This window comes from Enterobacter cloacae complex sp., from assembly GCF_900322725.1.
In the GTDB taxonomy this organism is placed as follows: Bacteria; Pseudomonadota; Gammaproteobacteria; order Enterobacterales; family Enterobacteriaceae; genus Enterobacter; species Enterobacter quasihormaechei.
Map to the genome: position 1 here is coordinate 570,439 of NZ_LT991957.1, position 106,407 is coordinate 676,845.

133 protein-coding genes (1 of these 133 only partly in view) are annotated in these 106,407 nt (G+C 53.4%); 40 read left to right on the forward strand and 93 right to left on the reverse strand.

The window, feature by feature from the left end:
• The 4 genes in view from DBR02_RS02760 to DBR02_RS02775 are tightly spaced (each overlapping or abutting the next) and all read right to left on the reverse strand, a layout consistent with a single transcriptional unit that may run on beyond the window.
• On the reverse strand, positions 1–119 hold the start of the coding sequence (locus tag DBR02_RS02760) for a DUF2514 domain-containing protein (RefSeq protein ID WP_107533487.1). Its footprint begins 364 nt before the window's first position; the window shows 119 of its 483 coding nt (coding positions 1–119); it begins with the start codon at positions 117–119; its stop codon lies off the left edge, out of view.
• Positions 116–742, reverse strand: coding sequence for a glycoside hydrolase family 19 protein (locus DBR02_RS02765; RefSeq protein ID WP_107533488.1), 627 nt, complete (start codon positions 740–742; stop codon positions 116–118). Before DBR02_RS02765 ends, DBR02_RS02760 begins: the two co-directional genes overlap by 4 nt.
• Complete coding sequence (locus DBR02_RS02770; RefSeq protein ID WP_047052275.1) at positions 732–1,025, reverse strand: phage holin family protein; 294 nt, start codon at positions 1,023–1,025, stop codon at positions 732–734. Before DBR02_RS02770 ends, DBR02_RS02765 begins: the two co-directional genes overlap by 11 nt.
• Positions 1,012–1,416, reverse strand: coding sequence for a putative holin (locus tag DBR02_RS02775; RefSeq protein ID WP_077579864.1), 405 nt, complete (start codon positions 1,414–1,416; stop codon positions 1,012–1,014). Before DBR02_RS02775 ends, DBR02_RS02770 begins: the two co-directional genes overlap by 14 nt.
• Before the next feature lie 153 nt (positions 1,417–1,569).
• Here DBR02_RS02775 and DBR02_RS02780 point away from each other — a divergent pair, with 153 nt between their 5' ends.
• From DBR02_RS02780 to DBR02_RS02790, 3 genes are read left to right on the forward strand one after another with little or no spacing between them, the layout of a single operon-like run.
• Complete coding sequence (locus DBR02_RS02780; RefSeq protein ID WP_047052272.1) at positions 1,570–1,932, forward strand: GtrA family protein; 363 nt, start codon at positions 1,570–1,572, stop codon at positions 1,930–1,932.
• Positions 1,929–2,846 (forward strand): glycosyltransferase family 2 protein, encoded by a 918-nt coding sequence (locus DBR02_RS02785; RefSeq protein ID WP_107533489.1) that lies wholly within the window; start codon positions 1,929–1,931, stop codon positions 2,844–2,846. The genes DBR02_RS02780 and DBR02_RS02785 overlap by 4 nt, the downstream gene beginning before the upstream one ends.
• The gene (locus DBR02_RS02790) at positions 2,843–4,300 is read left to right on the forward strand and encodes a glucosyltransferase domain-containing protein (RefSeq protein WP_107533490.1); all 1,458 of its coding nucleotides are present in this window, start codon (positions 2,843–2,845) and stop codon (positions 4,298–4,300) included. The genes DBR02_RS02785 and DBR02_RS02790 overlap by 4 nt, the downstream gene beginning before the upstream one ends.
• Before the next feature lie 30 nt (positions 4,301–4,330).
• On the opposite strand, the gene DBR02_RS02795 is transcribed toward DBR02_RS02790, so the two are convergent.
• Positions 4,331–7,036 (reverse strand): right-handed parallel beta-helix repeat-containing protein, encoded by a 2,706-nt coding sequence (locus DBR02_RS02795; RefSeq protein WP_059585504.1) that lies wholly within the window; start codon positions 7,034–7,036, stop codon positions 4,331–4,333.
• A 195-nt stretch (positions 7,037–7,231) separates the two neighbouring features.
• On the opposite strand from DBR02_RS02795, the gene DBR02_RS02800 reads away from it, so the two are divergent.
• Complete coding sequence (locus DBR02_RS02800; protein ID WP_032671830.1) at positions 7,232–7,492, forward strand: hypothetical protein; 261 nt, start codon at positions 7,232–7,234, stop codon at positions 7,490–7,492.
• Between the two features lie 223 nt (positions 7,493–7,715).
• Here the strand turns inward: DBR02_RS02800 and DBR02_RS02810 are convergent, their stop codons facing one another.
• Genes DBR02_RS02810 through DBR02_RS02880 form a run of 15 tightly spaced genes read right to left on the reverse strand, consistent with a single transcriptional unit; the run spans position 7,716 to position 23,810 of the window.
• Positions 7,716–10,472, reverse strand: a complete 2,757-nt coding sequence (locus tag DBR02_RS02810) for a hypothetical protein (RefSeq protein ID WP_107533492.1) — start codon at positions 10,470–10,472, stop codon at positions 7,716–7,718.
• The gene (locus DBR02_RS02815; RefSeq protein WP_107533493.1) at positions 10,472–12,037 is read right to left on the reverse strand and encodes a hypothetical protein; all 1,566 of its coding nucleotides are present in this window, start codon (positions 12,035–12,037) and stop codon (positions 10,472–10,474) included. The genes DBR02_RS02810 and DBR02_RS02815 overlap by 1 nt, the downstream gene beginning before the upstream one ends.
• The gene (locus tag DBR02_RS02820; protein ID WP_107533494.1) at positions 12,037–14,565 is read right to left on the reverse strand and encodes a hypothetical protein; all 2,529 of its coding nucleotides are present in this window, start codon (positions 14,563–14,565) and stop codon (positions 12,037–12,039) included. Before DBR02_RS02820 ends, DBR02_RS02815 begins: the two co-directional genes overlap by 1 nt.
• A 12-nt stretch (positions 14,566–14,577) precedes the next feature.
• On the reverse strand, positions 14,578–15,117 hold the full coding sequence (locus DBR02_RS02825; protein WP_032671835.1) for a virion core protein, T7 gp14 family: 540 nt from the start codon (positions 15,115–15,117) through the stop codon (positions 14,578–14,580).
• Complete coding sequence (locus tag DBR02_RS02830; RefSeq protein WP_107533495.1) at positions 15,117–15,581, reverse strand: hypothetical protein; 465 nt, start codon at positions 15,579–15,581, stop codon at positions 15,117–15,119. Before DBR02_RS02830 ends, DBR02_RS02825 begins: the two co-directional genes overlap by 1 nt.
• Positions 15,581–18,058, reverse strand: a complete 2,478-nt coding sequence (locus DBR02_RS02835; RefSeq protein WP_107533496.1) for a hypothetical protein — start codon at positions 18,056–18,058, stop codon at positions 15,581–15,583. The genes DBR02_RS02830 and DBR02_RS02835 overlap by 1 nt, the downstream gene beginning before the upstream one ends.
• Positions 18,058–18,663, reverse strand: coding sequence for a hypothetical protein (locus DBR02_RS02840; RefSeq protein ID WP_040117947.1), 606 nt, complete (start codon positions 18,661–18,663; stop codon positions 18,058–18,060). The genes DBR02_RS02835 and DBR02_RS02840 overlap by 1 nt, the downstream gene beginning before the upstream one ends.
• The gene (gp10, locus tag DBR02_RS02845; protein WP_045342894.1) at positions 18,663–18,986 is read right to left on the reverse strand and encodes a capsid staple protein; all 324 of its coding nucleotides are present in this window, start codon (positions 18,984–18,986) and stop codon (positions 18,663–18,665) included. Before gp10 (DBR02_RS02845) ends, DBR02_RS02840 begins: the two co-directional genes overlap by 1 nt.
• A gap of 51 nt (positions 18,987–19,037) precedes the next feature.
• Positions 19,038–19,424, reverse strand: a complete 387-nt coding sequence (locus DBR02_RS02850; RefSeq protein WP_063921810.1) for a hypothetical protein — start codon at positions 19,422–19,424, stop codon at positions 19,038–19,040.
• A gap of 4 nt (positions 19,425–19,428) precedes the next feature.
• Entirely contained in the window at positions 19,429–19,869 is a 441-nt protein-coding gene (locus tag DBR02_RS02855) for a Bbp16 family capsid cement protein (RefSeq protein ID WP_032634949.1), read from the reverse strand.
• A 51-nt stretch (positions 19,870–19,920) separates the two neighbouring features.
• On the reverse strand, positions 19,921–20,907 hold the full coding sequence (locus DBR02_RS02860) for a major capsid protein (protein ID WP_045342886.1): 987 nt from the start codon (positions 20,905–20,907) through the stop codon (positions 19,921–19,923).
• 17 nt (positions 20,908–20,924) lie between these two features.
• Positions 20,925–21,623, reverse strand: coding sequence for a peptidase (locus DBR02_RS02865; RefSeq protein WP_063928596.1), 699 nt, complete (start codon positions 21,621–21,623; stop codon positions 20,925–20,927).
• Positions 21,624–21,625: 2 nt separating this feature from the next.
• Entirely contained in the window at positions 21,626–21,922 is a 297-nt protein-coding gene (locus DBR02_RS02870) for a Bbp19 family protein (RefSeq protein ID WP_032636545.1), read from the reverse strand.
• Positions 21,919–23,589 carry a portal protein gene (locus DBR02_RS02875; RefSeq protein WP_107533497.1) on the reverse strand — a complete coding sequence of 557 codons (1,671 nt, stop codon included), beginning with the start codon at positions 23,587–23,589 and terminating at the stop codon, positions 21,919–21,921. Before DBR02_RS02875 ends, DBR02_RS02870 begins: the two co-directional genes overlap by 4 nt.
• 14 nt (positions 23,590–23,603) lie before the next feature.
• On the reverse strand, positions 23,604–23,810 hold the full coding sequence (locus DBR02_RS02880) for a hypothetical protein (RefSeq protein ID WP_032636549.1): 207 nt from the start codon (positions 23,808–23,810) through the stop codon (positions 23,604–23,606).
• Positions 23,811–24,583: 773 nt separating this feature from the next.
• On the opposite strand from DBR02_RS02880, the gene DBR02_RS02885 reads away from it, so the two are divergent.
• A complete protein-coding gene (locus DBR02_RS02885; protein ID WP_107533498.1) occupies positions 24,584–24,769 on the forward strand; it encodes a hypothetical protein in 186 nt (61 codons plus the stop codon).
• Between the two features lie 44 nt (positions 24,770–24,813).
• On the forward strand, positions 24,814–25,116 hold the full coding sequence (locus DBR02_RS02890; protein WP_063162238.1) for a Gp49 family protein: 303 nt from the start codon (positions 24,814–24,816) through the stop codon (positions 25,114–25,116).
• 66 nt (positions 25,117–25,182) lie between these two features.
• On the opposite strand, the gene DBR02_RS02895 is transcribed toward DBR02_RS02890, so the two are convergent.
• The 15 genes from DBR02_RS02895 to DBR02_RS02975 all read right to left on the reverse strand — a co-directional run bounded on the left by DBR02_RS02895 (position 25,183) and on the right by DBR02_RS02975 (position 33,294).
• Positions 25,183–26,658, reverse strand: a complete 1,476-nt coding sequence (locus tag DBR02_RS02895) for a terminase (protein ID WP_107533499.1) — start codon at positions 26,656–26,658, stop codon at positions 25,183–25,185.
• Entirely contained in the window at positions 26,655–27,251 is a 597-nt protein-coding gene (locus DBR02_RS02900; protein ID WP_233157679.1) for a terminase small subunit, read from the reverse strand. The genes DBR02_RS02895 and DBR02_RS02900 overlap by 4 nt, the downstream gene beginning before the upstream one ends.
• 56 nt (positions 27,252–27,307) lie before the next feature.
• Positions 27,308–27,637: a hypothetical protein gene (locus DBR02_RS02905; RefSeq protein ID WP_048982102.1), complete on the reverse strand. Its 330-nt coding sequence runs from the start codon at positions 27,635–27,637 to the stop codon at positions 27,308–27,310.
• A gap of 77 nt (positions 27,638–27,714) precedes the next feature.
• Positions 27,715–28,053: a hypothetical protein gene (locus DBR02_RS02910; protein ID WP_048982104.1), complete on the reverse strand. Its 339-nt coding sequence runs from the start codon at positions 28,051–28,053 to the stop codon at positions 27,715–27,717.
• On the reverse strand, positions 28,046–28,315 hold the full coding sequence (locus DBR02_RS02915; protein WP_048982107.1) for a hypothetical protein: 270 nt from the start codon (positions 28,313–28,315) through the stop codon (positions 28,046–28,048). Before DBR02_RS02915 ends, DBR02_RS02910 begins: the two co-directional genes overlap by 8 nt.
• 199 nt (positions 28,316–28,514) lie before the next feature.
• Complete coding sequence (locus DBR02_RS02925; RefSeq protein ID WP_107533501.1) at positions 28,515–29,240, reverse strand: hypothetical protein; 726 nt, start codon at positions 29,238–29,240, stop codon at positions 28,515–28,517.
• Positions 29,237–29,791, reverse strand: coding sequence for an ead/Ea22-like family protein (locus DBR02_RS02930; protein WP_063843640.1), 555 nt, complete (start codon positions 29,789–29,791; stop codon positions 29,237–29,239). Before DBR02_RS02930 ends, DBR02_RS02925 begins: the two co-directional genes overlap by 4 nt.
• Positions 29,788–30,069 (reverse strand): hypothetical protein, encoded by a 282-nt coding sequence (locus DBR02_RS02935; RefSeq protein ID WP_063843641.1) that lies wholly within the window; start codon positions 30,067–30,069, stop codon positions 29,788–29,790. Before DBR02_RS02935 ends, DBR02_RS02930 begins: the two co-directional genes overlap by 4 nt.
• Complete coding sequence (locus DBR02_RS02940) at positions 30,066–30,707, reverse strand: hypothetical protein (protein ID WP_047050268.1); 642 nt, start codon at positions 30,705–30,707, stop codon at positions 30,066–30,068. Before DBR02_RS02940 ends, DBR02_RS02935 begins: the two co-directional genes overlap by 4 nt.
• A 56-nt stretch (positions 30,708–30,763) precedes the next feature.
• On the reverse strand, positions 30,764–31,228 hold the full coding sequence (locus tag DBR02_RS02945) for a crossover junction endodeoxyribonuclease RuvC (RefSeq protein WP_063153767.1): 465 nt from the start codon (positions 31,226–31,228) through the stop codon (positions 30,764–30,766).
• 128 nt (positions 31,229–31,356) lie between these two features.
• Positions 31,357–31,620, reverse strand: coding sequence for a DUF977 family protein (locus DBR02_RS02950; protein ID WP_045891224.1), 264 nt, complete (start codon positions 31,618–31,620; stop codon positions 31,357–31,359).
• Positions 31,621–31,630: 10 nt separating this feature from the next.
• Positions 31,631–32,521 (reverse strand): DnaT-like ssDNA-binding domain-containing protein, encoded by an 891-nt coding sequence (locus tag DBR02_RS27230; RefSeq protein ID WP_063153766.1) that lies wholly within the window; start codon positions 32,519–32,521, stop codon positions 31,631–31,633.
• A 6-nt stretch (positions 32,522–32,527) separates the two neighbouring features.
• The gene (locus DBR02_RS02965; protein ID WP_047050271.1) at positions 32,528–32,716 is read right to left on the reverse strand and encodes a hypothetical protein; all 189 of its coding nucleotides are present in this window, start codon (positions 32,714–32,716) and stop codon (positions 32,528–32,530) included.
• Positions 32,713–32,916 (reverse strand): hypothetical protein, encoded by a 204-nt coding sequence (locus DBR02_RS02970; protein WP_047050345.1) that lies wholly within the window; start codon positions 32,914–32,916, stop codon positions 32,713–32,715. The genes DBR02_RS02965 and DBR02_RS02970 overlap by 4 nt, the downstream gene beginning before the upstream one ends.
• A 147-nt stretch (positions 32,917–33,063) precedes the next feature.
• Positions 33,064–33,294 (reverse strand): hypothetical protein, encoded by a 231-nt coding sequence (locus DBR02_RS02975; RefSeq protein WP_032634928.1) that lies wholly within the window; start codon positions 33,292–33,294, stop codon positions 33,064–33,066.
• A gap of 154 nt (positions 33,295–33,448) precedes the next feature.
• On the opposite strand from DBR02_RS02975, the gene DBR02_RS02980 reads away from it, so the two are divergent.
• The 12 genes from DBR02_RS02980 to DBR02_RS03030 all read left to right on the forward strand — a co-directional run bounded on the left by DBR02_RS02980 (position 33,449) and on the right by DBR02_RS03030 (position 39,332).
• Positions 33,449–34,039, forward strand: a complete 591-nt coding sequence (locus tag DBR02_RS02980) for a helix-turn-helix transcriptional regulator (protein WP_047050275.1) — start codon at positions 33,449–33,451, stop codon at positions 34,037–34,039.
• Positions 34,040–34,190: 151 nt separating this feature from the next.
• A complete protein-coding gene (locus tag DBR02_RS26765; protein ID WP_162843058.1) occupies positions 34,191–34,340 on the forward strand; it encodes a hypothetical protein in 150 nt (49 codons plus the stop codon).
• Positions 34,337–35,404, forward strand: coding sequence for a hypothetical protein (locus DBR02_RS02985; protein WP_047050277.1), 1,068 nt, complete (start codon positions 34,337–34,339; stop codon positions 35,402–35,404). Before DBR02_RS26765 ends, DBR02_RS02985 begins: the two co-directional genes overlap by 4 nt.
• 7 nt (positions 35,405–35,411) lie before the next feature.
• Positions 35,412–35,711, forward strand: coding sequence for a hypothetical protein (locus DBR02_RS02990; protein ID WP_063153764.1), 300 nt, complete (start codon positions 35,412–35,414; stop codon positions 35,709–35,711).
• A complete protein-coding gene (locus DBR02_RS02995) occupies positions 35,708–36,529 on the forward strand; it encodes a PD-(D/E)XK nuclease-like domain-containing protein (protein ID WP_063153763.1) in 822 nt (273 codons plus the stop codon). Before DBR02_RS02990 ends, DBR02_RS02995 begins: the two co-directional genes overlap by 4 nt.
• Complete coding sequence (locus DBR02_RS03000) at positions 36,526–37,467, forward strand: RecT family recombinase (protein ID WP_047050283.1); 942 nt, start codon at positions 36,526–36,528, stop codon at positions 37,465–37,467. The genes DBR02_RS02995 and DBR02_RS03000 overlap by 4 nt, the downstream gene beginning before the upstream one ends.
• A 49-nt stretch (positions 37,468–37,516) precedes the next feature.
• Positions 37,517–37,765: a helix-turn-helix transcriptional regulator gene (locus DBR02_RS03005; protein ID WP_107533502.1), complete on the forward strand. Its 249-nt coding sequence runs from the start codon at positions 37,517–37,519 to the stop codon at positions 37,763–37,765.
• Between the two features lie 108 nt (positions 37,766–37,873).
• On the forward strand, positions 37,874–38,173 hold the full coding sequence (locus tag DBR02_RS03010) for a PerC family transcriptional regulator (RefSeq protein ID WP_040117969.1): 300 nt from the start codon (positions 37,874–37,876) through the stop codon (positions 38,171–38,173).
• Positions 38,166–38,324 carry a DUF1317 family protein gene (locus DBR02_RS03015; protein ID WP_107533503.1) on the forward strand — a complete coding sequence of 53 codons (159 nt, stop codon included), beginning with the start codon at positions 38,166–38,168 and terminating at the stop codon, positions 38,322–38,324. Before DBR02_RS03010 ends, DBR02_RS03015 begins: the two co-directional genes overlap by 8 nt.
• Positions 38,321–38,512 (forward strand): DUF1382 family protein, encoded by a 192-nt coding sequence (locus tag DBR02_RS03020; RefSeq protein WP_045891207.1) that lies wholly within the window; start codon positions 38,321–38,323, stop codon positions 38,510–38,512. The genes DBR02_RS03015 and DBR02_RS03020 overlap by 4 nt, the downstream gene beginning before the upstream one ends.
• Positions 38,509–39,156 (forward strand): MT-A70 family methyltransferase, encoded by a 648-nt coding sequence (locus tag DBR02_RS03025; RefSeq protein ID WP_107533504.1) that lies wholly within the window; start codon positions 38,509–38,511, stop codon positions 39,154–39,156. The genes DBR02_RS03020 and DBR02_RS03025 overlap by 4 nt, the downstream gene beginning before the upstream one ends.
• On the forward strand, positions 39,153–39,332 hold the full coding sequence (locus DBR02_RS03030; RefSeq protein ID WP_063149221.1) for a hypothetical protein: 180 nt from the start codon (positions 39,153–39,155) through the stop codon (positions 39,330–39,332). The genes DBR02_RS03025 and DBR02_RS03030 overlap by 4 nt, the downstream gene beginning before the upstream one ends.
• On the opposite strand, the gene DBR02_RS03035 is transcribed toward DBR02_RS03030, so the two are convergent.
• The 5 genes from DBR02_RS03035 to DBR02_RS03055 form a co-directional block, all read right to left on the reverse strand.
• Positions 39,329–40,582 (reverse strand): tyrosine-type recombinase/integrase, encoded by a 1,254-nt coding sequence (locus DBR02_RS03035; protein ID WP_107533505.1) that lies wholly within the window; start codon positions 40,580–40,582, stop codon positions 39,329–39,331. The genes DBR02_RS03030 and DBR02_RS03035 overlap by 4 nt on opposite strands.
• Before the next feature lie 317 nt (positions 40,583–40,899).
• On the reverse strand, positions 40,900–41,382 hold the full coding sequence (locus tag DBR02_RS03040; RefSeq protein WP_107533487.1) for a DUF2514 domain-containing protein: 483 nt from the start codon (positions 41,380–41,382) through the stop codon (positions 40,900–40,902).
• Positions 41,379–42,005 carry a glycoside hydrolase family 19 protein gene (locus tag DBR02_RS03045; RefSeq protein ID WP_107533488.1) on the reverse strand — a complete coding sequence of 209 codons (627 nt, stop codon included), beginning with the start codon at positions 42,003–42,005 and terminating at the stop codon, positions 41,379–41,381. Before DBR02_RS03045 ends, DBR02_RS03040 begins: the two co-directional genes overlap by 4 nt.
• A complete protein-coding gene (locus tag DBR02_RS03050; protein ID WP_047052275.1) occupies positions 41,995–42,288 on the reverse strand; it encodes a phage holin family protein in 294 nt (97 codons plus the stop codon). The genes DBR02_RS03045 and DBR02_RS03050 overlap by 11 nt, the downstream gene beginning before the upstream one ends.
• Positions 42,275–42,679, reverse strand: coding sequence for a putative holin (locus DBR02_RS03055; protein ID WP_077579864.1), 405 nt, complete (start codon positions 42,677–42,679; stop codon positions 42,275–42,277). The genes DBR02_RS03050 and DBR02_RS03055 overlap by 14 nt, the downstream gene beginning before the upstream one ends.
• A 153-nt stretch (positions 42,680–42,832) precedes the next feature.
• Here DBR02_RS03055 and DBR02_RS03060 point away from each other — a divergent pair, with 153 nt between their 5' ends.
• Genes DBR02_RS03060 through DBR02_RS03070 form a run of 3 tightly spaced genes read left to right on the forward strand, consistent with a single transcriptional unit; the run spans position 42,833 to position 45,563 of the window.
• The gene (locus DBR02_RS03060; RefSeq protein ID WP_047052272.1) at positions 42,833–43,195 is read left to right on the forward strand and encodes a GtrA family protein; all 363 of its coding nucleotides are present in this window, start codon (positions 42,833–42,835) and stop codon (positions 43,193–43,195) included.
• On the forward strand, positions 43,192–44,109 hold the full coding sequence (locus DBR02_RS03065; RefSeq protein WP_107533489.1) for a glycosyltransferase family 2 protein: 918 nt from the start codon (positions 43,192–43,194) through the stop codon (positions 44,107–44,109). The genes DBR02_RS03060 and DBR02_RS03065 overlap by 4 nt, the downstream gene beginning before the upstream one ends.
• On the forward strand, positions 44,106–45,563 hold the full coding sequence (locus DBR02_RS03070; RefSeq protein ID WP_107533490.1) for a glucosyltransferase domain-containing protein: 1,458 nt from the start codon (positions 44,106–44,108) through the stop codon (positions 45,561–45,563). The genes DBR02_RS03065 and DBR02_RS03070 overlap by 4 nt, the downstream gene beginning before the upstream one ends.
• 30 nt (positions 45,564–45,593) lie before the next feature.
• Here the strand turns inward: DBR02_RS03070 and DBR02_RS03075 are convergent, their stop codons facing one another.
• On the reverse strand, positions 45,594–48,299 hold the full coding sequence (locus tag DBR02_RS03075) for a right-handed parallel beta-helix repeat-containing protein (protein ID WP_059585504.1): 2,706 nt from the start codon (positions 48,297–48,299) through the stop codon (positions 45,594–45,596).
• A gap of 195 nt (positions 48,300–48,494) precedes the next feature.
• Between DBR02_RS03075 and DBR02_RS03080 the strand changes: the two genes are divergently transcribed.
• Entirely contained in the window at positions 48,495–48,755 is a 261-nt protein-coding gene (locus DBR02_RS03080; RefSeq protein WP_032671830.1) for a hypothetical protein, read from the forward strand.
• A gap of 223 nt (positions 48,756–48,978) precedes the next feature.
• Here the strand turns inward: DBR02_RS03080 and DBR02_RS03090 are convergent, their stop codons facing one another.
• The 15 genes from DBR02_RS03090 to DBR02_RS03160 are packed head-to-tail and all read right to left on the reverse strand — an operon-like array spanning position 48,979 to position 65,073.
• Positions 48,979–51,735 (reverse strand): hypothetical protein, encoded by a 2,757-nt coding sequence (locus DBR02_RS03090; RefSeq protein WP_107533492.1) that lies wholly within the window; start codon positions 51,733–51,735, stop codon positions 48,979–48,981.
• Entirely contained in the window at positions 51,735–53,300 is a 1,566-nt protein-coding gene (locus tag DBR02_RS03095; RefSeq protein WP_107533493.1) for a hypothetical protein, read from the reverse strand. The genes DBR02_RS03090 and DBR02_RS03095 overlap by 1 nt, the downstream gene beginning before the upstream one ends.
• Positions 53,300–55,828 (reverse strand): hypothetical protein, encoded by a 2,529-nt coding sequence (locus tag DBR02_RS03100; protein WP_107533494.1) that lies wholly within the window; start codon positions 55,826–55,828, stop codon positions 53,300–53,302. The genes DBR02_RS03095 and DBR02_RS03100 overlap by 1 nt, the downstream gene beginning before the upstream one ends.
• Before the next feature lie 12 nt (positions 55,829–55,840).
• Positions 55,841–56,380: a virion core protein, T7 gp14 family gene (locus tag DBR02_RS03105; protein ID WP_032671835.1), complete on the reverse strand. Its 540-nt coding sequence runs from the start codon at positions 56,378–56,380 to the stop codon at positions 55,841–55,843.
• The gene (locus tag DBR02_RS03110; RefSeq protein WP_107533495.1) at positions 56,380–56,844 is read right to left on the reverse strand and encodes a hypothetical protein; all 465 of its coding nucleotides are present in this window, start codon (positions 56,842–56,844) and stop codon (positions 56,380–56,382) included. Before DBR02_RS03110 ends, DBR02_RS03105 begins: the two co-directional genes overlap by 1 nt.
• Positions 56,844–59,321 (reverse strand): hypothetical protein, encoded by a 2,478-nt coding sequence (locus DBR02_RS03115; protein ID WP_107533496.1) that lies wholly within the window; start codon positions 59,319–59,321, stop codon positions 56,844–56,846. The genes DBR02_RS03110 and DBR02_RS03115 overlap by 1 nt, the downstream gene beginning before the upstream one ends.
• On the reverse strand, positions 59,321–59,926 hold the full coding sequence (locus tag DBR02_RS03120) for a hypothetical protein (RefSeq protein ID WP_040117947.1): 606 nt from the start codon (positions 59,924–59,926) through the stop codon (positions 59,321–59,323). The genes DBR02_RS03115 and DBR02_RS03120 overlap by 1 nt, the downstream gene beginning before the upstream one ends.
• A complete protein-coding gene (gene gp10, locus DBR02_RS03125; RefSeq protein ID WP_045342894.1) occupies positions 59,926–60,249 on the reverse strand; it encodes a capsid staple protein in 324 nt (107 codons plus the stop codon). The genes DBR02_RS03120 and gp10 (DBR02_RS03125) overlap by 1 nt, the downstream gene beginning before the upstream one ends.
• A 51-nt stretch (positions 60,250–60,300) precedes the next feature.
• Entirely contained in the window at positions 60,301–60,687 is a 387-nt protein-coding gene (locus tag DBR02_RS03130; RefSeq protein WP_063921810.1) for a hypothetical protein, read from the reverse strand.
• Between the two features lie 4 nt (positions 60,688–60,691).
• Positions 60,692–61,132 carry a Bbp16 family capsid cement protein gene (locus DBR02_RS03135; protein ID WP_032634949.1) on the reverse strand — a complete coding sequence of 147 codons (441 nt, stop codon included), beginning with the start codon at positions 61,130–61,132 and terminating at the stop codon, positions 60,692–60,694.
• 51 nt (positions 61,133–61,183) lie between these two features.
• Positions 61,184–62,170, reverse strand: coding sequence for a major capsid protein (locus DBR02_RS03140; RefSeq protein WP_045342886.1), 987 nt, complete (start codon positions 62,168–62,170; stop codon positions 61,184–61,186).
• A 17-nt stretch (positions 62,171–62,187) separates the two neighbouring features.
• A complete protein-coding gene (locus DBR02_RS03145) occupies positions 62,188–62,886 on the reverse strand; it encodes a peptidase (protein WP_063928596.1) in 699 nt (232 codons plus the stop codon).
• Positions 62,887–62,888: 2 nt separating this feature from the next.
• Entirely contained in the window at positions 62,889–63,185 is a 297-nt protein-coding gene (locus DBR02_RS03150) for a Bbp19 family protein (protein ID WP_032636545.1), read from the reverse strand.
• Positions 63,182–64,852, reverse strand: coding sequence for a portal protein (locus DBR02_RS03155; protein ID WP_107533497.1), 1,671 nt, complete (start codon positions 64,850–64,852; stop codon positions 63,182–63,184). Before DBR02_RS03155 ends, DBR02_RS03150 begins: the two co-directional genes overlap by 4 nt.
• Before the next feature lie 14 nt (positions 64,853–64,866).
• Positions 64,867–65,073 carry a hypothetical protein gene (locus DBR02_RS03160; RefSeq protein WP_032636549.1) on the reverse strand — a complete coding sequence of 69 codons (207 nt, stop codon included), beginning with the start codon at positions 65,071–65,073 and terminating at the stop codon, positions 64,867–64,869.
• A 773-nt stretch (positions 65,074–65,846) separates the two neighbouring features.
• Here DBR02_RS03160 and DBR02_RS03165 point away from each other — a divergent pair.
• Positions 65,847–66,032, forward strand: a complete 186-nt coding sequence (locus DBR02_RS03165) for a hypothetical protein (RefSeq protein ID WP_107533498.1) — start codon at positions 65,847–65,849, stop codon at positions 66,030–66,032.
• A 44-nt stretch (positions 66,033–66,076) separates the two neighbouring features.
• Positions 66,077–66,379, forward strand: a complete 303-nt coding sequence (locus tag DBR02_RS03170) for a Gp49 family protein (RefSeq protein WP_063162238.1) — start codon at positions 66,077–66,079, stop codon at positions 66,377–66,379.
• Positions 66,380–66,445: 66 nt separating this feature from the next.
• Here DBR02_RS03170 and DBR02_RS03175 read toward each other — a convergent pair whose 3' ends face one another.
• The 16 genes from DBR02_RS03175 to DBR02_RS03255 all read right to left on the reverse strand — a co-directional run bounded on the left by DBR02_RS03175 (position 66,446) and on the right by DBR02_RS03255 (position 74,557).
• Positions 66,446–67,921: a terminase gene (locus DBR02_RS03175; RefSeq protein ID WP_107533499.1), complete on the reverse strand. Its 1,476-nt coding sequence runs from the start codon at positions 67,919–67,921 to the stop codon at positions 66,446–66,448.
• The gene (locus tag DBR02_RS03180; protein ID WP_233157679.1) at positions 67,918–68,514 is read right to left on the reverse strand and encodes a terminase small subunit; all 597 of its coding nucleotides are present in this window, start codon (positions 68,512–68,514) and stop codon (positions 67,918–67,920) included. The genes DBR02_RS03175 and DBR02_RS03180 overlap by 4 nt, the downstream gene beginning before the upstream one ends.
• A gap of 56 nt (positions 68,515–68,570) precedes the next feature.
• A complete protein-coding gene (locus tag DBR02_RS03185; RefSeq protein ID WP_048982102.1) occupies positions 68,571–68,900 on the reverse strand; it encodes a hypothetical protein in 330 nt (109 codons plus the stop codon).
• Between the two features lie 77 nt (positions 68,901–68,977).
• A complete protein-coding gene (locus DBR02_RS03190; protein WP_048982104.1) occupies positions 68,978–69,316 on the reverse strand; it encodes a hypothetical protein in 339 nt (112 codons plus the stop codon).
• Positions 69,309–69,578, reverse strand: coding sequence for a hypothetical protein (locus DBR02_RS03195; RefSeq protein WP_048982107.1), 270 nt, complete (start codon positions 69,576–69,578; stop codon positions 69,309–69,311). The genes DBR02_RS03190 and DBR02_RS03195 overlap by 8 nt, the downstream gene beginning before the upstream one ends.
• Positions 69,579–69,777: 199 nt before the next feature.
• On the reverse strand, positions 69,778–70,503 hold the full coding sequence (locus DBR02_RS03205) for a hypothetical protein (RefSeq protein ID WP_107533501.1): 726 nt from the start codon (positions 70,501–70,503) through the stop codon (positions 69,778–69,780).
• Entirely contained in the window at positions 70,500–71,054 is a 555-nt protein-coding gene (locus tag DBR02_RS03210) for an ead/Ea22-like family protein (RefSeq protein WP_063843640.1), read from the reverse strand. Before DBR02_RS03210 ends, DBR02_RS03205 begins: the two co-directional genes overlap by 4 nt.
• Positions 71,051–71,332: a hypothetical protein gene (locus DBR02_RS03215; RefSeq protein WP_063843641.1), complete on the reverse strand. Its 282-nt coding sequence runs from the start codon at positions 71,330–71,332 to the stop codon at positions 71,051–71,053. Before DBR02_RS03215 ends, DBR02_RS03210 begins: the two co-directional genes overlap by 4 nt.
• Positions 71,329–71,970 (reverse strand): hypothetical protein, encoded by a 642-nt coding sequence (locus DBR02_RS03220; RefSeq protein ID WP_047050268.1) that lies wholly within the window; start codon positions 71,968–71,970, stop codon positions 71,329–71,331. Before DBR02_RS03220 ends, DBR02_RS03215 begins: the two co-directional genes overlap by 4 nt.
• Before the next feature lie 56 nt (positions 71,971–72,026).
• Positions 72,027–72,491, reverse strand: coding sequence for a crossover junction endodeoxyribonuclease RuvC (locus tag DBR02_RS03225; RefSeq protein WP_063153767.1), 465 nt, complete (start codon positions 72,489–72,491; stop codon positions 72,027–72,029).
• A gap of 128 nt (positions 72,492–72,619) precedes the next feature.
• Positions 72,620–72,883 (reverse strand): DUF977 family protein, encoded by a 264-nt coding sequence (locus tag DBR02_RS03230; RefSeq protein ID WP_045891224.1) that lies wholly within the window; start codon positions 72,881–72,883, stop codon positions 72,620–72,622.
• 10 nt (positions 72,884–72,893) lie between these two features.
• Positions 72,894–73,283, reverse strand: coding sequence for a DnaT-like ssDNA-binding domain-containing protein (locus DBR02_RS03235; protein ID WP_237765693.1), 390 nt, complete (start codon positions 73,281–73,283; stop codon positions 72,894–72,896).
• 56 nt (positions 73,284–73,339) lie between these two features.
• Positions 73,340–73,486: a hypothetical protein gene (locus DBR02_RS26915; protein WP_227788524.1), complete on the reverse strand. Its 147-nt coding sequence runs from the start codon at positions 73,484–73,486 to the stop codon at positions 73,340–73,342.
• A gap of 304 nt (positions 73,487–73,790) precedes the next feature.
• Entirely contained in the window at positions 73,791–73,979 is a 189-nt protein-coding gene (locus DBR02_RS03245) for a hypothetical protein (RefSeq protein ID WP_047050271.1), read from the reverse strand.
• On the reverse strand, positions 73,976–74,179 hold the full coding sequence (locus DBR02_RS03250; protein WP_047050345.1) for a hypothetical protein: 204 nt from the start codon (positions 74,177–74,179) through the stop codon (positions 73,976–73,978). The genes DBR02_RS03245 and DBR02_RS03250 overlap by 4 nt, the downstream gene beginning before the upstream one ends.
• A gap of 147 nt (positions 74,180–74,326) precedes the next feature.
• Positions 74,327–74,557 (reverse strand): hypothetical protein, encoded by a 231-nt coding sequence (locus tag DBR02_RS03255; protein ID WP_032634928.1) that lies wholly within the window; start codon positions 74,555–74,557, stop codon positions 74,327–74,329.
• Positions 74,558–74,711: 154 nt separating this feature from the next.
• On the opposite strand from DBR02_RS03255, the gene DBR02_RS03260 reads away from it, so the two are divergent.
• The 12 genes from DBR02_RS03260 to DBR02_RS03310 all read left to right on the forward strand — a co-directional run bounded on the left by DBR02_RS03260 (position 74,712) and on the right by DBR02_RS03310 (position 80,595).
• Entirely contained in the window at positions 74,712–75,302 is a 591-nt protein-coding gene (locus tag DBR02_RS03260; protein ID WP_047050275.1) for a helix-turn-helix transcriptional regulator, read from the forward strand.
• 151 nt (positions 75,303–75,453) lie between these two features.
• Positions 75,454–75,603: a hypothetical protein gene (locus DBR02_RS26770; RefSeq protein ID WP_162843058.1), complete on the forward strand. Its 150-nt coding sequence runs from the start codon at positions 75,454–75,456 to the stop codon at positions 75,601–75,603.
• Positions 75,600–76,667: a hypothetical protein gene (locus DBR02_RS03265; RefSeq protein WP_047050277.1), complete on the forward strand. Its 1,068-nt coding sequence runs from the start codon at positions 75,600–75,602 to the stop codon at positions 76,665–76,667. Before DBR02_RS26770 ends, DBR02_RS03265 begins: the two co-directional genes overlap by 4 nt.
• A 7-nt stretch (positions 76,668–76,674) precedes the next feature.
• The gene (locus DBR02_RS03270) at positions 76,675–76,974 is read left to right on the forward strand and encodes a hypothetical protein (RefSeq protein WP_063153764.1); all 300 of its coding nucleotides are present in this window, start codon (positions 76,675–76,677) and stop codon (positions 76,972–76,974) included.
• Positions 76,971–77,792: a PD-(D/E)XK nuclease-like domain-containing protein gene (locus tag DBR02_RS03275; RefSeq protein ID WP_063153763.1), complete on the forward strand. Its 822-nt coding sequence runs from the start codon at positions 76,971–76,973 to the stop codon at positions 77,790–77,792. Before DBR02_RS03270 ends, DBR02_RS03275 begins: the two co-directional genes overlap by 4 nt.
• Positions 77,789–78,730, forward strand: coding sequence for a RecT family recombinase (locus tag DBR02_RS03280; RefSeq protein ID WP_047050283.1), 942 nt, complete (start codon positions 77,789–77,791; stop codon positions 78,728–78,730). The genes DBR02_RS03275 and DBR02_RS03280 overlap by 4 nt, the downstream gene beginning before the upstream one ends.
• A gap of 49 nt (positions 78,731–78,779) precedes the next feature.
• Positions 78,780–79,028, forward strand: a complete 249-nt coding sequence (locus DBR02_RS03285; RefSeq protein WP_107533502.1) for a helix-turn-helix transcriptional regulator — start codon at positions 78,780–78,782, stop codon at positions 79,026–79,028.
• A gap of 108 nt (positions 79,029–79,136) precedes the next feature.
• Positions 79,137–79,436: a PerC family transcriptional regulator gene (locus DBR02_RS03290; RefSeq protein ID WP_040117969.1), complete on the forward strand. Its 300-nt coding sequence runs from the start codon at positions 79,137–79,139 to the stop codon at positions 79,434–79,436.
• On the forward strand, positions 79,429–79,587 hold the full coding sequence (locus DBR02_RS03295; RefSeq protein ID WP_107533503.1) for a DUF1317 family protein: 159 nt from the start codon (positions 79,429–79,431) through the stop codon (positions 79,585–79,587). The genes DBR02_RS03290 and DBR02_RS03295 overlap by 8 nt, the downstream gene beginning before the upstream one ends.
• Positions 79,584–79,775 carry a DUF1382 family protein gene (locus DBR02_RS03300; protein WP_045891207.1) on the forward strand — a complete coding sequence of 64 codons (192 nt, stop codon included), beginning with the start codon at positions 79,584–79,586 and terminating at the stop codon, positions 79,773–79,775. The genes DBR02_RS03295 and DBR02_RS03300 overlap by 4 nt, the downstream gene beginning before the upstream one ends.
• The gene (locus tag DBR02_RS03305) at positions 79,772–80,419 is read left to right on the forward strand and encodes an MT-A70 family methyltransferase (RefSeq protein ID WP_107533504.1); all 648 of its coding nucleotides are present in this window, start codon (positions 79,772–79,774) and stop codon (positions 80,417–80,419) included. The genes DBR02_RS03300 and DBR02_RS03305 overlap by 4 nt, the downstream gene beginning before the upstream one ends.
• Positions 80,416–80,595 (forward strand): hypothetical protein, encoded by a 180-nt coding sequence (locus DBR02_RS03310; protein ID WP_063149221.1) that lies wholly within the window; start codon positions 80,416–80,418, stop codon positions 80,593–80,595. Before DBR02_RS03305 ends, DBR02_RS03310 begins: the two co-directional genes overlap by 4 nt.
• Here DBR02_RS03310 and DBR02_RS03315 read toward each other — a convergent pair.
• From DBR02_RS03315 to DBR02_RS03335, 5 genes are all read right to left on the reverse strand, one after another.
• On the reverse strand, positions 80,592–81,845 hold the full coding sequence (locus DBR02_RS03315; protein WP_107533505.1) for a tyrosine-type recombinase/integrase: 1,254 nt from the start codon (positions 81,843–81,845) through the stop codon (positions 80,592–80,594). The genes DBR02_RS03310 and DBR02_RS03315 overlap by 4 nt on opposite strands.
• Positions 81,846–82,162: 317 nt before the next feature.
• Positions 82,163–82,645 carry a DUF2514 domain-containing protein gene (locus DBR02_RS03320; protein ID WP_107533487.1) on the reverse strand — a complete coding sequence of 161 codons (483 nt, stop codon included), beginning with the start codon at positions 82,643–82,645 and terminating at the stop codon, positions 82,163–82,165.
• Positions 82,642–83,268, reverse strand: a complete 627-nt coding sequence (locus tag DBR02_RS03325; protein ID WP_107533488.1) for a glycoside hydrolase family 19 protein — start codon at positions 83,266–83,268, stop codon at positions 82,642–82,644. The genes DBR02_RS03320 and DBR02_RS03325 overlap by 4 nt, the downstream gene beginning before the upstream one ends.
• Positions 83,258–83,551 carry a phage holin family protein gene (locus tag DBR02_RS03330; protein WP_047052275.1) on the reverse strand — a complete coding sequence of 98 codons (294 nt, stop codon included), beginning with the start codon at positions 83,549–83,551 and terminating at the stop codon, positions 83,258–83,260. The genes DBR02_RS03325 and DBR02_RS03330 overlap by 11 nt, the downstream gene beginning before the upstream one ends.
• Positions 83,538–83,942, reverse strand: coding sequence for a putative holin (locus DBR02_RS03335; protein ID WP_077579864.1), 405 nt, complete (start codon positions 83,940–83,942; stop codon positions 83,538–83,540). Before DBR02_RS03335 ends, DBR02_RS03330 begins: the two co-directional genes overlap by 14 nt.
• A gap of 153 nt (positions 83,943–84,095) precedes the next feature.
• Here DBR02_RS03335 and DBR02_RS03340 point away from each other — a divergent pair, with 153 nt between their 5' ends.
• From DBR02_RS03340 to DBR02_RS03350, 3 genes are read left to right on the forward strand one after another with little or no spacing between them, the layout of a single operon-like run.
• Positions 84,096–84,458 (forward strand): GtrA family protein, encoded by a 363-nt coding sequence (locus DBR02_RS03340; protein ID WP_047052272.1) that lies wholly within the window; start codon positions 84,096–84,098, stop codon positions 84,456–84,458.
• A complete protein-coding gene (locus DBR02_RS03345; protein ID WP_107533489.1) occupies positions 84,455–85,372 on the forward strand; it encodes a glycosyltransferase family 2 protein in 918 nt (305 codons plus the stop codon). Before DBR02_RS03340 ends, DBR02_RS03345 begins: the two co-directional genes overlap by 4 nt.
• Positions 85,369–86,826 (forward strand): glucosyltransferase domain-containing protein, encoded by a 1,458-nt coding sequence (locus DBR02_RS03350; protein WP_107533490.1) that lies wholly within the window; start codon positions 85,369–85,371, stop codon positions 86,824–86,826. The genes DBR02_RS03345 and DBR02_RS03350 overlap by 4 nt, the downstream gene beginning before the upstream one ends.
• 30 nt (positions 86,827–86,856) lie before the next feature.
• On the opposite strand, the gene DBR02_RS03355 is transcribed toward DBR02_RS03350, so the two are convergent.
• Positions 86,857–89,562: a right-handed parallel beta-helix repeat-containing protein gene (locus tag DBR02_RS03355; protein WP_059585504.1), complete on the reverse strand. Its 2,706-nt coding sequence runs from the start codon at positions 89,560–89,562 to the stop codon at positions 86,857–86,859.
• A gap of 195 nt (positions 89,563–89,757) precedes the next feature.
• On the opposite strand from DBR02_RS03355, the gene DBR02_RS03360 reads away from it, so the two are divergent.
• Positions 89,758–90,018 (forward strand): hypothetical protein, encoded by a 261-nt coding sequence (locus DBR02_RS03360; RefSeq protein WP_032671830.1) that lies wholly within the window; start codon positions 89,758–89,760, stop codon positions 90,016–90,018.
• 223 nt (positions 90,019–90,241) lie between these two features.
• Here DBR02_RS03360 and DBR02_RS03370 read toward each other — a convergent pair whose 3' ends face one another.
• Genes DBR02_RS03370 through DBR02_RS03440 form a run of 15 tightly spaced genes read right to left on the reverse strand, consistent with a single transcriptional unit; the run spans position 90,242 to position 106,336 of the window.
• The gene (locus DBR02_RS03370) at positions 90,242–92,998 is read right to left on the reverse strand and encodes a hypothetical protein (protein WP_107533492.1); all 2,757 of its coding nucleotides are present in this window, start codon (positions 92,996–92,998) and stop codon (positions 90,242–90,244) included.
• Complete coding sequence (locus DBR02_RS03375) at positions 92,998–94,563, reverse strand: hypothetical protein (RefSeq protein WP_107533493.1); 1,566 nt, start codon at positions 94,561–94,563, stop codon at positions 92,998–93,000. The genes DBR02_RS03370 and DBR02_RS03375 overlap by 1 nt, the downstream gene beginning before the upstream one ends.
• Positions 94,563–97,091, reverse strand: coding sequence for a hypothetical protein (locus tag DBR02_RS03380; protein ID WP_107533494.1), 2,529 nt, complete (start codon positions 97,089–97,091; stop codon positions 94,563–94,565). Before DBR02_RS03380 ends, DBR02_RS03375 begins: the two co-directional genes overlap by 1 nt.
• A gap of 12 nt (positions 97,092–97,103) precedes the next feature.
• A complete protein-coding gene (locus DBR02_RS03385; RefSeq protein WP_032671835.1) occupies positions 97,104–97,643 on the reverse strand; it encodes a virion core protein, T7 gp14 family in 540 nt (179 codons plus the stop codon).
• Entirely contained in the window at positions 97,643–98,107 is a 465-nt protein-coding gene (locus DBR02_RS03390) for a hypothetical protein (RefSeq protein ID WP_107533495.1), read from the reverse strand. Before DBR02_RS03390 ends, DBR02_RS03385 begins: the two co-directional genes overlap by 1 nt.
• Entirely contained in the window at positions 98,107–100,584 is a 2,478-nt protein-coding gene (locus DBR02_RS03395) for a hypothetical protein (protein ID WP_107533496.1), read from the reverse strand. The genes DBR02_RS03390 and DBR02_RS03395 overlap by 1 nt, the downstream gene beginning before the upstream one ends.
• Complete coding sequence (locus tag DBR02_RS03400) at positions 100,584–101,189, reverse strand: hypothetical protein (protein WP_040117947.1); 606 nt, start codon at positions 101,187–101,189, stop codon at positions 100,584–100,586. Before DBR02_RS03400 ends, DBR02_RS03395 begins: the two co-directional genes overlap by 1 nt.
• On the reverse strand, positions 101,189–101,512 hold the full coding sequence (gene gp10 / locus DBR02_RS03405) for a capsid staple protein (protein ID WP_045342894.1): 324 nt from the start codon (positions 101,510–101,512) through the stop codon (positions 101,189–101,191). Before gp10 (DBR02_RS03405) ends, DBR02_RS03400 begins: the two co-directional genes overlap by 1 nt.
• A gap of 51 nt (positions 101,513–101,563) precedes the next feature.
• Positions 101,564–101,950, reverse strand: a complete 387-nt coding sequence (locus DBR02_RS03410) for a hypothetical protein (protein ID WP_063921810.1) — start codon at positions 101,948–101,950, stop codon at positions 101,564–101,566.
• Positions 101,951–101,954: 4 nt separating this feature from the next.
• Positions 101,955–102,395, reverse strand: a complete 441-nt coding sequence (locus tag DBR02_RS03415; protein WP_032634949.1) for a Bbp16 family capsid cement protein — start codon at positions 102,393–102,395, stop codon at positions 101,955–101,957.
• Positions 102,396–102,446: 51 nt separating this feature from the next.
• A complete protein-coding gene (locus DBR02_RS03420; RefSeq protein WP_045342886.1) occupies positions 102,447–103,433 on the reverse strand; it encodes a major capsid protein in 987 nt (328 codons plus the stop codon).
• Between the two features lie 17 nt (positions 103,434–103,450).
• A complete protein-coding gene (locus DBR02_RS03425; RefSeq protein ID WP_063928596.1) occupies positions 103,451–104,149 on the reverse strand; it encodes a peptidase in 699 nt (232 codons plus the stop codon).
• A 2-nt stretch (positions 104,150–104,151) separates the two neighbouring features.
• Positions 104,152–104,448, reverse strand: coding sequence for a Bbp19 family protein (locus DBR02_RS03430; protein ID WP_032636545.1), 297 nt, complete (start codon positions 104,446–104,448; stop codon positions 104,152–104,154).
• The gene (locus tag DBR02_RS03435; protein WP_107533497.1) at positions 104,445–106,115 is read right to left on the reverse strand and encodes a portal protein; all 1,671 of its coding nucleotides are present in this window, start codon (positions 106,113–106,115) and stop codon (positions 104,445–104,447) included. Before DBR02_RS03435 ends, DBR02_RS03430 begins: the two co-directional genes overlap by 4 nt.
• 14 nt (positions 106,116–106,129) lie before the next feature.
• The gene (locus DBR02_RS03440; protein ID WP_032636549.1) at positions 106,130–106,336 is read right to left on the reverse strand and encodes a hypothetical protein; all 207 of its coding nucleotides are present in this window, start codon (positions 106,334–106,336) and stop codon (positions 106,130–106,132) included.
• Between the last annotated feature and the right edge of the window lie 71 nt (positions 106,337–106,407).

The following is a 106,407-nucleotide window of genomic DNA, read 5'->3' on the forward strand; positions in this document are numbered from 1 at the left end:
GCATCGTACTGGTGGCTGCCGTGTACATTCCAAGAAACCACTCCGACGATGACCAGAGCAGCAAGCATCAACACGATAAGCAACTGTTTCCAGTACGCTTTGACGAATGCCCAGATCATAAAAGTACCTTGCTGGCGGTGATGTACCGCGCGCGCCGGTCGTCGATACCGTTCTGCCCGCCATTGATGATCTGCGTGACGCGCACCAGGTCGCCAGTGTACTTCATGCAGCCTTTGGTTGCGAAGAACCACGCCGCACTGCGGGCCGCATATTCGTCCTGCGCCAGCAGTTCAGGCTGGCTAACCAGCTCAATTTTGAGCCCGTTGCCACAGTCGCGGTAGTTGTTCAGGCCGGTGATCTGGATAAGCCCGCGCCCGCGATAGAACCAGCCGTCAGTCGGGCCATTGTTCCCATTACGTTTGCTGTATACCAGGTTGGCGATCGCACGCTGGCGCTCCAGCGGTAACGATGGCTCACCAGCACGGCGGCCCAGCGCGTTGGCCTGGCCCTGAGTGAGACGCCCGGCACGGACGAATCCTGCCAGCCCGGTTACGCTGTAGTTGAAGTTCTCCTGAAGCCGTGTGAACCCTGTCGATTCATGGCCCACCTGCGCGATAAACATCGCCTGGTGCGCTGGCGCTTCAATGCCAAACTCTTTCATGGCCGCAGTGATATGCAGATACCAACGCGTGGCCAAAACGTCGCTGATGCCAGCTGCACGCTGGAATTGTTTAATGTCCATGCTGGGACCTCGTTATCTTGAAAATTTGCACCACGTTCCCTTTTGTCTTGATGAGAGCAGCCAGGAACACAGCTTTAATGATGACTTCTGACCAGTCGGCGCTGACGTAGTACCCATAGAACGTCCGTATAGGTACGCTGGCTGCCACAACGATCAGCAGATAGGCGAGCCAGCCGCCCCACCAGCGATGGCGTGACCCGTCACGGCGGAACAGAAGGACTCGGATAGCAATGCCGCCGCAGATAGCGGCATTCAGGATGAGAAGCAGTTCAGGACCGGTCATCGTCTTTTCTCCCCGGGATCAGGTCGCGTGGATTTCCAGAACGGTGATACAGCCAGGTACCGATACCAACAGCAACGATTGAAGAAACAAACGCCCCTGCTGAGTAAGCAACCCCTTTCTCAAACATATCTGTGGTGATGCCAGGGAAAGCGGATGCAAAGCCTATGAGAAGTGTTGCTGTCGGTTTGTAGAAGAGAAGGCCGCAGAAGAAGCTGAGGAACGCCAGAAGTAACCGCCGCTTTATGGGATACTCCACCGCTGAGGTAACAAAAATTACCGCACCAGCAAGCGCCCCTAAAGCCACCTCCGGCGGCACACCCGCGACCACAGACATTAGCGCGCTCAGGCTAAGCCCCTGATTCAGCGATTCCGTGGTTAACGAGTGCGACATAGTGACCACCGTTTAATGTGCATAAAGAACCCCCTTAGTTGGTGAGTTCATCATACACAATAAACCATATGTGGTTTAAAAAACCTCAGACAACTCTTAACGAAATTACCCAAAAGGTGATAAAGTAAGGTTTTATATTTTTCGGGCGTAAAAGTGCTTAAGTTATTCGCAAAGTACACATCGATTGGCGTCATTAACACGCTCATTCACTGGGTTGTGTTCGCTATTTGCATATATGCATTTCACACAGGGCAGGCACTTGGTAACTTCGCTGGGTTCGTCGTGGCAGTGTCATTCAGCTTCTTTGCAAATGCCAGATTCACTTTCAAGTCTTCCACCACAACCATGCGCTACATGCTTTACGTTGGATTTATGGGCTCGCTGAGCGCTGCTGTTGGTTGGGCTGCTGATAGGTCCGGAATGGCTCCGATCGTGACCCTTATTCTTTTCTCCGCCATCAGCCTGGTGTGCGGATTTATTTATTCAAAGTTCATTGTCTTTAGGGATGCGAAATGAAAATTTCTCTGGTCGTTCCCGTCTTCAACGAAGAAGACGCAATACCGATTTTTTATAAAACGGTTCGGGAATTTGAAGGGCTTCAGCAGCATGAGGTCGAGATAGTATTCATAAATGACGGCAGCAAAGACGCGACAGAATCAATTATAAACGCGCTTGCTGTTTCAGATCCGCTTGTGGTGCCGCTGTCGTTCACTCGCAACTTTGGAAAAGAGCCAGCTCTATTTGCCGGGCTTGATCGTGCCACCGGAGAAGCGATTATCCCGATTGACGTCGACCTTCAAGACCCCATCGAAGTTATTCCTCACCTGATTGAGAAGTGGCAGGCCGGCGCTGATATGGTTCTGGCTAAACGCTCTGATCGCTCTACAGATGGACGACTGAAGCGCATGACCGCTGAGTGGTTCTATAAGCTGCACAACAAAATCAGCAATCCAAAGATCGAAGAAAACGTTGGCGATTTCCGCCTGATGTCTCGTGAGGTAGTGGAAAACATTAAGCTCATGCCAGAGCGTAACCTCTTTATGAAGGGCGTATTAAGCTGGGTCGGTGGCCGCACTGATGTCGTGGAATATGCCAGGGCAGAGCGCGTGGCGGGTAACACGAAGTTTAACGGCTGGAAGTTGTGGAACCTTGCTCTTGAGGGGATCACCAGTTTCTCTACCTTCCCCCTGCGGATGTGGACTTACATCGGCCTGTTCGTCGCCGGTGCTGCATTCCTGTATGGCGCGTGGATGATTTTGGATACCATCTTTTTTGGGAATGCTGTCCGCGGATATCCTTCCCTGCTTGTTTCAATACTTTTCTTGGGAGGAATACAGTTGATAGGAATTGGAGTCCTCGGTGAGTACATTGGCAGGATTTACGTAGAAGTGAAGAATAGACCTCGTTACGTGCTGAAGGGAAGAAAATGATAAGAAATCTTAAAAATGATAAGTCTATATTTTTAATATCGCTGGCTCTATCATTTGTATATATATTGCCATTTATCATTAATAACAACTATGTTGTAGATGATTGGCTTAGGACTGATACCGGAGTTACTGCTTGGGAGGGTAACGGGAGGCCTCTTTCCTCTGTCATAATGGCTGCGATTAGCATGTTTGGCGGAGGTTTAAATTTCTTTGGGGATGGTGTTTTATATGATGTTTTCCCGCTTACCATTATATTATGCGCTTTTGTGATGATCTTTTGCGGGTATCTTATCTCTGTTGAGCTAAGCCTGAAATCCCCAATTGCTAAAGCAGCATGCATGTTACTACCACTGACTTCAACTTTATTCATTGGTAATATTTATTTCAGGTTTGACTCTTTAATAATGTCATTATCCTGTCTCGGGGCTATTTTACAGGCAAGGATGAGCGCAGAGAGAAGTATTGTCTGCTGGATTAGTTCGGTGGCGATTGGGTTTATTTCAATATCAATATACCAGGCATCTATACCATTCGTTTTATCTTACCTTGCATTAATGTGCTTTATGAGGTTCTGCAATGAAAATAAAAATGATGTTATTAACTTAATCTTAAAGGTATTTTCATCTCTTTTCTTTTCGTTCTTGCTTTATAAATTAATGATGCTGGTATTCTTTGATGGAGATTCCTATACCTCCGGATACACGGACACTCACTCTGAGTTAATACCACTTTCAGTTGATGGATTAAAGATATTTGTAAATAACTTCTCATTGTTTATAAATATGCTTTTCAAGGTTACTGCATTTGCCCCTAGTATTATTTTGTTAACATTGATAATTGTTATGTTGGTAATCTCATCAATAGAAAGAAATAAAACTACTGCATTTTCAGTGCTTGTATTTGTAGCAATAATAGTTCTCGGATTTGCTCCTTATCTAGTTTTGAAAAGCCCTATAGTAGAACCTAGAGTGATGATAGCCGCTGGATTATCATTTTGTGCACTACTAAAGGGTGCGGAAATGATGAGTAAATTAGGTGCTTTATCAAAATCATTGATTGTGGTAATTATTACATTCAATTTTAGCCAAGCATATGGAGTATCGAATGCTTTCAAAATCTATCAGCGTATAGACAGAGTGGTCGCTCAGAATATTGCCTACGACCTAATTGAATGTGGTTATAAAACAGGTGATAAGATAGTAATTTCTGGCTTCCCTTCTTATCCAGATTCTGTCAAGAGAATATACGATGCTATTCCGGTATCGCAATATCTAGTAGGTTCTGCCTTTGCAAACTACAGGTTCAAGTATAGCCTTATGAAACAGTATGGCATATCATCACCTATACCAAAAGATGAAAGGTTTAAAGGAGATGGAGAGATTATAAAAAACAATAGCCTTATTAAATTAATTAAATACGAAGATGGATACAGAATATATATAAATAGAATGTAAAATAACGCCCCCTTAGAGGGGCGTTATTATTTATAGCACTGAGTCATATTGAACCAGAGGTTTAAGACTGATGGTTACATCTGTTTGATTTGTTATCGCTGGAATAACAACACCAGATGGTCCGACCGCAATGTTAGCGATAACACCTGTCGTAGATGACCTCACAACATCTGTCGATGTGCCAGTAGTGCCTGTGTTAGCTAGTTGTACCTGCCTTGCTCCAAATGCATCTCCAGATCCTGCAATGGTTGCCTGCCAAACCCCTCTAAATAAGCTGGCTGGAATTGAAGTAGACGCCGATCCTGCTGGAATAGATATTCTTGTATTGTCGTAGAAAATTATGTCTGAGGCTGACATTGTGCTACGAGAACCAATGCTTAATGCTTGGTTTCCAGAAAATGATATATATGTCCTACCATCCAAAACAAACGATGATAGCAAACCCGCCTGGTTTAATGTGTTTAAATCAACAATGTTTCCATGAGCGATGATTGATTTGGGAATTCCAGAAATTTTATACCCAATTACACGATAGTTAAGCGACAGGTTGTTCAGTTGCTTAACGCTGTTTCCCACCAAACGTATGCGCTGACCTCTGTAAACTTTGTTAGTCCCCGCTCCAGCATTCACAGCTATGCCCTCAGTCGTATTGTTGACTGTGTTGCACTTCATGACAACACTATTGTGGCTGATATCAATATCCTGGAAAACGGCGTAGTTGTCGTCACCAGCACCTGTGCTTATTGCTACCCCATCGTATGCACGGAGTTCACAGTAGTTATTGTGTATCTTGACAAAAGGGTCTGGGTATGTGGCTTGCGTGGCTTCGCCACCACCACCAACATCAATGCATCGTGTATACTTAGCACCGATCAGTAGGCCTGTAGTTTCACTGGCAGGTACATCACGGGAACGGACATAGTTATCAGCGACAATCAGGTTATATGGTTCATAGTTGGGTGCCCAACCTGGTCCACACTTAGCGTAGATACCTACAACCCCATGCTCAAGGCAATGGTTGTTTGCGATGATAGCCTGGCCTCCACCATGGAAGTCAATACACTTGCGGCGGCAGTTACGAATCATATTCTCAGTAATTGTTACATTACGGATTCTTCGGTTTCGACCATGTGTGATACCGTAGCCTGGGTCGTAACTTGCGTTCAGTACATCATCCCCATCAGGGTGACCGATGTCTTCGATGTTATTCGCCATGTAGTTCAGGCGATATCCAGAGAGGACGTAGATGCCTGCACTGTAGCACTTGCGAATACGTGTATTAATAACCATCACGCCATCAGGTACATCTGCATCTGTGGTGTAATCACTTGCACCATAGGCTGCTGCTGTGTTACGGATGCCAATACCTACCGCACCAAAGTTAAACCCAGAGATGTCACAGTCATTGATAAGAATACCACGGCATGCACGTTGAACCTTCACACCGCAAGCCCAGCTACCGATGTTGCCGCCAAGGAACTTGCCCCACGTGTTCTGCCAACCTGAAGCTTGGCTGCCGTCTGCATTGTATTTAGGGAATTGACCTGTAACACCAGCGTATGCTCCGCCAGTATATGCGCTGGTATCAAGGGCATTATTTGGTGCAAGAACTAGAGCAGAATCGTACCCGAATCTGGCTTCTCCTTTCTCTGCATACCCAGTTGTGGTATCAATTGCAGGGAAGATTCCCGGACCCTTGATAGTTAAATCAACAGTAACATGCTCACAGGCTATGAGGCTTAACGCATCAAGGCCATGCGTCTTAACCAGCAATGTTCCATTGTGAATTTTGATACCCTTCTTTCCAACCAATGCAAGGCATGGGCTATAGTTATAAGTACCGTCAGAAAAGTCGGCTTCATTTGGATATTGAATAGCTAGGGCATAATTCTTACTTATTAGAAATGTGCCACCAGCAAGATCAAGATCACCATCAGTTTCGTCTATAAATTTTTGAAGTGCTAATGTGTCATCATCTTCACCATTGCCTATTGCTTCAAAATCGAAAGGACTTTTCCGCTCATTAAGTTTATCTTCTACAGTGCGATCGCCGTAACCAATCTTTGATGAGCCTGTTGGCTTCGCCAGCTCAATAAGAACGTCTGATGCTGATCCTGATGGTGGAAGAACAGGGAATGGATTGCCTGCACTATCAAAGGCGACAATTTTATTAGCCCTTGTAGCTGCATCTGGCAATGAAGGTATTGCCTCAGGAACGCGTAACGTGCGATTTAGATTGTTGTTTGCCAGCGTATCAACATAGTTTTTGGTGGCCGCATCTTGCGGGTCTCTCGGATCGCGTAAATTGCGAATGTAGTTGTTCAGCGCGTCATACCAGTTCGCGATGCTCGATGGCTTGCGAAGAGCCAGGCGGAACAAGCTGTATGCCTGCTGGATCAGCATAGTCAGCTTGTCAAAGGCATCTTCATGTACCTCAGCGAAGAACTTGCCCTGGTTGCGCAGGTCGGTTTCCTGCGTCGGCTCCAGTTCTCTGGCAATGGAAATCTTCCAGCCATTTGTCAACGGAGTGGTGAGAACCACATTACCGCCGCTGTATCCTCCTGCGTTCGTAACCGTATAGTCAGTATCCAGAACCAGGACTGTGATGTTTTCGTTGAGATCTACAACTGATACAGCAAGATCTGTTTTTTTGAATATGCGGAACGTGTACGGGAAGGATGTCGTAACGCCGTTCCCCGTGTAATCGTTATGGTCAACTACGGTTGATACCGTCATGGCCTGTCTCCAGTTAAGCAGCGCCCGGCGCGCGTGCATCATCTGGACAGTTTATTACCTAGCAAACCTTATATGAATTGAATGAATAACAATCAGGAAAGTTATTACCTTTTAGGTAAATGGCAATTCGTGCTGGATAGTATTTCGAACATTTGCTACTGTACATATATACAGTGAATGCATGGAGATTATCAGATGCAACGTCAGTATCATCACCCGCTGGAAAAAGGATTTGCCGAACGAATACACACGCCGGGAGGCGTCCGCTCCCTTGTTGAAGATTCTCACCTGATGACGTTGCTGCGCCAGCTTGGTGAGGATGGGTTTAACGTTGATGGTCCGATGGCTGAGTTGACTGCTCTGGTTAACTATGTCACCAGCTCGCAGATGTCCATGAAAGATCTGCAAATGCATCTTGATTACTGCGTGGAAAAACTGAAGCAGGAAACGACATAAAGTAAAGGCCGCATGCGCGGCCTCGTGACATGTCACAGTAAAGGAAGTTTAAAGATTATTGCGGCAATGATGACGAAGGTCGAGAAGTAAACGACCTTCGCCGACCACTCTCCTAACCACTTTTTCCTGATGGCAATTACAGTCACCCACAAATAGGCAGTACCGCATACAACTACGGAAGCAAACCAGAACAACATCAATCCAATACTGACTAAGATGTCCATCATTGGCCCACCGCCTTCCCGAGATCTGGAGCGCGCCGCGGTGTTGTTTCGCCGGGCTCCCACCAACTCGTTGTGTTAAATTCCCGCTGCGCGCGGTCCCTTACCCGATCGTTGTACCCAGGGTTCGCCATCTCCTGAAGCTGTTGCAGGATCAGGTGATTGGTAATGGCTTTTGCATACCAGAGGTTTGCGAACGGGGTGATCATTCGAGCCGTCTTAAGCGCGTCGGCACCGAATGAAGTTTCTTCCCCCTGCAATGCCTTCTGCGGGTTAGTGATCAGCAGTTTAGTTAACTGTTCTGCAAAGCTGAGCACTGGTCCGCCGATGGTAGCCGCGATACTGGAACCATATTGCGTATGGTCCTGGAAAAGGAAATCGCCGTAGATACCGAATGACCCACCTTTCAGAAGAGCCTGTACCCATGTAGTTGGCTTCGTCATATCCAGTGGATCATTACCGGTCAACAGGCTATTCATCTGGTTTGCAAACATCCCGGCCAGAGTCGTGCCTGCAATGTATGAAGCGAGGAATTTAAGAGCTGGTACCGTGTCCAGATCATTAGCCCGGTTTACCAGCTGGCGGAACCCAGCGAATGGCGTTGTCTTAAAGAGCATGAAACTCTTGATCAGCTGTCCGGCATCGTCTCGGGCATAGGTGTCAAGGCCGGTAGCGGTCGTTACGGCGCTGGTCATCTCGCCGTGCGTGATACCAAGAAGTTTCTGAGCGGCCTCGGCTCTGGCGTTACGTACCATGCGCGTGATGGTCTGCTCTGCTTCTGCGTCGAACGCCTCTTTCATTTTCTTCAGGCGCTCTGGTGGCATATCGCCAAGCGCGGCCAGCGCTGCATCACTACCTGCACGCACCTGCGCGATACGGTCAGCCATGATGTCGGCGATCACTTCATCAGGCACGGCGTAGATCGCATCAGGAGTCATACCCATGTGACCGGAGGTAGTCATTGGCTGTAGGTCTGCCGCTGCCATGATCGCCCAGTCTTCATTGCTCCAGCCTTTGTTAGCAAGGATGGTTTTATCTGACCCTTTTACGTCATCCAGAGTCTTAAATTTGCGGGTCAGTTCGCCAATGTTTTTATACATCAGCAGGCCAAAAGCCGCCTTGTTGGCGCGGTCCATGGCGATCAGACCTGACCATTTCAACGTTTTTTCTGCGAACCAGCCGGTGATTCCGCGCGACAGGTCAAAGCCGCCCATCTTCGATACGACAGCAGCATGCGAGTCCACAAGCAGGCCGAGCTCGGCATTGGCCTTTTTGGCATCACCGCTGAACAGGTTGCGAATGGTGTTTGCAGACAGGCGCATGCCGTCTCGGGTAAAGCCAAGAGCCTGGGCATTGGCGCGCATGATCGCCTGGTCGCTGGTTGCGGTCAGTACGCTGGTGCCGAGCATGGCGCTGGTCATCAGGTTGCGCAGGCCGCCAACCGCCGACGTGAATACGCTCGATGTGGCCGCACCGTTAAGCCCCGCCATTGAGTTAAACATGCGCTCAACCATCTTGCGCTCATCGTTCATCTTGCCGACTTCCTTTCCGCCGGTTACTGCACGCTGATATACGCGGTCCAGAACCAGCGAAAAGTTGCGGGTTGCGTCCGGGCCGAATGCTTTAACGACACCCAGATCGCGGGAGGAGGATTGCAGGTGCGACATCATTACGCCCACCACCGGCTGCTGCGTATAACGCTCCATGTAGGCGAAGTGCGACTGCGCATCCTTGAACGCCATCACCCTGCTCTGGGAACCGCGATTCTTTATCCCGCCGGTGCCCATGAACGCGCCCGGGTCGATTTTGTTGGCGCCATCGGTGGCCTTCGTTTCAAAGATCGCTTCCAGCGCCTGGCGATACTCGATGTCATTCATCGGGCTGCCGTCTGGATTAACGTAGTTGCTGCGATCCTGCGTGTTGTAAACGTCGTCCACCCATGCCTGGCGGGCAAACTCAATCGGAGGCTGACGGCCTGACAGTCGCGCTTTGGCCTGTTCTGCCACCGGCAATGATGCCAGCCATTCATCTCGCCCGGCGTTGCGAATAAAATCAGCGTCGTCCACATACGGCAGATGCCAGTCTTCTCGCAGGCCGATATCGAAACCGTTGTCGTTCATTTCCTGCCGGGCCCGGCTGGTGACGTCATTCCATACCTGGGCGATTTTTTTCGCCTGCGGGTTCCCGGTGTCCTCGCCATATAACTCTTTCAGGATCTGGAGCTGTGCAGACTTTGCCGCCTGCTGGTCGAACAGACTGCGGAAACGCTGCTCACCGAGTGCTTTGCTCTGCTCGAAGAATTTACGGACGTCATCACCGGCTTTGAGCAGTTCAGCACTGAGCTGGCGTGACCAGTCCTGATATGCTCCGGTTGCCAGTTCCTCGGCCGAGGTCACGGCAATATCCTTACCGTCAGTTGTGCGCCGTCCTGCGAAGATAAACTGCTGCAAATTGGCGGGTGTTTGCTGCTCTGGCGGGATATTAGCGTCGAGGGTATCTGTCACCCTGCTGATGGCGATCGCGTTCTGAGCGACGCGCTGACGCTTCTTATAAACGTCATGCACAACGCGCTGTCGCACAAGATCAGCGGCCTCCATGTACGTCTGCGCATCAGGGATGCCAGTCTTGCCTTCCCTGGCATTTTTTTTATGTACCTGGCGCACGGCCTCTTTGATACGGTCCTCAATACCTTTCAGCTCGTCAGCCTTTGGCTGGCGGCCCAGGGTCTGCGCAATGGCTTCAACACATGCCTGTTTCATTATGGATTCCTCAGGAAGCACGCGGCGGCGACTGAATAAACTTTCGATTCGTTCTGCACGGTCTGGATTTGTTCATCAAATTCAGCCAGAACATCGGAGAGTTTCGCCGGTTGCCCGGTGTCGGGGTGCGTAATTGTCAGGTCCGGATTAGTGGTCGCCATATCGCGCGCCGCCATCAGGTCGTAACTGTTGGATGAAATAGCCTGTCCGGTATCGGGATCCACACTGACCTGCCCGCCAGTTTCGTCTGCTGCCGTGAATGCGCTTTCGGCACGCGGAGCAGGAGCCTCTCCAGCCAGTTCTGACGGCGTTTCATACCTGACACCATTCTCTTCGAAAACCTGCTGCATTGCATGGTACTGCTCGCTTGCAGATTCCAGCATGCCAGGCCGGGCCGGACCATCCAGCCCGCGCGCCATCATACCGACGTTAACAGGCTGGCCGTCATTCAGCTGTCGATACGCTTCGTCCATGGCTGCCACATGGCTGTTGATGCTCTCGTTGCTGGCATGCAGCACCGGGGAGGATTCCAGATCGTAATAGAGCCCCTCATTCAGAGTGTGGGCGGCATCGATATCGCTTGGCTTAATAGCAGGAATATCTGTCGTGGCGGCAGGCTCTGTCACTGGTGACTGAGAATCCGAGCGAACCGGTGATCCTGGCGCGTCTGTCACTGGCGCTACTTCGGCCACAGGCGATGGCTCTGCGCTTGCATCAGGTGCGCTCTGCACTTCCGCCGCCGGGATCGGCGCTTCAGTATCTGCTGGAGGCGGCACGTCAGCATTTCGCGCGGCAAGGTGATGGGCACCACCAAAGGCGCCACCCAGCACTGCATCCACCAGAATCGCCTGGCCGTCGAATACCCGGTACTGTTTCGCCATCTCGGTGTAGCCTTTCTCCTCCAGTGTTTCGCCGACGGAGTAACGGTTCAGGCCACCGAACCCGGTGTTTATTGCCACACCTGAGGCAATGCGCGTTGCCAGAGTGGTGCCGATGGCAGCAGGTAAGGCCATGCCCGCTGCGTTGAAAAGGCTCTGCTGAGTTGCCAGGTTGCGCGCCGTCGACTCGTCTACACCCTTCCCTTTGAAATCCTGATAGGACTGTTCATACGTAGAGCTGAATGCCGTAGCTGCGCCGACCGCGGGGCCGCCGACAATGGTCGCACCAATGGCCGGCACGAACTGACCGAGGCCATAAAGAACCTCAGCAGCGGTGCCCTGGCTACCAACATCCGGCTTCACATACCCGCGAGCATCCTGCAACTGTTTGCCAATCGTGTCGTATGTTTCATTCAGCGCTTTATCGGCATCAGGAAACATCACACGGAAGATATTGACCGTTGGCGCCACGTCTGCGGTGAATGCCGGATCGCTGATCAGGCGTTTACTGAATCCGACGGCAGACTGTGCAAGGCCGAGAGTGCCCTCAGCCACGCCGCGCACCGGTGCGGCGATTGAACCCTGGAAGAATGTCGGCTCATAGTCTTCTGGTCGTGCCGGATTGGCCGCTGCTTTATCGTCGGTCCACGCCTGGCCTTCCGGAGCCAGAGAAAATACATCAGACATTATTCGACCCTCACAACGATAGCTTCATTGGTTTTCGGATCCGTCGCCCAGCGCCCGCTGCCGCTTACCAGTCGATACTGGTTGTTGCCAATGTTGACTGGCGTGAAGTTTGATGCGGAGTTTACGTTCAGACCGGCATCTTTCAGCGCCTGCTGTGCAGATGCGGTGTAGCGGTCCTTGAAGGTGGATTTATCCATGCCGAACGGCATTACCACATCGCCACCATTAAAGCCCTTGTACACGCCCCCTGTGGCGTATTGCGCCGCCTTTTCCACTACGTCGGAGTTGGCTGCATCAGTGCGCGTCATGGAGGCATCACCTGACTGATAAGCGATCCCGGCGTAAGCTGCCTTGAAAAGGTTATAACTGAGCTGGCGCGCCTGCGCGTTATTGGCGAATGCATTACCCACCTGATCGTCGAATGCTCGTTTCAGCTTATCTTCGCTCGGCAACTGCACCGGGGTTATACCAGCATCTTTCATTGCCTTCGTTGGATTGAGCAACTGATCGCCAGCGAGGATCACCTTCGATACGTCGTACTTATTCATGGTCGGCTTGTAGCCAATGAACTGACTGTATGCGATCGATGGTTTTTTGTTGTCGTACTGGTTATCCGGCGTCCCCAGCAGCAGCGCGGAATATGCAGTTGCTGCGTTGTTAGGCGCAATGGCAGACGCGACCTGGCGCATTGCCGGAGCGGACAGCGTTTCCCCCATGCTCTGTAACAGGCTGATTGTCTGGTTTACGTCTTTGGTACCGCGTACCTGTTCAGACAGTGCCGCAGCCTCCTCACTGGACAGAATAGGCGCATTGATGCCCAGCGCGCGCAGGCTTTCCTGTGAAGAGAAACGGTTAGCAACCTCAGCTGTGATGTCGTTAGGGTTGTTGCTGGCGATCGGCTTATAGGCTCCAATCTCCACCGCGGCGTTGAACGGGTTGTTCTGCCTCTGGCTGATCACCTTTGAGGCCGCCGCCGATACCTGATCGAATAATTCAGCGCGGGATGCATATCCCTCGCCTGTTTCCTCGGTTCCTGGCTTCAGCTGATTGACGTAGGCTGTGATGCTGCTCGTCGGCATGTTGCGGAATGAGCCAATGTACTGCCCGGCGATCTGCGTATTCCGAAACTCGGTATAGCGGAGATTACCTTCCCGCACCCCATAGGCAACCAGGAAGTCGGTCTGCGTTGGTGCATCAGGGAAATCAACACCGCGCATGTATGCCGCGCTGGCATCGCGAACCCGACTGTCGATACTGGTGCGATATTCCGCCTGCTGCTGCTTGCGAATTTGGTCAGCCTGGCGAAGGAAGGTTGCCTGCGCTTCAGGAGATGCAGCGTCGAATGCAGCATTGCCGGTATATCGCTTGGTGCTGGTCGGAAGCTGTGACAGGCCAATAGCTGCACTGACACCGGTGGCGAGCTGCTGGTCGCTGTATGGCTGGCTCCCGTTCTCATGCTGGATGATTGCAGCACATAGAGCCTTCAGCGTGTCAGGGTTTGATGCGTCAAGCTGCTGATCCGCAGTTACGCCGAGCTGTGCACATACTGCCTGAATGTAAGCATCGGTGTTGTTATTGTCAGATGGCGGCGCCCAGCGGTTGATAATGTCACTGACGGTATCGATGCCCTGGCGCTGATAAGACAGCAGGTTGCGGCCCAGCGCGCGAATGCCATGCTCCGGAGTTTCGAATTTAGCAAATCGACCATCATCACCGGTCTGCCCAACCCACGGATTAGTTTTGCTGTACTCGAGGTTTCCGGGGTTGTTATTGCGAATGCCGCGAGCGCTGTCGCCTGAACCGCCTTCCGATACCGCACGACGTGATCCAACAGCCGTGTCGCTCAGCTCACCATTGCTCTGAATGAACTCGATAGAGTTGTTAGCAGACCACTGAGAGAGAGCCGTATCAGCGACCTTCTCTTTAAATTCGGTCTTTTTCGCCTGAATCTGCTCGGCACTCCAGCCATGCGCGGCGCCATAGGTTTCGATCTGCTGAAAGGTCTGCTGGTTGTACAGCACGTAGTTGGCGTTATCGCCGTACGCAGATGCTGCCAGTTTCCCGTTGTTCGCCAGCGTCGCCTGGAACTGTCCTTCTTCATAGGCGTTAAGCTGGCTGATCTCGTGGCGTCCGGCCTGCGTCGTGAACTGAATGCGCTGCTGCTGTGCTTGCTGAAGGAACCCGGCACGGGCACCTTCTGGCAGGGTCATGGCGATCTGCTCTGCCTGGGAATCAAACTGTTGGGTGTACTCCTGGCCCTTACCCAGTGCATTCTTACCCTGAAGATTCAGCAGACCGGTATCGGGATTCGTCAGCAGATCACTCGATACCTGACTCAGTTGCAGCGATGCATCTTGCGCCTGGGCGACATCCGCCCTCTGCTTGGCCTGCGCGAACATGTCGATCGCCTTTGGCGCGACCTGAGAAATGACGTCGCCGACATTCGGCTGTTCGAACGCCTGAAATCCAGGAGACTGGAATCCGCGGCTTTCAACCTGGCGCCCGCTGACTGTTGGTACTGTTGGCATTTCGATATCTCCTTATCGACCGGTTGGCGTGCCGACGGCTGCGCTGATAGGTGCGGCCTTCTGTGAGAATGGCGACCACGTCCCACCAGCCATTTGATAGGCTCCGTAAGCCTGTAGCGGCGTTGTGAGCAGCGTTGTCATCGCCCCCATATTCCCCTGCTTACGCGCGGATACCGCCTGGGCGTCATAGTTGGCGGACTGCACCTGATAGCCGTAAGCCTCGCGCTGGGCGTTGTTAACGGTCGTCAGAGCATCCAGCGTGCCGAACTGAGCGGTATCTCCGAAGATATCCAGAGCATTACCGGTTGAGAGGTCTGCCCCGGTGGCCCCCATGGTTGCAGCCTGGGTGCCGGCTGCCTGGCGATTACGGCGGCGCACTTCCTCGGCCTGGGCATTGCCACGGTTAATCGAGTCCTGCGCCTGAGCTTCTGCCACATCCGCATTCTGCTCAGCAACAGCGGCAGAATATTTCCCTGTCTCATACTGGTTGTAAGCTGACAGCGCGCCTGCTGCGAGAGTCGCACCGGCTAAGATTGTGGTGGGTTCGCACATTATTTTTTCTCCATGTGGAAGCGATGAAACAGAAGACCGTGAGCGCCGTACGGCTGTGGTTCTTCAATGGTGAATCCCAGCCAGTGCAGCCAGATACGCGCTGTGTGGTTGCGGGCATCTACATAGTTTTCAAGATACGGGTAAACAGCCAGCATTGCATTGACCACTTTCCCGCAGCGGCGCAGGAAAGTGCGTTGGTATTTCTCCAGCGCATCGGTGCCCACCAGCCACGGGATACCGTTGCCGCCGATCATTGATGCCGGGGCCACGCCGAAGATGGTCACCCCTTCCCCGTTGATAAGCCCGGCGCAGGCGAAAGTTGACGTGCGCAGACCGGTTTCCAGAACGCGGCGCGGGCTCCATCCGTTTGTCGCCATAAATTCATCAACGTCAGCCTGGCGGACATGCGGGAGCATAGCTTCGATATGTTCCTGGGTTGCCGGTACGATCTGAGCTTTAATCATCAGAATCCCCCGACCGTCATGCGCGGCAGGACCGCCAGAACAGAAAGCGGCAGTGGGTCGAGCTGGCGCACCTTAACGCGTCCGTTCTTATCCCAGTTGCTGTCGAGCTTCACTTCCACCTTCCCGGTAGCGTCATCAACCGGATCGTCGTAGAACTCAAACTCACGCTGAGGATACTCGTACCATTCTCCGCCCGGAGTGGTTGCCCAGATGCCGCGGCTGGCGTTGACCACCATCGTCACAGTGGGGATCACCTGCTTTTTATCCAGCAGCGTTTCCTGCCCGTTGATATTGATGTCCAGCGTTTCGAATTCAGCGGTGATCGGCAGCCCGATATGCACCACTGCGCCCGGTGATTCCAGCGTGACAGCACCACCGGTTACGGTTTTCTGTGGCTCTACGCTGGCATCGGAGAGGATGTTGACTGTCTGGCCTTCGAGGTGTGACAGACCGCTGAAAGTCTGGCGGGCCATCTGCCAGTTAGTTGTGGCCGCAGTGCGCAGTACCGCGGGTACGTTACGGTTGAAGCGCACAACCACGGCGGTATTACTCGTTACGGAGATAATGTCGCCACGCAATTCTTTCGCCACCACTTCGCCGGTATCAGGATCCGTTTCTGAGTACGGGAACTGGATCTGAGCGCCAACGTCAGTGCCCACGAAATACGCCCCGCCGCTTATCGTCACCGGGTAGTCAACCTGATAGCTCCAGTCACCACTGCCGCCGCTGATGGTCATAGTACGTGTTGAGGTATTGCGTCCGTCATAGCTCAGTCCGCAATCGACAAAGAACGCATCTTCATCACTGGTAAACAGGCGGCTGGACAGGCGCTCTATGTAACGTTTCGTCTGTCCGTTGATGGTGCGGTTAACCACGAAGTAAACAGCGTCCTCGCTTCCTTCGCTGATGGAGCAGGTGCTTTCGTACTTTCCAGTGCTGGACTGCGGTGCCCAGGCAAATACCTGTTGGTCGCGCAGATAGGTCAGCACCAGCAGTTTGCCGTCATCGCGGATGCAGAACGCGCTGCTGTACGGCACGATGCAGAATGACCAGTCGACAATGCTGCGCTTCTGGAACAGGTGGTTTGCCAGTATGGTCAGGTCAGTGCCCTGGTATCCGTCCACGTCGAAGGAGTAAGCCAGATCACGGACCACGCTCCCCTTCTCCTGGATGAACAGCGCGATGTTTGCCACCGCGATCGGCGGCACATTGCTGGAGCCGTTGTTTCCCTGCGAGCTGAACGAAAACGCCGACGGCGTGAGGACCTTATTCTGGTCTCCGGATATCGTATATTCCCCGCCGGATGTCAGCGCGACCAGGTTGCCGACGTCGATAAGATGGCGTATCTCATTCACCTGTCGCCCGGCGTAGGTGTAGATGATGCGATCGTCATCCTGAATAGGGTTATTCTTGCCGAAGTCTTTATAGTCACCGGTCCGGCTCGCCCAGATCGTTTGTGGGTACGCGGTGGACGCGGCGAAATACAGGCGCTGCTGATAGTAAACAACCGTGCTCGGGTAGCCGTTGACACTGTTCCATGCGTACCGTGCCCACTTGTAGCTGCCATTAGCCGATCCGACAACCTGCGACGGGATATAGCTCACCACCGTAGCAGTGGCTGTCAGGCCGTCGCTGGCTACGGCTGTAATGCGCGCAATGCCGAAACCGCTGTGCAGGTATTCCCACTGGATTCCGGTATCACTATCCCCGGTTCCGCCCCATCCATCCCAGGACATGCCTTCCGTGTGAGAAGGCCGCAGGGCCCCGGTCTTGCCGGAAGTATTGGCACGGTAGTAGTTGCTGTCGGCGCGGCGTACATCGTTGATAGCGGTGGTCTTGCTGGTCTCCCATACGGGAACGGAATCAACCGCAGGCTGTTCGAGGTAAAACAATTTACCTACCTGCTCAGATCCGAATATGGCGGAGCTTGCCGTCAGCGTAATAGTACCGGTGCTGGCGCTGGCGTATACCTTCACTGACTCGTCAACGTTGATATCTTCGAACGGTCCGTTTTTGGTGGTGACATCAACGATCTGCCAGTTGTCGTGCGCGTAACGGCGCAACTCCTTCGGCGGATAGGCCGGGTGAACCAGCGTAAGCACGTCTGCGCTCTGCGTGAATTTGATGCGGAACAGGTCAGTCTCAGCATACGGCATCGCCAGTTCGTAGATCACATTGCTGCTGTTCAGCACATACGCGCCGTTTTTGATGACGCGCATATAGTTGTGCCCGAACTCCAGCGCATAAGTCTGGACGGTCGAGAACTGGAAAGGGATAAGGCGGCATTTTCGCGTCGGATATTTGGCTTCGCCGACGAAGCGCGTGCCCGGGCGATTCTCCACCCCGCCATACTGACGGACAATAAAGTTGTCGCACTTGCGCAGCGCCACCTGATACTTCGACATATCGATGCGCCCGTACAGCGACGGGCCAATTTCACCGCCGGCAAAGCTCGGCTGAATCCAACTGAAAGCCATTATGACAACCTCGCTGCGGTGAACTCATCAACTGGCGGCTGCGGCTCCTGGGATTCGTTCTGGCTGTGCGAGCCAGCGCTCAGGATGACGCTGCGGTACATGGTCAGTGCGTTGTTACCGAGATCTGCGCTGCCGGTCAGCGGCATATTGATGGCGGCGGCCAGACGCCAGGACAGCGCTTCCATGAAGATTGCATCGAACATGTTCACGTCGGTGACGCGCGCGATATACTTCAGCCATGCCTGAGGCTGATCGGTGTAGATCAGCTTTCCGGTGCCGTCGGTATCAGCCCCAACCTCATAGTTGATGCGCATGGCCGCCGTGGGATTACGTATGCCGGGCACCATAATTTCGGTGATGCGCAGGCAGTCAGTCGGATACTGGTAGGAATAAGCCCAGTCCGGCGGCGGATTGTTGGTATCGGCCAGCGCCAGGCGTTTGGTGGCAAAGTTCCAGTCGAAGTCCGCCAGCGCAGCATCGCGGCAGGAATCGAAATGCAGGGAGCACTGCCCGGCTTCTTTGCTGGCCTCGGTCAGGCTGTTAATGCTGCGGCTGTTCCCGATATTGCTCAGCGCGCGGTTACAGATCTCGATAACGGAGGCCATTAATCATCCTCCCCGCCGTAGAGAGTTTGGGCGGCAGTTTTGGGCTGCTCACCAGATACCGGGCTGAGTGCCATGTCAGTAATCTGCAAGCTGGCGTTATGCTGCATGCCATCTTCCGTTTCTCGGGTAGAGGTGGAACGAATTATGGCTTTCGCGGTGATCATCACTTCAGTACCAGCGGATTGTGGCGTTGCCTTGAGCTTGGCGAGCGTCTCGTTGTTCAGCTCAATGCAAAGGCCCCATGGATAATCATCGCGAGTCTGGGTTTTACCATCCTCATCCTGATAGGTGTCAGTTCCAGTTTTGAGGTTTACCAGTTCCATAGCGGACTCCTGCAATAAAGGGGCCGAAGCCCCTTGTTTTATTAGCGAGGCTTAGACGCCCAGTTTTTGCCGTTCTTCCGCAATACGCTCTTTGATCGTTTCAACATTCATGTTGCCAGGTTTCTTGTTGAAAAGTTCTTCGTACTGCTGGCGTAGCGCGGCTTCATCTTCACTGAAGGTATTGGCATCTTTACCGCCGGTATCTTCCTGGCCATCATCTTCATCCTGTGGTTCAGGCTGAGAGTCAACCGGCACGATTCCGCGCTTCTTATCTGCCTTCTTATCTGCCTTCTTCTTTGCCGCCTTCGCCGCTGCGTTGATCGGCTCCAGCGCAGATCCTGGCTCGCCGTCATATTCAATTTCTGAGCCTTCAGGCCAGAGGTTGTTATGAATATGGGATAAGCGCAGGACGCGGTATTTTGCTTTTTCCATTGCCATCACCTTAGCCAGTCACTTTGGAACGGATCGGGTAATAAGGAGTGTTGTTGTCAACATCCAGATTAATGCCCGAGGTGAACGCGCCAGCAGTCAGCGGACCGGTGCCGACTGAATAGTTAACGCGCAGATAACGCTGGACGCCCGCCGGAACTTTGGTTGAGAACAGGCGTTTGCCAACTGTCAGTGCAGACAGCGCCAGAGCACCGCTGTCGTAGATAGTGGTCCAGGTGGAGTTGTCAGGGCTGGTCTGCAACTGAACGTTGAGGGTCGCAGCACCAGCAGCGGTTGCAGTGGTGTCAACGGTTGCCCAGAACTCCAGCGGATAACCAACGCCGATATCGCGGCGGGTGCCGTCGATAGGGCCGAGGTCAATCACGTCCGTAGAAGCAGCAGAAGCTGTAACCGCCTGCTTCTCGGAGAACATCAACAGTTTGTCGAGGATCATTTTCTTTCTCCATTTATGGGCCGGTTAAGGCCCATCAGTTAATGACAGGCGTTAAACAACGCGCGCTTCTGTTTCGAGAATCGCATCGGTTTCACGGATTGGGATGCCACGGAACGTGGTCCAGAATTCGCCTTCAGTCTCTTTTACGGACAGAGCCAGAGAGGCTTTATCCAGAGATTGCAGATCCAGCGCCTGGGCAACGGTACGGTTCATGTAGAACACCGCGCGGCCCATTTTCAGGTTAGGGACGCGGTGCAGCGCTTTAACCATCAGGCTGACGATATTTGCAGCTGAACCTGGTACTGACAGATCGCTCACATCGATGTTGGCGATGCGCACAACGTAGCGCCAGTCACGGAGAGCCAGGCCGTTATCCCACTTATAATGGGTGCGGTAACCCTGGTATTTGCCGCCATTGGCATCGGTAAGCGTCTGCTCGCCGAGGTTCTGAGTCTGCAAACCAGCCTTCTGCCCTTTAGGGAAGATGCCGTGCACAGTGTTTTCACCCCAGACCACCAGCCAGATAGAGGTGTTATCTGTACCGGTGCCGCCAGCATCAATGATGTTCTGGCCGTTGCCTGCGGATTTGCTGGAGTAGCGGGATGACAGGCCCATGAACTGCTGCGGATTCACACTGGTGTCGCCGTAGAACAGGGTCTGAGCCATCTGCTGGTTCATTCCTTCGAGGAATGCACGATCTTCAGACAGGCGGAATTCAGCAGTGTTACCGTTAAGATCTGCCAGTGACTTATCTACTTCCGCATAAGCCTCCAGCATGCCGACAGTGTCAGTGACCTGTACGGTAGTTGATTTTGTCGGTTGCACACCGTAGTTCAGCAAACGCCAGGTAGGCTGCGGGAGCCCCGAGCGAACGGTGGTACGGTGACCAGTTGGAAGGTTACCCTCTACGAACATCATATCCGTCAGGATTTCGTTGGTCTGGGAAAGAAGTTCGACAATCTTATCGACCTTTCCGTTTGGATCAGTACGCTTAGCCCAGTCAGCCAGCGTCAGCGCATTTACGCCTTTAACAGCCATGGTTATATCCTCTCTTATTAGCCATAAAGCACTTCGGCCGCACTACGCTGGCCTTGATTACTGCCATCGACCATGCCGTCTTCCGACATGGCTTTACCGATCTTCACGAACGTTTTAACCAGGTCTGGATGGTTACCAAGCCCGGTAGCGTTCAGATATTCTTTCAGTTCCGGCGTGCCGAACTGGTCGAGTGCACGCTGCGCAGCACTGAGGTTTGCGGTCAGTTTGTCGCCGCCGATCTCCTTGTCTGCCTTCACGGTCTCTGCCCAGCCTTCGGTCTGCTTCTGCCAGGCTTCTGCCTGACGCTGCTGCACACCGGCCAGAATTTTTGGATATGCGTCCACCAGCTTTTGCGCCTGCTCGTTGGTCAGGTTCAGATCACGGGCAACGGGTTCGAAGTCCTTCAGCGCTTCGGTATCCAGCTCTACGCCTTCACCAGCGGTAAATTCGTATTTCTCCGGCGCACCTTCCTGCTTCTGCTTTTCGTCATCCGACTCCTCCGCTGGCTTTTCACCATCAGCGGGTTTGTCTTCCTGAGGCTTGTCACCTTCAGCGCCAGACTGTGGCTTATCGCCTTCTGGTTTCGCTGGCTCGCCTGCAGGTGCTGGAGCATCGGCAGCAGGTGCAGATTGCTCAGACGGTGCAGGTGCAGTGCCACCATCAGCAGGTTGCTCATTGCAAAGACGGCGATGCAGCAAACGTTCAAATAAATTCATGGTTACTCCTGTTCACTGGCCTCTGCGGCCATCTTCAGATACTGATCGGGGCAGTGCGTCATGACGCGCTGGAATAGCTCCAGAGCCAGATTGCGCTGCCCTTCGTTGAAAGCCATTGCCAGGGCATCCATCGGCGGTATGGCGGCGAATACGCGCCCACTCTCCAGCACTCTCCACACGACGCGGCGGCCCTGTTCGCTATCCATGACGAACTTGATGTCGTCCTTTTCGCGCTGCTCCAGATCGTGCTTCTTCCGCTCGTTCTGAATGCGCAGTTCTTCTTCGTCAAAGTCAGTCATTGCTGCGCCGCTCCTGCTGCGTTAGTGATTGCTGTCAGTGCGCTTGGATCTGCGGTTTGCGTATCGCTGAGCGTCTTCGCGCCCTGCGCTACGGCCTGACCCATTGCCAGCGCCTGAGCTGCCTGCTGTTGCTTGGCGCGCTCTTCACGAATGCCCTGCACCTGCTCCTGCGGAACGATGACGGTTGGCGATACGCCGGACATTTCGGAGAACGCGTCAATTGCCTGATCCACGTCGAGCTTGTCGAGCGCTTCAGGTTTGAACTGTGCGAGCTGGCCGATAAACCCAACGGTCTGCGACAGGCTGGTGAGCCCGATAGATTTCTGCGCCTGCGCCATAACGGAGATGTATTCGATGCGCAGCGGCATGCCCTGCATAACGTCAGGAGGTGGCGGAAGCATGTTCTTGCGCGCCATGATGGAGAACACGCGGTCGATAAGCGGATTGAGCGCTTCGTCGTTCAGGCGTTCCAGCACCGGGCCGAGCATCAGCAGTTTCTCTTCTTTCATCTCGATCACTGCTTCCACCGGCATTGAGCGGGTGTTGATGTTTTGCAGCATCATGAAGAGGTCGACAAAGTAGGCGCTGTTGATGGTCTGGCGGGTATCCTGAATGTCGGCCAGCAGGTCGGCGGTATTCGGATTTACCAGGTACGCAGGTTTGAAACCGTCCTGACCGCTCAGCACATCGAGATAGGTCACGTCACCAGGCAGCAGAGAAACGCGCTGATTTTTCAGCGACGCCGGCGCGACCATCGGCGGGTTAGTGGCTTTGTCGATCAGCTGAGCTTTACGTTTCTGCTCAACCTGAAGCGCTTTAACCTGTCCGAGTGCCAGCATGCCAGGGCAGGAGGATGCGTAAACGTCCTCGCCGTTAACTTCCCAGCGCGGCGCCAGAATCGGGAATTCATCGAAGCCGGATTCACGCAGCAGCTTGTCGGAGTCGCCTCCTGTCTCGAAATAGACAGAACGATACGGCTTGTTCTTGCTGTCCATCCTCCCGCTGTCGCGGTTGATGTTTGGCGTGATGCAGTGGTTTACTTCGATCCAGTTTTCATACGAGCCGCTTTCCCACTGGCTCTTCACGGACGCGCTGACATTGTCCAGGCCAAACTCTTGCACGAGCTGGCGCACGGTCATGGAGAACTGACGGAAGGATGTGTCGACGCTGCCACGCGGGCTGTTAGCCAGGTAGTAGCTGCCAATCGGGAATGGCATTGTGCGGATCACGTCCTGGTCATCTTCCAGAACAGCCATAGCGGCAGTACCGAAAGTACCCAGACTGGCGTACATGACGGGCAGAGACTGATAAAGATTCGACTTGTTGAACACTTCGTTCATGCGGCGCTGCACGACTTCCAGCCAGACCTTAACCGGGCCGTAATCCATCATGTCAGGGTCAGGCGTTGCCAGCTTGAACCACGGGCGCGCAGGGCTGGTGATGCCGGACATCATGCCGCTGGCGAGAATGCGCTGAGCGAGTGAACCGGTAGGGTCAACAATTTTGGTGTTGCGGCGATCGTCACGGTTAACATCAGACGTCAGGAAGCGGGAACCGCGCGGATTGATAAAGTCGCTCAGGTCGCGCCAGTGCGGCTCGAACGATGTGCGCTCATTCTTCAGCTGTGCGAGCTGCTTCAGCAGCCGCTCTTTTTCGGTTTCCACCATCTCTGCGCGCTCCGTTACTGACCGAGCAGCGTTTTACCGCTGGTATTGGCGGCGGAAGTGTCGCCCTGGGCACCGGTGAGCATGGTCGAGTTACGACCGGCGGCAGCACGGCGGCGGCGCTCTTCATCATCGCGCGCACTGACCACAGCGGCGTCCTGCTCCTGAGGTGCGGCCTGAACTTCTGGTGCCGCTGGCACTGATGGCTTGCTGCCGATACACATAGCGATAACCTCACACACGATTAAATTATTACCAATTTAACCATATACGGATTATTTTACGTAGTGTATTGACATAATGGACTGCAATTATTACCCTTCAGGTAACACAACATGAAAGCGCACTTTGATATTGGTTCTGTGAGGTCTTGTCGCTAAATCAAAACTGGTGAGTGCGCTTCCAGGTGTGAGCAGTACGGCATCTGGCACATGTGTCGTAGCGGTCCGGCGGGGTTCCTTGGTGTTCCTTATCCCCGAGCGGGTTCCCGGAATGTGCAAGTCAGTGTTATCGGTATGCACGACATGACGACTCACCATCGTGGCGATACGGTGTGACACCTCGGAAGAGACGAGGATACAACGATGAGAGCATTGGGGTGACCGGTTAATCCCGTGACGCTAACCGATACAGGCGCAGTGCTCTCAATGTTGTGGTGAATGCGCAGGCTGATGCGCGAATTTAGCGTCGACAGTTTCTATCTCCTTCCGGACTCGAGCGGAAAAACTGACTGACTAAGGGTGGAGAATGCCGGAGATCAGCACCGGCCACCACAACCCAATCACGCCTTAGGACCGTGATACGGCAGTACCAGGCAATGCGTGTAGCTTTGGCGGTGGCAGTTGCTCCCACTTCTGACCACCGCCCTTTTTACAGCAGAACGCCATTCCGATGACGTTGCGCTGTAAACCCTGCATCACCCGCCAAGGAAGGCACTCCGTAGTCCTTTGCTTCCAGTTAGCCCGGTTCGTCCGGGCATTTTTTTAAGGTGAAAATCATGAATCAGACAGTCGTTAATGTTCAGAAACAATCTCCTGCCGAAGAGATCCGCCGCGAGAATCTCTATCACACCAAATTGCAATGCCTGGCTGAAGTGCTTAGTAAAAGAGCTGTACTTGATGAGCGAGGTGCTGTTCAGGATGCCAAAGCCATCAACGCCGCATTCGATAAAATTACTTTCTGAGGTAAGCAACCATGGTATCAACAGCATCCCCAGCACCATCCTGCATGGCTATTGAGCAGGAAATTCAGGCCAAAGGCTTAACCGCGCCGCGCGTTACGCGAGACGACATGATCGCAAACATTGCTCACACTGAAATCGTTAAGCACGTTTCTGTTACCGGGCAGGTTCTGCGCTGGGCGATCATTACGACAAAGAATGGCTTTGCGGTTACCGGAAAGCCATCATGTGCAGTCTCAGCTGAAAACGACAATGAGGCGATCGGTAAACAGATTGCTCTGACGAATGCAGAGAACGAGCTGTGGCCGCTAATGGGTTACGCTTTGAAAGAGAAGTTGAGCCAACAGTGAAAGACGAATTCGACGGCTTTTAATGCCGTGACATGTCACAATCAGCCCGCCGATGCGCGGGCTTTGTTATTTCCACGGGTCGTAATCTGTGACCGCTTTCCCCTGCTGGTTCTCCTGCCCGGGAATGCGCAGGCGTTTCGTAACAGGGAAAGCAAACGTCAGCAGCAGCGCGTCACCTTTGCCCGGAGAGCGGCCTAAGCGCTCTTTTATATCTTCCTTCGGCTCAATGACGATCTTGCCGTCTACCCTGACTTTGTACTCTGCCGCAGACAGGTCGTCCGCCGTCTCCTGGTCGTCCAGCGCACCGCCGAGCTTCAGCCACGTCTTGCAGCTGTTGAACATCTCGCCGCGCTTGTTGAGCATCTGCGGGTCAGTAGAGCCGCCGCCGAACGGAATTAACTGCCACGTCCGGCCCCAGCCGTCACCGATTGACTTCAGCCCGGTACCGTAGCCAAAGTCGATAAACACCGCATCAGCCTGGTACTGATCTTCAAAGTCGGCGATACGCTTCGCCATAATCAGATCGTCAGTGGTCTTGTTGCCGGTCCATAGCACTTTGCTGTGCAGACCCTGACGCAGGTATATCACCGCGTCATCCACGCCGGAATAAGCCGGGTCGACGCCGATAATCACCGGAGCGTGCGCCACCTGCCCGGCGGTCACCACGCGCTTCATCGCCTCGTCAGTGAGCCCTGTCGGGATAAACTGGAGTTCGGACGCGTCAGGGAAGATCCCACGCACACGGACCTTCACGAAGTCGCTGTCCTCGCCGTAGTCGTCCACCCATTTCTGGAGTTGCTGTTTGTTCGTGCCTTCTACGGTACGGCTGTCAATCTGCGCACACTTCCAGCGGTGTTTATATTTTCGGAAGCATTCGCGGAAACGGCCAGTGTTACGCGTCGGGTTCCCGAACGCCACCCAGATGATTTCAGTGTCTTCGTCCGTCAGCGCGCCCTCTGCTACCTCCCACACCAGATCTGCAATGTTGGATGCTTCGTCGAATACCACGATGATGCGCTTGCGCTCGTTGTGCAGGCCAGCGAACGCTTCGGTGTTGTGCTCAGACCACGGGATTGCGTCAGCGCGCCAGCGTTTATCGTGGCCCGGATCGTTGCTGTACATCGCCGTGGCGGTGCAGGTGAACCACTCTTTCGTGATAGCCAGATTCGACCACTTTATGATTTCCGGCCAGGTCTTGGTGCGGAGCTGGTTGTCGGTGTTGGCGGTCACCACCACCTTGCAGTCCTCGCAGGTATCCATTCCCCATTTAATCAGCATCGAAATGAATGCAGATTTCCCCACGCCATGACCTGATGCGCGGGCGATCATGATAGGCTGGTAACGAGTGGTTGGGTTCTGAAGGTGATCCCGTATCTCGCGGAATCCCTCCGCTTGCCACTTACGCGGCCCGGTGGCGTGCGCCAGCTCTGTGCCATCTTCGCCCCACGGGAACGCATAAAGCGCATAGCCCAGCGGGTCATACGTGAACGAGGCAATATCCTCGACGAGCTGCTCTTCTGGCGACATGGCTGCTGCTGTCATTCTTCACCACCAGCCTGTTTCTTAACGCGAGCCCGAGCCTTGGCCATCTTGTCTGCTATGGTCATTCTTACGTCGATTTCCAGGCGCTCTTTGAACGCGTTGACGTCGACGTGCTTACCAATCAGCTCGAGGTTCTTCACCTTGTCCGGCCATTTGATTTTTTTGAGGATGGTCTCTATCGAATCCTCTTTCATGTTCATGATGGTTGAGGACAGGTCGAACCCGCTGAGCGTGGTACGCCAGATTTTAGGCCAATCGCGGATCGGTTTCAGGCTGCCGTCATCGTTCAGGATATCCAGCACATCCATCTGGTCGATCTCCACCAGGCGCATGAGGACGTAATCAGCGCTGACGCGGTTTCGCTTGTTGCGCTCCTCCATCAGTTCGGCGATTCGTTTCTGGATTCTTTCGTCGCGCATCATCACGCTGGCTTTGACCGCCGCCGTATTAGGCGAATACCCTGCGTCTATCGCTGCCTGAGACTGGTTTTCTGGTGTCTTAATGTAGGACTGGCAGTAAGCCTCCTGCATCGCTGTAAGAGGCTTATATTGCGTTGATTTGCGTTTGTGGGTTTTTGGTGTCGCGGGCATCATTACCACCTGAGTAATTTTATTACCATTCAGGTAATACTATCACGCCCGCGCAGATGTTACATGACTGGTATCGGATCGTCTTCCTGGCTGCCGGCACGGTTGAGGAAATGTGTAACCACTCCCAGCACCGTTGTGTCGTCCAGCGCTTCACCTTCGATTGACTCACCCTCCGGAACGATAAGCGCCCGCCCCTGCACGATGGCGAACTCAGTGCGGCCGCAATACGATATCAGCACGGTATCACCCGGATGTGGTTTAGTTGCGACGTTGATGATTGCGTATCCAGCCGACGTCTCAACGGTGCGGCAGTTGCCGTCGTAGCCGCACATGCTGGTGATGGTAAGGCGGGATTCTGCGTAGTCTTTTGCCGGAGATGGAAAGCCCATAATGGAACCTCACATAAAAATACTGTACATTTAAACAGTATAATCATGTGAGGATTTAGTCAATACGCCGTGACAGGTCACACCGCAAGTTTCGTTTCATGCCAGCCCTGCGTTACCCAGCAAGCCGAATCACCGGCGCACGGGCAGGACTTCACCGGCAGGCTGTCGCCACATTTGCCGCACTGGTTGGCGCTGATAGCTTTGATGCGACCGCGTACCCGGGCATCATCCTGGCGGATCAGCAGAGCAATGTACTCGCTCATTTCGTATGGCTCACGGCCCGGGCGACGCTCCGCGCAGTTACGCGCCAGCATCTCCATTTCCTGCTCGTCGAGCACCAGCTCCAGCTTGCGTTCACCAGCTTCCGCCTGGCGAGCGCGCTGCGCTGCCTTGCGTTCTGCTGCGGTTTTAGCCATTGCCTTTCTCCTTTTTCGCCAACTTCAGCATCGCATCACCATAGCGTTCGATTCCCATCGCAAACGCGCCCTTCACGTTAATTCCCTGGATGATATCCGCCGGCACCACCACCGGCATCGGCACGCGGATGACCAGCCTGCGGAGTTCGGCTATTTCGTCGGCCTGCTCCATGACTCTGGAGTACAAGTCAGAGGCTTCGCCTTTCCACCATGCCACGTCGGCTTTAAGGCGGCGCAGGCGTCGCTGTTTGAGTTTGCTCACGACTTCACCTCATCCTTCGGCGCTGACGTTTCAAAGACCAGATCATTCCCACCGCATGCAGGGCATTTGACGTTCTCAATCAAGTTACCTTTCACGAATTCCGTGTGCTTGCACTGCTGGCAAGTCATCTTCATTTCAGAGTGGAATGAGTAAGCGGTTTCGCTGTTTGATATGTTATTGCCGTAAATTTTTAAGCCCATCACTTCACCTCCTGCTGCGGTGCTGCTGGATATGCACTGCCTTCCTGACCTGGATCGTTGCTTCCGGTGCATGCATTCCTGTGGTCATTGGCGCGCGGGCAGCGTTTGTTGCCACAGTCAGGGCAGACGACAAATCGCATATCAGTAAGCGTTATTGGTCGGCATGTTCGGCACCAGCAGTCTGGAGCGTTGAGAGCATCACGCTCGGCAAATATTTTCTCAGCGTCGATTTCAATGCCAGAGTTGCGAATGGTTTCCACAGCATCCCGCAACTTGTAAGCCGTCGTTACAGGTTCGGCACCCTGAAGCATGGCGGCGCGGTAGACATCAGGGCGAGATAACATGGAGACGTTATTCCATGTTTTCACATCGATCAGATTAAACGCATCATCCGGCAATACATCCTCAAGATGATTCAGAAGCACATTGACTTCATCAGGCACAGACACCGGAACTGGCGGGGCGGTGTAAACAACACTTTCAATCCAGTGCGCGCCATCCTCATTGCAATTGCACTTCGACTCTAATGGCTCGTCCAAACCCTCTGCGCCACACGCGCTACAGGTAAAAAGTTTGCGGCCCCTTGCTTCGAGCGATGCCAGCGCCAGTTTCATCGCCGCCAGAGACATCGCAGCATCTTCGTTTACGATGCCAGGCACAGCATCTCGCTCTTCTTCGAGCTCCGCGATGGTCTTCAGTAGCCATTCTTTGGTAAGAGTGTTCATGATGCCTCTCCTTTACCGACTGCGGCGCGGTCGATTATTTTTATGAACTCAGCAGCGCCAACATCACCAAGACCAGCGTACTCGCTGATGAACTTCCTCGCCGATGCGATGATTCCGCACTGGTCAGCAATCCGTTTCTCTGCGGCTTCAGCCCTGGCTTCCTGTCTATGCGCCTCCGTCCATCCAGCATTGGAATGTGCCGCCGTTGCTTTCAGATCGTCGATCTGCTTGTCTTTGGCTTCCAGCTCATCCAGCAGCGCCATCACAGTGGCGGGATTGGCTGAGGCGATGAATTCAGCGTTGCACTTAGCCGTTTCATCCCATGCCATGTGGTAATCATGATCCCATTCAGTGTGGATGCACGCAGCAGTTGAATTGGTCATGTCGAGCAATGATTCGTGACCAACATACACCGCATATGAGTGGTAGCCAGAAACCCTATCTTCGCCCTCGCCATATTCGCCGTCAGTCTCGACAACATCAGACCACCACTCGCCTTTTGTCGCCTTCTCCGCCGCTTCACGAAGCGCCTTTTTGTCGATGTTGCTCATTGGGCGGCCTCCGGTCTTTTTCTTGCGCTGAAGCGAGGTACATGTTCCATTTCAACCGCAAATACACCTACGCTCTCGCCGTCAACGAACAGCTCGATATCCAACGGCCAGTCAGATTCCCAGCCGTCATGGTTGTCGAAATAATCAAGGGCGGCATCCTGAGACAAGCATTCCAATTCCCACTTAGAAGTGAGCTCATCGATGTGTCGAGGATCGAGAAAATATGCATCCTCAGGAAACGTGCCTGCATCGCTAACTACGTACTGGATTACGCTCATGACTGCACCCCTTTGCGAAGCTGGGCGGCTATGTCTTCGAGTACGCCATCAGCGAACGAGCGGTCGAAATCATCCACTGGCGCACCAGCCATAAACTCTGTTGACGTCAGGATCATCCGCGCGATATCTGCCGCGTTCTTTGCTGTGTCGTCGATAAAACCAGCATCCCATGCGGCCAGCATCCTGTTAGCAACAAAGTGAGCGCCTTCCTTGTGGGCCTGCGCCCGCACTTCAGCCAGGCATTTGCGGAATTCAGCAACGTATTGTTCGACACTCATTCCCCAGGTTAACGGGCATTCTTCGACGGTTTCGCCTTCGTATTCTTCATCAGGGACTTCTTTGGTAAAGAATTCGCGCTCGATGGCATGGAGCGTGTCAGCGAAGCGGCGTAGGTTTCTCTGACCTTCCGTGATAGAAAATTCAGGAGCCTCGCAGCCAGCGCCCATCTGCTGATATACGGCGGTTTTGAAGGCCTTCAGCCCCGCATTCTCCGCAGCCAGCGCATTACTACGAGCCAGTTGCACATCCAGATGCGTAGCCAGATCGCTTATCAACTGCGATACAGCACCGCCTGATGATTTAAGTTGTGCGGCCTTGTCATGACCGCGCTTTACCAACTCACTCACATTGCATTCCATCTTTACCCCCGCTTACCCGTATAAGTTATTGATTACGTTGATATCAAAAAGGATGGTTATTTAACGCCTATCCCGAACCTTGCGATTAACAGCGCATCCGCGATGGCCTGGCCTTTCGCTTTGGCATCCAGCGCCCTGAGTTCCGGGTAAAGCTGAATGGCCCGGCTACGCGCTGCGTCCTTGTCGCTGCCGATAAGCCCGGCTGACTTCTTCCAGGCCTGCGGCGTTACCAGCGTGTACGGAATGTTGAGCCCCTGGAGGATCCCCTCCGCTACACCAGCTGCATGCCCGAACGTGAACATGCTCGCCGTTCCCTGTCCTGGCATGGCTCCGACCTGCTCAAGGTACGCATGAGTGATTCCGTACTGCCGAAGCCATGCAGATACCGCTGCGCCGTTCACCCTGGACTTTGTGCCGACCTTGATGGTTGGCATTGCCAGGTGGTCGATGTAGCCGCCCTGCTCAGTTACGAGAACCAGCGCGCCGCTGCATCCCGGGTCAATCCCTAAAACTGCCGTCATGATTTACCCCTTAGGTAATTTAAATCCACATTAGAGTTAAAATCAATAGCTATGCGCATATTTTGTTACCTGCAAGGTAATTATGCAGGCGTAAAAAAATGCGCTGCCGCGCCGGTGCTACTGCTTTGCTACTTCCCTTTCCCGTATTGCCTTGAAAACCTTTCCATATCGAAATCAATCGTGGCCCTGTAATCCCTGAACAGGCCGCATTTCCCGTGACGTATTACCTCTCCGCTCCTCTCTGCATCTCTGAAATATTTCTCTACAGTGTTGAGGTGGAGGCCGAGGATTTCTGCTGCCTGCCGGGTAGTTATCCTGCCGCGCTCTTTTGCAGCGGTGATTATCCGCCTGACGGCTGTCTTACGTTCTGAGTACGTGTTTGGTCTTGCCATGGAAACCTCACTATGTGGCCTGGTAGCCCCTGAACCCCTCCGGAATGGTCTTGTCCGGCTCCGGAACGTCGTTGATATCCCTTCGCTGCTGCTGGGCGACTGGCCTTGCCCTGGACTGCTGCACGCTTCTCGCCAGCTTCTGTTGCCACTGGTCGTGGTGGAATGCCTTGCCCTCCGCTTTCCAGTACGTGATGAAGTCTGCCAGCTCGAACGGTGTGATCTCCGTCTTCAGAGCTATGCCCCACAGCGCAGCGCGCTGGATGAACTGTGGATCTGGCTTCCAGTTGTCGTGCATCTGGAATTTTCCAAACTCACCCATTCCGCCAGGCGCAATGTAGCCATTCAGCATCGCGTTGTTCGCATCCGGATCTGGTTCACCGCCAACAGCAGAGTTATCCACAGGTGAATTTTGCTCGCTCCCTGTGTGGGGTTTATCTTTTATATCTTCTCTTCTCTTTATCTCTTCTTTATCTGTCGTGACATTTCGTGACTTGTCGTGACATTGCCGTGACTCATTGCTTTCTTGTTGTCGCATCCGCTGCCTTTCACGCTGCTCTCTTTTTCTCTGAGTTGCTGATTTTGCTCCTGTTTCATCATTGCCACGGTCCTCCTTTTTAGGCTGTCTCCGCTCCCACCCTGTAAGGTATGTTCCATCCAAAACACGGCCCTGCATGGCGTTAATAACAGCGTCTATGTCACACTCAGTCACGTCAAAATGTGACGCTAAGTCCTCGTTCGTGACATCAGCGTGACCTCGCGTGACATTTTGTGACCCGCTAACAAGAAGGTGGACATAAACGGCCTGAACGAGAGCTATCGGTTGACCGGATATTCTCGCTATGGTTCTCCACTTCGGGTCATTAGGCATATCATGCCAAAGACGTAGCCATTGATTAGCCATATGAACCTACTCTTTCTCGAGATCAGTGATTCCACAAAGGCGCAACCCAGCGAAGCAACCAGTATTAACCATGTCGCAGTACATTGTCTGATCTGAAATGTTCAGCCGGTGCCACATAATGAGCATCGCCTTTTCTTCTTCTGACTCTGCTTCAATGCATAATTGAGCACTGGAACCGGAGAAAAAAATCTTCATGCTGCCTCCCGCGCCTTTCTGGCTGCCTTTAATTTATCTGAACGCAACTGCTGCTGGCGTCGAGCCCGCTCGTTGTTGCACTTAACGCATTCACCACTGAGGGTGTAGCGCTCACTGTCATGCCCGTGAATGCACTTCTTGCCGGTGTAGAACCTGGCGAGGCCCATTTCGAGAGCTTCACGCTGAGTTAATCGCTTCATTTGCACCTCTCTTTGAAATTTATCTTTGGTAATTTTGTGCGATGGCCGAAAAAAGATCAACCATATTTGGATCATTATTACCTGAGAGGACTGAATAGATATGAAAAGACCGCCAGAAGGCGGCCTGATGGGGGTTTGAAGGAGGTTTTATTCGTAGAAGAAGATAGCCAGTTCCGGCTTTGTTCTGACCCAGCCGCGTTGTTTGCATGCCTTAAATAACCCATTCATCAATGTCTTACCGGGCATTTTACGACGGCCTGTCAGATGAGTCTGGATGTAGTGGCTGGTCGTTCCGGCCTCGTCAGCAAAGGCATTTCGCTCATCAGGAGTGAGTTGCAACCAGTGTTTTTTGAAGTCGAATTTTTCGTTCTCGCTCATAGCTATTGCCTGATATTAATTTCAGATAACAAATATTCACCCAGAAGGTAATAAAAATCAAGGTTTGTTACCTGTGAGGTGCATTTACCTGTGAGGTAAATTCGCTTTTAATTGAACCACTAACTAATTCATATATGAGGCGATTCACCAGAGCATGAAAAGTATTCAGGATATCCGCAGGCAGAATATTAACGATATCATCGACCGTGACTTTAACGGGGTGCAGACTCGTCTGGCGGAAAAACTGGGAACTCAGGCAAACCTGGTGAACCGCTGGGCCCGCGGGCAGAAGGTTGTTGGCGACACGGTGGCGCGCAAGATTGAGAAGGCAGCGAACAAGCCGTCGAACTGGCTGGACGTCGACCACTCATTATCTGCTGTTGCAATCCCCCAGGAGGAGATCACCGCCTCCGATATCGGCCAGTTGGCGGCGCATAACCTCGAAGCGTGGATGCAGAACAACCGCGACCTGTCCTCCCAGGGTAAGCTGTCGAAGGCGTCCGGCGTTGCCCAGGCGACAATCAACCGCATGCTGAACAATGAGGTTAGCGTTTCCATCTCCACCCTGGAGGCGATCGCCAGCGCGTTCGGGCGCCGGGGATATGAGCTGCTCATCCATCCTCGCGACCCGGCGACCATCCATTACGACCGGGCCCGCTACGCATTGTTACCTGAGAGCGAGAAAAGTAAGATCGAGAGCTACGTCGATTTCGTGATTGTTCAGAACGGTAAAACGCAAGAATAACTTTATAAATTTCAGATACTAAGCCGCCATTGAGCGGCTTTTTTATTGCCCTTAGAATTACCTTACGGGTAATTTTTTATAATCATACCTATTGACTTCAAACCACATAAGGATAATTATTACCTCAACGGTAACACTGAGGTAACGAATTATGCAGTGGAAAATCATCAACGGCTGGTACTGCGTTACGGCGTGCGGGCTGATGAGCACCAAGTGCCGCACTCTGCATGAGGCCATCAACTGGGCGTTTGTCACCAAGATGGCAGTCAAAACTGAAATGGATATGGGGGTGAGCAAGTGAGTGAATTAGCAATCATCGAAATCGCGCCGGACCTGGCGCCAAGCATTTACGTTGAAAACGGTCTGGATAAGTTCCTTGAACAGATCCGTGATGGCGTTAACGAGGTTCCTGACCTGAGCACAGCCAAAGGCCGCGCCCGTATCGCATCCCTCGCCGCCCAGGTATCACGCAGCAAGACGGCAGTTGAAAAGCCAGGCCGTGATTACCTGAAGCGCCTGAAGGAGCAACCAAAAGTGGTCGAAGCAGAACTGCGACGCTTCGTGACCGAATGCGATCAGCTTCGCGACGAAGTTCGCCGCCCACTTACCGAATGGGAAGACGCTGAAAAGGCACGCACCGAAGCATTGCAGCAGCGCCTTGTGGATTTGCGCGCACTGGCTGAAGTGATCGACACCACCGGAAATTACCTGCCATCCACTGATATTCAGGCTCGCATTCTGGAGGCTAAATCCGTGGTGCTGGATGACAGCTGGCAGGAGCGTGCAGCAGAGGCGGGAGTGGCTAAAGACTCAACCATTCAGCAACTGGAAGCGTCGCTGGTAGTAGCGCAAAAGCGCGAGCACGAAGCGGCTGAGCTGGAACGCCTGCGCAAAGAGGCAGAGGAAAAAGCACGTCTAGAACGTGAAGAAGCTATACGCCGCGAAGCAGCAGAACAGGCTAAGCGTGATGCAGAAGCAAAAGCACAGGCCGAGATTGATGCTTCTGCACGCCGTGAAGCTGAAGCCAAGGCTGCAACTGAACGCGCAGAGCGCGAAAAAATTGAAGCCCAGCAGAAAGCAGAGCGTGAAGCAAAAGCCGCTGCGGAAAAAGCTGAGCAGGAAAAGAACGACGCTATCGCAGCGGAGCGCCGCCGTCAGGAAGAAGCGGAAGCAGTTCGACTGGCAGAACAGAAACGCATCGCCGATGAAGAAGCGCGCCGCGCAGCTGACAAAGAGCATCGCCGCACCATCAATCGTCAGGCTATTGCAGACCTGATTGAAAGTGGTCTTCCGCAGGAAATGGCTGAGAAAGCGCTGATAGCCATCGCCAGCGGGAAGGTTTCTGCAATCTCTATCAAGTACTGAGGTGCGTATGAACATCCAGCAGATTAATAACCTGAAAAAAATCATGACCAGCATCGACAGCGACTACCAGCTGAGTCAGTTGCACTACGCGCGCCAGGTGGAGCTGATCGACGCTATCAAGTTCCACCAGCTGCAAAAGCCTTTCTATGAGCTGGAACGCAAAGGCGTGCGCACCGAAATTCTTGAAGAACTGATGATGAGCACGGAATTCGAAGAGGCTCTCGCAGCTTACCAGGCCGCGATGACCAGCATCATCGCGAAGTGGGATCTGGCTGACCAGCTGGACACGGCGAGGACTGCGGCATGATGCCAGGAATTTACTTCGACATCAGCAACGAGGATTACCACGCCGGCGACGGCGTGAGTAAGTCGCAGCTGGATATGGTGGCGTTGAGCCCGGCCCTGTTGCCGTGGCAGAAATCCGCGCCGGTCGACACAGAAAAGCTGAAAGCGCTTGACATGGGTACCGCCCTGCACTGCCTGCTGCTGGAGCCGGAAGAATTCGATAAGCGTTTTATCGTGGCGCCGCAGTTCAACCTGAGAACCAATCAGGGGAAAGCAGATCAGGAAGCCTTCCTTAAAGATGTTGAGAACATGGGCATGACGGTGATGGATGCCGAACAGGGCCGCAAGCTGAAACTTATGCGCGACAGCGCGATGGCACACCCGGCTGCGCGCTGGCTGCTTGAAGCGGAAGGATTCTGCGAAGCATCGCACTACTGGACGGATCCGGAAACCGGAGAGCTGTGCCGCATTCGCCCGGATAAGCGCCTGAAGTATCACCCGGTCCTGCTGGACGTGAAGAAGGTTGCAGACATGGAGCGCTTCGCACGCCACGTCGAGGAATTCCGGTACCACGTTCAGGACGCCATGTACCGCGAAGGCGCACAGCAGACCACCGGAGAGCCGCACGGATTCTTCTTCCTGGCTGTGAGCGAAACCATCGACTGCGGGCGCTACCCGGTTCGTGTGTTTGAACTGGATGCGCCGGACGTAGATGCCGGGCACGCACTGTTCCGCCGGGATCTGAATACCTACCACCAGTGCCGGGAGTCTGGCGAATGGGGTGGATTTGAAATTATTAAACGCCCTGAGTGGGCACGCAAACAGGATATGCACGTATGAGCAACGACATCGCAAACATCAACGCACCAGTAGACACAGCAATCGCTGGAACTGCTGCAACAATTTTCAGCCCTGAGGGTTTGAACCAACTGATGAAGTTCGCCGAAGTAATGGCGCAAAGCCGTGTGACGGTACCGGCTCACCTCGCCGGGAAGCCAGCTGATTGCATGGCTGTAGCAATGCAGGCTGCGCAGTGGGGAATGAACCCATTCGCCGTTGCGCAGAAAACCCATGTTGTGAGCGGCACGCTCGGCTATGAAGCCCAGTTAGTAAACGCGGTTATCTCAACCATGTCTCCAACCAAAGATCGCATCAACTATGAGTGGTTCGGGCCGTGGGAACGCGTGATCGGAAAGTTTGTTGAGAAAACATCCAAAAACGGCAACCCGTATATCGCACCTGGATGGACCCTTAAAGACGAAGAAGGCTGCGGTGTTCGCGTATGGGCAACTATGAAGGGTGAGGATCATCCTCGAGTTCTCGAGTTAATGCTGTCTCAGGCACAGGTAAGAAACTCCACGCTTTGGGCTAGCGATCCGAAACAACAACTCGCATACCTGGCGACAAAGCGCTGGTCACGCCTGCATTGCCCAGACGTCATCATGGGCGTGTACACCCCTGACGAATTGCAGGAAACGGCACCGCGCGTTGAACGCGATATCACGCCGACACCTGCAACCGCGACCGGCATGAACAAGCTGATCAACTCCAAGCCTGAGCAAAAGCAGGAAGAGAAACCAAAGAGCAGCGATGACCGCGATCCAGAAGAGATTCTGTGCGCTTTCACTGACGCAGCGATGAACTACAACACCCTGAAGGATCTGGATAACGCCTACAAATACGTCGCCAAAAAGCTCGCTAACGATGATGAACGCCTGGCTAAAGCTACTGATGTGTACACCATCCGTCGCGATGAGCTGAACGAAGTCCCTATGTAATCACCACCGTGGCGCCACGGCGCCACACCTGCAACCAGGAGAGATAGTTATGAAAGGTGCATTGAGTAAGAAAAAACTCCTTGAGGTGGTGCCACTGTCATGGAGCACGATTGACCGCCTTGAACAGGCTGGCGAATTCCCGTCCCGTTTCTGGATCACCGATCGCCGCTGCGCGTGGGACCAGAGCGAAGTTGAAGCCTGGCTGGATAAACGTAAGGCGGCAAGTCCGGCGACGTTCACCGGAAAAAAGCCGCCAGTTGACCGCCGCGTTTATCGCCCGGTGAGTGCGGCAGCATGACGGCGCTGAAGAAGCATATCGGCAGATGGTCAGATGTATACCTGTATCTGGCCGTGGTCGCCTACCTGATGTGGCTGGCGGCGGTAATCAGTTGAGAGGATCCTGGGAATGAGAAAATTAACCCGCCTTGAAAAATATCACATGAACAAAGCATCGCAGCGCGGAACTGAAAAAGTTGTGGCAGTAACGCCGGAAGCAATGGAGATCGAAAGCCGGGCCATCGAGCGCGAGCGCCGCGGGCACTACAGAATCGCAGCCCGTCTCTGGCTCCAGTGCCTGGACGCTGCCGTCGGTGAAGTTGAGCGCGCCCGCATCGCGGTGCGCCGCCAGCAGTGCATCACCAAAGGGAACCGCACCCCGCATCTGGACTACAGCGGGATCGGATGTCGCGGGGTGGTGTATGACTAATCCGCACGACGGAATAACCGTGGGCAGTGTCACGCTGCCCTATTCCATCATTCGCCGTGGATGGGTAGCACCGAACGGCGACGTTATCAGAAACCCATTAAAGGCTCAGCGCCTGGCTGAGCTGATGAACAGCAAGAAGGTGGCGGCATGAACAAAGCAGCACCAGCAGATTTAAGAAAGTGCCTTGAGGCTGCAAATATGCTCGCCTCGTTCGGCATCCGATTTGTTCCAATGCCAGCAGCCACAGACGCGGAATACGCAATGCTGTCCGCAATGTTTATGGATAAGCTGGAGTCTCTTGCTGTAGAAGCTGAGAAGTCGGAAGGCGGTGCAGCATGACCGGAAAATACACTCTTATCTACGCAGATCCGCCGTGGGTATACCGCGACAAAGCAGCAGACGGCGAGCGTGGCGCCGGATTCAAGTATCCGGTTATGAACGTGCTGGACATCTGCCGCCTGCCTGTGTGGGATTTGGCTGCCGATGATTGCCTTCTGGCTATGTGGTGGGTTCCAACACAGCCGATTGAAGCGTTGAAGGTAATCGAGGCGTGGGGCTTCCGCCTCATGACCATGAAGGGTTTCACCTGGCACAAGACGAACAAGCATAAAGGCACCAGCGCGATCGGCATGGGCCACATGACCCGGGCGAACAGCGAAGACTGTCTGTTTGCGGTGCGCGGGAAACTCCCGGCGCGAATGGACGCTTCGATCTGCCAGCATGTCACGGCGCCGCGCCTGGAGAACTCGCGCAAGCCGGACGTGATCAGAGAGAAACTGGTGCAACTGCTTGGCGATGTGCCGCGCATTGAGCTTTTCGCCCGCCAGTCGTCACATGGCTTTGACGTATGGGGAAACCAGTGCGAAGGTCCGGCGGTGCAACTGCAACCCGGATACGCGCTGGATATAGCCGGTTTGACGCGGGCATTTGAACATGCTCCGTTGACATCAACAGACAACCAGGGCCGGGAGCGTGCAGCATGACTATATCTGACCATGCGGATTTAATCCGTCAACTCGAAGAGTGCCGCGCCGTGATACATCAAAAAACAGCACAGGTGAAATGGTTACAAACTGAAAATAGCCATTTGCATAAGAAGTGTGAAGAGTTGCAAATGGCTGTAGAAATACAGAGGGAGTTTATTAGATCGCGAAATTAACAGATCTGGTTCATCCACCTCTCAAATTTAGACGGGGAGAACGGCACCAGATCGGTGTGCTCCCCGTTAATCCAGGCATCAACCATATCCGCCCACTGCTGCAACATATAGGCACGCTGCCGGGCATACTCCGCTTTGTTATAAACCGCCCGGACTCCTTTCTGCTCGTGCGCCTGTGCCTTCTCTATCCAGTCTGATGGATAATCCGCTTCGTGCAGCAGCGTGCTGGCCGTCCGGCGCAGGTCATGCACAGTGAAATCATGTATTTTCTCGCCGTCTTTGTTTATGGCCTGCACGGTCCGGTCTATCAGCGAGTTCAGCGCGGCATTCGATAATGGCTTGCGGAAGTTGTAGCGCCCGGGCACCAGGTATTCACTGCCACCAGCGCACATTTGCAGGCCGACCAGCAGATCCTGCGCCTGCTTCGGCAGGTAAATCACATGCGCGCGCCTTGCCTTCATTCGGTCGGCGGGGATCGTCCATGTCCAGTTCCTGAAATCGATCTCTGCCCACGTCGCGTAGGTAAATTCGCCTTTTCGCACAAGCGTCAGCAGTACCAGCTTCAGCGCCATCTTCATGGTGCCCATCGCACCGACGTCATCCAGCGCACGGAAGAATATTCCAATTTCCTCAGGCGACAGCGTGCGCTCACGCGGCTTAAACATGGCGATCGATGATGGCTTAATGTCGGCAGCAGGATTGAACAGACCATGCCCGCGGTCGTTGGCGTACCGGTATACGCTGCTGATTATCTCCCTGACCTGAATCGCCGTCGCCCGTCCGCCACGCTCGACGATACGATCGCAAAGGTCGCGCACCATCCTGGTGGTTATCTCAGTCATCATTTTGTTTCCGAGCGCCGGGAGGATATCCCTGTCGATCACTGCCTGCTTCATGGCGCGGGTGCTGTCTGCCAGGGTGACGTGTTTCATGTAGGTGTCGGTATATACCGCGAATGTTTCGGCCCCGGCGATTTGCCTGATACCGTCACGTTTTGCCGCAGCAGGCGACTGGCCTGCCTTCAGCAGCTTTTTGGCGGCAATGAGTTCCTCGCGCGCTTCCGCCAGGCTGATACCGTCACGACCGTACTGGCCGATCACCAGCGTTTCCCGTCGGCCGTTGATGCGGTAGTCGTAGCGGAACGAGACAGAGCCTGACGTAAGCACGGCGACATACAGCCCGTCACGGTCGGAAACCTTATACAGTTTCTCCTGCGGCTTGAGGTTTTTCAGTTTGGTATCGGTAAGCACAGTTCACCCGTAATGCATCCATATTTTTGTCGGTATGAGAGTATACCTTTCGGGTAATACCGTCACCTGTACCGTCGAAAAATGTGGTGTAGAGTGAATAGATATGAGTAGATATAAACAAAAACCCTCTGCAATTACAGAGGGCTAGAGATGATATTGAATAGATATGATGTGCTATGAACTAGCTATACATCATTCCCACTCAATTATTTACGGCGTGCATAACCAATTGACTGATAACAACTTTCCGTAACATGATTTTCACCGTACCGTTTTATATACCGTCACCGGAAATCAGTACCATGAAAAATTCCATGTCACCTGGTCAGCGAATCGTACTGCTTTTCACAGACTCGTCCGGCTTCAGCGGCCCGGTCAGCGTACTCTGCCAGTTGTCGGTTTCGCTCGAGAGATTTGCTGAGCACGTCGGCAAGCAAAACTCCGGTGTCTGCGGCTGACGTCCCAGCGCCGACAGTGGCGTTATACTGCCTGAGCTGCTCACGGATGGCAACGAGCTGTTGCTGCAACCGGCCAGCGCGAGCGGCAGCATCAAGAGCATCATTGCGCGCCTGGTCGATCCTCTGCTGCGCTTCACGTTCATTGGTAGCTTTCTCCTGCTCGTCCTGCTGACGAGCTTTATCATCTTCGGCTTTGCGATCTGCCTTTGCCTGCGCATACCCGGCATCGTACTGGTGGCTGCCGTGTACATTCCAAGAAACCACTCCGACGATGACCAGAGCAGCAAGCATCAACACGATAAGCAACTGTTTCCAGTACGCTTTGACGAATGCCCAGATCATAAAAGTACCTTGCTGGCGGTGATGTACCGCGCGCGCCGGTCGTCGATACCGTTCTGCCCGCCATTGATGATCTGCGTGACGCGCACCAGGTCGCCAGTGTACTTCATGCAGCCTTTGGTTGCGAAGAACCACGCCGCACTGCGGGCCGCATATTCGTCCTGCGCCAGCAGTTCAGGCTGGCTAACCAGCTCAATTTTGAGCCCGTTGCCACAGTCGCGGTAGTTGTTCAGGCCGGTGATCTGGATAAGCCCGCGCCCGCGATAGAACCAGCCGTCAGTCGGGCCATTGTTCCCATTACGTTTGCTGTATACCAGGTTGGCGATCGCACGCTGGCGCTCCAGCGGTAACGATGGCTCACCAGCACGGCGGCCCAGCGCGTTGGCCTGGCCCTGAGTGAGACGCCCGGCACGGACGAATCCTGCCAGCCCGGTTACGCTGTAGTTGAAGTTCTCCTGAAGCCGTGTGAACCCTGTCGATTCATGGCCCACCTGCGCGATAAACATCGCCTGGTGCGCTGGCGCTTCAATGCCAAACTCTTTCATGGCCGCAGTGATATGCAGATACCAACGCGTGGCCAAAACGTCGCTGATGCCAGCTGCACGCTGGAATTGTTTAATGTCCATGCTGGGACCTCGTTATCTTGAAAATTTGCACCACGTTCCCTTTTGTCTTGATGAGAGCAGCCAGGAACACAGCTTTAATGATGACTTCTGACCAGTCGGCGCTGACGTAGTACCCATAGAACGTCCGTATAGGTACGCTGGCTGCCACAACGATCAGCAGATAGGCGAGCCAGCCGCCCCACCAGCGATGGCGTGACCCGTCACGGCGGAACAGAAGGACTCGGATAGCAATGCCGCCGCAGATAGCGGCATTCAGGATGAGAAGCAGTTCAGGACCGGTCATCGTCTTTTCTCCCCGGGATCAGGTCGCGTGGATTTCCAGAACGGTGATACAGCCAGGTACCGATACCAACAGCAACGATTGAAGAAACAAACGCCCCTGCTGAGTAAGCAACCCCTTTCTCAAACATATCTGTGGTGATGCCAGGGAAAGCGGATGCAAAGCCTATGAGAAGTGTTGCTGTCGGTTTGTAGAAGAGAAGGCCGCAGAAGAAGCTGAGGAACGCCAGAAGTAACCGCCGCTTTATGGGATACTCCACCGCTGAGGTAACAAAAATTACCGCACCAGCAAGCGCCCCTAAAGCCACCTCCGGCGGCACACCCGCGACCACAGACATTAGCGCGCTCAGGCTAAGCCCCTGATTCAGCGATTCCGTGGTTAACGAGTGCGACATAGTGACCACCGTTTAATGTGCATAAAGAACCCCCTTAGTTGGTGAGTTCATCATACACAATAAACCATATGTGGTTTAAAAAACCTCAGACAACTCTTAACGAAATTACCCAAAAGGTGATAAAGTAAGGTTTTATATTTTTCGGGCGTAAAAGTGCTTAAGTTATTCGCAAAGTACACATCGATTGGCGTCATTAACACGCTCATTCACTGGGTTGTGTTCGCTATTTGCATATATGCATTTCACACAGGGCAGGCACTTGGTAACTTCGCTGGGTTCGTCGTGGCAGTGTCATTCAGCTTCTTTGCAAATGCCAGATTCACTTTCAAGTCTTCCACCACAACCATGCGCTACATGCTTTACGTTGGATTTATGGGCTCGCTGAGCGCTGCTGTTGGTTGGGCTGCTGATAGGTCCGGAATGGCTCCGATCGTGACCCTTATTCTTTTCTCCGCCATCAGCCTGGTGTGCGGATTTATTTATTCAAAGTTCATTGTCTTTAGGGATGCGAAATGAAAATTTCTCTGGTCGTTCCCGTCTTCAACGAAGAAGACGCAATACCGATTTTTTATAAAACGGTTCGGGAATTTGAAGGGCTTCAGCAGCATGAGGTCGAGATAGTATTCATAAATGACGGCAGCAAAGACGCGACAGAATCAATTATAAACGCGCTTGCTGTTTCAGATCCGCTTGTGGTGCCGCTGTCGTTCACTCGCAACTTTGGAAAAGAGCCAGCTCTATTTGCCGGGCTTGATCGTGCCACCGGAGAAGCGATTATCCCGATTGACGTCGACCTTCAAGACCCCATCGAAGTTATTCCTCACCTGATTGAGAAGTGGCAGGCCGGCGCTGATATGGTTCTGGCTAAACGCTCTGATCGCTCTACAGATGGACGACTGAAGCGCATGACCGCTGAGTGGTTCTATAAGCTGCACAACAAAATCAGCAATCCAAAGATCGAAGAAAACGTTGGCGATTTCCGCCTGATGTCTCGTGAGGTAGTGGAAAACATTAAGCTCATGCCAGAGCGTAACCTCTTTATGAAGGGCGTATTAAGCTGGGTCGGTGGCCGCACTGATGTCGTGGAATATGCCAGGGCAGAGCGCGTGGCGGGTAACACGAAGTTTAACGGCTGGAAGTTGTGGAACCTTGCTCTTGAGGGGATCACCAGTTTCTCTACCTTCCCCCTGCGGATGTGGACTTACATCGGCCTGTTCGTCGCCGGTGCTGCATTCCTGTATGGCGCGTGGATGATTTTGGATACCATCTTTTTTGGGAATGCTGTCCGCGGATATCCTTCCCTGCTTGTTTCAATACTTTTCTTGGGAGGAATACAGTTGATAGGAATTGGAGTCCTCGGTGAGTACATTGGCAGGATTTACGTAGAAGTGAAGAATAGACCTCGTTACGTGCTGAAGGGAAGAAAATGATAAGAAATCTTAAAAATGATAAGTCTATATTTTTAATATCGCTGGCTCTATCATTTGTATATATATTGCCATTTATCATTAATAACAACTATGTTGTAGATGATTGGCTTAGGACTGATACCGGAGTTACTGCTTGGGAGGGTAACGGGAGGCCTCTTTCCTCTGTCATAATGGCTGCGATTAGCATGTTTGGCGGAGGTTTAAATTTCTTTGGGGATGGTGTTTTATATGATGTTTTCCCGCTTACCATTATATTATGCGCTTTTGTGATGATCTTTTGCGGGTATCTTATCTCTGTTGAGCTAAGCCTGAAATCCCCAATTGCTAAAGCAGCATGCATGTTACTACCACTGACTTCAACTTTATTCATTGGTAATATTTATTTCAGGTTTGACTCTTTAATAATGTCATTATCCTGTCTCGGGGCTATTTTACAGGCAAGGATGAGCGCAGAGAGAAGTATTGTCTGCTGGATTAGTTCGGTGGCGATTGGGTTTATTTCAATATCAATATACCAGGCATCTATACCATTCGTTTTATCTTACCTTGCATTAATGTGCTTTATGAGGTTCTGCAATGAAAATAAAAATGATGTTATTAACTTAATCTTAAAGGTATTTTCATCTCTTTTCTTTTCGTTCTTGCTTTATAAATTAATGATGCTGGTATTCTTTGATGGAGATTCCTATACCTCCGGATACACGGACACTCACTCTGAGTTAATACCACTTTCAGTTGATGGATTAAAGATATTTGTAAATAACTTCTCATTGTTTATAAATATGCTTTTCAAGGTTACTGCATTTGCCCCTAGTATTATTTTGTTAACATTGATAATTGTTATGTTGGTAATCTCATCAATAGAAAGAAATAAAACTACTGCATTTTCAGTGCTTGTATTTGTAGCAATAATAGTTCTCGGATTTGCTCCTTATCTAGTTTTGAAAAGCCCTATAGTAGAACCTAGAGTGATGATAGCCGCTGGATTATCATTTTGTGCACTACTAAAGGGTGCGGAAATGATGAGTAAATTAGGTGCTTTATCAAAATCATTGATTGTGGTAATTATTACATTCAATTTTAGCCAAGCATATGGAGTATCGAATGCTTTCAAAATCTATCAGCGTATAGACAGAGTGGTCGCTCAGAATATTGCCTACGACCTAATTGAATGTGGTTATAAAACAGGTGATAAGATAGTAATTTCTGGCTTCCCTTCTTATCCAGATTCTGTCAAGAGAATATACGATGCTATTCCGGTATCGCAATATCTAGTAGGTTCTGCCTTTGCAAACTACAGGTTCAAGTATAGCCTTATGAAACAGTATGGCATATCATCACCTATACCAAAAGATGAAAGGTTTAAAGGAGATGGAGAGATTATAAAAAACAATAGCCTTATTAAATTAATTAAATACGAAGATGGATACAGAATATATATAAATAGAATGTAAAATAACGCCCCCTTAGAGGGGCGTTATTATTTATAGCACTGAGTCATATTGAACCAGAGGTTTAAGACTGATGGTTACATCTGTTTGATTTGTTATCGCTGGAATAACAACACCAGATGGTCCGACCGCAATGTTAGCGATAACACCTGTCGTAGATGACCTCACAACATCTGTCGATGTGCCAGTAGTGCCTGTGTTAGCTAGTTGTACCTGCCTTGCTCCAAATGCATCTCCAGATCCTGCAATGGTTGCCTGCCAAACCCCTCTAAATAAGCTGGCTGGAATTGAAGTAGACGCCGATCCTGCTGGAATAGATATTCTTGTATTGTCGTAGAAAATTATGTCTGAGGCTGACATTGTGCTACGAGAACCAATGCTTAATGCTTGGTTTCCAGAAAATGATATATATGTCCTACCATCCAAAACAAACGATGATAGCAAACCCGCCTGGTTTAATGTGTTTAAATCAACAATGTTTCCATGAGCGATGATTGATTTGGGAATTCCAGAAATTTTATACCCAATTACACGATAGTTAAGCGACAGGTTGTTCAGTTGCTTAACGCTGTTTCCCACCAAACGTATGCGCTGACCTCTGTAAACTTTGTTAGTCCCCGCTCCAGCATTCACAGCTATGCCCTCAGTCGTATTGTTGACTGTGTTGCACTTCATGACAACACTATTGTGGCTGATATCAATATCCTGGAAAACGGCGTAGTTGTCGTCACCAGCACCTGTGCTTATTGCTACCCCATCGTATGCACGGAGTTCACAGTAGTTATTGTGTATCTTGACAAAAGGGTCTGGGTATGTGGCTTGCGTGGCTTCGCCACCACCACCAACATCAATGCATCGTGTATACTTAGCACCGATCAGTAGGCCTGTAGTTTCACTGGCAGGTACATCACGGGAACGGACATAGTTATCAGCGACAATCAGGTTATATGGTTCATAGTTGGGTGCCCAACCTGGTCCACACTTAGCGTAGATACCTACAACCCCATGCTCAAGGCAATGGTTGTTTGCGATGATAGCCTGGCCTCCACCATGGAAGTCAATACACTTGCGGCGGCAGTTACGAATCATATTCTCAGTAATTGTTACATTACGGATTCTTCGGTTTCGACCATGTGTGATACCGTAGCCTGGGTCGTAACTTGCGTTCAGTACATCATCCCCATCAGGGTGACCGATGTCTTCGATGTTATTCGCCATGTAGTTCAGGCGATATCCAGAGAGGACGTAGATGCCTGCACTGTAGCACTTGCGAATACGTGTATTAATAACCATCACGCCATCAGGTACATCTGCATCTGTGGTGTAATCACTTGCACCATAGGCTGCTGCTGTGTTACGGATGCCAATACCTACCGCACCAAAGTTAAACCCAGAGATGTCACAGTCATTGATAAGAATACCACGGCATGCACGTTGAACCTTCACACCGCAAGCCCAGCTACCGATGTTGCCGCCAAGGAACTTGCCCCACGTGTTCTGCCAACCTGAAGCTTGGCTGCCGTCTGCATTGTATTTAGGGAATTGACCTGTAACACCAGCGTATGCTCCGCCAGTATATGCGCTGGTATCAAGGGCATTATTTGGTGCAAGAACTAGAGCAGAATCGTACCCGAATCTGGCTTCTCCTTTCTCTGCATACCCAGTTGTGGTATCAATTGCAGGGAAGATTCCCGGACCCTTGATAGTTAAATCAACAGTAACATGCTCACAGGCTATGAGGCTTAACGCATCAAGGCCATGCGTCTTAACCAGCAATGTTCCATTGTGAATTTTGATACCCTTCTTTCCAACCAATGCAAGGCATGGGCTATAGTTATAAGTACCGTCAGAAAAGTCGGCTTCATTTGGATATTGAATAGCTAGGGCATAATTCTTACTTATTAGAAATGTGCCACCAGCAAGATCAAGATCACCATCAGTTTCGTCTATAAATTTTTGAAGTGCTAATGTGTCATCATCTTCACCATTGCCTATTGCTTCAAAATCGAAAGGACTTTTCCGCTCATTAAGTTTATCTTCTACAGTGCGATCGCCGTAACCAATCTTTGATGAGCCTGTTGGCTTCGCCAGCTCAATAAGAACGTCTGATGCTGATCCTGATGGTGGAAGAACAGGGAATGGATTGCCTGCACTATCAAAGGCGACAATTTTATTAGCCCTTGTAGCTGCATCTGGCAATGAAGGTATTGCCTCAGGAACGCGTAACGTGCGATTTAGATTGTTGTTTGCCAGCGTATCAACATAGTTTTTGGTGGCCGCATCTTGCGGGTCTCTCGGATCGCGTAAATTGCGAATGTAGTTGTTCAGCGCGTCATACCAGTTCGCGATGCTCGATGGCTTGCGAAGAGCCAGGCGGAACAAGCTGTATGCCTGCTGGATCAGCATAGTCAGCTTGTCAAAGGCATCTTCATGTACCTCAGCGAAGAACTTGCCCTGGTTGCGCAGGTCGGTTTCCTGCGTCGGCTCCAGTTCTCTGGCAATGGAAATCTTCCAGCCATTTGTCAACGGAGTGGTGAGAACCACATTACCGCCGCTGTATCCTCCTGCGTTCGTAACCGTATAGTCAGTATCCAGAACCAGGACTGTGATGTTTTCGTTGAGATCTACAACTGATACAGCAAGATCTGTTTTTTTGAATATGCGGAACGTGTACGGGAAGGATGTCGTAACGCCGTTCCCCGTGTAATCGTTATGGTCAACTACGGTTGATACCGTCATGGCCTGTCTCCAGTTAAGCAGCGCCCGGCGCGCGTGCATCATCTGGACAGTTTATTACCTAGCAAACCTTATATGAATTGAATGAATAACAATCAGGAAAGTTATTACCTTTTAGGTAAATGGCAATTCGTGCTGGATAGTATTTCGAACATTTGCTACTGTACATATATACAGTGAATGCATGGAGATTATCAGATGCAACGTCAGTATCATCACCCGCTGGAAAAAGGATTTGCCGAACGAATACACACGCCGGGAGGCGTCCGCTCCCTTGTTGAAGATTCTCACCTGATGACGTTGCTGCGCCAGCTTGGTGAGGATGGGTTTAACGTTGATGGTCCGATGGCTGAGTTGACTGCTCTGGTTAACTATGTCACCAGCTCGCAGATGTCCATGAAAGATCTGCAAATGCATCTTGATTACTGCGTGGAAAAACTGAAGCAGGAAACGACATAAAGTAAAGGCCGCATGCGCGGCCTCGTGACATGTCACAGTAAAGGAAGTTTAAAGATTATTGCGGCAATGATGACGAAGGTCGAGAAGTAAACGACCTTCGCCGACCACTCTCCTAACCACTTTTTCCTGATGGCAATTACAGTCACCCACAAATAGGCAGTACCGCATACAACTACGGAAGCAAACCAGAACAACATCAATCCAATACTGACTAAGATGTCCATCATTGGCCCACCGCCTTCCCGAGATCTGGAGCGCGCCGCGGTGTTGTTTCGCCGGGCTCCCACCAACTCGTTGTGTTAAATTCCCGCTGCGCGCGGTCCCTTACCCGATCGTTGTACCCAGGGTTCGCCATCTCCTGAAGCTGTTGCAGGATCAGGTGATTGGTAATGGCTTTTGCATACCAGAGGTTTGCGAACGGGGTGATCATTCGAGCCGTCTTAAGCGCGTCGGCACCGAATGAAGTTTCTTCCCCCTGCAATGCCTTCTGCGGGTTAGTGATCAGCAGTTTAGTTAACTGTTCTGCAAAGCTGAGCACTGGTCCGCCGATGGTAGCCGCGATACTGGAACCATATTGCGTATGGTCCTGGAAAAGGAAATCGCCGTAGATACCGAATGACCCACCTTTCAGAAGAGCCTGTACCCATGTAGTTGGCTTCGTCATATCCAGTGGATCATTACCGGTCAACAGGCTATTCATCTGGTTTGCAAACATCCCGGCCAGAGTCGTGCCTGCAATGTATGAAGCGAGGAATTTAAGAGCTGGTACCGTGTCCAGATCATTAGCCCGGTTTACCAGCTGGCGGAACCCAGCGAATGGCGTTGTCTTAAAGAGCATGAAACTCTTGATCAGCTGTCCGGCATCGTCTCGGGCATAGGTGTCAAGGCCGGTAGCGGTCGTTACGGCGCTGGTCATCTCGCCGTGCGTGATACCAAGAAGTTTCTGAGCGGCCTCGGCTCTGGCGTTACGTACCATGCGCGTGATGGTCTGCTCTGCTTCTGCGTCGAACGCCTCTTTCATTTTCTTCAGGCGCTCTGGTGGCATATCGCCAAGCGCGGCCAGCGCTGCATCACTACCTGCACGCACCTGCGCGATACGGTCAGCCATGATGTCGGCGATCACTTCATCAGGCACGGCGTAGATCGCATCAGGAGTCATACCCATGTGACCGGAGGTAGTCATTGGCTGTAGGTCTGCCGCTGCCATGATCGCCCAGTCTTCATTGCTCCAGCCTTTGTTAGCAAGGATGGTTTTATCTGACCCTTTTACGTCATCCAGAGTCTTAAATTTGCGGGTCAGTTCGCCAATGTTTTTATACATCAGCAGGCCAAAAGCCGCCTTGTTGGCGCGGTCCATGGCGATCAGACCTGACCATTTCAACGTTTTTTCTGCGAACCAGCCGGTGATTCCGCGCGACAGGTCAAAGCCGCCCATCTTCGATACGACAGCAGCATGCGAGTCCACAAGCAGGCCGAGCTCGGCATTGGCCTTTTTGGCATCACCGCTGAACAGGTTGCGAATGGTGTTTGCAGACAGGCGCATGCCGTCTCGGGTAAAGCCAAGAGCCTGGGCATTGGCGCGCATGATCGCCTGGTCGCTGGTTGCGGTCAGTACGCTGGTGCCGAGCATGGCGCTGGTCATCAGGTTGCGCAGGCCGCCAACCGCCGACGTGAATACGCTCGATGTGGCCGCACCGTTAAGCCCCGCCATTGAGTTAAACATGCGCTCAACCATCTTGCGCTCATCGTTCATCTTGCCGACTTCCTTTCCGCCGGTTACTGCACGCTGATATACGCGGTCCAGAACCAGCGAAAAGTTGCGGGTTGCGTCCGGGCCGAATGCTTTAACGACACCCAGATCGCGGGAGGAGGATTGCAGGTGCGACATCATTACGCCCACCACCGGCTGCTGCGTATAACGCTCCATGTAGGCGAAGTGCGACTGCGCATCCTTGAACGCCATCACCCTGCTCTGGGAACCGCGATTCTTTATCCCGCCGGTGCCCATGAACGCGCCCGGGTCGATTTTGTTGGCGCCATCGGTGGCCTTCGTTTCAAAGATCGCTTCCAGCGCCTGGCGATACTCGATGTCATTCATCGGGCTGCCGTCTGGATTAACGTAGTTGCTGCGATCCTGCGTGTTGTAAACGTCGTCCACCCATGCCTGGCGGGCAAACTCAATCGGAGGCTGACGGCCTGACAGTCGCGCTTTGGCCTGTTCTGCCACCGGCAATGATGCCAGCCATTCATCTCGCCCGGCGTTGCGAATAAAATCAGCGTCGTCCACATACGGCAGATGCCAGTCTTCTCGCAGGCCGATATCGAAACCGTTGTCGTTCATTTCCTGCCGGGCCCGGCTGGTGACGTCATTCCATACCTGGGCGATTTTTTTCGCCTGCGGGTTCCCGGTGTCCTCGCCATATAACTCTTTCAGGATCTGGAGCTGTGCAGACTTTGCCGCCTGCTGGTCGAACAGACTGCGGAAACGCTGCTCACCGAGTGCTTTGCTCTGCTCGAAGAATTTACGGACGTCATCACCGGCTTTGAGCAGTTCAGCACTGAGCTGGCGTGACCAGTCCTGATATGCTCCGGTTGCCAGTTCCTCGGCCGAGGTCACGGCAATATCCTTACCGTCAGTTGTGCGCCGTCCTGCGAAGATAAACTGCTGCAAATTGGCGGGTGTTTGCTGCTCTGGCGGGATATTAGCGTCGAGGGTATCTGTCACCCTGCTGATGGCGATCGCGTTCTGAGCGACGCGCTGACGCTTCTTATAAACGTCATGCACAACGCGCTGTCGCACAAGATCAGCGGCCTCCATGTACGTCTGCGCATCAGGGATGCCAGTCTTGCCTTCCCTGGCATTTTTTTTATGTACCTGGCGCACGGCCTCTTTGATACGGTCCTCAATACCTTTCAGCTCGTCAGCCTTTGGCTGGCGGCCCAGGGTCTGCGCAATGGCTTCAACACATGCCTGTTTCATTATGGATTCCTCAGGAAGCACGCGGCGGCGACTGAATAAACTTTCGATTCGTTCTGCACGGTCTGGATTTGTTCATCAAATTCAGCCAGAACATCGGAGAGTTTCGCCGGTTGCCCGGTGTCGGGGTGCGTAATTGTCAGGTCCGGATTAGTGGTCGCCATATCGCGCGCCGCCATCAGGTCGTAACTGTTGGATGAAATAGCCTGTCCGGTATCGGGATCCACACTGACCTGCCCGCCAGTTTCGTCTGCTGCCGTGAATGCGCTTTCGGCACGCGGAGCAGGAGCCTCTCCAGCCAGTTCTGACGGCGTTTCATACCTGACACCATTCTCTTCGAAAACCTGCTGCATTGCATGGTACTGCTCGCTTGCAGATTCCAGCATGCCAGGCCGGGCCGGACCATCCAGCCCGCGCGCCATCATACCGACGTTAACAGGCTGGCCGTCATTCAGCTGTCGATACGCTTCGTCCATGGCTGCCACATGGCTGTTGATGCTCTCGTTGCTGGCATGCAGCACCGGGGAGGATTCCAGATCGTAATAGAGCCCCTCATTCAGAGTGTGGGCGGCATCGATATCGCTTGGCTTAATAGCAGGAATATCTGTCGTGGCGGCAGGCTCTGTCACTGGTGACTGAGAATCCGAGCGAACCGGTGATCCTGGCGCGTCTGTCACTGGCGCTACTTCGGCCACAGGCGATGGCTCTGCGCTTGCATCAGGTGCGCTCTGCACTTCCGCCGCCGGGATCGGCGCTTCAGTATCTGCTGGAGGCGGCACGTCAGCATTTCGCGCGGCAAGGTGATGGGCACCACCAAAGGCGCCACCCAGCACTGCATCCACCAGAATCGCCTGGCCGTCGAATACCCGGTACTGTTTCGCCATCTCGGTGTAGCCTTTCTCCTCCAGTGTTTCGCCGACGGAGTAACGGTTCAGGCCACCGAACCCGGTGTTTATTGCCACACCTGAGGCAATGCGCGTTGCCAGAGTGGTGCCGATGGCAGCAGGTAAGGCCATGCCCGCTGCGTTGAAAAGGCTCTGCTGAGTTGCCAGGTTGCGCGCCGTCGACTCGTCTACACCCTTCCCTTTGAAATCCTGATAGGACTGTTCATACGTAGAGCTGAATGCCGTAGCTGCGCCGACCGCGGGGCCGCCGACAATGGTCGCACCAATGGCCGGCACGAACTGACCGAGGCCATAAAGAACCTCAGCAGCGGTGCCCTGGCTACCAACATCCGGCTTCACATACCCGCGAGCATCCTGCAACTGTTTGCCAATCGTGTCGTATGTTTCATTCAGCGCTTTATCGGCATCAGGAAACATCACACGGAAGATATTGACCGTTGGCGCCACGTCTGCGGTGAATGCCGGATCGCTGATCAGGCGTTTACTGAATCCGACGGCAGACTGTGCAAGGCCGAGAGTGCCCTCAGCCACGCCGCGCACCGGTGCGGCGATTGAACCCTGGAAGAATGTCGGCTCATAGTCTTCTGGTCGTGCCGGATTGGCCGCTGCTTTATCGTCGGTCCACGCCTGGCCTTCCGGAGCCAGAGAAAATACATCAGACATTATTCGACCCTCACAACGATAGCTTCATTGGTTTTCGGATCCGTCGCCCAGCGCCCGCTGCCGCTTACCAGTCGATACTGGTTGTTGCCAATGTTGACTGGCGTGAAGTTTGATGCGGAGTTTACGTTCAGACCGGCATCTTTCAGCGCCTGCTGTGCAGATGCGGTGTAGCGGTCCTTGAAGGTGGATTTATCCATGCCGAACGGCATTACCACATCGCCACCATTAAAGCCCTTGTACACGCCCCCTGTGGCGTATTGCGCCGCCTTTTCCACTACGTCGGAGTTGGCTGCATCAGTGCGCGTCATGGAGGCATCACCTGACTGATAAGCGATCCCGGCGTAAGCTGCCTTGAAAAGGTTATAACTGAGCTGGCGCGCCTGCGCGTTATTGGCGAATGCATTACCCACCTGATCGTCGAATGCTCGTTTCAGCTTATCTTCGCTCGGCAACTGCACCGGGGTTATACCAGCATCTTTCATTGCCTTCGTTGGATTGAGCAACTGATCGCCAGCGAGGATCACCTTCGATACGTCGTACTTATTCATGGTCGGCTTGTAGCCAATGAACTGACTGTATGCGATCGATGGTTTTTTGTTGTCGTACTGGTTATCCGGCGTCCCCAGCAGCAGCGCGGAATATGCAGTTGCTGCGTTGTTAGGCGCAATGGCAGACGCGACCTGGCGCATTGCCGGAGCGGACAGCGTTTCCCCCATGCTCTGTAACAGGCTGATTGTCTGGTTTACGTCTTTGGTACCGCGTACCTGTTCAGACAGTGCCGCAGCCTCCTCACTGGACAGAATAGGCGCATTGATGCCCAGCGCGCGCAGGCTTTCCTGTGAAGAGAAACGGTTAGCAACCTCAGCTGTGATGTCGTTAGGGTTGTTGCTGGCGATCGGCTTATAGGCTCCAATCTCCACCGCGGCGTTGAACGGGTTGTTCTGCCTCTGGCTGATCACCTTTGAGGCCGCCGCCGATACCTGATCGAATAATTCAGCGCGGGATGCATATCCCTCGCCTGTTTCCTCGGTTCCTGGCTTCAGCTGATTGACGTAGGCTGTGATGCTGCTCGTCGGCATGTTGCGGAATGAGCCAATGTACTGCCCGGCGATCTGCGTATTCCGAAACTCGGTATAGCGGAGATTACCTTCCCGCACCCCATAGGCAACCAGGAAGTCGGTCTGCGTTGGTGCATCAGGGAAATCAACACCGCGCATGTATGCCGCGCTGGCATCGCGAACCCGACTGTCGATACTGGTGCGATATTCCGCCTGCTGCTGCTTGCGAATTTGGTCAGCCTGGCGAAGGAAGGTTGCCTGCGCTTCAGGAGATGCAGCGTCGAATGCAGCATTGCCGGTATATCGCTTGGTGCTGGTCGGAAGCTGTGACAGGCCAATAGCTGCACTGACACCGGTGGCGAGCTGCTGGTCGCTGTATGGCTGGCTCCCGTTCTCATGCTGGATGATTGCAGCACATAGAGCCTTCAGCGTGTCAGGGTTTGATGCGTCAAGCTGCTGATCCGCAGTTACGCCGAGCTGTGCACATACTGCCTGAATGTAAGCATCGGTGTTGTTATTGTCAGATGGCGGCGCCCAGCGGTTGATAATGTCACTGACGGTATCGATGCCCTGGCGCTGATAAGACAGCAGGTTGCGGCCCAGCGCGCGAATGCCATGCTCCGGAGTTTCGAATTTAGCAAATCGACCATCATCACCGGTCTGCCCAACCCACGGATTAGTTTTGCTGTACTCGAGGTTTCCGGGGTTGTTATTGCGAATGCCGCGAGCGCTGTCGCCTGAACCGCCTTCCGATACCGCACGACGTGATCCAACAGCCGTGTCGCTCAGCTCACCATTGCTCTGAATGAACTCGATAGAGTTGTTAGCAGACCACTGAGAGAGAGCCGTATCAGCGACCTTCTCTTTAAATTCGGTCTTTTTCGCCTGAATCTGCTCGGCACTCCAGCCATGCGCGGCGCCATAGGTTTCGATCTGCTGAAAGGTCTGCTGGTTGTACAGCACGTAGTTGGCGTTATCGCCGTACGCAGATGCTGCCAGTTTCCCGTTGTTCGCCAGCGTCGCCTGGAACTGTCCTTCTTCATAGGCGTTAAGCTGGCTGATCTCGTGGCGTCCGGCCTGCGTCGTGAACTGAATGCGCTGCTGCTGTGCTTGCTGAAGGAACCCGGCACGGGCACCTTCTGGCAGGGTCATGGCGATCTGCTCTGCCTGGGAATCAAACTGTTGGGTGTACTCCTGGCCCTTACCCAGTGCATTCTTACCCTGAAGATTCAGCAGACCGGTATCGGGATTCGTCAGCAGATCACTCGATACCTGACTCAGTTGCAGCGATGCATCTTGCGCCTGGGCGACATCCGCCCTCTGCTTGGCCTGCGCGAACATGTCGATCGCCTTTGGCGCGACCTGAGAAATGACGTCGCCGACATTCGGCTGTTCGAACGCCTGAAATCCAGGAGACTGGAATCCGCGGCTTTCAACCTGGCGCCCGCTGACTGTTGGTACTGTTGGCATTTCGATATCTCCTTATCGACCGGTTGGCGTGCCGACGGCTGCGCTGATAGGTGCGGCCTTCTGTGAGAATGGCGACCACGTCCCACCAGCCATTTGATAGGCTCCGTAAGCCTGTAGCGGCGTTGTGAGCAGCGTTGTCATCGCCCCCATATTCCCCTGCTTACGCGCGGATACCGCCTGGGCGTCATAGTTGGCGGACTGCACCTGATAGCCGTAAGCCTCGCGCTGGGCGTTGTTAACGGTCGTCAGAGCATCCAGCGTGCCGAACTGAGCGGTATCTCCGAAGATATCCAGAGCATTACCGGTTGAGAGGTCTGCCCCGGTGGCCCCCATGGTTGCAGCCTGGGTGCCGGCTGCCTGGCGATTACGGCGGCGCACTTCCTCGGCCTGGGCATTGCCACGGTTAATCGAGTCCTGCGCCTGAGCTTCTGCCACATCCGCATTCTGCTCAGCAACAGCGGCAGAATATTTCCCTGTCTCATACTGGTTGTAAGCTGACAGCGCGCCTGCTGCGAGAGTCGCACCGGCTAAGATTGTGGTGGGTTCGCACATTATTTTTTCTCCATGTGGAAGCGATGAAACAGAAGACCGTGAGCGCCGTACGGCTGTGGTTCTTCAATGGTGAATCCCAGCCAGTGCAGCCAGATACGCGCTGTGTGGTTGCGGGCATCTACATAGTTTTCAAGATACGGGTAAACAGCCAGCATTGCATTGACCACTTTCCCGCAGCGGCGCAGGAAAGTGCGTTGGTATTTCTCCAGCGCATCGGTGCCCACCAGCCACGGGATACCGTTGCCGCCGATCATTGATGCCGGGGCCACGCCGAAGATGGTCACCCCTTCCCCGTTGATAAGCCCGGCGCAGGCGAAAGTTGACGTGCGCAGACCGGTTTCCAGAACGCGGCGCGGGCTCCATCCGTTTGTCGCCATAAATTCATCAACGTCAGCCTGGCGGACATGCGGGAGCATAGCTTCGATATGTTCCTGGGTTGCCGGTACGATCTGAGCTTTAATCATCAGAATCCCCCGACCGTCATGCGCGGCAGGACCGCCAGAACAGAAAGCGGCAGTGGGTCGAGCTGGCGCACCTTAACGCGTCCGTTCTTATCCCAGTTGCTGTCGAGCTTCACTTCCACCTTCCCGGTAGCGTCATCAACCGGATCGTCGTAGAACTCAAACTCACGCTGAGGATACTCGTACCATTCTCCGCCCGGAGTGGTTGCCCAGATGCCGCGGCTGGCGTTGACCACCATCGTCACAGTGGGGATCACCTGCTTTTTATCCAGCAGCGTTTCCTGCCCGTTGATATTGATGTCCAGCGTTTCGAATTCAGCGGTGATCGGCAGCCCGATATGCACCACTGCGCCCGGTGATTCCAGCGTGACAGCACCACCGGTTACGGTTTTCTGTGGCTCTACGCTGGCATCGGAGAGGATGTTGACTGTCTGGCCTTCGAGGTGTGACAGACCGCTGAAAGTCTGGCGGGCCATCTGCCAGTTAGTTGTGGCCGCAGTGCGCAGTACCGCGGGTACGTTACGGTTGAAGCGCACAACCACGGCGGTATTACTCGTTACGGAGATAATGTCGCCACGCAATTCTTTCGCCACCACTTCGCCGGTATCAGGATCCGTTTCTGAGTACGGGAACTGGATCTGAGCGCCAACGTCAGTGCCCACGAAATACGCCCCGCCGCTTATCGTCACCGGGTAGTCAACCTGATAGCTCCAGTCACCACTGCCGCCGCTGATGGTCATAGTACGTGTTGAGGTATTGCGTCCGTCATAGCTCAGTCCGCAATCGACAAAGAACGCATCTTCATCACTGGTAAACAGGCGGCTGGACAGGCGCTCTATGTAACGTTTCGTCTGTCCGTTGATGGTGCGGTTAACCACGAAGTAAACAGCGTCCTCGCTTCCTTCGCTGATGGAGCAGGTGCTTTCGTACTTTCCAGTGCTGGACTGCGGTGCCCAGGCAAATACCTGTTGGTCGCGCAGATAGGTCAGCACCAGCAGTTTGCCGTCATCGCGGATGCAGAACGCGCTGCTGTACGGCACGATGCAGAATGACCAGTCGACAATGCTGCGCTTCTGGAACAGGTGGTTTGCCAGTATGGTCAGGTCAGTGCCCTGGTATCCGTCCACGTCGAAGGAGTAAGCCAGATCACGGACCACGCTCCCCTTCTCCTGGATGAACAGCGCGATGTTTGCCACCGCGATCGGCGGCACATTGCTGGAGCCGTTGTTTCCCTGCGAGCTGAACGAAAACGCCGACGGCGTGAGGACCTTATTCTGGTCTCCGGATATCGTATATTCCCCGCCGGATGTCAGCGCGACCAGGTTGCCGACGTCGATAAGATGGCGTATCTCATTCACCTGTCGCCCGGCGTAGGTGTAGATGATGCGATCGTCATCCTGAATAGGGTTATTCTTGCCGAAGTCTTTATAGTCACCGGTCCGGCTCGCCCAGATCGTTTGTGGGTACGCGGTGGACGCGGCGAAATACAGGCGCTGCTGATAGTAAACAACCGTGCTCGGGTAGCCGTTGACACTGTTCCATGCGTACCGTGCCCACTTGTAGCTGCCATTAGCCGATCCGACAACCTGCGACGGGATATAGCTCACCACCGTAGCAGTGGCTGTCAGGCCGTCGCTGGCTACGGCTGTAATGCGCGCAATGCCGAAACCGCTGTGCAGGTATTCCCACTGGATTCCGGTATCACTATCCCCGGTTCCGCCCCATCCATCCCAGGACATGCCTTCCGTGTGAGAAGGCCGCAGGGCCCCGGTCTTGCCGGAAGTATTGGCACGGTAGTAGTTGCTGTCGGCGCGGCGTACATCGTTGATAGCGGTGGTCTTGCTGGTCTCCCATACGGGAACGGAATCAACCGCAGGCTGTTCGAGGTAAAACAATTTACCTACCTGCTCAGATCCGAATATGGCGGAGCTTGCCGTCAGCGTAATAGTACCGGTGCTGGCGCTGGCGTATACCTTCACTGACTCGTCAACGTTGATATCTTCGAACGGTCCGTTTTTGGTGGTGACATCAACGATCTGCCAGTTGTCGTGCGCGTAACGGCGCAACTCCTTCGGCGGATAGGCCGGGTGAACCAGCGTAAGCACGTCTGCGCTCTGCGTGAATTTGATGCGGAACAGGTCAGTCTCAGCATACGGCATCGCCAGTTCGTAGATCACATTGCTGCTGTTCAGCACATACGCGCCGTTTTTGATGACGCGCATATAGTTGTGCCCGAACTCCAGCGCATAAGTCTGGACGGTCGAGAACTGGAAAGGGATAAGGCGGCATTTTCGCGTCGGATATTTGGCTTCGCCGACGAAGCGCGTGCCCGGGCGATTCTCCACCCCGCCATACTGACGGACAATAAAGTTGTCGCACTTGCGCAGCGCCACCTGATACTTCGACATATCGATGCGCCCGTACAGCGACGGGCCAATTTCACCGCCGGCAAAGCTCGGCTGAATCCAACTGAAAGCCATTATGACAACCTCGCTGCGGTGAACTCATCAACTGGCGGCTGCGGCTCCTGGGATTCGTTCTGGCTGTGCGAGCCAGCGCTCAGGATGACGCTGCGGTACATGGTCAGTGCGTTGTTACCGAGATCTGCGCTGCCGGTCAGCGGCATATTGATGGCGGCGGCCAGACGCCAGGACAGCGCTTCCATGAAGATTGCATCGAACATGTTCACGTCGGTGACGCGCGCGATATACTTCAGCCATGCCTGAGGCTGATCGGTGTAGATCAGCTTTCCGGTGCCGTCGGTATCAGCCCCAACCTCATAGTTGATGCGCATGGCCGCCGTGGGATTACGTATGCCGGGCACCATAATTTCGGTGATGCGCAGGCAGTCAGTCGGATACTGGTAGGAATAAGCCCAGTCCGGCGGCGGATTGTTGGTATCGGCCAGCGCCAGGCGTTTGGTGGCAAAGTTCCAGTCGAAGTCCGCCAGCGCAGCATCGCGGCAGGAATCGAAATGCAGGGAGCACTGCCCGGCTTCTTTGCTGGCCTCGGTCAGGCTGTTAATGCTGCGGCTGTTCCCGATATTGCTCAGCGCGCGGTTACAGATCTCGATAACGGAGGCCATTAATCATCCTCCCCGCCGTAGAGAGTTTGGGCGGCAGTTTTGGGCTGCTCACCAGATACCGGGCTGAGTGCCATGTCAGTAATCTGCAAGCTGGCGTTATGCTGCATGCCATCTTCCGTTTCTCGGGTAGAGGTGGAACGAATTATGGCTTTCGCGGTGATCATCACTTCAGTACCAGCGGATTGTGGCGTTGCCTTGAGCTTGGCGAGCGTCTCGTTGTTCAGCTCAATGCAAAGGCCCCATGGATAATCATCGCGAGTCTGGGTTTTACCATCCTCATCCTGATAGGTGTCAGTTCCAGTTTTGAGGTTTACCAGTTCCATAGCGGACTCCTGCAATAAAGGGGCCGAAGCCCCTTGTTTTATTAGCGAGGCTTAGACGCCCAGTTTTTGCCGTTCTTCCGCAATACGCTCTTTGATCGTTTCAACATTCATGTTGCCAGGTTTCTTGTTGAAAAGTTCTTCGTACTGCTGGCGTAGCGCGGCTTCATCTTCACTGAAGGTATTGGCATCTTTACCGCCGGTATCTTCCTGGCCATCATCTTCATCCTGTGGTTCAGGCTGAGAGTCAACCGGCACGATTCCGCGCTTCTTATCTGCCTTCTTATCTGCCTTCTTCTTTGCCGCCTTCGCCGCTGCGTTGATCGGCTCCAGCGCAGATCCTGGCTCGCCGTCATATTCAATTTCTGAGCCTTCAGGCCAGAGGTTGTTATGAATATGGGATAAGCGCAGGACGCGGTATTTTGCTTTTTCCATTGCCATCACCTTAGCCAGTCACTTTGGAACGGATCGGGTAATAAGGAGTGTTGTTGTCAACATCCAGATTAATGCCCGAGGTGAACGCGCCAGCAGTCAGCGGACCGGTGCCGACTGAATAGTTAACGCGCAGATAACGCTGGACGCCCGCCGGAACTTTGGTTGAGAACAGGCGTTTGCCAACTGTCAGTGCAGACAGCGCCAGAGCACCGCTGTCGTAGATAGTGGTCCAGGTGGAGTTGTCAGGGCTGGTCTGCAACTGAACGTTGAGGGTCGCAGCACCAGCAGCGGTTGCAGTGGTGTCAACGGTTGCCCAGAACTCCAGCGGATAACCAACGCCGATATCGCGGCGGGTGCCGTCGATAGGGCCGAGGTCAATCACGTCCGTAGAAGCAGCAGAAGCTGTAACCGCCTGCTTCTCGGAGAACATCAACAGTTTGTCGAGGATCATTTTCTTTCTCCATTTATGGGCCGGTTAAGGCCCATCAGTTAATGACAGGCGTTAAACAACGCGCGCTTCTGTTTCGAGAATCGCATCGGTTTCACGGATTGGGATGCCACGGAACGTGGTCCAGAATTCGCCTTCAGTCTCTTTTACGGACAGAGCCAGAGAGGCTTTATCCAGAGATTGCAGATCCAGCGCCTGGGCAACGGTACGGTTCATGTAGAACACCGCGCGGCCCATTTTCAGGTTAGGGACGCGGTGCAGCGCTTTAACCATCAGGCTGACGATATTTGCAGCTGAACCTGGTACTGACAGATCGCTCACATCGATGTTGGCGATGCGCACAACGTAGCGCCAGTCACGGAGAGCCAGGCCGTTATCCCACTTATAATGGGTGCGGTAACCCTGGTATTTGCCGCCATTGGCATCGGTAAGCGTCTGCTCGCCGAGGTTCTGAGTCTGCAAACCAGCCTTCTGCCCTTTAGGGAAGATGCCGTGCACAGTGTTTTCACCCCAGACCACCAGCCAGATAGAGGTGTTATCTGTACCGGTGCCGCCAGCATCAATGATGTTCTGGCCGTTGCCTGCGGATTTGCTGGAGTAGCGGGATGACAGGCCCATGAACTGCTGCGGATTCACACTGGTGTCGCCGTAGAACAGGGTCTGAGCCATCTGCTGGTTCATTCCTTCGAGGAATGCACGATCTTCAGACAGGCGGAATTCAGCAGTGTTACCGTTAAGATCTGCCAGTGACTTATCTACTTCCGCATAAGCCTCCAGCATGCCGACAGTGTCAGTGACCTGTACGGTAGTTGATTTTGTCGGTTGCACACCGTAGTTCAGCAAACGCCAGGTAGGCTGCGGGAGCCCCGAGCGAACGGTGGTACGGTGACCAGTTGGAAGGTTACCCTCTACGAACATCATATCCGTCAGGATTTCGTTGGTCTGGGAAAGAAGTTCGACAATCTTATCGACCTTTCCGTTTGGATCAGTACGCTTAGCCCAGTCAGCCAGCGTCAGCGCATTTACGCCTTTAACAGCCATGGTTATATCCTCTCTTATTAGCCATAAAGCACTTCGGCCGCACTACGCTGGCCTTGATTACTGCCATCGACCATGCCGTCTTCCGACATGGCTTTACCGATCTTCACGAACGTTTTAACCAGGTCTGGATGGTTACCAAGCCCGGTAGCGTTCAGATATTCTTTCAGTTCCGGCGTGCCGAACTGGTCGAGTGCACGCTGCGCAGCACTGAGGTTTGCGGTCAGTTTGTCGCCGCCGATCTCCTTGTCTGCCTTCACGGTCTCTGCCCAGCCTTCGGTCTGCTTCTGCCAGGCTTCTGCCTGACGCTGCTGCACACCGGCCAGAATTTTTGGATATGCGTCCACCAGCTTTTGCGCCTGCTCGTTGGTCAGGTTCAGATCACGGGCAACGGGTTCGAAGTCCTTCAGCGCTTCGGTATCCAGCTCTACGCCTTCACCAGCGGTAAATTCGTATTTCTCCGGCGCACCTTCCTGCTTCTGCTTTTCGTCATCCGACTCCTCCGCTGGCTTTTCACCATCAGCGGGTTTGTCTTCCTGAGGCTTGTCACCTTCAGCGCCAGACTGTGGCTTATCGCCTTCTGGTTTCGCTGGCTCGCCTGCAGGTGCTGGAGCATCGGCAGCAGGTGCAGATTGCTCAGACGGTGCAGGTGCAGTGCCACCATCAGCAGGTTGCTCATTGCAAAGACGGCGATGCAGCAAACGTTCAAATAAATTCATGGTTACTCCTGTTCACTGGCCTCTGCGGCCATCTTCAGATACTGATCGGGGCAGTGCGTCATGACGCGCTGGAATAGCTCCAGAGCCAGATTGCGCTGCCCTTCGTTGAAAGCCATTGCCAGGGCATCCATCGGCGGTATGGCGGCGAATACGCGCCCACTCTCCAGCACTCTCCACACGACGCGGCGGCCCTGTTCGCTATCCATGACGAACTTGATGTCGTCCTTTTCGCGCTGCTCCAGATCGTGCTTCTTCCGCTCGTTCTGAATGCGCAGTTCTTCTTCGTCAAAGTCAGTCATTGCTGCGCCGCTCCTGCTGCGTTAGTGATTGCTGTCAGTGCGCTTGGATCTGCGGTTTGCGTATCGCTGAGCGTCTTCGCGCCCTGCGCTACGGCCTGACCCATTGCCAGCGCCTGAGCTGCCTGCTGTTGCTTGGCGCGCTCTTCACGAATGCCCTGCACCTGCTCCTGCGGAACGATGACGGTTGGCGATACGCCGGACATTTCGGAGAACGCGTCAATTGCCTGATCCACGTCGAGCTTGTCGAGCGCTTCAGGTTTGAACTGTGCGAGCTGGCCGATAAACCCAACGGTCTGCGACAGGCTGGTGAGCCCGATAGATTTCTGCGCCTGCGCCATAACGGAGATGTATTCGATGCGCAGCGGCATGCCCTGCATAACGTCAGGAGGTGGCGGAAGCATGTTCTTGCGCGCCATGATGGAGAACACGCGGTCGATAAGCGGATTGAGCGCTTCGTCGTTCAGGCGTTCCAGCACCGGGCCGAGCATCAGCAGTTTCTCTTCTTTCATCTCGATCACTGCTTCCACCGGCATTGAGCGGGTGTTGATGTTTTGCAGCATCATGAAGAGGTCGACAAAGTAGGCGCTGTTGATGGTCTGGCGGGTATCCTGAATGTCGGCCAGCAGGTCGGCGGTATTCGGATTTACCAGGTACGCAGGTTTGAAACCGTCCTGACCGCTCAGCACATCGAGATAGGTCACGTCACCAGGCAGCAGAGAAACGCGCTGATTTTTCAGCGACGCCGGCGCGACCATCGGCGGGTTAGTGGCTTTGTCGATCAGCTGAGCTTTACGTTTCTGCTCAACCTGAAGCGCTTTAACCTGTCCGAGTGCCAGCATGCCAGGGCAGGAGGATGCGTAAACGTCCTCGCCGTTAACTTCCCAGCGCGGCGCCAGAATCGGGAATTCATCGAAGCCGGATTCACGCAGCAGCTTGTCGGAGTCGCCTCCTGTCTCGAAATAGACAGAACGATACGGCTTGTTCTTGCTGTCCATCCTCCCGCTGTCGCGGTTGATGTTTGGCGTGATGCAGTGGTTTACTTCGATCCAGTTTTCATACGAGCCGCTTTCCCACTGGCTCTTCACGGACGCGCTGACATTGTCCAGGCCAAACTCTTGCACGAGCTGGCGCACGGTCATGGAGAACTGACGGAAGGATGTGTCGACGCTGCCACGCGGGCTGTTAGCCAGGTAGTAGCTGCCAATCGGGAATGGCATTGTGCGGATCACGTCCTGGTCATCTTCCAGAACAGCCATAGCGGCAGTACCGAAAGTACCCAGACTGGCGTACATGACGGGCAGAGACTGATAAAGATTCGACTTGTTGAACACTTCGTTCATGCGGCGCTGCACGACTTCCAGCCAGACCTTAACCGGGCCGTAATCCATCATGTCAGGGTCAGGCGTTGCCAGCTTGAACCACGGGCGCGCAGGGCTGGTGATGCCGGACATCATGCCGCTGGCGAGAATGCGCTGAGCGAGTGAACCGGTAGGGTCAACAATTTTGGTGTTGCGGCGATCGTCACGGTTAACATCAGACGTCAGGAAGCGGGAACCGCGCGGATTGATAAAGTCGCTCAGGTCGCGCCAGTGCGGCTCGAACGATGTGCGCTCATTCTTCAGCTGTGCGAGCTGCTTCAGCAGCCGCTCTTTTTCGGTTTCCACCATCTCTGCGCGCTCCGTTACTGACCGAGCAGCGTTTTACCGCTGGTATTGGCGGCGGAAGTGTCGCCCTGGGCACCGGTGAGCATGGTCGAGTTACGACCGGCGGCAGCACGGCGGCGGCGCTCTTCATCATCGCGCGCACTGACCACAGCGGCGTCCTGCTCCTGAGGTGCGGCCTGAACTTCTGGTGCCGCTGGCACTGATGGCTTGCTGCCGATACACATAGCGATAACCTCACACACGATTAAATTATTACCAATTTAACCATATACGGATTATTTTACGTAGTGTATTGACATAATGGACTGCAATTATTACCCTTCAGGTAACACAACATGAAAGCGCACTTTGATATTGGTTCTGTGAGGTCTTGTCGCTAAATCAAAACTGGTGAGTGCGCTTCCAGGTGTGAGCAGTACGGCATCTGGCACATGTGTCGTAGCGGTCCGGCGGGGTTCCTTGGTGTTCCTTATCCCCGAGCGGGTTCCCGGAATGTGCAAGTCAGTGTTATCGGTATGCACGACATGACGACTCACCATCGTGGCGATACGGTGTGACACCTCGGAAGAGACGAGGATACAACGATGAGAGCATTGGGGTGACCGGTTAATCCCGTGACGCTAACCGATACAGGCGCAGTGCTCTCAATGTTGTGGTGAATGCGCAGGCTGATGCGCGAATTTAGCGTCGACAGTTTCTATCTCCTTCCGGACTCGAGCGGAAAAACTGACTGACTAAGGGTGGAGAATGCCGGAGATCAGCACCGGCCACCACAACCCAATCACGCCTTAGGACCGTGATACGGCAGTACCAGGCAATGCGTGTAGCTTTGGCGGTGGCAGTTGCTCCCACTTCTGACCACCGCCCTTTTTACAGCAGAACGCCATTCCGATGACGTTGCGCTGTAAACCCTGCATCACCCGCCAAGGAAGGCACTCCGTAGTCCTTTGCTTCCAGTTAGCCCGGTTCGTCCGGGCATTTTTTTAAGGTGAAAATCATGAATCAGACAGTCGTTAATGTTCAGAAACAATCTCCTGCCGAAGAGATCCGCCGCGAGAATCTCTATCACACCAAATTGCAATGCCTGGCTGAAGTGCTTAGTAAAAGAGCTGTACTTGATGAGCGAGGTGCTGTTCAGGATGCCAAAGCCATCAACGCCGCATTCGATAAAATTACTTTCTGAGGTAAGCAACCATGGTATCAACAGCATCCCCAGCACCATCCTGCATGGCTATTGAGCAGGAAATTCAGGCCAAAGGCTTAACCGCGCCGCGCGTTACGCGAGACGACATGATCGCAAACATTGCTCACACTGAAATCGTTAAGCACGTTTCTGTTACCGGGCAGGTTCTGCGCTGGGCGATCATTACGACAAAGAATGGCTTTGCGGTTACCGGAAAGCCATCATGTGCAGTCTCAGCTGAAAACGACAATGAGGCGATCGGTAAACAGATTGCTCTGACGAATGCAGAGAACGAGCTGTGGCCGCTAATGGGTTACGCTTTGAAAGAGAAGTTGAGCCAACAGTGAAAGACGAATTCGACGGCTTTTAATGCCGTGACATGTCACAATCAGCCCGCCGATGCGCGGGCTTTGTTATTTCCACGGGTCGTAATCTGTGACCGCTTTCCCCTGCTGGTTCTCCTGCCCGGGAATGCGCAGGCGTTTCGTAACAGGGAAAGCAAACGTCAGCAGCAGCGCGTCACCTTTGCCCGGAGAGCGGCCTAAGCGCTCTTTTATATCTTCCTTCGGCTCAATGACGATCTTGCCGTCTACCCTGACTTTGTACTCTGCCGCAGACAGGTCGTCCGCCGTCTCCTGGTCGTCCAGCGCACCGCCGAGCTTCAGCCACGTCTTGCAGCTGTTGAACATCTCGCCGCGCTTGTTGAGCATCTGCGGGTCAGTAGAGCCGCCGCCGAACGGAATTAACTGCCACGTCCGGCCCCAGCCGTCACCGATTGACTTCAGCCCGGTACCGTAGCCAAAGTCGATAAACACCGCATCAGCCTGGTACTGATCTTCAAAGTCGGCGATACGCTTCGCCATAATCAGATCGTCAGTGGTCTTGTTGCCGGTCCATAGCACTTTGCTGTGCAGACCCTGACGCAGGTATATCACCGCGTCATCCACGCCGGAATAAGCCGGGTCGACGCCGATAATCACCGGAGCGTGCGCCACCTGCCCGGCGGTCACCACGCGCTTCATCGCCTCGTCAGTGAGCCCTGTCGGGATAAACTGGAGTTCGGACGCGTCAGGGAAGATCCCACGCACACGGACCTTCACGAAGTCGCTGTCCTCGCCGTAGTCGTCCACCCATTTCTGGAGTTGCTGTTTGTTCGTGCCTTCTACGGTACGGCTGTCAATCTGCGCACACTTCCAGCGGTGTTTATATTTTCGGAAGCATTCGCGGAAACGGCCAGTGTTACGCGTCGGGTTCCCGAACGCCACCCAGATGATTTCAGTGTCTTCGTCCGTCAGCGCGCCCTCTGCTACCTCCCACACCAGATCTGCAATGTTGGATGCTTCGTCGAATACCACGATGATGCGCTTGCGCTCGTTGTGCAGGCCAGCGAACGCTTCGGTGTTGTGCTCAGACCACGGGATTGCGTCAGCGCGCCAGCGTTTATCGTGGCCCGGATCGTTGCTGTACATCGCCGTGGCGGTGCAGGTGAACCACTCTTTCGTGATAGCCAGATTCGACCACTTTATGATTTCCGGCCAGGTCTTGGTGCGGAGCTGGTTGTCGGTGTTGGCGGTCACCACCACCTTGCAGTCCTCGCAGGTATCCATTCCCCATTTAATCAGCATCGAAATGAATGCAGATTTCCCCACGCCATGACCTGATGCGCGGGCGATCATGATAGGCTGGTAACGAGTGGTTGGGTTCTGAAGGTGATCCCGTATCTCGCGGAATCCCTCCGCTTGCCACTTACGCGGCCCGGTGGCGTGCGCCAGCTCTGTGCCATCTTCGCCCCACGGGAACGCATAAAGCGCATAGCCCAGCGGGTCATACGTGAACGAGGCAATATCCTCGACGAGCTGCTCTTCTGGCGACATGGCTGCTGCTGTCATTCTTCACCACCAGCCTGTTTCTTAACGCGAGCCCGAGCCTTGGCCATCTTGTCTGCTATGGTCATTCTTACGTCGATTTCCAGGCGCTCTTTGAACGCGTTGACGTCGACGTGCTTACCAATCAGCTCGAGGTTCTTCACCTTGTCCGGCCATTTGATTTTTTTGAGGATGGTCTCTATCGAATCCTCTTTCATGTTCATGATGGTTGAGGACAGGTCGAACCCGCTGAGCGTGGTACGCCAGATTTTAGGCCAATCGCGGATCGGTTTCAGGCTGCCGTCATCGTTCAGGATATCCAGCACATCCATCTGGTCGATCTCCACCAGGCGCATGAGGACGTAATCAGCGCTGACGCGGTTTCGCTTGTTGCGCTCCTCCATCAGTTCGGCGATTCGTTTCTGGATTCTTTCGTCGCGCATCATCACGCTGGCTTTGACCGCCGCCGTATTAGGCGAATACCCTGCGTCTATCGCTGCCTGAGACTGGTTTTCTGGTGTCTTAATGTAGGACTGGCAGTAAGCCTCCTGCATCGCTGTAAGAGGCTTATATTGCGTTGATTTGCGTTTGTGGGTTTTTGGTGTCGCGGGCATCATTACCACCTGAGTAATTTTATTACCATTCAGGTAATACTATCACGCCCGCGCAGATGTTACATGACTGGTATCGGATCGTCTTCCTGGCTGCCGGCACGGTTGAGGAAATGTGTAACCACTCCCAGCACCGTTGTGTCGTCCAGCGCTTCACCTTCGATTGACTCACCCTCCGGAACGATAAGCGCCCGCCCCTGCACGATGGCGAACTCAGTGCGGCCGCAATACGATATCAGCACGGTATCACCCGGATGTGGTTTAGTTGCGACGTTGATGATTGCGTATCCAGCCGACGTCTCAACGGTGCGGCAGTTGCCGTCGTAGCCGCACATGCTGGTGATGGTAAGGCGGGATTCTGCGTAGTCTTTTGCCGGAGATGGAAAGCCCATAATGGAACCTCACATAAAAATACTGTACATTTAAACAGTATAATCATGTGAGGATTTAGTCAATACGCCGTGACAGGTCACACCGCAAGTTTCGTTTCATGCCAGCCCTGCGTTACCCAGCAAGCCGAATCACCGGCGCACGGGCAGGACTTCACCGGCAGGCTGTCGCCACATTTGCCGCACTGGTTGGCGCTGATAGCTTTGATGCGACCGCGTACCCGGGCATCATCCTGGCGGATCAGCAGAGCAATGTACTCGCTCATTTCGTATGGCTCACGGCCCGGGCGACGCTCCGCGCAGTTACGCGCCAGCATCTCCATTTCCTGCTCGTCGAGCACCAGCTCCAGCTTGCGTTCACCAGCTTCCGCCTGGCGAGCGCGCTGCGCTGCCTTGCGTTCTGCTGCGGTTTTAGCCATTGCCTTTCTCCTTTTTCGCCAACTTCAGCATCGCATCACCATAGCGTTCGATTCCCATCGCAAACGCGCCCTTCACGTTAATTCCCTGGATGATATCCGCCGGCACCACCACCGGCATCGGCACGCGGATGACCAGCCTGCGGAGTTCGGCTATTTCGTCGGCCTGCTCCATGACTCTGGAGTACAAGTCAGAGGCTTCGCCTTTCCACCATGCCACGTCGGCTTTAAGGCGGCGCAGGCGTCGCTGTTTGAGTTTGCTCACGACTTCACCTCATCCTTCGGCGCTGACGTTTCAAAGACCAGATCATTCCCACCGCATGCAGGGCATTTGACGTTCTCAATCAAGTTACCTTTCACGAATTCCGTGTGCTTGCACTGCTGGCAAGTCATCTTCATTTCAGAGTGGAATGAGTAAGCGGTTTCGCTGTTTGATATGTTATTGCCGTAAATTTTTAAGCCCATCACTTCACCTCCTGCTGCGGTGCTGCTGGATATGCACTGCCTTCCTGACCTGGATCGTTGCTTCCGGTGCATGCATTCCTGTGGTCATTGGCGCGCGGGCAGCGTTTGTTGCCACAGTCAGGGCAGACGACAAATCGCATATCAGTAAGCGTTATTGGTCGGCATGTTCGGCACCAGCAGTCTGGAGCGTTGAGAGCATCACGCTCGGCAAATATTTTCTCAGCGTCGATTTCAATGCCAGAGTTGCGAATGGTTTCCACAGCATCCCGCAACTTGTAAGCCGTCGTTACAGGTTCGGCACCCTGAAGCATGGCGGCGCGGTAGACATCAGGGCGAGATAACATGGAGACGTTATTCCATGTTTTCACATCGATCAGATTAAACGCATCATCCGGCAATACATCCTCAAGATGATTCAGAAGCACATTGACTTCATCAGGCACAGACACCGGAACTGGCGGGGCGGTGTAAACAACACTTTCAATCCAGTGCGCGCCATCCTCATTGCAATTGCACTTCGACTCTAATGGCTCGTCCAAACCCTCTGCGCCACACGCGCTACAGGTAAAAAGTTTGCGGCCCCTTGCTTCGAGCGATGCCAGCGCCAGTTTCATCGCCGCCAGAGACATCGCAGCATCTTCGTTTACGATGCCAGGCACAGCATCTCGCTCTTCTTCGAGCTCCGCGATGGTCTTCAGTAGCCATTCTTTGGTAAGAGTGTTCATGATGCCTCTCCTTTACCGACTGCGGCGCGGTCGATTATTTTTATGAACTCAGCAGCGCCAACATCACCAAGACCAGCGTACTCGCTGATGAACTTCCTCGCCGATGCGATGATTCCGCACTGGTCAGCAATCCGTTTCTCTGCGGCTTCAGCCCTGGCTTCCTGTCTATGCGCCTCCGTCCATCCAGCATTGGAATGTGCCGCCGTTGCTTTCAGATCGTCGATCTGCTTGTCTTTGGCTTCCAGCTCATCCAGCAGCGCCATCACAGTGGCGGGATTGGCTGAGGCGATGAATTCAGCGTTGCACTTAGCCGTTTCATCCCATGCCATGTGGTAATCATGATCCCATTCAGTGTGGATGCACGCAGCAGTTGAATTGGTCATGTCGAGCAATGATTCGTGACCAACATACACCGCATATGAGTGGTAGCCAGAAACCCTATCTTCGCCCTCGCCATATTCGCCGTCAGTCTCGACAACATCAGACCACCACTCGCCTTTTGTCGCCTTCTCCGCCGCTTCACGAAGCGCCTTTTTGTCGATGTTGCTCATTGGGCGGCCTCCGGTCTTTTTCTTGCGCTGAAGCGAGGTACATGTTCCATTTCAACCGCAAATACACCTACGCTCTCGCCGTCAACGAACAGCTCGATATCCAACGGCCAGTCAGATTCCCAGCCGTCATGGTTGTCGAAATAATCAAGGGCGGCATCCTGAGACAAGCATTCCAATTCCCACTTAGAAGTGAGCTCATCGATGTGTCGAGGATCGAGAAAATATGCATCCTCAGGAAACGTGCCTGCATCGCTAACTACGTACTGGATTACGCTCATGACTGCACCCCTTTGCGAAGCTGGGCGGCTATGTCTTCGAGTACGCCATCAGCGAACGAGCGGTCGAAATCATCCACTGGCGCACCAGCCATAAACTCTGTTGACGTCAGGATCATCCGCGCGATATCTGCCGCGTTCTTTGCTGTGTCGTCGATAAAACCAGCATCCCATGCGGCCAGCATCCTGTTAGCAACAAAGTGAGCGCCTTCCTTGTGGGCCTGCGCCCGCACTTCAGCCAGGCATTTGCGGAATTCAGCAACGTATTGTTCGACACTCATTCCCCAGGTTAACGGGCATTCTTCGACGGTTTCGCCTTCGTATTCTTCATCAGGGACTTCTTTGGTAAAGAATTCGCGCTCGATGGCATGGAGCGTGTCAGCGAAGCGGCGTAGGTTTCTCTGACCTTCCGTGATAGAAAATTCAGGAGCCTCGCAGCCAGCGCCCATCTGCTGATATACGGCGGTTTTGAAGGCCTTCAGCCCCGCATTCTCCGCAGCCAGCGCATTACTACGAGCCAGTTGCACATCCAGATGCGTAGCCAGATCGCTTATCAACTGCGATACAGCACCGCCTGATGATTTAAGTTGTGCGGCCTTGTCATGACCGCGCTTTACCAACTCACTCACATTGCATTCCATCTTTACCCCCGCTTACCCGTATAAGTTATTGATTACGTTGATATCAAAAAGGATGGTTATTTAACGCCTATCCCGAACCTTGCGATTAACAGCGCATCCGCGATGGCCTGGCCTTTCGCTTTGGCATCCAGCGCCCTGAGTTCCGGGTAAAGCTGAATGGCCCGGCTACGCGCTGCGTCCTTGTCGCTGCCGATAAGCCCGGCTGACTTCTTCCAGGCCTGCGGCGTTACCAGCGTGTACGGAATGTTGAGCCCCTGGAGGATCCCCTCCGCTACACCAGCTGCATGCCCGAACGTGAACATGCTCGCCGTTCCCTGTCCTGGCATGGCTCCGACCTGCTCAAGGTACGCATGAGTGATTCCGTACTGCCGAAGCCATGCAGATACCGCTGCGCCGTTCACCCTGGACTTTGTGCCGACCTTGATGGTTGGCATTGCCAGGTGGTCGATGTAGCCGCCCTGCTCAGTTACGAGAACCAGCGCGCCGCTGCATCCCGGGTCAATCCCTAAAACTGCCGTCATGATTTACCCCTTAGGTAATTTAAATCCACATTAGAGTTAAAATCAATAGCTATGCGCATATTTTGTTACCTGCAAGGTAATTATGCAGGCGTAAAAAAATGCGCTGCCGCGCCGGTGCTACTGCTTTGCTACTTCCCTTTCCCGTATTGCCTTGAAAACCTTTCCATATCGAAATCAATCGTGGCCCTGTAATCCCTGAACAGGCCGCATTTCCCGTGACGTATTACCTCTCCGCTCCTCTCTGCATCTCTGAAATATTTCTCTACAGTGTTGAGGTGGAGGCCGAGGATTTCTGCTGCCTGCCGGGTAGTTATCCTGCCGCGCTCTTTTGCAGCGGTGATTATCCGCCTGACGGCTGTCTTACGTTCTGAGTACGTGTTTGGTCTTGCCATGGAAACCTCACTATGTGGCCTGGTAGCCCCTGAACCCCTCCGGAATGGTCTTGTCCGGCTCCGGAACGTCGTTGATATCCCTTCGCTGCTGCTGGGCGACTGGCCTTGCCCTGGACTGCTGCACGCTTCTCGCCAGCTTCTGTTGCCACTGGTCGTGGTGGAATGCCTTGCCCTCCGCTTTCCAGTACGTGATGAAGTCTGCCAGCTCGAACGGTGTGATCTCCGTCTTCAGAGCTATGCCCCACAGCGCAGCGCGCTGGATGAACTGTGGATCTGGCTTCCAGTTGTCGTGCATCTGGAATTTTCCAAACTCACCCATTCCGCCAGGCGCAATGTAGCCATTCAGCATCGCGTTGTTCGCATCCGGATCTGGTTCACCGCCAACAGCAGAGTTATCCACAGGTGAATTTTGCTCGCTCCCTGTGTGGGGTTTATCTTTTATATCTTCTCTTCTCTTTATCTCTTCTTTATCTGTCGTGACATTTCGTGACTTGTCGTGACATTGCCGTGACTCATTGCTTTCTTGTTGTCGCATCCGCTGCCTTTCACGCTGCTCTCTTTTTCTCTGAGTTGCTGATTTTGCTCCTGTTTCATCATTGCCACGGTCCTCCTTTTTAGGCTGTCTCCGCTCCCACCCTGTAAGGTATGTTCCATCCAAAACACGGCCCTGCATGGCGTTAATAACAGCGTCTATGTCACACTCAGTCACGTCAAAATGTGACGCTAAGTCCTCGTTCGTGACATCAGCGTGACCTCGCGTGACATTTTGTGACCCGCTAACAAGAAGGTGGACATAAACGGCCTGAACGAGAGCTATCGGTTGACCGGATATTCTCGCTATGGTTCTCCACTTCGGGTCATTAGGCATATCATGCCAAAGACGTAGCCATTGATTAGCCATATGAACCTACTCTTTCTCGAGATCAGTGATTCCACAAAGGCGCAACCCAGCGAAGCAACCAGTATTAACCATGTCGCAGTACATTGTCTGATCTGAAATGTTCAGCCGGTGCCACATAATGAGCATCGCCTTTTCTTCTTCTGACTCTGCTTCAATGCATAATTGAGCACTGGAACCGGAGAAAAAAATCTTCATGCTGCCTCCCGCGCCTTTCTGGCTGCCTTTAATTTATCTGAACGCAACTGCTGCTGGCGTCGAGCCCGCTCGTTGTTGCACTTAACGCATTCACCACTGAGGGTGTAGCGCTCACTGTCATGCCCGTGAATGCACTTCTTGCCGGTGTAGAACCTGGCGAGGCCCATTTCGAGAGCTTCACGCTGAGTTAATCGCTTCATTTGCACCTCTCTTTGAAATTTATCTTTGGTAATTTTGTGCGATGGCCGAAAAAAGATCAACCATATTTGGATCATTATTACCTGAGAGGACTGAATAGATATGAAAAGACCGCCAGAAGGCGGCCTGATGGGGGTTTGAAGGAGGTTTTATTCGTAGAAGAAGATAGCCAGTTCCGGCTTTGTTCTGACCCAGCCGCGTTGTTTGCATGCCTTAAATAACCCATTCATCAATGTCTTACCGGGCATTTTACGACGGCCTGTCAGATGAGTCTGGATGTAGTGGCTGGTCGTTCCGGCCTCGTCAGCAAAGGCATTTCGCTCATCAGGAGTGAGTTGCAACCAGTGTTTTTTGAAGTCGAATTTTTCGTTCTCGCTCATAGCTATTGCCTGATATTAATTTCAGATAACAAATATTCACCCAGAAGGTAATAAAAATCAAGGTTTGTTACCTGTGAGGTGCATTTACCTGTGAGGTAAATTCGCTTTTAATTGAACCACTAACTAATTCATATATGAGGCGATTCACCAGAGCATGAAAAGTATTCAGGATATCCGCAGGCAGAATATTAACGATATCATCGACCGTGACTTTAACGGGGTGCAGACTCGTCTGGCGGAAAAACTGGGAACTCAGGCAAACCTGGTGAACCGCTGGGCCCGCGGGCAGAAGGTTGTTGGCGACACGGTGGCGCGCAAGATTGAGAAGGCAGCGAACAAGCCGTCGAACTGGCTGGACGTCGACCACTCATTATCTGCTGTTGCAATCCCCCAGGAGGAGATCACCGCCTCCGATATCGGCCAGTTGGCGGCGCATAACCTCGAAGCGTGGATGCAGAACAACCGCGACCTGTCCTCCCAGGGTAAGCTGTCGAAGGCGTCCGGCGTTGCCCAGGCGACAATCAACCGCATGCTGAACAATGAGGTTAGCGTTTCCATCTCCACCCTGGAGGCGATCGCCAGCGCGTTCGGGCGCCGGGGATATGAGCTGCTCATCCATCCTCGCGACCCGGCGACCATCCATTACGACCGGGCCCGCTACGCATTGTTACCTGAGAGCGAGAAAAGTAAGATCGAGAGCTACGTCGATTTCGTGATTGTTCAGAACGGTAAAACGCAAGAATAACTTTATAAATTTCAGATACTAAGCCGCCATTGAGCGGCTTTTTTATTGCCCTTAGAATTACCTTACGGGTAATTTTTTATAATCATACCTATTGACTTCAAACCACATAAGGATAATTATTACCTCAACGGTAACACTGAGGTAACGAATTATGCAGTGGAAAATCATCAACGGCTGGTACTGCGTTACGGCGTGCGGGCTGATGAGCACCAAGTGCCGCACTCTGCATGAGGCCATCAACTGGGCGTTTGTCACCAAGATGGCAGTCAAAACTGAAATGGATATGGGGGTGAGCAAGTGAGTGAATTAGCAATCATCGAAATCGCGCCGGACCTGGCGCCAAGCATTTACGTTGAAAACGGTCTGGATAAGTTCCTTGAACAGATCCGTGATGGCGTTAACGAGGTTCCTGACCTGAGCACAGCCAAAGGCCGCGCCCGTATCGCATCCCTCGCCGCCCAGGTATCACGCAGCAAGACGGCAGTTGAAAAGCCAGGCCGTGATTACCTGAAGCGCCTGAAGGAGCAACCAAAAGTGGTCGAAGCAGAACTGCGACGCTTCGTGACCGAATGCGATCAGCTTCGCGACGAAGTTCGCCGCCCACTTACCGAATGGGAAGACGCTGAAAAGGCACGCACCGAAGCATTGCAGCAGCGCCTTGTGGATTTGCGCGCACTGGCTGAAGTGATCGACACCACCGGAAATTACCTGCCATCCACTGATATTCAGGCTCGCATTCTGGAGGCTAAATCCGTGGTGCTGGATGACAGCTGGCAGGAGCGTGCAGCAGAGGCGGGAGTGGCTAAAGACTCAACCATTCAGCAACTGGAAGCGTCGCTGGTAGTAGCGCAAAAGCGCGAGCACGAAGCGGCTGAGCTGGAACGCCTGCGCAAAGAGGCAGAGGAAAAAGCACGTCTAGAACGTGAAGAAGCTATACGCCGCGAAGCAGCAGAACAGGCTAAGCGTGATGCAGAAGCAAAAGCACAGGCCGAGATTGATGCTTCTGCACGCCGTGAAGCTGAAGCCAAGGCTGCAACTGAACGCGCAGAGCGCGAAAAAATTGAAGCCCAGCAGAAAGCAGAGCGTGAAGCAAAAGCCGCTGCGGAAAAAGCTGAGCAGGAAAAGAACGACGCTATCGCAGCGGAGCGCCGCCGTCAGGAAGAAGCGGAAGCAGTTCGACTGGCAGAACAGAAACGCATCGCCGATGAAGAAGCGCGCCGCGCAGCTGACAAAGAGCATCGCCGCACCATCAATCGTCAGGCTATTGCAGACCTGATTGAAAGTGGTCTTCCGCAGGAAATGGCTGAGAAAGCGCTGATAGCCATCGCCAGCGGGAAGGTTTCTGCAATCTCTATCAAGTACTGAGGTGCGTATGAACATCCAGCAGATTAATAACCTGAAAAAAATCATGACCAGCATCGACAGCGACTACCAGCTGAGTCAGTTGCACTACGCGCGCCAGGTGGAGCTGATCGACGCTATCAAGTTCCACCAGCTGCAAAAGCCTTTCTATGAGCTGGAACGCAAAGGCGTGCGCACCGAAATTCTTGAAGAACTGATGATGAGCACGGAATTCGAAGAGGCTCTCGCAGCTTACCAGGCCGCGATGACCAGCATCATCGCGAAGTGGGATCTGGCTGACCAGCTGGACACGGCGAGGACTGCGGCATGATGCCAGGAATTTACTTCGACATCAGCAACGAGGATTACCACGCCGGCGACGGCGTGAGTAAGTCGCAGCTGGATATGGTGGCGTTGAGCCCGGCCCTGTTGCCGTGGCAGAAATCCGCGCCGGTCGACACAGAAAAGCTGAAAGCGCTTGACATGGGTACCGCCCTGCACTGCCTGCTGCTGGAGCCGGAAGAATTCGATAAGCGTTTTATCGTGGCGCCGCAGTTCAACCTGAGAACCAATCAGGGGAAAGCAGATCAGGAAGCCTTCCTTAAAGATGTTGAGAACATGGGCATGACGGTGATGGATGCCGAACAGGGCCGCAAGCTGAAACTTATGCGCGACAGCGCGATGGCACACCCGGCTGCGCGCTGGCTGCTTGAAGCGGAAGGATTCTGCGAAGCATCGCACTACTGGACGGATCCGGAAACCGGAGAGCTGTGCCGCATTCGCCCGGATAAGCGCCTGAAGTATCACCCGGTCCTGCTGGACGTGAAGAAGGTTGCAGACATGGAGCGCTTCGCACGCCACGTCGAGGAATTCCGGTACCACGTTCAGGACGCCATGTACCGCGAAGGCGCACAGCAGACCACCGGAGAGCCGCACGGATTCTTCTTCCTGGCTGTGAGCGAAACCATCGACTGCGGGCGCTACCCGGTTCGTGTGTTTGAACTGGATGCGCCGGACGTAGATGCCGGGCACGCACTGTTCCGCCGGGATCTGAATACCTACCACCAGTGCCGGGAGTCTGGCGAATGGGGTGGATTTGAAATTATTAAACGCCCTGAGTGGGCACGCAAACAGGATATGCACGTATGAGCAACGACATCGCAAACATCAACGCACCAGTAGACACAGCAATCGCTGGAACTGCTGCAACAATTTTCAGCCCTGAGGGTTTGAACCAACTGATGAAGTTCGCCGAAGTAATGGCGCAAAGCCGTGTGACGGTACCGGCTCACCTCGCCGGGAAGCCAGCTGATTGCATGGCTGTAGCAATGCAGGCTGCGCAGTGGGGAATGAACCCATTCGCCGTTGCGCAGAAAACCCATGTTGTGAGCGGCACGCTCGGCTATGAAGCCCAGTTAGTAAACGCGGTTATCTCAACCATGTCTCCAACCAAAGATCGCATCAACTATGAGTGGTTCGGGCCGTGGGAACGCGTGATCGGAAAGTTTGTTGAGAAAACATCCAAAAACGGCAACCCGTATATCGCACCTGGATGGACCCTTAAAGACGAAGAAGGCTGCGGTGTTCGCGTATGGGCAACTATGAAGGGTGAGGATCATCCTCGAGTTCTCGAGTTAATGCTGTCTCAGGCACAGGTAAGAAACTCCACGCTTTGGGCTAGCGATCCGAAACAACAACTCGCATACCTGGCGACAAAGCGCTGGTCACGCCTGCATTGCCCAGACGTCATCATGGGCGTGTACACCCCTGACGAATTGCAGGAAACGGCACCGCGCGTTGAACGCGATATCACGCCGACACCTGCAACCGCGACCGGCATGAACAAGCTGATCAACTCCAAGCCTGAGCAAAAGCAGGAAGAGAAACCAAAGAGCAGCGATGACCGCGATCCAGAAGAGATTCTGTGCGCTTTCACTGACGCAGCGATGAACTACAACACCCTGAAGGATCTGGATAACGCCTACAAATACGTCGCCAAAAAGCTCGCTAACGATGATGAACGCCTGGCTAAAGCTACTGATGTGTACACCATCCGTCGCGATGAGCTGAACGAAGTCCCTATGTAATCACCACCGTGGCGCCACGGCGCCACACCTGCAACCAGGAGAGATAGTTATGAAAGGTGCATTGAGTAAGAAAAAACTCCTTGAGGTGGTGCCACTGTCATGGAGCACGATTGACCGCCTTGAACAGGCTGGCGAATTCCCGTCCCGTTTCTGGATCACCGATCGCCGCTGCGCGTGGGACCAGAGCGAAGTTGAAGCCTGGCTGGATAAACGTAAGGCGGCAAGTCCGGCGACGTTCACCGGAAAAAAGCCGCCAGTTGACCGCCGCGTTTATCGCCCGGTGAGTGCGGCAGCATGACGGCGCTGAAGAAGCATATCGGCAGATGGTCAGATGTATACCTGTATCTGGCCGTGGTCGCCTACCTGATGTGGCTGGCGGCGGTAATCAGTTGAGAGGATCCTGGGAATGAGAAAATTAACCCGCCTTGAAAAATATCACATGAACAAAGCATCGCAGCGCGGAACTGAAAAAGTTGTGGCAGTAACGCCGGAAGCAATGGAGATCGAAAGCCGGGCCATCGAGCGCGAGCGCCGCGGGCACTACAGAATCGCAGCCCGTCTCTGGCTCCAGTGCCTGGACGCTGCCGTCGGTGAAGTTGAGCGCGCCCGCATCGCGGTGCGCCGCCAGCAGTGCATCACCAAAGGGAACCGCACCCCGCATCTGGACTACAGCGGGATCGGATGTCGCGGGGTGGTGTATGACTAATCCGCACGACGGAATAACCGTGGGCAGTGTCACGCTGCCCTATTCCATCATTCGCCGTGGATGGGTAGCACCGAACGGCGACGTTATCAGAAACCCATTAAAGGCTCAGCGCCTGGCTGAGCTGATGAACAGCAAGAAGGTGGCGGCATGAACAAAGCAGCACCAGCAGATTTAAGAAAGTGCCTTGAGGCTGCAAATATGCTCGCCTCGTTCGGCATCCGATTTGTTCCAATGCCAGCAGCCACAGACGCGGAATACGCAATGCTGTCCGCAATGTTTATGGATAAGCTGGAGTCTCTTGCTGTAGAAGCTGAGAAGTCGGAAGGCGGTGCAGCATGACCGGAAAATACACTCTTATCTACGCAGATCCGCCGTGGGTATACCGCGACAAAGCAGCAGACGGCGAGCGTGGCGCCGGATTCAAGTATCCGGTTATGAACGTGCTGGACATCTGCCGCCTGCCTGTGTGGGATTTGGCTGCCGATGATTGCCTTCTGGCTATGTGGTGGGTTCCAACACAGCCGATTGAAGCGTTGAAGGTAATCGAGGCGTGGGGCTTCCGCCTCATGACCATGAAGGGTTTCACCTGGCACAAGACGAACAAGCATAAAGGCACCAGCGCGATCGGCATGGGCCACATGACCCGGGCGAACAGCGAAGACTGTCTGTTTGCGGTGCGCGGGAAACTCCCGGCGCGAATGGACGCTTCGATCTGCCAGCATGTCACGGCGCCGCGCCTGGAGAACTCGCGCAAGCCGGACGTGATCAGAGAGAAACTGGTGCAACTGCTTGGCGATGTGCCGCGCATTGAGCTTTTCGCCCGCCAGTCGTCACATGGCTTTGACGTATGGGGAAACCAGTGCGAAGGTCCGGCGGTGCAACTGCAACCCGGATACGCGCTGGATATAGCCGGTTTGACGCGGGCATTTGAACATGCTCCGTTGACATCAACAGACAACCAGGGCCGGGAGCGTGCAGCATGACTATATCTGACCATGCGGATTTAATCCGTCAACTCGAAGAGTGCCGCGCCGTGATACATCAAAAAACAGCACAGGTGAAATGGTTACAAACTGAAAATAGCCATTTGCATAAGAAGTGTGAAGAGTTGCAAATGGCTGTAGAAATACAGAGGGAGTTTATTAGATCGCGAAATTAACAGATCTGGTTCATCCACCTCTCAAATTTAGACGGGGAGAACGGCACCAGATCGGTGTGCTCCCCGTTAATCCAGGCATCAACCATATCCGCCCACTGCTGCAACATATAGGCACGCTGCCGGGCATACTCCGCTTTGTTATAAACCGCCCGGACTCCTTTCTGCTCGTGCGCCTGTGCCTTCTCTATCCAGTCTGATGGATAATCCGCTTCGTGCAGCAGCGTGCTGGCCGTCCGGCGCAGGTCATGCACAGTGAAATCATGTATTTTCTCGCCGTCTTTGTTTATGGCCTGCACGGTCCGGTCTATCAGCGAGTTCAGCGCGGCATTCGATAATGGCTTGCGGAAGTTGTAGCGCCCGGGCACCAGGTATTCACTGCCACCAGCGCACATTTGCAGGCCGACCAGCAGATCCTGCGCCTGCTTCGGCAGGTAAATCACATGCGCGCGCCTTGCCTTCATTCGGTCGGCGGGGATCGTCCATGTCCAGTTCCTGAAATCGATCTCTGCCCACGTCGCGTAGGTAAATTCGCCTTTTCGCACAAGCGTCAGCAGTACCAGCTTCAGCGCCATCTTCATGGTGCCCATCGCACCGACGTCATCCAGCGCACGGAAGAATATTCCAATTTCCTCAGGCGACAGCGTGCGCTCACGCGGCTTAAACATGGCGATCGATGATGGCTTAATGTCGGCAGCAGGATTGAACAGACCATGCCCGCGGTCGTTGGCGTACCGGTATACGCTGCTGATTATCTCCCTGACCTGAATCGCCGTCGCCCGTCCGCCACGCTCGACGATACGATCGCAAAGGTCGCGCACCATCCTGGTGGTTATCTCAGTCATCATTTTGTTTCCGAGCGCCGGGAGGATATCCCTGTCGATCACTGCCTGCTTCATGGCGCGGGTGCTGTCTGCCAGGGTGACGTGTTTCATGTAGGTGTCGGTATATACCGCGAATGTTTCGGCCCCGGCGATTTGCCTGATACCGTCACGTTTTGCCGCAGCAGGCGACTGGCCTGCCTTCAGCAGCTTTTTGGCGGCAATGAGTTCCTCGCGCGCTTCCGCCAGGCTGATACCGTCACGACCGTACTGGCCGATCACCAGCGTTTCCCGTCGGCCGTTGATGCGGTAGTCGTAGCGGAACGAGACAGAGCCTGACGTAAGCACGGCGACATACAGCCCGTCACGGTCGGAAACCTTATACAGTTTCTCCTGCGGCTTGAGGTTTTTCAGTTTGGTATCGGTAAGCACAGTTCACCCGTAATGCATCCATATTTTTGTCGGTATGAGAGTATACCTTTCGGGTAATACCGTCACCTGTACCGTCGAAAAATGTGGTGTAGAGTGAATAGATATGAGTAGATATAAACAAAAACCCTCTGCAATTACAGAGGGCTAGAGATGATATTGAATAGATATGATGTGCTATGAACTAGCTATACATCATTCCCACTCAATTATTTACGGCGTGCATAACCAATTGACTGATAACAACTTTCCGTAACATGATTTTCACCGTACCGTTTTATATACCGTCACCGGAAATCAGTACCATGAAAAATTCCATGTCACCTGGTCAGCGAATCGTACTGCTTTTCACAGACTCGTCCGGCTTCAGCGGCCCGGTCAGCGTACTCTGCCAGTTGTCGGTTTCGCTCGAGAGATTTGCTGAGCACGTCGGCAAGCAAAACTCCGGTGTCTGCGGCTGACGTCCCAGCGCCGACAGTGGCGTTATACTGCCTGAGCTGCTCACGGATGGCAACGAGCTGTTGCTGCAACCGGCCAGCGCGAGCGGCAGCATCAAGAGCATCATTGCGCGCCTGGTCGATCCTCTGCTGCGCTTCACGTTCATTGGTAGCTTTCTCCTGCTCGTCCTGCTGACGAGCTTTATCATCTTCGGCTTTGCGATCTGCCTTTGCCTGCGCATACCCGGCATCGTACTGGTGGCTGCCGTGTACATTCCAAGAAACCACTCCGACGATGACCAGAGCAGCAAGCATCAACACGATAAGCAACTGTTTCCAGTACGCTTTGACGAATGCCCAGATCATAAAAGTACCTTGCTGGCGGTGATGTACCGCGCGCGCCGGTCGTCGATACCGTTCTGCCCGCCATTGATGATCTGCGTGACGCGCACCAGGTCGCCAGTGTACTTCATGCAGCCTTTGGTTGCGAAGAACCACGCCGCACTGCGGGCCGCATATTCGTCCTGCGCCAGCAGTTCAGGCTGGCTAACCAGCTCAATTTTGAGCCCGTTGCCACAGTCGCGGTAGTTGTTCAGGCCGGTGATCTGGATAAGCCCGCGCCCGCGATAGAACCAGCCGTCAGTCGGGCCATTGTTCCCATTACGTTTGCTGTATACCAGGTTGGCGATCGCACGCTGGCGCTCCAGCGGTAACGATGGCTCACCAGCACGGCGGCCCAGCGCGTTGGCCTGGCCCTGAGTGAGACGCCCGGCACGGACGAATCCTGCCAGCCCGGTTACGCTGTAGTTGAAGTTCTCCTGAAGCCGTGTGAACCCTGTCGATTCATGGCCCACCTGCGCGATAAACATCGCCTGGTGCGCTGGCGCTTCAATGCCAAACTCTTTCATGGCCGCAGTGATATGCAGATACCAACGCGTGGCCAAAACGTCGCTGATGCCAGCTGCACGCTGGAATTGTTTAATGTCCATGCTGGGACCTCGTTATCTTGAAAATTTGCACCACGTTCCCTTTTGTCTTGATGAGAGCAGCCAGGAACACAGCTTTAATGATGACTTCTGACCAGTCGGCGCTGACGTAGTACCCATAGAACGTCCGTATAGGTACGCTGGCTGCCACAACGATCAGCAGATAGGCGAGCCAGCCGCCCCACCAGCGATGGCGTGACCCGTCACGGCGGAACAGAAGGACTCGGATAGCAATGCCGCCGCAGATAGCGGCATTCAGGATGAGAAGCAGTTCAGGACCGGTCATCGTCTTTTCTCCCCGGGATCAGGTCGCGTGGATTTCCAGAACGGTGATACAGCCAGGTACCGATACCAACAGCAACGATTGAAGAAACAAACGCCCCTGCTGAGTAAGCAACCCCTTTCTCAAACATATCTGTGGTGATGCCAGGGAAAGCGGATGCAAAGCCTATGAGAAGTGTTGCTGTCGGTTTGTAGAAGAGAAGGCCGCAGAAGAAGCTGAGGAACGCCAGAAGTAACCGCCGCTTTATGGGATACTCCACCGCTGAGGTAACAAAAATTACCGCACCAGCAAGCGCCCCTAAAGCCACCTCCGGCGGCACACCCGCGACCACAGACATTAGCGCGCTCAGGCTAAGCCCCTGATTCAGCGATTCCGTGGTTAACGAGTGCGACATAGTGACCACCGTTTAATGTGCATAAAGAACCCCCTTAGTTGGTGAGTTCATCATACACAATAAACCATATGTGGTTTAAAAAACCTCAGACAACTCTTAACGAAATTACCCAAAAGGTGATAAAGTAAGGTTTTATATTTTTCGGGCGTAAAAGTGCTTAAGTTATTCGCAAAGTACACATCGATTGGCGTCATTAACACGCTCATTCACTGGGTTGTGTTCGCTATTTGCATATATGCATTTCACACAGGGCAGGCACTTGGTAACTTCGCTGGGTTCGTCGTGGCAGTGTCATTCAGCTTCTTTGCAAATGCCAGATTCACTTTCAAGTCTTCCACCACAACCATGCGCTACATGCTTTACGTTGGATTTATGGGCTCGCTGAGCGCTGCTGTTGGTTGGGCTGCTGATAGGTCCGGAATGGCTCCGATCGTGACCCTTATTCTTTTCTCCGCCATCAGCCTGGTGTGCGGATTTATTTATTCAAAGTTCATTGTCTTTAGGGATGCGAAATGAAAATTTCTCTGGTCGTTCCCGTCTTCAACGAAGAAGACGCAATACCGATTTTTTATAAAACGGTTCGGGAATTTGAAGGGCTTCAGCAGCATGAGGTCGAGATAGTATTCATAAATGACGGCAGCAAAGACGCGACAGAATCAATTATAAACGCGCTTGCTGTTTCAGATCCGCTTGTGGTGCCGCTGTCGTTCACTCGCAACTTTGGAAAAGAGCCAGCTCTATTTGCCGGGCTTGATCGTGCCACCGGAGAAGCGATTATCCCGATTGACGTCGACCTTCAAGACCCCATCGAAGTTATTCCTCACCTGATTGAGAAGTGGCAGGCCGGCGCTGATATGGTTCTGGCTAAACGCTCTGATCGCTCTACAGATGGACGACTGAAGCGCATGACCGCTGAGTGGTTCTATAAGCTGCACAACAAAATCAGCAATCCAAAGATCGAAGAAAACGTTGGCGATTTCCGCCTGATGTCTCGTGAGGTAGTGGAAAACATTAAGCTCATGCCAGAGCGTAACCTCTTTATGAAGGGCGTATTAAGCTGGGTCGGTGGCCGCACTGATGTCGTGGAATATGCCAGGGCAGAGCGCGTGGCGGGTAACACGAAGTTTAACGGCTGGAAGTTGTGGAACCTTGCTCTTGAGGGGATCACCAGTTTCTCTACCTTCCCCCTGCGGATGTGGACTTACATCGGCCTGTTCGTCGCCGGTGCTGCATTCCTGTATGGCGCGTGGATGATTTTGGATACCATCTTTTTTGGGAATGCTGTCCGCGGATATCCTTCCCTGCTTGTTTCAATACTTTTCTTGGGAGGAATACAGTTGATAGGAATTGGAGTCCTCGGTGAGTACATTGGCAGGATTTACGTAGAAGTGAAGAATAGACCTCGTTACGTGCTGAAGGGAAGAAAATGATAAGAAATCTTAAAAATGATAAGTCTATATTTTTAATATCGCTGGCTCTATCATTTGTATATATATTGCCATTTATCATTAATAACAACTATGTTGTAGATGATTGGCTTAGGACTGATACCGGAGTTACTGCTTGGGAGGGTAACGGGAGGCCTCTTTCCTCTGTCATAATGGCTGCGATTAGCATGTTTGGCGGAGGTTTAAATTTCTTTGGGGATGGTGTTTTATATGATGTTTTCCCGCTTACCATTATATTATGCGCTTTTGTGATGATCTTTTGCGGGTATCTTATCTCTGTTGAGCTAAGCCTGAAATCCCCAATTGCTAAAGCAGCATGCATGTTACTACCACTGACTTCAACTTTATTCATTGGTAATATTTATTTCAGGTTTGACTCTTTAATAATGTCATTATCCTGTCTCGGGGCTATTTTACAGGCAAGGATGAGCGCAGAGAGAAGTATTGTCTGCTGGATTAGTTCGGTGGCGATTGGGTTTATTTCAATATCAATATACCAGGCATCTATACCATTCGTTTTATCTTACCTTGCATTAATGTGCTTTATGAGGTTCTGCAATGAAAATAAAAATGATGTTATTAACTTAATCTTAAAGGTATTTTCATCTCTTTTCTTTTCGTTCTTGCTTTATAAATTAATGATGCTGGTATTCTTTGATGGAGATTCCTATACCTCCGGATACACGGACACTCACTCTGAGTTAATACCACTTTCAGTTGATGGATTAAAGATATTTGTAAATAACTTCTCATTGTTTATAAATATGCTTTTCAAGGTTACTGCATTTGCCCCTAGTATTATTTTGTTAACATTGATAATTGTTATGTTGGTAATCTCATCAATAGAAAGAAATAAAACTACTGCATTTTCAGTGCTTGTATTTGTAGCAATAATAGTTCTCGGATTTGCTCCTTATCTAGTTTTGAAAAGCCCTATAGTAGAACCTAGAGTGATGATAGCCGCTGGATTATCATTTTGTGCACTACTAAAGGGTGCGGAAATGATGAGTAAATTAGGTGCTTTATCAAAATCATTGATTGTGGTAATTATTACATTCAATTTTAGCCAAGCATATGGAGTATCGAATGCTTTCAAAATCTATCAGCGTATAGACAGAGTGGTCGCTCAGAATATTGCCTACGACCTAATTGAATGTGGTTATAAAACAGGTGATAAGATAGTAATTTCTGGCTTCCCTTCTTATCCAGATTCTGTCAAGAGAATATACGATGCTATTCCGGTATCGCAATATCTAGTAGGTTCTGCCTTTGCAAACTACAGGTTCAAGTATAGCCTTATGAAACAGTATGGCATATCATCACCTATACCAAAAGATGAAAGGTTTAAAGGAGATGGAGAGATTATAAAAAACAATAGCCTTATTAAATTAATTAAATACGAAGATGGATACAGAATATATATAAATAGAATGTAAAATAACGCCCCCTTAGAGGGGCGTTATTATTTATAGCACTGAGTCATATTGAACCAGAGGTTTAAGACTGATGGTTACATCTGTTTGATTTGTTATCGCTGGAATAACAACACCAGATGGTCCGACCGCAATGTTAGCGATAACACCTGTCGTAGATGACCTCACAACATCTGTCGATGTGCCAGTAGTGCCTGTGTTAGCTAGTTGTACCTGCCTTGCTCCAAATGCATCTCCAGATCCTGCAATGGTTGCCTGCCAAACCCCTCTAAATAAGCTGGCTGGAATTGAAGTAGACGCCGATCCTGCTGGAATAGATATTCTTGTATTGTCGTAGAAAATTATGTCTGAGGCTGACATTGTGCTACGAGAACCAATGCTTAATGCTTGGTTTCCAGAAAATGATATATATGTCCTACCATCCAAAACAAACGATGATAGCAAACCCGCCTGGTTTAATGTGTTTAAATCAACAATGTTTCCATGAGCGATGATTGATTTGGGAATTCCAGAAATTTTATACCCAATTACACGATAGTTAAGCGACAGGTTGTTCAGTTGCTTAACGCTGTTTCCCACCAAACGTATGCGCTGACCTCTGTAAACTTTGTTAGTCCCCGCTCCAGCATTCACAGCTATGCCCTCAGTCGTATTGTTGACTGTGTTGCACTTCATGACAACACTATTGTGGCTGATATCAATATCCTGGAAAACGGCGTAGTTGTCGTCACCAGCACCTGTGCTTATTGCTACCCCATCGTATGCACGGAGTTCACAGTAGTTATTGTGTATCTTGACAAAAGGGTCTGGGTATGTGGCTTGCGTGGCTTCGCCACCACCACCAACATCAATGCATCGTGTATACTTAGCACCGATCAGTAGGCCTGTAGTTTCACTGGCAGGTACATCACGGGAACGGACATAGTTATCAGCGACAATCAGGTTATATGGTTCATAGTTGGGTGCCCAACCTGGTCCACACTTAGCGTAGATACCTACAACCCCATGCTCAAGGCAATGGTTGTTTGCGATGATAGCCTGGCCTCCACCATGGAAGTCAATACACTTGCGGCGGCAGTTACGAATCATATTCTCAGTAATTGTTACATTACGGATTCTTCGGTTTCGACCATGTGTGATACCGTAGCCTGGGTCGTAACTTGCGTTCAGTACATCATCCCCATCAGGGTGACCGATGTCTTCGATGTTATTCGCCATGTAGTTCAGGCGATATCCAGAGAGGACGTAGATGCCTGCACTGTAGCACTTGCGAATACGTGTATTAATAACCATCACGCCATCAGGTACATCTGCATCTGTGGTGTAATCACTTGCACCATAGGCTGCTGCTGTGTTACGGATGCCAATACCTACCGCACCAAAGTTAAACCCAGAGATGTCACAGTCATTGATAAGAATACCACGGCATGCACGTTGAACCTTCACACCGCAAGCCCAGCTACCGATGTTGCCGCCAAGGAACTTGCCCCACGTGTTCTGCCAACCTGAAGCTTGGCTGCCGTCTGCATTGTATTTAGGGAATTGACCTGTAACACCAGCGTATGCTCCGCCAGTATATGCGCTGGTATCAAGGGCATTATTTGGTGCAAGAACTAGAGCAGAATCGTACCCGAATCTGGCTTCTCCTTTCTCTGCATACCCAGTTGTGGTATCAATTGCAGGGAAGATTCCCGGACCCTTGATAGTTAAATCAACAGTAACATGCTCACAGGCTATGAGGCTTAACGCATCAAGGCCATGCGTCTTAACCAGCAATGTTCCATTGTGAATTTTGATACCCTTCTTTCCAACCAATGCAAGGCATGGGCTATAGTTATAAGTACCGTCAGAAAAGTCGGCTTCATTTGGATATTGAATAGCTAGGGCATAATTCTTACTTATTAGAAATGTGCCACCAGCAAGATCAAGATCACCATCAGTTTCGTCTATAAATTTTTGAAGTGCTAATGTGTCATCATCTTCACCATTGCCTATTGCTTCAAAATCGAAAGGACTTTTCCGCTCATTAAGTTTATCTTCTACAGTGCGATCGCCGTAACCAATCTTTGATGAGCCTGTTGGCTTCGCCAGCTCAATAAGAACGTCTGATGCTGATCCTGATGGTGGAAGAACAGGGAATGGATTGCCTGCACTATCAAAGGCGACAATTTTATTAGCCCTTGTAGCTGCATCTGGCAATGAAGGTATTGCCTCAGGAACGCGTAACGTGCGATTTAGATTGTTGTTTGCCAGCGTATCAACATAGTTTTTGGTGGCCGCATCTTGCGGGTCTCTCGGATCGCGTAAATTGCGAATGTAGTTGTTCAGCGCGTCATACCAGTTCGCGATGCTCGATGGCTTGCGAAGAGCCAGGCGGAACAAGCTGTATGCCTGCTGGATCAGCATAGTCAGCTTGTCAAAGGCATCTTCATGTACCTCAGCGAAGAACTTGCCCTGGTTGCGCAGGTCGGTTTCCTGCGTCGGCTCCAGTTCTCTGGCAATGGAAATCTTCCAGCCATTTGTCAACGGAGTGGTGAGAACCACATTACCGCCGCTGTATCCTCCTGCGTTCGTAACCGTATAGTCAGTATCCAGAACCAGGACTGTGATGTTTTCGTTGAGATCTACAACTGATACAGCAAGATCTGTTTTTTTGAATATGCGGAACGTGTACGGGAAGGATGTCGTAACGCCGTTCCCCGTGTAATCGTTATGGTCAACTACGGTTGATACCGTCATGGCCTGTCTCCAGTTAAGCAGCGCCCGGCGCGCGTGCATCATCTGGACAGTTTATTACCTAGCAAACCTTATATGAATTGAATGAATAACAATCAGGAAAGTTATTACCTTTTAGGTAAATGGCAATTCGTGCTGGATAGTATTTCGAACATTTGCTACTGTACATATATACAGTGAATGCATGGAGATTATCAGATGCAACGTCAGTATCATCACCCGCTGGAAAAAGGATTTGCCGAACGAATACACACGCCGGGAGGCGTCCGCTCCCTTGTTGAAGATTCTCACCTGATGACGTTGCTGCGCCAGCTTGGTGAGGATGGGTTTAACGTTGATGGTCCGATGGCTGAGTTGACTGCTCTGGTTAACTATGTCACCAGCTCGCAGATGTCCATGAAAGATCTGCAAATGCATCTTGATTACTGCGTGGAAAAACTGAAGCAGGAAACGACATAAAGTAAAGGCCGCATGCGCGGCCTCGTGACATGTCACAGTAAAGGAAGTTTAAAGATTATTGCGGCAATGATGACGAAGGTCGAGAAGTAAACGACCTTCGCCGACCACTCTCCTAACCACTTTTTCCTGATGGCAATTACAGTCACCCACAAATAGGCAGTACCGCATACAACTACGGAAGCAAACCAGAACAACATCAATCCAATACTGACTAAGATGTCCATCATTGGCCCACCGCCTTCCCGAGATCTGGAGCGCGCCGCGGTGTTGTTTCGCCGGGCTCCCACCAACTCGTTGTGTTAAATTCCCGCTGCGCGCGGTCCCTTACCCGATCGTTGTACCCAGGGTTCGCCATCTCCTGAAGCTGTTGCAGGATCAGGTGATTGGTAATGGCTTTTGCATACCAGAGGTTTGCGAACGGGGTGATCATTCGAGCCGTCTTAAGCGCGTCGGCACCGAATGAAGTTTCTTCCCCCTGCAATGCCTTCTGCGGGTTAGTGATCAGCAGTTTAGTTAACTGTTCTGCAAAGCTGAGCACTGGTCCGCCGATGGTAGCCGCGATACTGGAACCATATTGCGTATGGTCCTGGAAAAGGAAATCGCCGTAGATACCGAATGACCCACCTTTCAGAAGAGCCTGTACCCATGTAGTTGGCTTCGTCATATCCAGTGGATCATTACCGGTCAACAGGCTATTCATCTGGTTTGCAAACATCCCGGCCAGAGTCGTGCCTGCAATGTATGAAGCGAGGAATTTAAGAGCTGGTACCGTGTCCAGATCATTAGCCCGGTTTACCAGCTGGCGGAACCCAGCGAATGGCGTTGTCTTAAAGAGCATGAAACTCTTGATCAGCTGTCCGGCATCGTCTCGGGCATAGGTGTCAAGGCCGGTAGCGGTCGTTACGGCGCTGGTCATCTCGCCGTGCGTGATACCAAGAAGTTTCTGAGCGGCCTCGGCTCTGGCGTTACGTACCATGCGCGTGATGGTCTGCTCTGCTTCTGCGTCGAACGCCTCTTTCATTTTCTTCAGGCGCTCTGGTGGCATATCGCCAAGCGCGGCCAGCGCTGCATCACTACCTGCACGCACCTGCGCGATACGGTCAGCCATGATGTCGGCGATCACTTCATCAGGCACGGCGTAGATCGCATCAGGAGTCATACCCATGTGACCGGAGGTAGTCATTGGCTGTAGGTCTGCCGCTGCCATGATCGCCCAGTCTTCATTGCTCCAGCCTTTGTTAGCAAGGATGGTTTTATCTGACCCTTTTACGTCATCCAGAGTCTTAAATTTGCGGGTCAGTTCGCCAATGTTTTTATACATCAGCAGGCCAAAAGCCGCCTTGTTGGCGCGGTCCATGGCGATCAGACCTGACCATTTCAACGTTTTTTCTGCGAACCAGCCGGTGATTCCGCGCGACAGGTCAAAGCCGCCCATCTTCGATACGACAGCAGCATGCGAGTCCACAAGCAGGCCGAGCTCGGCATTGGCCTTTTTGGCATCACCGCTGAACAGGTTGCGAATGGTGTTTGCAGACAGGCGCATGCCGTCTCGGGTAAAGCCAAGAGCCTGGGCATTGGCGCGCATGATCGCCTGGTCGCTGGTTGCGGTCAGTACGCTGGTGCCGAGCATGGCGCTGGTCATCAGGTTGCGCAGGCCGCCAACCGCCGACGTGAATACGCTCGATGTGGCCGCACCGTTAAGCCCCGCCATTGAGTTAAACATGCGCTCAACCATCTTGCGCTCATCGTTCATCTTGCCGACTTCCTTTCCGCCGGTTACTGCACGCTGATATACGCGGTCCAGAACCAGCGAAAAGTTGCGGGTTGCGTCCGGGCCGAATGCTTTAACGACACCCAGATCGCGGGAGGAGGATTGCAGGTGCGACATCATTACGCCCACCACCGGCTGCTGCGTATAACGCTCCATGTAGGCGAAGTGCGACTGCGCATCCTTGAACGCCATCACCCTGCTCTGGGAACCGCGATTCTTTATCCCGCCGGTGCCCATGAACGCGCCCGGGTCGATTTTGTTGGCGCCATCGGTGGCCTTCGTTTCAAAGATCGCTTCCAGCGCCTGGCGATACTCGATGTCATTCATCGGGCTGCCGTCTGGATTAACGTAGTTGCTGCGATCCTGCGTGTTGTAAACGTCGTCCACCCATGCCTGGCGGGCAAACTCAATCGGAGGCTGACGGCCTGACAGTCGCGCTTTGGCCTGTTCTGCCACCGGCAATGATGCCAGCCATTCATCTCGCCCGGCGTTGCGAATAAAATCAGCGTCGTCCACATACGGCAGATGCCAGTCTTCTCGCAGGCCGATATCGAAACCGTTGTCGTTCATTTCCTGCCGGGCCCGGCTGGTGACGTCATTCCATACCTGGGCGATTTTTTTCGCCTGCGGGTTCCCGGTGTCCTCGCCATATAACTCTTTCAGGATCTGGAGCTGTGCAGACTTTGCCGCCTGCTGGTCGAACAGACTGCGGAAACGCTGCTCACCGAGTGCTTTGCTCTGCTCGAAGAATTTACGGACGTCATCACCGGCTTTGAGCAGTTCAGCACTGAGCTGGCGTGACCAGTCCTGATATGCTCCGGTTGCCAGTTCCTCGGCCGAGGTCACGGCAATATCCTTACCGTCAGTTGTGCGCCGTCCTGCGAAGATAAACTGCTGCAAATTGGCGGGTGTTTGCTGCTCTGGCGGGATATTAGCGTCGAGGGTATCTGTCACCCTGCTGATGGCGATCGCGTTCTGAGCGACGCGCTGACGCTTCTTATAAACGTCATGCACAACGCGCTGTCGCACAAGATCAGCGGCCTCCATGTACGTCTGCGCATCAGGGATGCCAGTCTTGCCTTCCCTGGCATTTTTTTTATGTACCTGGCGCACGGCCTCTTTGATACGGTCCTCAATACCTTTCAGCTCGTCAGCCTTTGGCTGGCGGCCCAGGGTCTGCGCAATGGCTTCAACACATGCCTGTTTCATTATGGATTCCTCAGGAAGCACGCGGCGGCGACTGAATAAACTTTCGATTCGTTCTGCACGGTCTGGATTTGTTCATCAAATTCAGCCAGAACATCGGAGAGTTTCGCCGGTTGCCCGGTGTCGGGGTGCGTAATTGTCAGGTCCGGATTAGTGGTCGCCATATCGCGCGCCGCCATCAGGTCGTAACTGTTGGATGAAATAGCCTGTCCGGTATCGGGATCCACACTGACCTGCCCGCCAGTTTCGTCTGCTGCCGTGAATGCGCTTTCGGCACGCGGAGCAGGAGCCTCTCCAGCCAGTTCTGACGGCGTTTCATACCTGACACCATTCTCTTCGAAAACCTGCTGCATTGCATGGTACTGCTCGCTTGCAGATTCCAGCATGCCAGGCCGGGCCGGACCATCCAGCCCGCGCGCCATCATACCGACGTTAACAGGCTGGCCGTCATTCAGCTGTCGATACGCTTCGTCCATGGCTGCCACATGGCTGTTGATGCTCTCGTTGCTGGCATGCAGCACCGGGGAGGATTCCAGATCGTAATAGAGCCCCTCATTCAGAGTGTGGGCGGCATCGATATCGCTTGGCTTAATAGCAGGAATATCTGTCGTGGCGGCAGGCTCTGTCACTGGTGACTGAGAATCCGAGCGAACCGGTGATCCTGGCGCGTCTGTCACTGGCGCTACTTCGGCCACAGGCGATGGCTCTGCGCTTGCATCAGGTGCGCTCTGCACTTCCGCCGCCGGGATCGGCGCTTCAGTATCTGCTGGAGGCGGCACGTCAGCATTTCGCGCGGCAAGGTGATGGGCACCACCAAAGGCGCCACCCAGCACTGCATCCACCAGAATCGCCTGGCCGTCGAATACCCGGTACTGTTTCGCCATCTCGGTGTAGCCTTTCTCCTCCAGTGTTTCGCCGACGGAGTAACGGTTCAGGCCACCGAACCCGGTGTTTATTGCCACACCTGAGGCAATGCGCGTTGCCAGAGTGGTGCCGATGGCAGCAGGTAAGGCCATGCCCGCTGCGTTGAAAAGGCTCTGCTGAGTTGCCAGGTTGCGCGCCGTCGACTCGTCTACACCCTTCCCTTTGAAATCCTGATAGGACTGTTCATACGTAGAGCTGAATGCCGTAGCTGCGCCGACCGCGGGGCCGCCGACAATGGTCGCACCAATGGCCGGCACGAACTGACCGAGGCCATAAAGAACCTCAGCAGCGGTGCCCTGGCTACCAACATCCGGCTTCACATACCCGCGAGCATCCTGCAACTGTTTGCCAATCGTGTCGTATGTTTCATTCAGCGCTTTATCGGCATCAGGAAACATCACACGGAAGATATTGACCGTTGGCGCCACGTCTGCGGTGAATGCCGGATCGCTGATCAGGCGTTTACTGAATCCGACGGCAGACTGTGCAAGGCCGAGAGTGCCCTCAGCCACGCCGCGCACCGGTGCGGCGATTGAACCCTGGAAGAATGTCGGCTCATAGTCTTCTGGTCGTGCCGGATTGGCCGCTGCTTTATCGTCGGTCCACGCCTGGCCTTCCGGAGCCAGAGAAAATACATCAGACATTATTCGACCCTCACAACGATAGCTTCATTGGTTTTCGGATCCGTCGCCCAGCGCCCGCTGCCGCTTACCAGTCGATACTGGTTGTTGCCAATGTTGACTGGCGTGAAGTTTGATGCGGAGTTTACGTTCAGACCGGCATCTTTCAGCGCCTGCTGTGCAGATGCGGTGTAGCGGTCCTTGAAGGTGGATTTATCCATGCCGAACGGCATTACCACATCGCCACCATTAAAGCCCTTGTACACGCCCCCTGTGGCGTATTGCGCCGCCTTTTCCACTACGTCGGAGTTGGCTGCATCAGTGCGCGTCATGGAGGCATCACCTGACTGATAAGCGATCCCGGCGTAAGCTGCCTTGAAAAGGTTATAACTGAGCTGGCGCGCCTGCGCGTTATTGGCGAATGCATTACCCACCTGATCGTCGAATGCTCGTTTCAGCTTATCTTCGCTCGGCAACTGCACCGGGGTTATACCAGCATCTTTCATTGCCTTCGTTGGATTGAGCAACTGATCGCCAGCGAGGATCACCTTCGATACGTCGTACTTATTCATGGTCGGCTTGTAGCCAATGAACTGACTGTATGCGATCGATGGTTTTTTGTTGTCGTACTGGTTATCCGGCGTCCCCAGCAGCAGCGCGGAATATGCAGTTGCTGCGTTGTTAGGCGCAATGGCAGACGCGACCTGGCGCATTGCCGGAGCGGACAGCGTTTCCCCCATGCTCTGTAACAGGCTGATTGTCTGGTTTACGTCTTTGGTACCGCGTACCTGTTCAGACAGTGCCGCAGCCTCCTCACTGGACAGAATAGGCGCATTGATGCCCAGCGCGCGCAGGCTTTCCTGTGAAGAGAAACGGTTAGCAACCTCAGCTGTGATGTCGTTAGGGTTGTTGCTGGCGATCGGCTTATAGGCTCCAATCTCCACCGCGGCGTTGAACGGGTTGTTCTGCCTCTGGCTGATCACCTTTGAGGCCGCCGCCGATACCTGATCGAATAATTCAGCGCGGGATGCATATCCCTCGCCTGTTTCCTCGGTTCCTGGCTTCAGCTGATTGACGTAGGCTGTGATGCTGCTCGTCGGCATGTTGCGGAATGAGCCAATGTACTGCCCGGCGATCTGCGTATTCCGAAACTCGGTATAGCGGAGATTACCTTCCCGCACCCCATAGGCAACCAGGAAGTCGGTCTGCGTTGGTGCATCAGGGAAATCAACACCGCGCATGTATGCCGCGCTGGCATCGCGAACCCGACTGTCGATACTGGTGCGATATTCCGCCTGCTGCTGCTTGCGAATTTGGTCAGCCTGGCGAAGGAAGGTTGCCTGCGCTTCAGGAGATGCAGCGTCGAATGCAGCATTGCCGGTATATCGCTTGGTGCTGGTCGGAAGCTGTGACAGGCCAATAGCTGCACTGACACCGGTGGCGAGCTGCTGGTCGCTGTATGGCTGGCTCCCGTTCTCATGCTGGATGATTGCAGCACATAGAGCCTTCAGCGTGTCAGGGTTTGATGCGTCAAGCTGCTGATCCGCAGTTACGCCGAGCTGTGCACATACTGCCTGAATGTAAGCATCGGTGTTGTTATTGTCAGATGGCGGCGCCCAGCGGTTGATAATGTCACTGACGGTATCGATGCCCTGGCGCTGATAAGACAGCAGGTTGCGGCCCAGCGCGCGAATGCCATGCTCCGGAGTTTCGAATTTAGCAAATCGACCATCATCACCGGTCTGCCCAACCCACGGATTAGTTTTGCTGTACTCGAGGTTTCCGGGGTTGTTATTGCGAATGCCGCGAGCGCTGTCGCCTGAACCGCCTTCCGATACCGCACGACGTGATCCAACAGCCGTGTCGCTCAGCTCACCATTGCTCTGAATGAACTCGATAGAGTTGTTAGCAGACCACTGAGAGAGAGCCGTATCAGCGACCTTCTCTTTAAATTCGGTCTTTTTCGCCTGAATCTGCTCGGCACTCCAGCCATGCGCGGCGCCATAGGTTTCGATCTGCTGAAAGGTCTGCTGGTTGTACAGCACGTAGTTGGCGTTATCGCCGTACGCAGATGCTGCCAGTTTCCCGTTGTTCGCCAGCGTCGCCTGGAACTGTCCTTCTTCATAGGCGTTAAGCTGGCTGATCTCGTGGCGTCCGGCCTGCGTCGTGAACTGAATGCGCTGCTGCTGTGCTTGCTGAAGGAACCCGGCACGGGCACCTTCTGGCAGGGTCATGGCGATCTGCTCTGCCTGGGAATCAAACTGTTGGGTGTACTCCTGGCCCTTACCCAGTGCATTCTTACCCTGAAGATTCAGCAGACCGGTATCGGGATTCGTCAGCAGATCACTCGATACCTGACTCAGTTGCAGCGATGCATCTTGCGCCTGGGCGACATCCGCCCTCTGCTTGGCCTGCGCGAACATGTCGATCGCCTTTGGCGCGACCTGAGAAATGACGTCGCCGACATTCGGCTGTTCGAACGCCTGAAATCCAGGAGACTGGAATCCGCGGCTTTCAACCTGGCGCCCGCTGACTGTTGGTACTGTTGGCATTTCGATATCTCCTTATCGACCGGTTGGCGTGCCGACGGCTGCGCTGATAGGTGCGGCCTTCTGTGAGAATGGCGACCACGTCCCACCAGCCATTTGATAGGCTCCGTAAGCCTGTAGCGGCGTTGTGAGCAGCGTTGTCATCGCCCCCATATTCCCCTGCTTACGCGCGGATACCGCCTGGGCGTCATAGTTGGCGGACTGCACCTGATAGCCGTAAGCCTCGCGCTGGGCGTTGTTAACGGTCGTCAGAGCATCCAGCGTGCCGAACTGAGCGGTATCTCCGAAGATATCCAGAGCATTACCGGTTGAGAGGTCTGCCCCGGTGGCCCCCATGGTTGCAGCCTGGGTGCCGGCTGCCTGGCGATTACGGCGGCGCACTTCCTCGGCCTGGGCATTGCCACGGTTAATCGAGTCCTGCGCCTGAGCTTCTGCCACATCCGCATTCTGCTCAGCAACAGCGGCAGAATATTTCCCTGTCTCATACTGGTTGTAAGCTGACAGCGCGCCTGCTGCGAGAGTCGCACCGGCTAAGATTGTGGTGGGTTCGCACATTATTTTTTCTCCATGTGGAAGCGATGAAACAGAAGACCGTGAGCGCCGTACGGCTGTGGTTCTTCAATGGTGAATCCCAGCCAGTGCAGCCAGATACGCGCTGTGTGGTTGCGGGCATCTACATAGTTTTCAAGATACGGGTAAACAGCCAGCATTGCATTGACCACTTTCCCGCAGCGGCGCAGGAAAGTGCGTTGGTATTTCTCCAGCGCATCGGTGCCCACCAGCCACGGGATACCGTTGCCGCCGATCATTGATGCCGGGGCCACGCCGAAGATGGTCACCCCTTCCCCGTTGATAAGCCCGGCGCAGGCGAAAGTTGACGTGCGCAGACCGGTTTCCAGAACGCGGCGCGGGCTCCATCCGTTTGTCGCCATAAATTCATCAACGTCAGCCTGGCGGACATGCGGGAGCATAGCTTCGATATGTTCCTGGGTTGCCGGTACGATCTGAGCTTTAATCATCAGAATCCCCCGACCGTCATGCGCGGCAGGACCGCCAGAACAGAAAGCGGCAGTGGGTCGAGCTGGCGCACCTTAACGCGTCCGTTCTTATCCCAGTTGCTGTCGAGCTTCACTTCCACCTTCCCGGTAGCGTCATCAACCGGATCGTCGTAGAACTCAAACTCACGCTGAGGATACTCGTACCATTCTCCGCCCGGAGTGGTTGCCCAGATGCCGCGGCTGGCGTTGACCACCATCGTCACAGTGGGGATCACCTGCTTTTTATCCAGCAGCGTTTCCTGCCCGTTGATATTGATGTCCAGCGTTTCGAATTCAGCGGTGATCGGCAGCCCGATATGCACCACTGCGCCCGGTGATTCCAGCGTGACAGCACCACCGGTTACGGTTTTCTGTGGCTCTACGCTGGCATCGGAGAGGATGTTGACTGTCTGGCCTTCGAGGTGTGACAGACCGCTGAAAGTCTGGCGGGCCATCTGCCAGTTAGTTGTGGCCGCAGTGCGCAGTACCGCGGGTACGTTACGGTTGAAGCGCACAACCACGGCGGTATTACTCGTTACGGAGATAATGTCGCCACGCAATTCTTTCGCCACCACTTCGCCGGTATCAGGATCCGTTTCTGAGTACGGGAACTGGATCTGAGCGCCAACGTCAGTGCCCACGAAATACGCCCCGCCGCTTATCGTCACCGGGTAGTCAACCTGATAGCTCCAGTCACCACTGCCGCCGCTGATGGTCATAGTACGTGTTGAGGTATTGCGTCCGTCATAGCTCAGTCCGCAATCGACAAAGAACGCATCTTCATCACTGGTAAACAGGCGGCTGGACAGGCGCTCTATGTAACGTTTCGTCTGTCCGTTGATGGTGCGGTTAACCACGAAGTAAACAGCGTCCTCGCTTCCTTCGCTGATGGAGCAGGTGCTTTCGTACTTTCCAGTGCTGGACTGCGGTGCCCAGGCAAATACCTGTTGGTCGCGCAGATAGGTCAGCACCAGCAGTTTGCCGTCATCGCGGATGCAGAACGCGCTGCTGTACGGCACGATGCAGAATGACCAGTCGACAATGCTGCGCTTCTGGAACAGGTGGTTTGCCAGTATGGTCAGGTCAGTGCCCTGGTATCCGTCCACGTCGAAGGAGTAAGCCAGATCACGGACCACGCTCCCCTTCTCCTGGATGAACAGCGCGATGTTTGCCACCGCGATCGGCGGCACATTGCTGGAGCCGTTGTTTCCCTGCGAGCTGAACGAAAACGCCGACGGCGTGAGGACCTTATTCTGGTCTCCGGATATCGTATATTCCCCGCCGGATGTCAGCGCGACCAGGTTGCCGACGTCGATAAGATGGCGTATCTCATTCACCTGTCGCCCGGCGTAGGTGTAGATGATGCGATCGTCATCCTGAATAGGGTTATTCTTGCCGAAGTCTTTATAGTCACCGGTCCGGCTCGCCCAGATCGTTTGTGGGTACGCGGTGGACGCGGCGAAATACAGGCGCTGCTGATAGTAAACAACCGTGCTCGGGTAGCCGTTGACACTGTTCCATGCGTACCGTGCCCACTTGTAGCTGCCATTAGCCGATCCGACAACCTGCGACGGGATATAGCTCACCACCGTAGCAGTGGCTGTCAGGCCGTCGCTGGCTACGGCTGTAATGCGCGCAATGCCGAAACCGCTGTGCAGGTATTCCCACTGGATTCCGGTATCACTATCCCCGGTTCCGCCCCATCCATCCCAGGACATGCCTTCCGTGTGAGAAGGCCGCAGGGCCCCGGTCTTGCCGGAAGTATTGGCACGGTAGTAGTTGCTGTCGGCGCGGCGTACATCGTTGATAGCGGTGGTCTTGCTGGTCTCCCATACGGGAACGGAATCAACCGCAGGCTGTTCGAGGTAAAACAATTTACCTACCTGCTCAGATCCGAATATGGCGGAGCTTGCCGTCAGCGTAATAGTACCGGTGCTGGCGCTGGCGTATACCTTCACTGACTCGTCAACGTTGATATCTTCGAACGGTCCGTTTTTGGTGGTGACATCAACGATCTGCCAGTTGTCGTGCGCGTAACGGCGCAACTCCTTCGGCGGATAGGCCGGGTGAACCAGCGTAAGCACGTCTGCGCTCTGCGTGAATTTGATGCGGAACAGGTCAGTCTCAGCATACGGCATCGCCAGTTCGTAGATCACATTGCTGCTGTTCAGCACATACGCGCCGTTTTTGATGACGCGCATATAGTTGTGCCCGAACTCCAGCGCATAAGTCTGGACGGTCGAGAACTGGAAAGGGATAAGGCGGCATTTTCGCGTCGGATATTTGGCTTCGCCGACGAAGCGCGTGCCCGGGCGATTCTCCACCCCGCCATACTGACGGACAATAAAGTTGTCGCACTTGCGCAGCGCCACCTGATACTTCGACATATCGATGCGCCCGTACAGCGACGGGCCAATTTCACCGCCGGCAAAGCTCGGCTGAATCCAACTGAAAGCCATTATGACAACCTCGCTGCGGTGAACTCATCAACTGGCGGCTGCGGCTCCTGGGATTCGTTCTGGCTGTGCGAGCCAGCGCTCAGGATGACGCTGCGGTACATGGTCAGTGCGTTGTTACCGAGATCTGCGCTGCCGGTCAGCGGCATATTGATGGCGGCGGCCAGACGCCAGGACAGCGCTTCCATGAAGATTGCATCGAACATGTTCACGTCGGTGACGCGCGCGATATACTTCAGCCATGCCTGAGGCTGATCGGTGTAGATCAGCTTTCCGGTGCCGTCGGTATCAGCCCCAACCTCATAGTTGATGCGCATGGCCGCCGTGGGATTACGTATGCCGGGCACCATAATTTCGGTGATGCGCAGGCAGTCAGTCGGATACTGGTAGGAATAAGCCCAGTCCGGCGGCGGATTGTTGGTATCGGCCAGCGCCAGGCGTTTGGTGGCAAAGTTCCAGTCGAAGTCCGCCAGCGCAGCATCGCGGCAGGAATCGAAATGCAGGGAGCACTGCCCGGCTTCTTTGCTGGCCTCGGTCAGGCTGTTAATGCTGCGGCTGTTCCCGATATTGCTCAGCGCGCGGTTACAGATCTCGATAACGGAGGCCATTAATCATCCTCCCCGCCGTAGAGAGTTTGGGCGGCAGTTTTGGGCTGCTCACCAGATACCGGGCTGAGTGCCATGTCAGTAATCTGCAAGCTGGCGTTATGCTGCATGCCATCTTCCGTTTCTCGGGTAGAGGTGGAACGAATTATGGCTTTCGCGGTGATCATCACTTCAGTACCAGCGGATTGTGGCGTTGCCTTGAGCTTGGCGAGCGTCTCGTTGTTCAGCTCAATGCAAAGGCCCCATGGATAATCATCGCGAGTCTGGGTTTTACCATCCTCATCCTGATAGGTGTCAGTTCCAGTTTTGAGGTTTACCAGTTCCATAGCGGACTCCTGCAATAAAGGGGCCGAAGCCCCTTGTTTTATTAGCGAGGCTTAGACGCCCAGTTTTTGCCGTTCTTCCGCAATACGCTCTTTGATCGTTTCAACATTCATGTTGCCAGGTTTCTTGTTGAAAAGTTCTTCGTACTGCTGGCGTAGCGCGGCTTCATCTTCACTGAAGGTATTGGCATCTTTACCGCCGGTATCTTCCTGGCCATCATCTTCATCCTGTGGTTCAGGCTGAGAGTCAACCGGCACGATTCCGCGCTTCTTATCTGCCTTCTTATCTGCCTTCTTCTTTGCCGCCTTCGCCGCTGCGTTGATCGGCTCCAGCGCAGATCCTGGCTCGCCGTCATATTCAATTTCTGAGCCTTCAGGCCAGAGGTTGTTATGAATATGGGATAAGCGCAGGACGCGGTATTTTGCTTTTTCCATTGCCATCACCTTAGCCAGTCACTTTGGAACGGATCGGGTAATAAGGAGTGTTGTTGTCAACATCCAGATTAATGCCCGAGGTGAACGCGCCAGCAGTCAGCGGACCGGTGCCGACTGAATAGTTAACGCGCAGATAACGCTGGACGCCCGCCGGAACTTTGGTTGAGAACAGGCGTTTGCCAACTGTCAGTGCAGACAGCGCCAGAGCACCGCTGTCGTAGATAGTGGTCCAGGTGGAGTTGTCAGGGCTGGTCTGCAACTGAACGTTGAGGGTCGCAGCACCAGCAGCGGTTGCAGTGGTGTCAACGGTTGCCCAGAACTCCAGCGGATAACCAACGCCGATATCGCGGCGGGTGCCGTCGATAGGGCCGAGGTCAATCACGTCCGTAGAAGCAGCAGAAGCTGTAACCGCCTGCTTCTCGGAGAACATCAACAGTTTGTCGAGGATCATTTTCTTTCTCCATTTATGGGCCGGTTAAGGCCCATCAGTTAATGACAGGCGTTAAACAACGCGCGCTTCTGTTTCGAGAATCGCATCGGTTTCACGGATTGGGATGCCACGGAACGTGGTCCAGAATTCGCCTTCAGTCTCTTTTACGGACAGAGCCAGAGAGGCTTTATCCAGAGATTGCAGATCCAGCGCCTGGGCAACGGTACGGTTCATGTAGAACACCGCGCGGCCCATTTTCAGGTTAGGGACGCGGTGCAGCGCTTTAACCATCAGGCTGACGATATTTGCAGCTGAACCTGGTACTGACAGATCGCTCACATCGATGTTGGCGATGCGCACAACGTAGCGCCAGTCACGGAGAGCCAGGCCGTTATCCCACTTATAATGGGTGCGGTAACCCTGGTATTTGCCGCCATTGGCATCGGTAAGCGTCTGCTCGCCGAGGTTCTGAGTCTGCAAACCAGCCTTCTGCCCTTTAGGGAAGATGCCGTGCACAGTGTTTTCACCCCAGACCACCAGCCAGATAGAGGTGTTATCTGTACCGGTGCCGCCAGCATCAATGATGTTCTGGCCGTTGCCTGCGGATTTGCTGGAGTAGCGGGATGACAGGCCCATGAACTGCTGCGGATTCACACTGGTGTCGCCGTAGAACAGGGTCTGAGCCATCTGCTGGTTCATTCCTTCGAGGAATGCACGATCTTCAGACAGGCGGAATTCAGCAGTGTTACCGTTAAGATCTGCCAGTGACTTATCTACTTCCGCATAAGCCTCCAGCATGCCGACAGTGTCAGTGACCTGTACGGTAGTTGATTTTGTCGGTTGCACACCGTAGTTCAGCAAACGCCAGGTAGGCTGCGGGAGCCCCGAGCGAACGGTGGTACGGTGACCAGTTGGAAGGTTACCCTCTACGAACATCATATCCGTCAGGATTTCGTTGGTCTGGGAAAGAAGTTCGACAATCTTATCGACCTTTCCGTTTGGATCAGTACGCTTAGCCCAGTCAGCCAGCGTCAGCGCATTTACGCCTTTAACAGCCATGGTTATATCCTCTCTTATTAGCCATAAAGCACTTCGGCCGCACTACGCTGGCCTTGATTACTGCCATCGACCATGCCGTCTTCCGACATGGCTTTACCGATCTTCACGAACGTTTTAACCAGGTCTGGATGGTTACCAAGCCCGGTAGCGTTCAGATATTCTTTCAGTTCCGGCGTGCCGAACTGGTCGAGTGCACGCTGCGCAGCACTGAGGTTTGCGGTCAGTTTGTCGCCGCCGATCTCCTTGTCTGCCTTCACGGTCTCTGCCCAGCCTTCGGTCTGCTTCTGCCAGGCTTCTGCCTGACGCTGCTGCACACCGGCCAGAATTTTTGGATATGCGTCCACCAGCTTTTGCGCCTGCTCGTTGGTCAGGTTCAGATCACGGGCAACGGGTTCGAAGTCCTTCAGCGCTTCGGTATCCAGCTCTACGCCTTCACCAGCGGTAAATTCGTATTTCTCCGGCGCACCTTCCTGCTTCTGCTTTTCGTCATCCGACTCCTCCGCTGGCTTTTCACCATCAGCGGGTTTGTCTTCCTGAGGCTTGTCACCTTCAGCGCCAGACTGTGGCTTATCGCCTTCTGGTTTCGCTGGCTCGCCTGCAGGTGCTGGAGCATCGGCAGCAGGTGCAGATTGCTCAGACGGTGCAGGTGCAGTGCCACCATCAGCAGGTTGCTCATTGCAAAGACGGCGATGCAGCAAACGTTCAAATAAATTCATGGTTACTCCTGTTCACTGGCCTCTGCGGCCATCTTCAGATACTGATCGGGGCAGTGCGTCATGACGCGCTGGAATAGCTCCAGAGCCAGATTGCGCTGCCCTTCGTTGAAAGCCATTGCCAGGGCATCCATCGGCGGTATGGCGGCGAATACGCGCCCACTCTCCAGCACTCTCCACACGACGCGGCGGCCCTGTTCGCTATCCATGACGAACTTGATGTCGTCCTTTTCGCGCTGCTCCAGATCGTGCTTCTTCCGCTCGTTCTGAATGCGCAGTTCTTCTTCGTCAAAGTCAGTCATTGCTGCGCCGCTCCTGCTGCGTTAGTGATTGCTGTCAGTGCGCTTGGATCTGCGGTTTGCGTATCGCTGAGCGTCTTCGCGCCCTGCGCTACGGCCTGACCCATTGCCAGCGCCTGAGCTGCCTGCTGTTGCTTGGCGCGCTCTTCACGAATGCCCTGCACCTGCTCCTGCGGAACGATGACGGTTGGCGATACGCCGGACATTTCGGAGAACGCGTCAATTGCCTGATCCACGTCGAGCTTGTCGAGCGCTTCAGGTTTGAACTGTGCGAGCTGGCCGATAAACCCAACGGTCTGCGACAGGCTGGTGAGCCCGATAGATTTCTGCGCCTGCGCCATAACGGAGATGTATTCGATGCGCAGCGGCATGCCCTGCATAACGTCAGGAGGTGGCGGAAGCATGTTCTTGCGCGCCATGATGGAGAACACGCGGTCGATAAGCGGATTGAGCGCTTCGTCGTTCAGGCGTTCCAGCACCGGGCCGAGCATCAGCAGTTTCTCTTCTTTCATCTCGATCACTGCTTCCACCGGCATTGAGCGGGTGTTGATGTTTTGCAGCATCATGAAGAGGTCGACAAAGTAGGCGCTGTTGATGGTCTGGCGGGTATCCTGAATGTCGGCCAGCAGGTCGGCGGTATTCGGATTTACCAGGTACGCAGGTTTGAAACCGTCCTGACCGCTCAGCACATCGAGATAGGTCACGTCACCAGGCAGCAGAGAAACGCGCTGATTTTTCAGCGACGCCGGCGCGACCATCGGCGGGTTAGTGGCTTTGTCGATCAGCTGAGCTTTACGTTTCTGCTCAACCTGAAGCGCTTTAACCTGTCCGAGTGCCAGCATGCCAGGGCAGGAGGATGCGTAAACGTCCTCGCCGTTAACTTCCCAGCGCGGCGCCAGAATCGGGAATTCATCGAAGCCGGATTCACGCAGCAGCTTGTCGGAGTCGCCTCCTGTCTCGAAATAGACAGAACGATACGGCTTGTTCTTGCTGTCCATCCTCCCGCTGTCGCGGTTGATGTTTGGCGTGATGCAGTGGTTTACTTCGATCCAGTTTTCATACGAGCCGCTTTCCCACTGGCTCTTCACGGACGCGCTGACATTGTCCAGGCCAAACTCTTGCACGAGCTGGCGCACGGTCATGGAGAACTGACGGAAGGATGTGTCGACGCTGCCACGCGGGCTGTTAGCCAGGTAGTAGCTGCCAATCGGGAATGGCATTGTGCGGATCACGTCCTGGTCATCTTCCAGAACAGCCATAGCGGCAGTACCGAAAGTACCCAGACTGGCGTACATGACGGGCAGAGACTGATAAAGATTCGACTTGTTGAACACTTCGTTCATGCGGCGCTGCACGACTTCCAGCCAGACCTTAACCGGGCCGTAATCCATCATGTCAGGGTCAGGCGTTGCCAGCTTGAACCACGGGCGCGCAGGGCTGGTGATGCCGGACATCATGCCGCTGGCGAGAATGCGCTGAGCGAGTGAACCGGTAGGGTCAACAATTTTGGTGTTGCGGCGATCGTCACGGTTAACATCAGACGTCAGGAAGCGGGAACCGCGCGGATTGATAAAGTCGCTCAGGTCGCGCCAGTGCGGCTCGAACGATGTGCGCTCATTCTTCAGCTGTGCGAGCTGCTTCAGCAGCCGCTCTTTTTCGGTTTCCACCATCTCTGCGCGCTCCGTTACTGACCGAGCAGCGTTTTACCGCTGGTATTGGCGGCGGAAGTGTCGCCCTGGGCACCGGTGAGCATGGTCGAGTTACGACCGGCGGCAGCACGGCGGCGGCGCTCTTCATCATCGCGCGCACTGACCACAGCGGCGTCCTGCTCCTGAGGTGCGGCCTGAACTTCTGGTGCCGCTGGCACTGATGGCTTGCTGCCGATACACATAGCGATAACCTCACACACGATTAAATTATTACCAATTTAACCATATACGGATTATTTTACGTAGTGTATTG

What these genes read in the sequence shown, in the direction of transcription:
- DBR02_RS03175 (WP_107533499.1), bottom strand. Translation starts at nt 67,921, where the DNA reads ATGACAGCAGCAGCCATGTCGCCAGAAGAGCAGCTCGTCGAGGATATT.
- DBR02_RS03040 (WP_107533487.1), bottom strand. Translation starts at nt 41,382, where the DNA reads ATGATCTGGGCATTCGTCAAAGCGTACTGGAAACAGTTGCTTATCGTG.
- DBR02_RS02890 (WP_063162238.1), top strand. Translation starts at nt 24,814, where the DNA reads ATGGCTATTGAGCAGGAAATTCAGGCCAAAGGCTTAACCGCGCCGCGC.
- DBR02_RS03410 (WP_063921810.1), bottom strand. Translation starts at nt 101,950, where the DNA reads ATGGCAATGGAAAAAGCAAAATACCGCGTCCTGCGCTTATCCCATATT.
- DBR02_RS02785 (WP_107533489.1), top strand. Translation starts at nt 1,929, where the DNA reads ATGAAAATTTCTCTGGTCGTTCCCGTCTTCAACGAAGAAGACGCAATA.
- DBR02_RS03425 (WP_063928596.1), bottom strand. Translation starts at nt 104,149, where the DNA reads ATGAATTTATTTGAACGTTTGCTGCATCGCCGTCTTTGCAATGAGCAA.
- DBR02_RS03245 (WP_047050271.1), bottom strand. Translation starts at nt 73,979, where the DNA reads ATGAAGATTTTTTTCTCCGGTTCCAGTGCTCAATTATGCATTGAAGCA.
- DBR02_RS03090 (WP_107533492.1), bottom strand. Translation starts at nt 51,735, where the DNA reads ATGAAACAGGCATGTGTTGAAGCCATTGCGCAGACCCTGGGCCGCCAG.
- DBR02_RS03345 (WP_107533489.1), top strand. Translation starts at nt 84,455, where the DNA reads ATGAAAATTTCTCTGGTCGTTCCCGTCTTCAACGAAGAAGACGCAATA.
- DBR02_RS03130 (WP_063921810.1), bottom strand. Translation starts at nt 60,687, where the DNA reads ATGGCAATGGAAAAAGCAAAATACCGCGTCCTGCGCTTATCCCATATT.
- DBR02_RS03155 (WP_107533497.1), bottom strand. Translation starts at nt 64,852, where the DNA reads ATGGTGGAAACCGAAAAAGAGCGGCTGCTGAAGCAGCTCGCACAGCTG.
- DBR02_RS03115 (WP_107533496.1), bottom strand. Translation starts at nt 59,321, where the DNA reads ATGGCTTTCAGTTGGATTCAGCCGAGCTTTGCCGGCGGTGAAATTGGC.
- DBR02_RS03135 (WP_032634949.1), bottom strand. Translation starts at nt 61,132, where the DNA reads ATGATCCTCGACAAACTGTTGATGTTCTCCGAGAAGCAGGCGGTTACA.
- DBR02_RS02895 (WP_107533499.1), bottom strand. Translation starts at nt 26,658, where the DNA reads ATGACAGCAGCAGCCATGTCGCCAGAAGAGCAGCTCGTCGAGGATATT.
- DBR02_RS03305 (WP_107533504.1), top strand. Translation starts at nt 79,772, where the DNA reads ATGACCGGAAAATACACTCTTATCTACGCAGATCCGCCGTGGGTATAC.
- DBR02_RS03430 (WP_032636545.1), bottom strand. Translation starts at nt 104,448, where the DNA reads ATGACTGACTTTGACGAAGAAGAACTGCGCATTCAGAACGAGCGGAAG.
- DBR02_RS03080 (WP_032671830.1), top strand. Translation starts at nt 48,495, where the DNA reads ATGCAACGTCAGTATCATCACCCGCTGGAAAAAGGATTTGCCGAACGA.
- DBR02_RS02970 (WP_047050345.1), bottom strand. Translation starts at nt 32,916, where the DNA reads ATGAAGCGATTAACTCAGCGTGAAGCTCTCGAAATGGGCCTCGCCAGG.
- DBR02_RS02995 (WP_063153763.1), top strand. Translation starts at nt 35,708, where the DNA reads ATGATGCCAGGAATTTACTTCGACATCAGCAACGAGGATTACCACGCC.
- DBR02_RS03160 (WP_032636549.1), bottom strand. Translation starts at nt 65,073, where the DNA reads ATGTGTATCGGCAGCAAGCCATCAGTGCCAGCGGCACCAGAAGTTCAG.
- DBR02_RS03250 (WP_047050345.1), bottom strand. Translation starts at nt 74,179, where the DNA reads ATGAAGCGATTAACTCAGCGTGAAGCTCTCGAAATGGGCCTCGCCAGG.
- DBR02_RS03270 (WP_063153764.1), top strand. Translation starts at nt 76,675, where the DNA reads ATGAACATCCAGCAGATTAATAACCTGAAAAAAATCATGACCAGCATC.
- DBR02_RS02765 (WP_107533488.1), bottom strand. Translation starts at nt 742, where the DNA reads ATGGACATTAAACAATTCCAGCGTGCAGCTGGCATCAGCGACGTTTTG.
- DBR02_RS03335 (WP_077579864.1), bottom strand. Translation starts at nt 83,942, where the DNA reads ATGTCGCACTCGTTAACCACGGAATCGCTGAATCAGGGGCTTAGCCTG.
- DBR02_RS02850 (WP_063921810.1), bottom strand. Translation starts at nt 19,424, where the DNA reads ATGGCAATGGAAAAAGCAAAATACCGCGTCCTGCGCTTATCCCATATT.
- DBR02_RS03350 (WP_107533490.1), top strand. Translation starts at nt 85,369, where the DNA reads ATGATAAGAAATCTTAAAAATGATAAGTCTATATTTTTAATATCGCTG.
- DBR02_RS03415 (WP_032634949.1), bottom strand. Translation starts at nt 102,395, where the DNA reads ATGATCCTCGACAAACTGTTGATGTTCTCCGAGAAGCAGGCGGTTACA.
- DBR02_RS02860 (WP_045342886.1), bottom strand. Translation starts at nt 20,907, where the DNA reads ATGGCTGTTAAAGGCGTAAATGCGCTGACGCTGGCTGACTGGGCTAAG.
- DBR02_RS03310 (WP_063149221.1), top strand. Translation starts at nt 80,416, where the DNA reads ATGACTATATCTGACCATGCGGATTTAATCCGTCAACTCGAAGAGTGC.
- DBR02_RS03230 (WP_045891224.1), bottom strand. Translation starts at nt 72,883, where the DNA reads ATGGCAAGACCAAACACGTACTCAGAACGTAAGACAGCCGTCAGGCGG.
- DBR02_RS03005 (WP_107533502.1), top strand. Translation starts at nt 37,517, where the DNA reads ATGAAAGGTGCATTGAGTAAGAAAAAACTCCTTGAGGTGGTGCCACTG.
- DBR02_RS02980 (WP_047050275.1), top strand. Translation starts at nt 33,449, where the DNA reads ATGAAAAGTATTCAGGATATCCGCAGGCAGAATATTAACGATATCATC.
- DBR02_RS03325 (WP_107533488.1), bottom strand. Translation starts at nt 83,268, where the DNA reads ATGGACATTAAACAATTCCAGCGTGCAGCTGGCATCAGCGACGTTTTG.
- DBR02_RS02790 (WP_107533490.1), top strand. Translation starts at nt 2,843, where the DNA reads ATGATAAGAAATCTTAAAAATGATAAGTCTATATTTTTAATATCGCTG.
- DBR02_RS03225 (WP_063153767.1), bottom strand. Translation starts at nt 72,491, where the DNA reads ATGACGGCAGTTTTAGGGATTGACCCGGGATGCAGCGGCGCGCTGGTT.
- DBR02_RS03330 (WP_047052275.1), bottom strand. Translation starts at nt 83,551, where the DNA reads ATGACCGGTCCTGAACTGCTTCTCATCCTGAATGCCGCTATCTGCGGC.
- DBR02_RS02775 (WP_077579864.1), bottom strand. Translation starts at nt 1,416, where the DNA reads ATGTCGCACTCGTTAACCACGGAATCGCTGAATCAGGGGCTTAGCCTG.
- DBR02_RS03290 (WP_040117969.1), top strand. Translation starts at nt 79,137, where the DNA reads ATGAGAAAATTAACCCGCCTTGAAAAATATCACATGAACAAAGCATCG.
- DBR02_RS03400 (WP_040117947.1), bottom strand. Translation starts at nt 101,189, where the DNA reads ATGGCCTCCGTTATCGAGATCTGTAACCGCGCGCTGAGCAATATCGGG.
- gp10 (WP_045342894.1), bottom strand. Translation starts at nt 18,986, where the DNA reads ATGGAACTGGTAAACCTCAAAACTGGAACTGACACCTATCAGGATGAG.
- DBR02_RS02840 (WP_040117947.1), bottom strand. Translation starts at nt 18,663, where the DNA reads ATGGCCTCCGTTATCGAGATCTGTAACCGCGCGCTGAGCAATATCGGG.
- DBR02_RS03260 (WP_047050275.1), top strand. Translation starts at nt 74,712, where the DNA reads ATGAAAAGTATTCAGGATATCCGCAGGCAGAATATTAACGATATCATC.
- DBR02_RS03355 (WP_059585504.1), bottom strand. Translation starts at nt 89,562, where the DNA reads ATGACGGTATCAACCGTAGTTGACCATAACGATTACACGGGGAACGGC.
- DBR02_RS02795 (WP_059585504.1), bottom strand. Translation starts at nt 7,036, where the DNA reads ATGACGGTATCAACCGTAGTTGACCATAACGATTACACGGGGAACGGC.
- DBR02_RS03140 (WP_045342886.1), bottom strand. Translation starts at nt 62,170, where the DNA reads ATGGCTGTTAAAGGCGTAAATGCGCTGACGCTGGCTGACTGGGCTAAG.
- DBR02_RS03440 (WP_032636549.1), bottom strand. Translation starts at nt 106,336, where the DNA reads ATGTGTATCGGCAGCAAGCCATCAGTGCCAGCGGCACCAGAAGTTCAG.
- DBR02_RS03215 (WP_063843641.1), bottom strand. Translation starts at nt 71,332, where the DNA reads ATGAGCGTAATCCAGTACGTAGTTAGCGATGCAGGCACGTTTCCTGAG.
- DBR02_RS03295 (WP_107533503.1), top strand. Translation starts at nt 79,429, where the DNA reads ATGACTAATCCGCACGACGGAATAACCGTGGGCAGTGTCACGCTGCCC.
- DBR02_RS03020 (WP_045891207.1), top strand. Translation starts at nt 38,321, where the DNA reads ATGAACAAAGCAGCACCAGCAGATTTAAGAAAGTGCCTTGAGGCTGCA.
- DBR02_RS03070 (WP_107533490.1), top strand. Translation starts at nt 44,106, where the DNA reads ATGATAAGAAATCTTAAAAATGATAAGTCTATATTTTTAATATCGCTG.
- DBR02_RS02815 (WP_107533493.1), bottom strand. Translation starts at nt 12,037, where the DNA reads ATGTCTGATGTATTTTCTCTGGCTCCGGAAGGCCAGGCGTGGACCGAC.
- DBR02_RS03045 (WP_107533488.1), bottom strand. Translation starts at nt 42,005, where the DNA reads ATGGACATTAAACAATTCCAGCGTGCAGCTGGCATCAGCGACGTTTTG.
- DBR02_RS02930 (WP_063843640.1), bottom strand. Translation starts at nt 29,791, where the DNA reads ATGAGCAACATCGACAAAAAGGCGCTTCGTGAAGCGGCGGAGAAGGCG.
- DBR02_RS03220 (WP_047050268.1), bottom strand. Translation starts at nt 71,970, where the DNA reads ATGGAATGCAATGTGAGTGAGTTGGTAAAGCGCGGTCATGACAAGGCC.
- DBR02_RS03380 (WP_107533494.1), bottom strand. Translation starts at nt 97,091, where the DNA reads ATGCCAACAGTACCAACAGTCAGCGGGCGCCAGGTTGAAAGCCGCGGA.
- DBR02_RS03075 (WP_059585504.1), bottom strand. Translation starts at nt 48,299, where the DNA reads ATGACGGTATCAACCGTAGTTGACCATAACGATTACACGGGGAACGGC.
- DBR02_RS02965 (WP_047050271.1), bottom strand. Translation starts at nt 32,716, where the DNA reads ATGAAGATTTTTTTCTCCGGTTCCAGTGCTCAATTATGCATTGAAGCA.
- DBR02_RS03255 (WP_032634928.1), bottom strand. Translation starts at nt 74,557, where the DNA reads ATGAGCGAGAACGAAAAATTCGACTTCAAAAAACACTGGTTGCAACTC.
- DBR02_RS03150 (WP_032636545.1), bottom strand. Translation starts at nt 63,185, where the DNA reads ATGACTGACTTTGACGAAGAAGAACTGCGCATTCAGAACGAGCGGAAG.
- DBR02_RS03170 (WP_063162238.1), top strand. Translation starts at nt 66,077, where the DNA reads ATGGCTATTGAGCAGGAAATTCAGGCCAAAGGCTTAACCGCGCCGCGC.
- DBR02_RS02865 (WP_063928596.1), bottom strand. Translation starts at nt 21,623, where the DNA reads ATGAATTTATTTGAACGTTTGCTGCATCGCCGTCTTTGCAATGAGCAA.
- DBR02_RS03110 (WP_107533495.1), bottom strand. Translation starts at nt 56,844, where the DNA reads ATGATTAAAGCTCAGATCGTACCGGCAACCCAGGAACATATCGAAGCT.
- DBR02_RS03375 (WP_107533493.1), bottom strand. Translation starts at nt 94,563, where the DNA reads ATGTCTGATGTATTTTCTCTGGCTCCGGAAGGCCAGGCGTGGACCGAC.
- DBR02_RS02935 (WP_063843641.1), bottom strand. Translation starts at nt 30,069, where the DNA reads ATGAGCGTAATCCAGTACGTAGTTAGCGATGCAGGCACGTTTCCTGAG.
- DBR02_RS02880 (WP_032636549.1), bottom strand. Translation starts at nt 23,810, where the DNA reads ATGTGTATCGGCAGCAAGCCATCAGTGCCAGCGGCACCAGAAGTTCAG.
- DBR02_RS26765 (WP_162843058.1), top strand. Translation starts at nt 34,191, where the DNA reads ATGCAGTGGAAAATCATCAACGGCTGGTACTGCGTTACGGCGTGCGGG.
- DBR02_RS03180 (WP_233157679.1), bottom strand. Translation starts at nt 68,514, where the DNA reads ATGATGCCCGCGACACCAAAAACCCACAAACGCAAATCAACGCAATAT.
- DBR02_RS03370 (WP_107533492.1), bottom strand. Translation starts at nt 92,998, where the DNA reads ATGAAACAGGCATGTGTTGAAGCCATTGCGCAGACCCTGGGCCGCCAG.
- DBR02_RS02885 (WP_107533498.1), top strand. Translation starts at nt 24,584, where the DNA reads ATGAATCAGACAGTCGTTAATGTTCAGAAACAATCTCCTGCCGAAGAG.
- DBR02_RS02855 (WP_032634949.1), bottom strand. Translation starts at nt 19,869, where the DNA reads ATGATCCTCGACAAACTGTTGATGTTCTCCGAGAAGCAGGCGGTTACA.
- DBR02_RS03395 (WP_107533496.1), bottom strand. Translation starts at nt 100,584, where the DNA reads ATGGCTTTCAGTTGGATTCAGCCGAGCTTTGCCGGCGGTGAAATTGGC.
- DBR02_RS03190 (WP_048982104.1), bottom strand. Translation starts at nt 69,316, where the DNA reads ATGGCTAAAACCGCAGCAGAACGCAAGGCAGCGCAGCGCGCTCGCCAG.
- gp10 (WP_045342894.1), bottom strand. Translation starts at nt 60,249, where the DNA reads ATGGAACTGGTAAACCTCAAAACTGGAACTGACACCTATCAGGATGAG.
- DBR02_RS03185 (WP_048982102.1), bottom strand. Translation starts at nt 68,900, where the DNA reads ATGGGCTTTCCATCTCCGGCAAAAGACTACGCAGAATCCCGCCTTACC.
- DBR02_RS03285 (WP_107533502.1), top strand. Translation starts at nt 78,780, where the DNA reads ATGAAAGGTGCATTGAGTAAGAAAAAACTCCTTGAGGTGGTGCCACTG.
- DBR02_RS02800 (WP_032671830.1), top strand. Translation starts at nt 7,232, where the DNA reads ATGCAACGTCAGTATCATCACCCGCTGGAAAAAGGATTTGCCGAACGA.
- DBR02_RS03030 (WP_063149221.1), top strand. Translation starts at nt 39,153, where the DNA reads ATGACTATATCTGACCATGCGGATTTAATCCGTCAACTCGAAGAGTGC.
- DBR02_RS03165 (WP_107533498.1), top strand. Translation starts at nt 65,847, where the DNA reads ATGAATCAGACAGTCGTTAATGTTCAGAAACAATCTCCTGCCGAAGAG.
- DBR02_RS03015 (WP_107533503.1), top strand. Translation starts at nt 38,166, where the DNA reads ATGACTAATCCGCACGACGGAATAACCGTGGGCAGTGTCACGCTGCCC.
- DBR02_RS27230 (WP_063153766.1), bottom strand. Translation starts at nt 32,521, where the DNA reads ATGGCTAATCAATGGCTACGTCTTTGGCATGATATGCCTAATGACCCG.
- DBR02_RS02940 (WP_047050268.1), bottom strand. Translation starts at nt 30,707, where the DNA reads ATGGAATGCAATGTGAGTGAGTTGGTAAAGCGCGGTCATGACAAGGCC.
- DBR02_RS02925 (WP_107533501.1), bottom strand. Translation starts at nt 29,240, where the DNA reads ATGAACACTCTTACCAAAGAATGGCTACTGAAGACCATCGCGGAGCTC.
- DBR02_RS02990 (WP_063153764.1), top strand. Translation starts at nt 35,412, where the DNA reads ATGAACATCCAGCAGATTAATAACCTGAAAAAAATCATGACCAGCATC.
- DBR02_RS02770 (WP_047052275.1), bottom strand. Translation starts at nt 1,025, where the DNA reads ATGACCGGTCCTGAACTGCTTCTCATCCTGAATGCCGCTATCTGCGGC.
- DBR02_RS03145 (WP_063928596.1), bottom strand. Translation starts at nt 62,886, where the DNA reads ATGAATTTATTTGAACGTTTGCTGCATCGCCGTCTTTGCAATGAGCAA.
- DBR02_RS02825 (WP_032671835.1), bottom strand. Translation starts at nt 15,117, where the DNA reads ATGTGCGAACCCACCACAATCTTAGCCGGTGCGACTCTCGCAGCAGGC.
- DBR02_RS02810 (WP_107533492.1), bottom strand. Translation starts at nt 10,472, where the DNA reads ATGAAACAGGCATGTGTTGAAGCCATTGCGCAGACCCTGGGCCGCCAG.
- DBR02_RS03300 (WP_045891207.1), top strand. Translation starts at nt 79,584, where the DNA reads ATGAACAAAGCAGCACCAGCAGATTTAAGAAAGTGCCTTGAGGCTGCA.
- DBR02_RS02905 (WP_048982102.1), bottom strand. Translation starts at nt 27,637, where the DNA reads ATGGGCTTTCCATCTCCGGCAAAAGACTACGCAGAATCCCGCCTTACC.
- DBR02_RS02835 (WP_107533496.1), bottom strand. Translation starts at nt 18,058, where the DNA reads ATGGCTTTCAGTTGGATTCAGCCGAGCTTTGCCGGCGGTGAAATTGGC.
- DBR02_RS03320 (WP_107533487.1), bottom strand. Translation starts at nt 82,645, where the DNA reads ATGATCTGGGCATTCGTCAAAGCGTACTGGAAACAGTTGCTTATCGTG.
- DBR02_RS03120 (WP_040117947.1), bottom strand. Translation starts at nt 59,926, where the DNA reads ATGGCCTCCGTTATCGAGATCTGTAACCGCGCGCTGAGCAATATCGGG.
- DBR02_RS03360 (WP_032671830.1), top strand. Translation starts at nt 89,758, where the DNA reads ATGCAACGTCAGTATCATCACCCGCTGGAAAAAGGATTTGCCGAACGA.
- DBR02_RS03095 (WP_107533493.1), bottom strand. Translation starts at nt 53,300, where the DNA reads ATGTCTGATGTATTTTCTCTGGCTCCGGAAGGCCAGGCGTGGACCGAC.
- DBR02_RS26770 (WP_162843058.1), top strand. Translation starts at nt 75,454, where the DNA reads ATGCAGTGGAAAATCATCAACGGCTGGTACTGCGTTACGGCGTGCGGG.
- DBR02_RS03205 (WP_107533501.1), bottom strand. Translation starts at nt 70,503, where the DNA reads ATGAACACTCTTACCAAAGAATGGCTACTGAAGACCATCGCGGAGCTC.
- DBR02_RS03025 (WP_107533504.1), top strand. Translation starts at nt 38,509, where the DNA reads ATGACCGGAAAATACACTCTTATCTACGCAGATCCGCCGTGGGTATAC.
- DBR02_RS03275 (WP_063153763.1), top strand. Translation starts at nt 76,971, where the DNA reads ATGATGCCAGGAATTTACTTCGACATCAGCAACGAGGATTACCACGCC.
- DBR02_RS02945 (WP_063153767.1), bottom strand. Translation starts at nt 31,228, where the DNA reads ATGACGGCAGTTTTAGGGATTGACCCGGGATGCAGCGGCGCGCTGGTT.
- DBR02_RS03050 (WP_047052275.1), bottom strand. Translation starts at nt 42,288, where the DNA reads ATGACCGGTCCTGAACTGCTTCTCATCCTGAATGCCGCTATCTGCGGC.
- DBR02_RS03280 (WP_047050283.1), top strand. Translation starts at nt 77,789, where the DNA reads ATGAGCAACGACATCGCAAACATCAACGCACCAGTAGACACAGCAATC.
- DBR02_RS03100 (WP_107533494.1), bottom strand. Translation starts at nt 55,828, where the DNA reads ATGCCAACAGTACCAACAGTCAGCGGGCGCCAGGTTGAAAGCCGCGGA.
- DBR02_RS02870 (WP_032636545.1), bottom strand. Translation starts at nt 21,922, where the DNA reads ATGACTGACTTTGACGAAGAAGAACTGCGCATTCAGAACGAGCGGAAG.
- DBR02_RS03420 (WP_045342886.1), bottom strand. Translation starts at nt 103,433, where the DNA reads ATGGCTGTTAAAGGCGTAAATGCGCTGACGCTGGCTGACTGGGCTAAG.
- DBR02_RS02820 (WP_107533494.1), bottom strand. Translation starts at nt 14,565, where the DNA reads ATGCCAACAGTACCAACAGTCAGCGGGCGCCAGGTTGAAAGCCGCGGA.
- DBR02_RS02950 (WP_045891224.1), bottom strand. Translation starts at nt 31,620, where the DNA reads ATGGCAAGACCAAACACGTACTCAGAACGTAAGACAGCCGTCAGGCGG.
- DBR02_RS03435 (WP_107533497.1), bottom strand. Translation starts at nt 106,115, where the DNA reads ATGGTGGAAACCGAAAAAGAGCGGCTGCTGAAGCAGCTCGCACAGCTG.
- DBR02_RS03105 (WP_032671835.1), bottom strand. Translation starts at nt 56,380, where the DNA reads ATGTGCGAACCCACCACAATCTTAGCCGGTGCGACTCTCGCAGCAGGC.
- DBR02_RS03385 (WP_032671835.1), bottom strand. Translation starts at nt 97,643, where the DNA reads ATGTGCGAACCCACCACAATCTTAGCCGGTGCGACTCTCGCAGCAGGC.
- DBR02_RS02975 (WP_032634928.1), bottom strand. Translation starts at nt 33,294, where the DNA reads ATGAGCGAGAACGAAAAATTCGACTTCAAAAAACACTGGTTGCAACTC.
- DBR02_RS02875 (WP_107533497.1), bottom strand. Translation starts at nt 23,589, where the DNA reads ATGGTGGAAACCGAAAAAGAGCGGCTGCTGAAGCAGCTCGCACAGCTG.
- DBR02_RS03065 (WP_107533489.1), top strand. Translation starts at nt 43,192, where the DNA reads ATGAAAATTTCTCTGGTCGTTCCCGTCTTCAACGAAGAAGACGCAATA.
- DBR02_RS02830 (WP_107533495.1), bottom strand. Translation starts at nt 15,581, where the DNA reads ATGATTAAAGCTCAGATCGTACCGGCAACCCAGGAACATATCGAAGCT.
- DBR02_RS03390 (WP_107533495.1), bottom strand. Translation starts at nt 98,107, where the DNA reads ATGATTAAAGCTCAGATCGTACCGGCAACCCAGGAACATATCGAAGCT.
- DBR02_RS02900 (WP_233157679.1), bottom strand. Translation starts at nt 27,251, where the DNA reads ATGATGCCCGCGACACCAAAAACCCACAAACGCAAATCAACGCAATAT.
- DBR02_RS02910 (WP_048982104.1), bottom strand. Translation starts at nt 28,053, where the DNA reads ATGGCTAAAACCGCAGCAGAACGCAAGGCAGCGCAGCGCGCTCGCCAG.
- DBR02_RS03010 (WP_040117969.1), top strand. Translation starts at nt 37,874, where the DNA reads ATGAGAAAATTAACCCGCCTTGAAAAATATCACATGAACAAAGCATCG.
- DBR02_RS03000 (WP_047050283.1), top strand. Translation starts at nt 36,526, where the DNA reads ATGAGCAACGACATCGCAAACATCAACGCACCAGTAGACACAGCAATC.
- gp10 (WP_045342894.1), bottom strand. Translation starts at nt 101,512, where the DNA reads ATGGAACTGGTAAACCTCAAAACTGGAACTGACACCTATCAGGATGAG.
- DBR02_RS03055 (WP_077579864.1), bottom strand. Translation starts at nt 42,679, where the DNA reads ATGTCGCACTCGTTAACCACGGAATCGCTGAATCAGGGGCTTAGCCTG.
- DBR02_RS03210 (WP_063843640.1), bottom strand. Translation starts at nt 71,054, where the DNA reads ATGAGCAACATCGACAAAAAGGCGCTTCGTGAAGCGGCGGAGAAGGCG.